The sequence below is a fragment of the Kribbella sp. NPDC049227 genome (assembly GCF_043197265.1).
Taxonomy (GTDB): Bacteria; Actinomycetota; Actinomycetes; order Propionibacteriales; family Kribbellaceae; genus Kribbella.
This window is the reverse complement of sequence record NZ_JBICST010000007.1, coordinates 189527-300881: the sequence shown is the minus strand read 5'-3', so window position 1 is coordinate 300881 and position 111355 is coordinate 189527. Positions and strand designations below refer to the sequence as shown.

112 protein-coding genes, 3 tRNA genes and 1 pseudogene (2 of these 116 cut by a window edge) are annotated in these 111355 nt (G+C 68.5%); 59 read left to right on the top strand and 57 right to left on the bottom strand.

The window, feature by feature from the left end:
* A protein-coding gene (gene malQ / locus ACGFH6_RS30950) for a 4-alpha-glucanotransferase (protein WP_393391016.1) crosses the window boundary here: on the bottom strand, nt 1-1253 show its 5' portion. It extends 865 nt beyond the left edge of the window; the window shows 1253 of its 2118 coding nt (coding positions 1-1253); its start codon is at nt 1251-1253; its stop codon lies off the left edge, out of view.
* A 53-nt stretch (nt 1254-1306) separates the two neighbouring features.
* Entirely contained in the window at nt 1307-2308 is a 1002-nt protein-coding gene (locus ACGFH6_RS30945; protein WP_393391014.1) for a hypothetical protein, read from the bottom strand.
* 45 nt (nt 2309-2353) lie between these two features.
* Here ACGFH6_RS30945 and ACGFH6_RS30940 point away from each other — a divergent pair, with 45 nt between their 5' ends.
* Nucleotides 2354-3127, top strand: a complete 774-nt coding sequence (locus tag ACGFH6_RS30940) for a mechanosensitive ion channel family protein (protein ID WP_393391012.1) — start codon at nt 2354-2356, stop codon at nt 3125-3127.
* Here the strand turns inward: ACGFH6_RS30940 and ACGFH6_RS30935 are convergent.
* The 5 genes from ACGFH6_RS30935 to ACGFH6_RS30915 form a co-directional block, all read right to left on the bottom strand.
* Entirely contained in the window at nt 3075-3767 is a 693-nt protein-coding gene (locus ACGFH6_RS30935; RefSeq protein ID WP_393391010.1) for a GNAT family N-acetyltransferase, read from the bottom strand. The two genes, ACGFH6_RS30940 and ACGFH6_RS30935, sit on opposite strands and share 53 nt — an antisense overlap.
* Before the next feature lie 94 nt (nt 3768-3861).
* Nucleotides 3862-4290 carry an OsmC family protein gene (locus tag ACGFH6_RS30930; RefSeq protein WP_393391009.1) on the bottom strand — a complete coding sequence of 143 codons (429 nt, stop codon included), beginning with the start codon at nt 4288-4290 and terminating at the stop codon, nt 3862-3864.
* A gap of 27 nt (nt 4291-4317) precedes the next feature.
* Complete coding sequence (locus ACGFH6_RS30925) at nt 4318-4737, bottom strand: globin (protein ID WP_393391007.1); 420 nt, start codon at nt 4735-4737, stop codon at nt 4318-4320.
* A 15-nt stretch (nt 4738-4752) separates the two neighbouring features.
* Complete coding sequence (locus ACGFH6_RS30920; RefSeq protein WP_393391005.1) at nt 4753-5172, bottom strand: acyl-CoA thioesterase; 420 nt, start codon at nt 5170-5172, stop codon at nt 4753-4755.
* The gene (locus ACGFH6_RS30915) at nt 5169-5594 is read right to left on the bottom strand and encodes an acyl-CoA thioesterase (RefSeq protein WP_393391004.1); all 426 of its coding nucleotides are present in this window, start codon (nt 5592-5594) and stop codon (nt 5169-5171) included. Before ACGFH6_RS30915 ends, ACGFH6_RS30920 begins: the two co-directional genes overlap by 4 nt.
* A 91-nt stretch (nt 5595-5685) precedes the next feature.
* Here ACGFH6_RS30915 and fabG point away from each other — a divergent pair, with 91 nt between their 5' ends.
* Both fabG and ACGFH6_RS30905 read left to right on the top strand, forming a co-directional pair.
* Nucleotides 5686-6441, top strand: coding sequence for a 3-oxoacyl-ACP reductase FabG (gene fabG / locus ACGFH6_RS30910; protein ID WP_393391002.1), 756 nt, complete (start codon nt 5686-5688; stop codon nt 6439-6441).
* An 11-nt stretch (nt 6442-6452) separates the two neighbouring features.
* A complete protein-coding gene (locus ACGFH6_RS30905) occupies nt 6453-6908 on the top strand; it encodes a MaoC family dehydratase (RefSeq protein WP_393391001.1) in 456 nt (151 codons plus the stop codon).
* Between the two features lie 13 nt (nt 6909-6921).
* Here the strand turns inward: ACGFH6_RS30905 and ACGFH6_RS30900 are convergent, their stop codons facing one another.
* The 3 genes from ACGFH6_RS30900 to ACGFH6_RS30890 form a co-directional block, all read right to left on the bottom strand.
* Nucleotides 6922-7806, bottom strand: coding sequence for a GNAT family N-acetyltransferase (locus ACGFH6_RS30900; protein WP_393390999.1), 885 nt, complete (start codon nt 7804-7806; stop codon nt 6922-6924).
* A gap of 68 nt (nt 7807-7874) precedes the next feature.
* Nucleotides 7875-8702 (bottom strand): retropepsin-like aspartic protease, encoded by an 828-nt coding sequence (locus tag ACGFH6_RS30895; protein WP_393390998.1) that lies wholly within the window; start codon nt 8700-8702, stop codon nt 7875-7877.
* Nucleotides 8703-9611, bottom strand: coding sequence for a GNAT family N-acetyltransferase (locus tag ACGFH6_RS30890; protein ID WP_393390996.1), 909 nt, complete (start codon nt 9609-9611; stop codon nt 8703-8705).
* Between the two features lie 250 nt (nt 9612-9861).
* Here ACGFH6_RS30890 and ACGFH6_RS30885 point away from each other — a divergent pair, with 250 nt between their 5' ends.
* On the top strand, nt 9862-10392 hold the full coding sequence (locus ACGFH6_RS30885) for a hypothetical protein (RefSeq protein ID WP_393390994.1): 531 nt from the start codon (nt 9862-9864) through the stop codon (nt 10390-10392).
* On the opposite strand, the gene ACGFH6_RS30880 is transcribed toward ACGFH6_RS30885, so the two are convergent.
* Nucleotides 10383-11354, bottom strand: a complete 972-nt coding sequence (locus tag ACGFH6_RS30880) for a helix-turn-helix transcriptional regulator (RefSeq protein WP_393390992.1) — start codon at nt 11352-11354, stop codon at nt 10383-10385. The two genes, ACGFH6_RS30885 and ACGFH6_RS30880, sit on opposite strands and share 10 nt — an antisense overlap.
* A gap of 53 nt (nt 11355-11407) precedes the next feature.
* On the opposite strand from ACGFH6_RS30880, the gene ACGFH6_RS30875 reads away from it, so the two are divergent.
* Nucleotides 11408-11977, top strand: coding sequence for a TIGR03086 family metal-binding protein (locus ACGFH6_RS30875; RefSeq protein WP_393390990.1), 570 nt, complete (start codon nt 11408-11410; stop codon nt 11975-11977).
* Here the strand turns inward: ACGFH6_RS30875 and ACGFH6_RS30870 are convergent.
* From ACGFH6_RS30870 to ACGFH6_RS30860, 3 genes are read right to left on the bottom strand one after another with little or no spacing between them, the layout of a single operon-like run.
* Nucleotides 11974-12729 (bottom strand): SDR family oxidoreductase, encoded by a 756-nt coding sequence (locus tag ACGFH6_RS30870; RefSeq protein ID WP_393390988.1) that lies wholly within the window; start codon nt 12727-12729, stop codon nt 11974-11976. The two genes, ACGFH6_RS30875 and ACGFH6_RS30870, sit on opposite strands and share 4 nt — an antisense overlap.
* Nucleotides 12729-13949, bottom strand: coding sequence for an acetyl-CoA C-acetyltransferase (locus ACGFH6_RS30865; protein WP_393390986.1), 1221 nt, complete (start codon nt 13947-13949; stop codon nt 12729-12731). Before ACGFH6_RS30865 ends, ACGFH6_RS30870 begins: the two co-directional genes overlap by 1 nt.
* 12 nt (nt 13950-13961) lie before the next feature.
* Nucleotides 13962-15107 (bottom strand): acyl-CoA dehydrogenase family protein, encoded by a 1146-nt coding sequence (locus tag ACGFH6_RS30860; protein ID WP_393390984.1) that lies wholly within the window; start codon nt 15105-15107, stop codon nt 13962-13964.
* A gap of 73 nt (nt 15108-15180) precedes the next feature.
* Between ACGFH6_RS30860 and ACGFH6_RS30855 the strand changes: the two genes are divergently transcribed.
* Entirely contained in the window at nt 15181-15780 is a 600-nt protein-coding gene (locus ACGFH6_RS30855; protein WP_393390982.1) for a TetR/AcrR family transcriptional regulator, read from the top strand.
* Between the two features lie 56 nt (nt 15781-15836).
* Here the strand turns inward: ACGFH6_RS30855 and ACGFH6_RS30850 are convergent, their stop codons facing one another.
* The gene (locus tag ACGFH6_RS30850; RefSeq protein WP_393390981.1) at nt 15837-16412 is read right to left on the bottom strand and encodes a YceI family protein; all 576 of its coding nucleotides are present in this window, start codon (nt 16410-16412) and stop codon (nt 15837-15839) included.
* A gap of 127 nt (nt 16413-16539) precedes the next feature.
* On the opposite strand from ACGFH6_RS30850, the gene ACGFH6_RS30845 reads away from it, so the two are divergent.
* Entirely contained in the window at nt 16540-17004 is a 465-nt protein-coding gene (locus ACGFH6_RS30845) for a MarR family winged helix-turn-helix transcriptional regulator (protein ID WP_393390980.1), read from the top strand.
* 45 nt (nt 17005-17049) lie between these two features.
* On the opposite strand, the gene ACGFH6_RS30840 is transcribed toward ACGFH6_RS30845, so the two are convergent.
* On the bottom strand, nt 17050-18417 hold the full coding sequence (locus tag ACGFH6_RS30840) for an FAD-dependent oxidoreductase (protein WP_393390978.1): 1368 nt from the start codon (nt 18415-18417) through the stop codon (nt 17050-17052).
* 92 nt (nt 18418-18509) lie between these two features.
* On the opposite strand from ACGFH6_RS30840, the gene ACGFH6_RS30835 reads away from it, so the two are divergent.
* Both ACGFH6_RS30835 and ACGFH6_RS30830 read left to right on the top strand, forming a co-directional pair.
* A complete protein-coding gene (locus ACGFH6_RS30835; protein WP_393390977.1) occupies nt 18510-18974 on the top strand; it encodes a MarR family winged helix-turn-helix transcriptional regulator in 465 nt (154 codons plus the stop codon).
* Nucleotides 18975-19017: 43 nt separating this feature from the next.
* On the top strand, nt 19018-19884 hold the full coding sequence (locus ACGFH6_RS30830; RefSeq protein ID WP_393390975.1) for an aminoglycoside phosphotransferase family protein: 867 nt from the start codon (nt 19018-19020) through the stop codon (nt 19882-19884).
* Here ACGFH6_RS30830 and ACGFH6_RS30825 read toward each other — a convergent pair.
* The 3 genes from ACGFH6_RS30825 to ACGFH6_RS30815 are packed head-to-tail and all read right to left on the bottom strand — an operon-like array spanning nt 19881 to nt 21315.
* Entirely contained in the window at nt 19881-20507 is a 627-nt protein-coding gene (locus ACGFH6_RS30825) for a dihydrofolate reductase family protein (protein WP_393390974.1), read from the bottom strand. The genes ACGFH6_RS30830 and ACGFH6_RS30825 overlap by 4 nt on opposite strands.
* Nucleotides 20504-20980 (bottom strand): SRPBCC domain-containing protein, encoded by a 477-nt coding sequence (locus tag ACGFH6_RS30820; RefSeq protein WP_393390972.1) that lies wholly within the window; start codon nt 20978-20980, stop codon nt 20504-20506. The genes ACGFH6_RS30825 and ACGFH6_RS30820 overlap by 4 nt, the downstream gene beginning before the upstream one ends.
* Entirely contained in the window at nt 20977-21315 is a 339-nt protein-coding gene (locus tag ACGFH6_RS30815; RefSeq protein WP_393390970.1) for an ArsR/SmtB family transcription factor, read from the bottom strand. Before ACGFH6_RS30815 ends, ACGFH6_RS30820 begins: the two co-directional genes overlap by 4 nt.
* Nucleotides 21316-21488: 173 nt before the next feature.
* Here ACGFH6_RS30815 and ACGFH6_RS30810 point away from each other — a divergent pair, with 173 nt between their 5' ends.
* The gene (locus ACGFH6_RS30810; RefSeq protein ID WP_393390969.1) at nt 21489-22520 is read left to right on the top strand and encodes an alpha/beta hydrolase; all 1032 of its coding nucleotides are present in this window, start codon (nt 21489-21491) and stop codon (nt 22518-22520) included.
* Between the two features lie 57 nt (nt 22521-22577).
* Here ACGFH6_RS30810 and ettA read toward each other — a convergent pair whose 3' ends face one another.
* A complete protein-coding gene (gene ettA / locus ACGFH6_RS30805) occupies nt 22578-24260 on the bottom strand; it encodes an energy-dependent translational throttle protein EttA (RefSeq protein WP_393390967.1) in 1683 nt (560 codons plus the stop codon).
* A 144-nt stretch (nt 24261-24404) separates the two neighbouring features.
* Here ettA and ACGFH6_RS30800 point away from each other — a divergent pair, with 144 nt between their 5' ends.
* Nucleotides 24405-24902 carry a single-stranded DNA-binding protein gene (locus ACGFH6_RS30800; RefSeq protein ID WP_393390966.1) on the top strand — a complete coding sequence of 166 codons (498 nt, stop codon included), beginning with the start codon at nt 24405-24407 and terminating at the stop codon, nt 24900-24902.
* Between the two features lie 79 nt (nt 24903-24981).
* Nucleotides 24982-25599 carry an SRPBCC family protein gene (locus ACGFH6_RS30795; protein WP_393390964.1) on the top strand — a complete coding sequence of 206 codons (618 nt, stop codon included), beginning with the start codon at nt 24982-24984 and terminating at the stop codon, nt 25597-25599.
* Nucleotides 25600-25771: 172 nt separating this feature from the next.
* On the opposite strand, the gene ACGFH6_RS30790 is transcribed toward ACGFH6_RS30795, so the two are convergent.
* From ACGFH6_RS30790 to ACGFH6_RS30780, 3 genes are all read right to left on the bottom strand, one after another.
* Nucleotides 25772-27451, bottom strand: coding sequence for an ABC transporter (locus ACGFH6_RS30790; protein ID WP_393390962.1), 1680 nt, complete (start codon nt 27449-27451; stop codon nt 25772-25774).
* A complete protein-coding gene (locus ACGFH6_RS30785) occupies nt 27448-31311 on the bottom strand; it encodes an AAA family ATPase (RefSeq protein WP_393390960.1) in 3864 nt (1287 codons plus the stop codon). Before ACGFH6_RS30785 ends, ACGFH6_RS30790 begins: the two co-directional genes overlap by 4 nt.
* Before the next feature lie 89 nt (nt 31312-31400).
* Nucleotides 31401-33044, bottom strand: a complete 1644-nt coding sequence (locus tag ACGFH6_RS30780; protein ID WP_393390958.1) for a PrsW family intramembrane metalloprotease — start codon at nt 33042-33044, stop codon at nt 31401-31403.
* A 160-nt stretch (nt 33045-33204) separates the two neighbouring features.
* Between ACGFH6_RS30780 and ACGFH6_RS30775 the strand changes: the two genes are divergently transcribed.
* The 6 genes from ACGFH6_RS30775 to ACGFH6_RS30750 all read left to right on the top strand — a co-directional run bounded on the left by ACGFH6_RS30775 (nt 33205) and on the right by ACGFH6_RS30750 (nt 38286).
* Nucleotides 33205-33281, top strand: a tRNA-Arg gene (locus tag ACGFH6_RS30775).
* Between the two features lie 155 nt (nt 33282-33436).
* Entirely contained in the window at nt 33437-34366 is a 930-nt protein-coding gene (locus ACGFH6_RS30770; protein ID WP_393390956.1) for a phosphotransferase family protein, read from the top strand.
* Nucleotides 34367-34579: 213 nt separating this feature from the next.
* Complete coding sequence (locus ACGFH6_RS30765; RefSeq protein ID WP_393390954.1) at nt 34580-35311, top strand: sulfite exporter TauE/SafE family protein; 732 nt, start codon at nt 34580-34582, stop codon at nt 35309-35311.
* A gap of 452 nt (nt 35312-35763) precedes the next feature.
* Nucleotides 35764-36186, top strand: a complete 423-nt coding sequence (locus ACGFH6_RS30760; protein ID WP_393390952.1) for a hypothetical protein — start codon at nt 35764-35766, stop codon at nt 36184-36186.
* 320 nt (nt 36187-36506) lie between these two features.
* The gene (locus ACGFH6_RS30755) at nt 36507-36761 is read left to right on the top strand and encodes a hypothetical protein (protein WP_393390950.1); all 255 of its coding nucleotides are present in this window, start codon (nt 36507-36509) and stop codon (nt 36759-36761) included.
* A 586-nt stretch (nt 36762-37347) separates the two neighbouring features.
* Nucleotides 37348-38286 carry a phosphotransferase gene (locus ACGFH6_RS30750; protein ID WP_393390948.1) on the top strand — a complete coding sequence of 313 codons (939 nt, stop codon included), beginning with the start codon at nt 37348-37350 and terminating at the stop codon, nt 38284-38286.
* Here ACGFH6_RS30750 and ACGFH6_RS30745 read toward each other — a convergent pair.
* Nucleotides 38283-40052: an ABC transporter ATP-binding protein gene (locus ACGFH6_RS30745; protein ID WP_393390946.1), complete on the bottom strand. Its 1770-nt coding sequence runs from the start codon at nt 40050-40052 to the stop codon at nt 38283-38285. The genes ACGFH6_RS30750 and ACGFH6_RS30745 overlap by 4 nt on opposite strands.
* Nucleotides 40045-41838 carry an ABC transporter transmembrane domain-containing protein gene (locus ACGFH6_RS30740; RefSeq protein ID WP_393390944.1) on the bottom strand — a complete coding sequence of 598 codons (1794 nt, stop codon included), beginning with the start codon at nt 41836-41838 and terminating at the stop codon, nt 40045-40047. The genes ACGFH6_RS30745 and ACGFH6_RS30740 overlap by 8 nt, the downstream gene beginning before the upstream one ends.
* A gap of 135 nt (nt 41839-41973) precedes the next feature.
* Between ACGFH6_RS30740 and ACGFH6_RS30735 the strand changes: the two genes are divergently transcribed.
* The 3 genes from ACGFH6_RS30735 (at nt 41974) to ACGFH6_RS30725 (ending at nt 45235) form a co-directional block, all read left to right on the top strand.
* A complete protein-coding gene (locus tag ACGFH6_RS30735) occupies nt 41974-42669 on the top strand; it encodes a winged helix-turn-helix transcriptional regulator (RefSeq protein ID WP_393390942.1) in 696 nt (231 codons plus the stop codon).
* 95 nt (nt 42670-42764) lie between these two features.
* The gene (locus ACGFH6_RS30730) at nt 42765-44006 is read left to right on the top strand and encodes a flavin-containing monooxygenase (protein ID WP_393390940.1); all 1242 of its coding nucleotides are present in this window, start codon (nt 42765-42767) and stop codon (nt 44004-44006) included.
* Nucleotides 44007-44092: 86 nt separating this feature from the next.
* Nucleotides 44093-45235 (top strand): hypothetical protein, encoded by a 1143-nt coding sequence (locus ACGFH6_RS30725; RefSeq protein ID WP_393390939.1) that lies wholly within the window; start codon nt 44093-44095, stop codon nt 45233-45235.
* Between the two features lie 98 nt (nt 45236-45333).
* Here ACGFH6_RS30725 and ACGFH6_RS30720 read toward each other — a convergent pair whose 3' ends face one another.
* Nucleotides 45334-45936 (bottom strand): dihydrofolate reductase family protein, encoded by a 603-nt coding sequence (locus ACGFH6_RS30720; RefSeq protein ID WP_393390937.1) that lies wholly within the window; start codon nt 45934-45936, stop codon nt 45334-45336.
* 110 nt (nt 45937-46046) lie between these two features.
* The gene (locus ACGFH6_RS30715; RefSeq protein WP_393390936.1) at nt 46047-48713 is read right to left on the bottom strand and encodes an AAA family ATPase; all 2667 of its coding nucleotides are present in this window, start codon (nt 48711-48713) and stop codon (nt 46047-46049) included.
* A 99-nt stretch (nt 48714-48812) separates the two neighbouring features.
* On the opposite strand from ACGFH6_RS30715, the gene ACGFH6_RS30710 reads away from it, so the two are divergent.
* Nucleotides 48813-49388: a GNAT family N-acetyltransferase gene (locus ACGFH6_RS30710; protein ID WP_393390935.1), complete on the top strand. Its 576-nt coding sequence runs from the start codon at nt 48813-48815 to the stop codon at nt 49386-49388.
* Here ACGFH6_RS30710 and ACGFH6_RS30705 read toward each other — a convergent pair.
* The 4 genes from ACGFH6_RS30705 to ACGFH6_RS30690 are packed head-to-tail and all read right to left on the bottom strand — an operon-like array spanning nt 49355 to nt 52217.
* Nucleotides 49355-49744, bottom strand: a complete 390-nt coding sequence (locus ACGFH6_RS30705) for a hypothetical protein (RefSeq protein WP_393390933.1) — start codon at nt 49742-49744, stop codon at nt 49355-49357. The two genes, ACGFH6_RS30710 and ACGFH6_RS30705, sit on opposite strands and share 34 nt — an antisense overlap.
* Complete coding sequence (locus ACGFH6_RS30700; RefSeq protein ID WP_393390932.1) at nt 49744-50379, bottom strand: TetR/AcrR family transcriptional regulator; 636 nt, start codon at nt 50377-50379, stop codon at nt 49744-49746. Before ACGFH6_RS30700 ends, ACGFH6_RS30705 begins: the two co-directional genes overlap by 1 nt.
* 54 nt (nt 50380-50433) lie before the next feature.
* Complete coding sequence (locus tag ACGFH6_RS30695) at nt 50434-51087, bottom strand: response regulator (protein ID WP_393390930.1); 654 nt, start codon at nt 51085-51087, stop codon at nt 50434-50436.
* A complete protein-coding gene (locus ACGFH6_RS30690; RefSeq protein WP_393390928.1) occupies nt 51084-52217 on the bottom strand; it encodes a sensor histidine kinase in 1134 nt (377 codons plus the stop codon). The genes ACGFH6_RS30695 and ACGFH6_RS30690 overlap by 4 nt, the downstream gene beginning before the upstream one ends.
* Before the next feature lie 133 nt (nt 52218-52350).
* Between ACGFH6_RS30690 and ACGFH6_RS30685 the strand changes: the two genes are divergently transcribed.
* Nucleotides 52351-53022, top strand: a complete 672-nt coding sequence (locus ACGFH6_RS30685; protein ID WP_393390926.1) for a hypothetical protein — start codon at nt 52351-52353, stop codon at nt 53020-53022.
* A gap of 76 nt (nt 53023-53098) precedes the next feature.
* Here ACGFH6_RS30685 and ACGFH6_RS30680 read toward each other — a convergent pair whose 3' ends face one another.
* Nucleotides 53099-53731 carry a class I SAM-dependent methyltransferase family protein gene (locus ACGFH6_RS30680; protein ID WP_393390924.1) on the bottom strand — a complete coding sequence of 211 codons (633 nt, stop codon included), beginning with the start codon at nt 53729-53731 and terminating at the stop codon, nt 53099-53101.
* A 121-nt stretch (nt 53732-53852) separates the two neighbouring features.
* Here ACGFH6_RS30680 and ACGFH6_RS30675 point away from each other — a divergent pair, with 121 nt between their 5' ends.
* Entirely contained in the window at nt 53853-54419 is a 567-nt protein-coding gene (locus ACGFH6_RS30675) for an AAA family ATPase (RefSeq protein WP_393390922.1), read from the top strand.
* On the opposite strand, the gene ACGFH6_RS30670 is transcribed toward ACGFH6_RS30675, so the two are convergent.
* Complete coding sequence (locus tag ACGFH6_RS30670; protein ID WP_393390920.1) at nt 54406-55047, bottom strand: TetR/AcrR family transcriptional regulator C-terminal domain-containing protein; 642 nt, start codon at nt 55045-55047, stop codon at nt 54406-54408. The genes ACGFH6_RS30675 and ACGFH6_RS30670 overlap by 14 nt on opposite strands.
* A gap of 117 nt (nt 55048-55164) precedes the next feature.
* Here ACGFH6_RS30670 and dnaN point away from each other — a divergent pair, with 117 nt between their 5' ends.
* From dnaN to ACGFH6_RS30655, 3 genes are all read left to right on the top strand, one after another.
* The gene (gene dnaN / locus ACGFH6_RS30665) at nt 55165-56298 is read left to right on the top strand and encodes a DNA polymerase III subunit beta (RefSeq protein ID WP_393390918.1); all 1134 of its coding nucleotides are present in this window, start codon (nt 55165-55167) and stop codon (nt 56296-56298) included.
* A gap of 67 nt (nt 56299-56365) precedes the next feature.
* Nucleotides 56366-57154 carry a maleylpyruvate isomerase family mycothiol-dependent enzyme gene (locus ACGFH6_RS30660; RefSeq protein ID WP_393390916.1) on the top strand — a complete coding sequence of 263 codons (789 nt, stop codon included), beginning with the start codon at nt 56366-56368 and terminating at the stop codon, nt 57152-57154.
* 119 nt (nt 57155-57273) lie between these two features.
* Entirely contained in the window at nt 57274-58353 is a 1080-nt protein-coding gene (locus ACGFH6_RS30655; RefSeq protein ID WP_393390915.1) for an acyltransferase family protein, read from the top strand.
* On the opposite strand, the gene ACGFH6_RS30650 is transcribed toward ACGFH6_RS30655, so the two are convergent.
* Nucleotides 58335-59102 carry an alpha/beta fold hydrolase gene (locus ACGFH6_RS30650; RefSeq protein ID WP_393390913.1) on the bottom strand — a complete coding sequence of 256 codons (768 nt, stop codon included), beginning with the start codon at nt 59100-59102 and terminating at the stop codon, nt 58335-58337. The two genes, ACGFH6_RS30655 and ACGFH6_RS30650, sit on opposite strands and share 19 nt — an antisense overlap.
* 198 nt (nt 59103-59300) lie before the next feature.
* Here ACGFH6_RS30650 and ACGFH6_RS30645 point away from each other — a divergent pair, with 198 nt between their 5' ends.
* The 4 genes from ACGFH6_RS30645 (at nt 59301) to ACGFH6_RS30630 (ending at nt 62657) form a co-directional block, all read left to right on the top strand.
* Complete coding sequence (locus ACGFH6_RS30645) at nt 59301-60272, top strand: LysR family transcriptional regulator (RefSeq protein ID WP_393390911.1); 972 nt, start codon at nt 59301-59303, stop codon at nt 60270-60272.
* A 45-nt stretch (nt 60273-60317) separates the two neighbouring features.
* Nucleotides 60318-61478 carry an NAD-dependent formate dehydrogenase gene (locus ACGFH6_RS30640; protein WP_393390909.1) on the top strand — a complete coding sequence of 387 codons (1161 nt, stop codon included), beginning with the start codon at nt 60318-60320 and terminating at the stop codon, nt 61476-61478.
* A 106-nt stretch (nt 61479-61584) separates the two neighbouring features.
* Nucleotides 61585-61764: a hypothetical protein gene (locus tag ACGFH6_RS30635; RefSeq protein ID WP_360456702.1), complete on the top strand. Its 180-nt coding sequence runs from the start codon at nt 61585-61587 to the stop codon at nt 61762-61764.
* 134 nt (nt 61765-61898) lie between these two features.
* Nucleotides 61899-62657 (top strand): GntR family transcriptional regulator, encoded by a 759-nt coding sequence (locus ACGFH6_RS30630; RefSeq protein ID WP_393390907.1) that lies wholly within the window; start codon nt 61899-61901, stop codon nt 62655-62657.
* 127 nt (nt 62658-62784) lie between these two features.
* On the opposite strand, the gene ACGFH6_RS30625 is transcribed toward ACGFH6_RS30630, so the two are convergent.
* The 5 genes from ACGFH6_RS30625 to ACGFH6_RS30605 all read right to left on the bottom strand — a co-directional run bounded on the left by ACGFH6_RS30625 (nt 62785) and on the right by ACGFH6_RS30605 (nt 70080).
* Nucleotides 62785-63327 (bottom strand): hypothetical protein, encoded by a 543-nt coding sequence (locus ACGFH6_RS30625; RefSeq protein WP_393390905.1) that lies wholly within the window; start codon nt 63325-63327, stop codon nt 62785-62787.
* A 2-nt stretch (nt 63328-63329) separates the two neighbouring features.
* Complete coding sequence (locus tag ACGFH6_RS30620) at nt 63330-64829, bottom strand: Nramp family divalent metal transporter (protein WP_393390903.1); 1500 nt, start codon at nt 64827-64829, stop codon at nt 63330-63332.
* A 101-nt stretch (nt 64830-64930) separates the two neighbouring features.
* Nucleotides 64931-67075: an acetate--CoA ligase family protein gene (locus ACGFH6_RS30615; RefSeq protein ID WP_393390901.1), complete on the bottom strand. Its 2145-nt coding sequence runs from the start codon at nt 67073-67075 to the stop codon at nt 64931-64933.
* A gap of 37 nt (nt 67076-67112) precedes the next feature.
* The gene (frc, locus tag ACGFH6_RS30610; protein WP_393390899.1) at nt 67113-68339 is read right to left on the bottom strand and encodes a formyl-CoA transferase; all 1227 of its coding nucleotides are present in this window, start codon (nt 68337-68339) and stop codon (nt 67113-67115) included.
* A 25-nt stretch (nt 68340-68364) separates the two neighbouring features.
* Nucleotides 68365-70080, bottom strand: a complete 1716-nt coding sequence (locus ACGFH6_RS30605; protein ID WP_393390897.1) for a thiamine pyrophosphate-binding protein — start codon at nt 70078-70080, stop codon at nt 68365-68367.
* A gap of 137 nt (nt 70081-70217) precedes the next feature.
* Between ACGFH6_RS30605 and ACGFH6_RS30600 the strand changes: the two genes are divergently transcribed.
* Nucleotides 70218-70502 carry a hypothetical protein gene (locus ACGFH6_RS30600; RefSeq protein WP_393390895.1) on the top strand — a complete coding sequence of 95 codons (285 nt, stop codon included), beginning with the start codon at nt 70218-70220 and terminating at the stop codon, nt 70500-70502.
* A gap of 55 nt (nt 70503-70557) precedes the next feature.
* Here the strand turns inward: ACGFH6_RS30600 and ACGFH6_RS30595 are convergent, their stop codons facing one another.
* The 5 genes from ACGFH6_RS30595 to ACGFH6_RS30575 are packed head-to-tail and all read right to left on the bottom strand — an operon-like array spanning nt 70558 to nt 75445.
* Nucleotides 70558-71403: a Gfo/Idh/MocA family oxidoreductase gene (locus tag ACGFH6_RS30595; RefSeq protein WP_393390893.1), complete on the bottom strand. Its 846-nt coding sequence runs from the start codon at nt 71401-71403 to the stop codon at nt 70558-70560.
* A 1-nt stretch (nt 71404) separates the two neighbouring features.
* Nucleotides 71405-72442 (bottom strand): Gfo/Idh/MocA family protein, encoded by a 1038-nt coding sequence (locus ACGFH6_RS30590; protein ID WP_393390891.1) that lies wholly within the window; start codon nt 72440-72442, stop codon nt 71405-71407.
* Complete coding sequence (locus ACGFH6_RS30585; protein WP_393390889.1) at nt 72439-73449, bottom strand: Gfo/Idh/MocA family protein; 1011 nt, start codon at nt 73447-73449, stop codon at nt 72439-72441. Before ACGFH6_RS30585 ends, ACGFH6_RS30590 begins: the two co-directional genes overlap by 4 nt.
* 32 nt (nt 73450-73481) lie before the next feature.
* Nucleotides 73482-74063: a hypothetical protein gene (locus ACGFH6_RS30580; RefSeq protein WP_393390888.1), complete on the bottom strand. Its 582-nt coding sequence runs from the start codon at nt 74061-74063 to the stop codon at nt 73482-73484.
* Complete coding sequence (locus ACGFH6_RS30575) at nt 74060-75445, bottom strand: OFA family MFS transporter (RefSeq protein ID WP_393390886.1); 1386 nt, start codon at nt 75443-75445, stop codon at nt 74060-74062. Before ACGFH6_RS30575 ends, ACGFH6_RS30580 begins: the two co-directional genes overlap by 4 nt.
* 143 nt (nt 75446-75588) lie before the next feature.
* On the opposite strand from ACGFH6_RS30575, the gene sucC reads away from it, so the two are divergent.
* Nucleotides 75589-76752 (top strand): ADP-forming succinate--CoA ligase subunit beta, encoded by a 1164-nt coding sequence (sucC, locus tag ACGFH6_RS30570; protein ID WP_393391729.1) that lies wholly within the window; start codon nt 75589-75591, stop codon nt 76750-76752.
* Nucleotides 76753-76766: 14 nt separating this feature from the next.
* A complete protein-coding gene (sucD, locus tag ACGFH6_RS30565) occupies nt 76767-77660 on the top strand; it encodes a succinate--CoA ligase subunit alpha (RefSeq protein ID WP_393390884.1) in 894 nt (297 codons plus the stop codon).
* A gap of 50 nt (nt 77661-77710) precedes the next feature.
* On the opposite strand, the gene ACGFH6_RS30560 is transcribed toward sucD, so the two are convergent.
* Nucleotides 77711-78742 carry a LacI family DNA-binding transcriptional regulator gene (locus ACGFH6_RS30560; protein WP_393390882.1) on the bottom strand — a complete coding sequence of 344 codons (1032 nt, stop codon included), beginning with the start codon at nt 78740-78742 and terminating at the stop codon, nt 77711-77713.
* A 127-nt stretch (nt 78743-78869) separates the two neighbouring features.
* Between ACGFH6_RS30560 and ACGFH6_RS30555 the strand changes: the two genes are divergently transcribed.
* Genes ACGFH6_RS30555 through ACGFH6_RS30540 form a run of 4 tightly spaced genes read left to right on the top strand, consistent with a single transcriptional unit; the run spans nt 78870 to nt 83793 of the window.
* Complete coding sequence (locus ACGFH6_RS30555) at nt 78870-79802, top strand: carbohydrate ABC transporter permease (protein WP_393390880.1); 933 nt, start codon at nt 78870-78872, stop codon at nt 79800-79802.
* On the top strand, nt 79799-80662 hold the full coding sequence (locus tag ACGFH6_RS30550; protein ID WP_393390878.1) for a carbohydrate ABC transporter permease: 864 nt from the start codon (nt 79799-79801) through the stop codon (nt 80660-80662). The genes ACGFH6_RS30555 and ACGFH6_RS30550 overlap by 4 nt, the downstream gene beginning before the upstream one ends.
* Before the next feature lie 26 nt (nt 80663-80688).
* Nucleotides 80689-82047: an ABC transporter substrate-binding protein gene (locus ACGFH6_RS30545; protein ID WP_393390877.1), complete on the top strand. Its 1359-nt coding sequence runs from the start codon at nt 80689-80691 to the stop codon at nt 82045-82047.
* A 3-nt stretch (nt 82048-82050) separates the two neighbouring features.
* Nucleotides 82051-83793: a beta-galactosidase family protein gene (locus ACGFH6_RS30540; protein WP_393390876.1), complete on the top strand. Its 1743-nt coding sequence runs from the start codon at nt 82051-82053 to the stop codon at nt 83791-83793.
* Nucleotides 83794-83838: 45 nt separating this feature from the next.
* On the opposite strand, the gene ACGFH6_RS30535 is transcribed toward ACGFH6_RS30540, so the two are convergent.
* Nucleotides 83839-84906 carry a 2-dehydropantoate 2-reductase gene (locus ACGFH6_RS30535; protein WP_393390874.1) on the bottom strand — a complete coding sequence of 356 codons (1068 nt, stop codon included), beginning with the start codon at nt 84904-84906 and terminating at the stop codon, nt 83839-83841.
* Entirely contained in the window at nt 84903-85025 is a 123-nt protein-coding gene (locus ACGFH6_RS30530; RefSeq protein ID WP_393390872.1) for a hypothetical protein, read from the bottom strand. The genes ACGFH6_RS30535 and ACGFH6_RS30530 overlap by 4 nt, the downstream gene beginning before the upstream one ends.
* Nucleotides 85026-85260: 235 nt before the next feature.
* Between ACGFH6_RS30530 and ACGFH6_RS30525 the strand changes: the two genes are divergently transcribed.
* Nucleotides 85261-85827: a dihydrofolate reductase family protein gene (locus ACGFH6_RS30525; RefSeq protein WP_393390870.1), complete on the top strand. Its 567-nt coding sequence runs from the start codon at nt 85261-85263 to the stop codon at nt 85825-85827.
* On the opposite strand, the gene ACGFH6_RS30520 is transcribed toward ACGFH6_RS30525, so the two are convergent.
* Nucleotides 85810-86736 carry a sigma-70 family RNA polymerase sigma factor gene (locus ACGFH6_RS30520; protein WP_393390868.1) on the bottom strand — a complete coding sequence of 309 codons (927 nt, stop codon included), beginning with the start codon at nt 86734-86736 and terminating at the stop codon, nt 85810-85812. The genes ACGFH6_RS30525 and ACGFH6_RS30520 overlap by 18 nt on opposite strands.
* Nucleotides 86737-86764: 28 nt before the next feature.
* Here ACGFH6_RS30520 and ACGFH6_RS30515 point away from each other — a divergent pair, with 28 nt between their 5' ends.
* Nucleotides 86765-87547: a hypothetical protein gene (locus ACGFH6_RS30515; protein ID WP_393390867.1), complete on the top strand. Its 783-nt coding sequence runs from the start codon at nt 86765-86767 to the stop codon at nt 87545-87547.
* Here ACGFH6_RS30515 and ACGFH6_RS30510 read toward each other — a convergent pair.
* Nucleotides 87544-87981, bottom strand: coding sequence for a MarR family winged helix-turn-helix transcriptional regulator (locus ACGFH6_RS30510; protein WP_393390865.1), 438 nt, complete (start codon nt 87979-87981; stop codon nt 87544-87546). The genes ACGFH6_RS30515 and ACGFH6_RS30510 overlap by 4 nt on opposite strands.
* A 46-nt stretch (nt 87982-88027) precedes the next feature.
* Here ACGFH6_RS30510 and ACGFH6_RS30505 point away from each other — a divergent pair, with 46 nt between their 5' ends.
* Together ACGFH6_RS30505 and ACGFH6_RS30500 are read left to right on the top strand one after the other, a co-directional pair.
* Nucleotides 88028-89431 carry an MFS transporter gene (locus ACGFH6_RS30505; RefSeq protein ID WP_393390863.1) on the top strand — a complete coding sequence of 468 codons (1404 nt, stop codon included), beginning with the start codon at nt 88028-88030 and terminating at the stop codon, nt 89429-89431.
* A 189-nt stretch (nt 89432-89620) separates the two neighbouring features.
* Entirely contained in the window at nt 89621-89824 is a 204-nt protein-coding gene (locus ACGFH6_RS30500; RefSeq protein ID WP_131364121.1) for a cold-shock protein, read from the top strand.
* Nucleotides 89825-89869: 45 nt separating this feature from the next.
* Here ACGFH6_RS30500 and ACGFH6_RS30495 read toward each other — a convergent pair whose 3' ends face one another.
* From ACGFH6_RS30495 to ACGFH6_RS30485, 3 genes are read right to left on the bottom strand one after another with little or no spacing between them, the layout of a single operon-like run.
* Nucleotides 89870-90346 (bottom strand): GNAT family N-acetyltransferase, encoded by a 477-nt coding sequence (locus ACGFH6_RS30495; RefSeq protein WP_393390861.1) that lies wholly within the window; start codon nt 90344-90346, stop codon nt 89870-89872.
* Between the two features lie 3 nt (nt 90347-90349).
* Nucleotides 90350-90700 (bottom strand): peptidoglycan DD-metalloendopeptidase family protein, encoded by a 351-nt coding sequence (locus ACGFH6_RS30490; protein ID WP_393390860.1) that lies wholly within the window; start codon nt 90698-90700, stop codon nt 90350-90352.
* A gap of 33 nt (nt 90701-90733) precedes the next feature.
* The gene (locus ACGFH6_RS30485; RefSeq protein WP_393390858.1) at nt 90734-93931 is read right to left on the bottom strand and encodes a tetratricopeptide repeat protein; all 3198 of its coding nucleotides are present in this window, start codon (nt 93929-93931) and stop codon (nt 90734-90736) included.
* A gap of 142 nt (nt 93932-94073) precedes the next feature.
* On the opposite strand from ACGFH6_RS30485, the gene ACGFH6_RS30480 reads away from it, so the two are divergent.
* The 5 genes from ACGFH6_RS30480 to ACGFH6_RS30460 all read left to right on the top strand — a co-directional run bounded on the left by ACGFH6_RS30480 (nt 94074) and on the right by ACGFH6_RS30460 (nt 97547).
* The gene (locus ACGFH6_RS30480) at nt 94074-94988 is read left to right on the top strand and encodes a class I SAM-dependent methyltransferase (protein ID WP_393390857.1); all 915 of its coding nucleotides are present in this window, start codon (nt 94074-94076) and stop codon (nt 94986-94988) included.
* Nucleotides 94989-95070: 82 nt separating this feature from the next.
* Nucleotides 95071-95691: an oligoribonuclease gene (orn, locus tag ACGFH6_RS30475; RefSeq protein WP_393390855.1), complete on the top strand. Its 621-nt coding sequence runs from the start codon at nt 95071-95073 to the stop codon at nt 95689-95691.
* 79 nt (nt 95692-95770) lie between these two features.
* Nucleotides 95771-95843: transfer RNA gene (locus ACGFH6_RS30470), tRNA-His, on the top strand.
* 400 nt (nt 95844-96243) lie between these two features.
* Nucleotides 96244-96732 carry a SigE family RNA polymerase sigma factor gene (locus ACGFH6_RS30465; protein ID WP_393390853.1) on the top strand — a complete coding sequence of 163 codons (489 nt, stop codon included), beginning with the start codon at nt 96244-96246 and terminating at the stop codon, nt 96730-96732.
* Between the two features lie 14 nt (nt 96733-96746).
* The gene (locus ACGFH6_RS30460; protein WP_393390851.1) at nt 96747-97547 is read left to right on the top strand and encodes a hypothetical protein; all 801 of its coding nucleotides are present in this window, start codon (nt 96747-96749) and stop codon (nt 97545-97547) included.
* Nucleotides 97548-97580: 33 nt separating this feature from the next.
* Here the strand turns inward: ACGFH6_RS30460 and ACGFH6_RS30455 are convergent, their stop codons facing one another.
* The 3 genes from ACGFH6_RS30455 to ACGFH6_RS30445 are packed head-to-tail and all read right to left on the bottom strand — an operon-like array spanning nt 97581 to nt 99878.
* Complete coding sequence (locus ACGFH6_RS30455; RefSeq protein WP_393390850.1) at nt 97581-98063, bottom strand: RidA family protein; 483 nt, start codon at nt 98061-98063, stop codon at nt 97581-97583.
* Between the two features lie 10 nt (nt 98064-98073).
* Entirely contained in the window at nt 98074-98694 is a 621-nt protein-coding gene (locus tag ACGFH6_RS30450) for a response regulator transcription factor (RefSeq protein WP_360451807.1), read from the bottom strand.
* Nucleotides 98691-99878: a sensor histidine kinase gene (locus ACGFH6_RS30445; RefSeq protein ID WP_393390848.1), complete on the bottom strand. Its 1188-nt coding sequence runs from the start codon at nt 99876-99878 to the stop codon at nt 98691-98693. Before ACGFH6_RS30445 ends, ACGFH6_RS30450 begins: the two co-directional genes overlap by 4 nt.
* 141 nt (nt 99879-100019) lie before the next feature.
* Between ACGFH6_RS30445 and ACGFH6_RS30440 the strand changes: the two genes are divergently transcribed.
* Both ACGFH6_RS30440 and ACGFH6_RS30435 read left to right on the top strand, forming a co-directional pair.
* Nucleotides 100020-100982 (top strand): SMP-30/gluconolactonase/LRE family protein, encoded by a 963-nt coding sequence (locus ACGFH6_RS30440; protein WP_393390847.1) that lies wholly within the window; start codon nt 100020-100022, stop codon nt 100980-100982.
* 146 nt (nt 100983-101128) lie between these two features.
* On the top strand, nt 101129-102226 hold the full coding sequence (locus tag ACGFH6_RS30435) for an ankyrin repeat domain-containing protein (protein ID WP_393390846.1): 1098 nt from the start codon (nt 101129-101131) through the stop codon (nt 102224-102226).
* A gap of 22 nt (nt 102227-102248) precedes the next feature.
* Here ACGFH6_RS30435 and ACGFH6_RS30430 read toward each other — a convergent pair whose 3' ends face one another.
* Entirely contained in the window at nt 102249-103970 is a 1722-nt protein-coding gene (locus ACGFH6_RS30430) for an aminotransferase class V-fold PLP-dependent enzyme (protein WP_393390844.1), read from the bottom strand.
* Between the two features lie 93 nt (nt 103971-104063).
* Here ACGFH6_RS30430 and tenA point away from each other — a divergent pair, with 93 nt between their 5' ends.
* The 10 genes and pseudogenes from tenA to ACGFH6_RS30380 all read left to right on the top strand — a co-directional run bounded on the left by tenA (nt 104064) and on the right by ACGFH6_RS30380 (nt 111181).
* Nucleotides 104064-104726, top strand: a complete 663-nt coding sequence (gene tenA, locus ACGFH6_RS30425) for a thiaminase II (RefSeq protein WP_393390842.1) — start codon at nt 104064-104066, stop codon at nt 104724-104726.
* On the top strand, nt 104723-106270 hold the full coding sequence (locus tag ACGFH6_RS30420; protein ID WP_393390840.1) for a phytoene desaturase family protein: 1548 nt from the start codon (nt 104723-104725) through the stop codon (nt 106268-106270). The genes tenA and ACGFH6_RS30420 overlap by 4 nt, the downstream gene beginning before the upstream one ends.
* A 59-nt stretch (nt 106271-106329) precedes the next feature.
* Nucleotides 106330-106405, top strand: a tRNA-Lys gene (locus ACGFH6_RS30415).
* A gap of 241 nt (nt 106406-106646) precedes the next feature.
* Complete coding sequence (locus ACGFH6_RS30410; protein ID WP_393390838.1) at nt 106647-108077, top strand: helix-turn-helix domain-containing protein; 1431 nt, start codon at nt 106647-106649, stop codon at nt 108075-108077.
* A gap of 90 nt (nt 108078-108167) precedes the next feature.
* Nucleotides 108168-108653: a hypothetical protein gene (locus tag ACGFH6_RS30405; protein ID WP_393390836.1), complete on the top strand. Its 486-nt coding sequence runs from the start codon at nt 108168-108170 to the stop codon at nt 108651-108653.
* Between the two features lie 637 nt (nt 108654-109290).
* Complete coding sequence (locus tag ACGFH6_RS30400; RefSeq protein ID WP_393390835.1) at nt 109291-109581, top strand: helix-turn-helix domain-containing protein; 291 nt, start codon at nt 109291-109293, stop codon at nt 109579-109581.
* Nucleotides 109582-109690: 109 nt separating this feature from the next.
* On the top strand, nt 109691-110017 hold the full coding sequence (locus ACGFH6_RS30395) for a lytic transglycosylase domain-containing protein (protein ID WP_393390833.1): 327 nt from the start codon (nt 109691-109693) through the stop codon (nt 110015-110017).
* 35 nt (nt 110018-110052) lie between these two features.
* On the top strand, nt 110053-110259 hold the full coding sequence (locus tag ACGFH6_RS30390; protein WP_393390831.1) for a hypothetical protein: 207 nt from the start codon (nt 110053-110055) through the stop codon (nt 110257-110259).
* A gap of 63 nt (nt 110260-110322) precedes the next feature.
* A pseudogene (locus ACGFH6_RS30385) lies at nt 110323-110619 on the top strand (C40 family peptidase); the annotation flags it as partial.
* 16 nt (nt 110620-110635) lie between these two features.
* Nucleotides 110636-111181, top strand: coding sequence for a hypothetical protein (locus ACGFH6_RS30380; RefSeq protein WP_393390829.1), 546 nt, complete (start codon nt 110636-110638; stop codon nt 111179-111181).
* A gap of 146 nt (nt 111182-111327) precedes the next feature.
* On the opposite strand, the gene ACGFH6_RS30375 is transcribed toward ACGFH6_RS30380, so the two are convergent.
* On the bottom strand, nt 111328-111355 hold the 3' end of the coding sequence (locus tag ACGFH6_RS30375) for a hypothetical protein (RefSeq protein ID WP_393390827.1). It continues 422 nt past the right edge of the window; only the last 28 of its 450 coding nucleotides appear in the window; the start codon falls outside the window, past its right edge; it ends in the stop codon at nt 111328-111330.

The window sequence follows — 111355 nt, the reverse complement described above, 5'->3', positions numbered from 1 at the left end:
GGAGCCAGCACGTTCTGCAGCGCCCAAGCGTCCGCGCCATCCGGATGTACGCCGACAGCCAGGTCATGGACGACGCCCAGCGACATGCCGGCGGCCTTCGCCCGCGCCTGGGTGCGAGCAAGCTGCTCGTCCATCTGCCACTGCAGCCAGCAATGGAACTCCACCGCGTCGGGATTCTCGTTGCGGAAGGCAACAACAGCTGGTGCGGTCGGCTCCTGCAGTTCCTCGGGCCACTTGCTCCACTCCGGCCCGTGCACGTCGGCGATGGCGGCCCATGTGGCGAAGTCGATCAGCCCCTGGCTCTCGCGGTCGCAGTAGGCGCCGTACTCCGCGATCCGGCCGATCGACGGGCGGACGCCGAACAGCAACTGCAGCGCCTCCCGCTTCGCCGCCCAGACCGTGTCCCGGTCGAGTGCGGTCGGGTCCTCGCTCAACGCCCGCGTCTGCAGGCTGAGGGCCCGGACCCGATCCCGCTCCGCGGGCGCAAGGTCGCCGTACTCGTCGATGTCCTCGATCCGGAGGTAGATCGGGTTGGCGAACCGCCGCGAGGCCGGCAGGTACGGCGAGGGCTCCATCCGGCCGGACGTCTCCGCGGCGTGCAGTGGGTTCACCAATACGAACCCGGCGCCCAGGTCGTTCGCGGACCAGGCGGCCAGGTCGGCGAGGTCGTGCAGGTCACCGATCCCCCACGACCGGCGCGAGCGAACCGAGTACAGCTGCAGCACCCAGCCCCAGGTGCGTCGCAGCTTCTCCGGCTCCAGCTTGCGCGGCGTGACGATCAGCGTGCTGACCGAGATCTCCGGACTGGCCCCGACCCGCGCGCAGAGCCGGTGGTACCCGAGCGGCAGGTCGCCCGGCAACTGGAACGTCGCCTCGCCGATCTGCACACCGTCGATCCACTCCGGCTCGACCCAGTGGTCCTGTTGCGGGATGTCCCGCCGCTGCCCGCCGTCCTCGAGGTCCACCCACACCTCGGCGCTGGACCCGTGTGGCAGGTGAACGGCGAACCAGGGCGTCCACCCCTCCCGCATCACCACAGTGGCGGGCAAAGTACGACGCCAGCGCGTCTGCTGATGCTCTGCGAGCGCGTCGGCCGCCTTCTCCGGCGTGGAGGCGTCCACCCCGAGTGCGGCGAGCACGGCGGCGACCACCTCGCTCGAGACGACCACATGCTCGCCCTGCCAGTTCCAGTACTCCGTCGCCACCCCATGGGCAACCGCTAGCTCGACAAGGGCTGGAGTAGGAGCAGTCACCTCAGCGAGTCTGCCGCATCAACCGCCGTACTGCGTAACGCCGCGCGCCGCGTTCACTGGTTCGCGTTGGAGCGGCGACGGCTCAGCAGCAGTACGGCGAACAGCAGCGCGGCACTGGCGACGACCAGACCGATGGCCACACCCGCGACGTTGTCGGTCAACTGATAGAGCGCGGTCGGCCAGATGACCAGCAGGATCGCGCAGCCCACCACGGCGTACGCCGACGCATGCCGGCGACCGTACGCGACCAGCAGAGCGGCGGGACCGGCCGTGCCGACGGCCAGCGCCATGATTTCGCCGCGTTCCTGGACCAGCCAGCAGATCGACGAGCTGAACATCGCTGCCCCGGCCAGCGACCACGCGGTCACCTGGTCTCGCACCAGTCCGAGCAGCGCCATCACGAACGCGACCAGGATGAACCCGGTCCCGGCGATCCCGGCCGTGTTGGTCGCCGTACCGTTGTCCGGGGTGAGCACGTCCGCGGTGAGCACCAGGACGCCGACGGCCAGAATCCCGAACGTTGCTACAAGCAACGAAGAGCCGGCCAGCCACCACACCCCGATGGTGACCAGCGCCAGTGCCACCGCGACGCCGACGACCCGGCCTGTCTCCCCCTCGATGGCGACGTACGTCGCGAAACCGGCCACGCAGCAGCCGAGAGCCGCGAGCGCCGAGCTCAGCTGGTCCTGACGGCGCAGCAGCGCGAGGATGGCGGCGGCGCCGAGCAGGACGATCGCGGCGCTCGTACCCGTGGTGACCCGCGCGGCGTGGCCCATCTCACCCCAGTTCGCGATCGTCAGCAGCGCGACCGCACCGAGCAGCAGTGCACCGCCGATGTAGCCGAGCACCTCGATGAGTGCGCCCGCATGCGACACGACCGGCTGCGCCTTCGGCTTCGGTGGCTGGGCGGGAGCCTCCGGCCGGGCGCGCCCTGGATCGGCCAGTGCAGCGGTGATCTCGGCGTCCGCGGCGTCTCGCAGAGCGTCGGCCTGGTACCGGCGCAGCACACCAGCGCTCACGAGCCGCGACAGCTCGTCATCCAGCCGGCTGGACATGCGATCGCGTCTCCCTTGTCAGCCTTACTAAGATCGGGCGGCGAGATGCCTATTCTGACCAGCTACCTTGTGTCCCCGATCAGTCACCCCCTGTTTTCGCTGCCTGAGGCCTTCCCGACGTTCTTCCGGATGGGCAACGACGGCAAGCTGGAGGTGACCGACCAGATCTTCATGGTCCCGGCCCGGATCGCCGGGCTGATCATCGGCTTCTTCGTGCTGCGCTGGCTGCTGCACAAGGTGATCCGCCGGTTCGCCCGGCGGACCGGCAACGGCGCCGTCGCCGGGGTGTTGTCGAAGTCGAAGATCGGCCAGGGCTTCGTCGAGAACAACCTGGCCAGCGAACGCCGGACCCAGCGGGCCGAGACGATCGCCTCGCTGCTGTGCAGCGCGGTGACGATCGTGCTGACGTCCATCCTGGTGGTGATGGTGCTGGCCGAACTCGGCTTCAACATCCTCCCGGTGATCGCGTCGGCCAGCATCATCGGGGTCGCGCTCGGCTTCGGCGCGCAGACGCTGGTGAAGGACTTCCTGGCCGGCGTGTTCATGATCTTCGAGGACCAGTACGGCGTCGGCGACCTGATCGACATGGAGAAGGCCACCGGCGTGGTCGTCGCGGTCGGGCTGCGCATCACCACGCTCCGCGGCGAGGACGGAACCACCTGGTACGTCCGCAACGGCGAGGTCCTCCGGGTCGGCAACCTGACCACCCGCGACCCGAGCAGCCACGGCTCGTCCGGCGTCGGCAGCGCGACGGAGAAGGAAGAGGCTACGGACGACGAAAATGCGGTGAGCGGAAAGCAGGACGGAAGCCGAGCTTGAGGTAGAGCCGCTCGGCCGCCGAGCCCTCCATCACCTGCAACGTGAGCCGCCCGCCGGCTGCGTCCCGGCGTGCCTGCGCGAGCAGCGTCGAGGCCAGCCCGCGTCCCCGGTACGCCGGTTTCGTGGCGACCGCATAGATGCCGACCACCGGCCCGGTCCGGAACACCAGTGTCACCGACGCCGGGTCGCCGTCCACTCGCAGCAGATAGAACGACTGGTCCGGCCGCGCGTAGTTCAGCACCGCCTTCTCGCGCAGCATCGTCCGCCACCAGTCGATGTCCGGATCGTCGTCGTCCAGGAAGGCAGCACCCTGCACCTCGGCGAACGCCACCGCGTCCTCGTCCGTCGCGATCGGCGTGATCGGGTCACCCTCGACGGCGTCCGGCGGCGCCTCCATGTGCACCAGCACCTCGGCGGCCTCGAACCCGGCCGCCGCCAGCCGCTCTTCCCATCCGTCCCCGCTCCACGGCACCAACCGCACCGTGGCGGTCCCGTCCGGGAGCTCCGCATCCGCCGTCAGCGGGATCCACGCCGAGAAGTACGCGTCCTCACCGACCACCTCGATTCCGGTGGCGGTACGTCGTACCTCGCCTCGATGGGCAGCCAGGAACGCAAGGTGGTTGTCGAGCAACTCATGCACCCGCGCAGTATGCCCAGCACCGCTCGGAACTGTCTCGCAGAAACACGACACCGACCAGGCGCCACGGCTCCTGGTCGGTGTCGGTCGGAGAGTGTCAGGCGCTGAAGGTGACGTCCAGGGTGATCGGGACGGCGGACAGGGCCTGGGAGACCGGGCAGTTCTTCTTCGCACCCTCGGCGAACTCGGCGAACTCGTCGGCGGTGATGCCGGGGACCTTGCCGTTCACGGACAGCTTGATGCCGGTGATGCCCTCACCCGGCTGGAAGTCCACGTCGGCCTGGGTGTCGATCGACTCCGGCGCGTTCCCCGCACCGGCCAGCGCGTGCGACAGCGCCATCGAGAAGCAGGTCGAGTGCGCGGCCGCGATCAGCTCCTCCGGGCTGGTCCTGCCGTTCGCCTCGTTCGCCCGGGAGGCCCAGGTCACGTCGTAGGTGCCGATCCCGGACGACTCCAGGGCGACCTTGCCGGCGCCCTCCATCAGCGAGCCTTCCCAGTGGGCCTTGGCCGTACGAGTGGTAGCCATGCTCGTGTTTCTCCTTCGAAGAGAGGGTCAGCGGCCGGACACGTCGATCGCGCCGGGGTACTGCGGTTCGTCGGTGTTCACCATGCTCTGCGCGGCCATCACCATGTACGTCCAGATCTGGTCGTCCTGCTCCGGCGTCAGGGCGATCTCGTCCAGTGCCGCGCGCATGTGGCCGAGCCAGAGGTCCCGGGCGCTCGGGGTGACGGCGAACGGGGCGTGCCGCATCCGCAGCCGCGGGTGCCCGCGCTGCTCGGAGTACGTGCGTGGACCGCCCCAGTACTGCTCCAGGAACATCCGGAAGCGAACCTCGGCCGGGCCGAGATCCTCCTCCGGGTACAGCGCGCGGAGTTCGGGGTCGGCGGCGACACCGCGGTAGAACGCGGCCACCAGACGGTGGAAGGTCTCCGCCCCACCGACAGCGTCGTAAAAGCTCTGCTGGTCACTCATGTCGGATCTAGTGTCTCAAGCCGTCGAAACGTGCCTGAGCAGGGCTGCCCGTTCGGTCTCCGACAGGGGGCGTTTGGCGTGGGTCTCGGGGTCTGTGGCGACGAGCACGGACACCGCCTTGGCGTACACGTCCTCGCTCTCACCGCTGCGGTCGACGATCCACGAGCCGAGCGTGTACGACGTCGTACCGACCGCGTCGACCCACACGTCGACGTCGTACGGCGGGTGCCGCAGCAGGATCGGGCGCAGGTAGTCCACGGTCTGGCTGACCAGGACGACCGAGTGCACGGCGAACACGTCGCCGGTGACGCCGAGGATCTCACCGAGGAACGCGATCCGGGCCTCCTGCAGGTAGTCGAAGTACCGGACATTGTTGACGTGGTCGTAGGAGTCGATGTCCGACCACCGGACCAGAACGGGATGGGTGTACCTCATGCGCCCACCAGCTTCGACAGGGCCTCGCGCTCGATCGGGCTGATCCGGCGCAGGCGGTTGGCGGCGAAGTCGAACGGCACCAGGCGGGTCCGTGCCTCGACGTACGTCCGGCGCTCGGGCTCGGCGTCGAGGATCTCGTAGTCCACGGTGAACGAGGCGGCCTTGATCTCGCTGATCCACAGCTCGATCCGCACCGGCTCGGGCCGGAAGTGCAGCGGAGCGCGGTACAGGACCTCGTGGCGGGCCACCAGCAGGCCGGTCTCCAGGTCGTCCGCGCCGAGCTCCTTGGCGGTCCGGAACAGGAAGTCGACGCGGGCGTCCTGCAGGTAGTCGACGTACCGTCCGTTGTTCACATGCCCGAGGGCGTCCATGTCGCCCCATCGCAGCGGGCAGTAGTAGACATGGCGGTTGTGATGATCCACACGGCGATCATCGCATCCGGAGTACTCCCGGCGTGACGGAGCGTGGGTAATGTCATCCCCGGCAGCAGCACGGAGCGAAGGAGCAGCGCGGATGACTGATCAGCGGGTAGCGATCGTGACCGGGTCGGCCCGGGGAATCGGCGCGGCCGTCGCACTGCGGCTCGCGAAGGACGGGAACGCCGTGGCGGTCCTCGACCTCGACGAGGGCGCCTGTGAGGGCACCGTCAAGGCGATCACCGAGGCGGGCGGCAAGGCGATCGCGATCGGCTGCGACGTCAGCAAGTCGGACCAGGTGACCGCCGCCGTCGAGCGCGTGGTCGCCGAACTGGGCGCACCGACGGTGCTGGTGAACAACGCGGGCGTGCTGCGCGACAACCTGCTGTTCAAGATGTCCGAGGACGACTGGGACACCGTGATGTCGGTGCACCTGCGCGGCAGCTTCCTGATGTCCCGCGCCTGCCAGGCGCACATGGTCGAGGCCAGCTACGGCCGGATGGTGTTCCTCTCCTCCACGTCGGCGCTGGGCAACCGCGGCCAGGCGAACTACGCGTCCGCGAAGGCCGGTCTGCAGGGCCTGGCGAAGACGCTGGCGATCGAGCTGGGCAAGTTCGGCATCACCGCGAACGCGATCGCGCCCGGGTTCATCGAGACCGACATGACCGCGGCCACCGCGGCCCGGGTCGGGGTGGACTTCGAGGAGTTCAAGAAGGCGACCGCGGCCACCATCCCGGTGAACCGGACCGGCAAGCCGGAGGACATCGCCGCGGCGGCGTCGTTCTTCTGCAGCGAGGAGGCCGGGTTCGTCTCCGGCCAGGTCCTGTACGTTGCCGGCGGACCGCGAAACTGAGGGAGTTGCAGATGGCGCAGTCGTTCACCGGTGTCGACGAGGTCGTGCACGCGGTCGGCACCCAACTGGGCGAGAGCCAGTGGCTGGAGATCACCCAGGAGCAGGTGAACACGTTCGCCGACGCCACCGGCGACCACCAGTGGATCCACGTCGACGTCGAGCGCGCCAAGCAGGGCCCGTACGGCGGGACGATCGCGCACGGTTACCTCACCCTGAGCCTGATCGCGCGGTTCGGTGACGAACTGTTCTCGGTCAACGGTGTCACCGCGAAGCTCAACTACGGCGTCAACAAGGTCCGCTTCCCGGCCCCGGTCCCGGTCGGCACCCGCGTCCGCGCCAGCGCCTCGATCTCCAACGCCGTCGAGACCCCGGCCGGCGTCCAGGTCTCGCTCAACTGGGTCATCGAACTGGAGAACTCAACCAAACCCGCCTGCGTCGCGGAGACCGTCGTACTGCTCGTCCCCTGACCGGGCGAGGGGTTCAGAGCGGGCAGATCAGTACGGCGTGGGTGGCGACGCGGTCGTAGCCGAGCCACTCGTTGACGGCGATCATCGGGGCGTTGCCGTCGTAGTTGGCGGTGTAGGCGCCGCGGACGCCGGCCTCGGCGGCGCGGTGGAGGGCGGCGCACTTGACCAGCTTGGCCAGGCCGCGGCCGCGGTACTCCGGCATCGTCGCGGTCATCTGGGACCAGATCTTGGTGTGATCGCCGTTGCCCAGGGTGAACGCGACGATCTCGCCGTCGTACAGGGCCGCCGTACTCAGGTCGAGGACCATCGACGGCGAGTTCCAGATGCCCGCGAGCCAGTCGTCGTACGGCCGGGTGGTGATCTTGGCGTCACCCGGTTTGGTGCGCTGGGCAACTTCGTCGGCCTCGTAGAGCTTGCGCGGGTCGACCTGGTCCAGACCGACCAGCTCCACGCCGCTCGGGGCTCCAGGGACGTCGGGTGCCTTGGGTGGGTAGATGCCCGCGTAGTGCACCTGCCGGGTCTGCCGGTAGCCCCAGCGGGCCGCCCATTCCACGGTTGACGGGTCGGCGAACACCCGCGCACTGGTCGCTCCGGCCGCTCGCAGGTCCGCGTGGGTTGCCTCCAGCAACTTCGCACCGATCCCGCGGCCGCGGTAGTCGGGCCGGACCAGCACCCGCAGCTGCCCGTCCAGCGGATCCGACCCCGCGATCAGCGCGGTCGACGCCCAGCCCACCACCTCGCCCGCGTCCACGGCGGCGAAGGTTCCCAGTCCCAGCTCGGGAGGAGCCTGCAGTCTGCGGGTCAACGCGGTCCGCGTGACGACCAAGTACGGTGCGAGGGCATCGTGCAACGCGATCGCCCCTTCGACATCCCCCGTTTCGGCAGCCCTGATCTCCATGCGAACTCCTTCAGCGAAGTTCTCCGGAACATAACCCGCAATCAGGTGCAGACCGGATACAGACCCGATTACAGCTCTGTCTCAGCCGTTTCGTTTCGGGGACCGAGCACCAATCGCGCGCCAGTCACGTCGAACGTCATCCTGTACCGCTCCAGGTACCCTGCCCCAACCAGACCGTCGTGAACGATGTCCTGAAACTGAACCCTGGGTGACGATTGGACGGTCTGCGGCGCCGCCGCCAGGTGCACACTGCCCGGAATCGTGACCCAGTGCCGCGTCCACTCGTAGCCGGTCTCGTCCGTCCCGGTCCGCGTCGTCAGCCCCGGGCTCTCGAGATCCACGCCGCAGTCGGCCATGAACCGGGTGTCGAGGATCAGGCTGTCCGACCCGGTGTCCACCTCGACCCAGATCTCGCGCCCACTCGGCAACACCAACCGGGTGAACGGATCCACCGACACCGATTCCCGCCGTACATCGAGCGGAACCTCGGGACCGTCAGCCTGGAAGCTCTCCCGCGGTCGCACGGTCAGCGTCATCGCATCCGGGTCCGTGGTGACCGTGTGGTTCTCGAAGAAGCCGGGCCCGAGGATGCCGGCGAATCCGTTCGGATCGTCCGCATCCCCCAGATCGGCGACACCCGCGACCTGGCCGTCGACGGCGTAGTCACCAAGCGCGAGCACCGGCAGCCGGACGAGCGGCGCCGCCACCTCCTGACCCGACATCCGCCGTCCGGTGTACGTCTCGCCGGTCGACTGCACGTCGGCACGATTCGCGATGGCCGAGGCGACGACCGTGATCCCGATGCCAGTGTCGACGAGGAAGCGGTACTCCGAGTCGCCGAGCCGCACGCGCACCCGGACCAGGTGCTGCAGCCGGTCGAACCCGATGGTTGCCATCTACTCGGAGAGCGTGCGCAGGAGGCCGTACTCCGTCTGGACGCGTTGGTAACCGAGCCAGTTGTTGACGGCCAGCATCGGGCCGTTCTCGTCGTCGTTCGAGGTGTAGGCCGCGGTGATGCCGGCGTCGGCGGCACGACGGAGCGCGGCCGACTTGACCAGCTTGGCCAGGCCACGACCCCGGTACGCCGGGATCGTTCCGGTCATGCCCGACCAGGCGCGGTCGCCGACGGTCTCGATCACGGTGAACGCCGCGATCTCGTCACCCGCCATCGCGGCGACACTCAGCGACTTGTCCAGCGCCGGACCGTTCCAGATCTCCTCGAGCCACTCGTCGTACCCGACCGCGTCGATCGGTGAGTCACTCGGCTCGTCCAGTGACGCGACCGTGTCGGCGGTGTAGGCCTGGTGCGGATCCACCTGGTCGAACGTCACGAGCTCGATGCCGTCGGGCGTCGGCGGCTGCGGGGGCAGCTCCCGCGGGTCGACACCGGAGTAGTGCATCTGCCGCGTCCCGTCGTACCCGAGGTTGCGAGCGAACTCGAGGCCGTCGGGATGGACGAACGCCCGCACGCGCACAGCGCCGACCTCGCTCAGGTGCTGGTGCAGCCGCTCGGCCAGCGCACTGCCGATGCCCCGCTTGCGATGGTCCGGGTGAACGTAGATGGACAGATGGCTCTGGCCCGGACTGCTGGTCCACACGTTCAGACCGGCTGATCCCCAGGCGACCAGCTCACCGCCGGCCTCGGCGACCAGCGCCAGGAACCGCTCGCCCGGCGTCTGCACGGTGATCATGTGCCGCGTCGCGGCCGGCGACATGATCTTGTACGAGTAGACCGCGCGTCGTACCTCTGCCACAGCGTCGGCGTCGTCGCCGACGGCCGGCCGGATCACCACCGGTGTCGTCATGCCCGGACCATAACCAGCCGCCTTCCGCCTCGCCACGGAATAACGGGCGAACAGCAACGTGATCGCAACAGGTGTGCGCTCCGGACGATTCGGTGGTGGGACGCCGGGGCATTAGAGTTGCCCGGTGCTGTCGGACTGATCGCCCCGACCGCCGGAAGTGCCATCGTGCTGGGACACGACGGGGTCACCGGCGGCGGGGAGTCTGAATCCTGTTGACACCTCCCGGGTGCGTCAGGAGTAAATAGCAGCTATGGAAATTACCGATGGCGCTGCCGCAGCCCGGGTCCTGGCCGGGCTGATGGTGTCCGACGGTCCCCGGCCGGAGTACGCGGAGGCCTTCGCCCCGTTCGCCCCGTTGATCGGCAGCTGGGACCTCGACGTTTCCTGGTACGACGAGACCGGCGCGGTCACCCGGACGACCAAGGGTGAGTGGCACTTCGCCTGGGCCCTCGACGGCCGCGCGGTCGCCGACATCTGGATCACGCCGAGCCGGGTCGCCCGGGCGGTCGACGGTGACGGCGAGTGGGGCTTGTCGATCCGCATCCACGATCCCGAACTCAACGCGTTCCGCTCCACCTGGATGGGTCCGAAGGCCGCGTTCGTGATGCCGTTCGTCGCCCACGCGACCGAGGACACCATCACGCTCGAGTCCCAGACCGCCAAGACCCGCTGGGCCTTCACCGGCATCACCGAGACCGGCTTCCACTGGCGCAACGAGGACGAAGGTGCCGACGGCAACTTCATCCTCCGCCAGACCTTCGTGGCCAGACGTCAGCCGTAGGTCGCGACCGCCTCGGTCGCGAGCTCCAGCAGCCGGGTCCGCAGCTCGACCGGCTCGACCACCTCGACGTCGCTCCCGAACGCGAGCAGCAGACCGCACGCGGCCTCGCGGACACGGAAGTGCAGGGCGAGGTGCGGCCACTCGTCCTCCGCGGGTACGTCGCGGATCCTCGTGCCCTTGGCCACCATGGGCGTGGCGATCCGGCGGATCACCTCGACCCGCTCCGGGTGCACCCGAACCTCCACTTCTACGCCGACGGGAGCATGCTGCTCGAGCCCGGATCGCAGCCGCTCCCACTCCGCCCGCACATCCAGTCCGTCCGGTCGTTCGGCGGCCTCTTCGAGGATGTCGGCCTCCTCGACCCGGGACACGCGATACATCCGCGCCGCGCCACGATGCGCCGCGACGAGGTACCACCGCCCGGCCTGCTCGACCAGCCCCCACGGATCGACGGTGCGGCGCTGATGCCCTTCACTCGCGGACGCGTACTGCAGTCGCACCCGTCTCCGCGTCACCACCGCCTGCCGTAGTACCGGCAGCGCCCCGGTGTCCTCGGCCTCCGCGAACCAGCGACGCCGATCGACCACGATCGCACCCGACAACGCATCGGCGTCGTCCTGCAACTCCAGCGGCAACGTGGCCGACAGCTTGCCCATCGCGGACTGCAACGCATCCCGCAGACCGAGCTCGTCGGACAACGCCGACCGCCCCGACCAGGCGAACAACGCCTGCGCCTCCCGCGGCGTCAACCCGCTGACATCCGCCCGATACCCCGGCAGCAGCACGCAGCCACCGTTGCGCCCACGCTCGGTGTAGACGGGTACGCCGGCCGCCGACAACGCCTCCATGTCGCGCATCACCGTCCGCGTCGACACCTCCAGCCGCTCGGCCAACTCCCGCGCACTCAACCGCGCATGCCGCTGCAACAGCAGAATGATCTGCAACAACCGGTCGGCTCGCACGAGTTCAGAATATGCGACAGAAGATGTCGTATATACCCCGCGAGGCTGTCGTCATGAACACCAACGATCCCCGTCCGATGCTCATCCGCGCTCTCGACCAGACGCAGCACCTGGTCGACACCACCGATCCCGACGACCTCGACCGACCGACCCCCTGCCCGGAGTTCGACGTCAACACCCTGCTGGGCCACCTGCTCACCGTCGTCGGCCGGATCGACCTGGCGCTGAACGGTGGCAACCCGCTCGACGTACCGCACATCACCACGGGCGTCGACGACGTTCCGGCCGAGTGGAAGCAGCGCCGTACCGCGCTCGACGAGACGCTGGCGGCCGACGGCGTCCTCGACCGCACCTGCAAGTTGCCGTGGGCAACGCTTCCGGGCGCGGCCGCGATCGCTGCTTACACTGCCGAGCTCACCATGCACTCGTGGGACCTGGCGAAGGCGACCGATCGCCTCGGACAGCTCGACGACGCGCTGGCGACGTACTGCCTGCCTCTGGTGCGGCGGTTCGTCCCGGCCGAACAGCGTGGCGGTCCTGTCCCGTTCGGCCCCGTCGTACCGGTCGCCGATGACGCGTCGCCGTACGACCAGTTGGCGGGCTGGCAGGGACGGCAGCCCTAACCGACGATCCCGCCGTTGAGGGTGAGTCCGCCGTCGATCGTGATGGTCTGACCGGTGATCCACGACGCCTCGTCCGACAGCAGGAACCACACCAGCGAGGCAACGTCCTCCGGCGTACCCAACCGGCGCAACGGGTACGTCGAGGCGACCTTGTCCTCACGGCCTTCGTAGAGGGCTCCGGCGAACCTGGTCTTGACCACCGCCGGAGCCACTGCGTTGACCCGGATCTCCGGTGCCAGCTCGACCGCCAGCTCAGCGGTCACGCGCGACACCATCGCCTTGGTCGCGCCGTACCAGCCGATGCCCGGCGACGGCGCCAGGCCGGCCACCGAAGACAGGTTGACCACCGCACCGCCGTGTGCGCGCATCCAGGCGTCCCGGCACGCCTTCACCCAGGCGATCGTGGCCAGCACGTTGGTGTCGACCATCTTGGCCGCGACCGCCTGGTCGACGTCGAGCAGCTTGCCGTAGATCGGATTGATGCCGGTGTTGTTCACCAGCAGATCCACCGACCCGTACGTCGCCACCGCCGCGGCCACCACGGTCGCCCGGTGCTCGGGATCCGCGGCCTTCCCGGCGACCGCGAGCGCGTGCTCCCGGCCACCCAGCGACTCGACCGCTTGGTCGAGCGTCTCCTGGGTGCGGCCGGTGATCACCACGCGAGCGCCATCGGCCACCAGGCGACGCGCGACTGCCAGCCCGATGCCCCGGGAGGCCCCGGTGACGATCGCCGTACGGTTCTCCAGACTCATCAGCTGAGGCGCTCGAGGACGACCGCCATGCCCTGGCCGCCGCCGACGCACATGGTCTCCAGGCCGAACTGCTTGTCCTCGAACTGCAGCCCGTTCACCAGCGTGGTCATGATCCGCGCACCGGTCGAGCCGAACGGGTGCCCGAGCGCGATCGCGCCGCCGTGCACGTTGAGCTTGTCCTCGTCGATGCCGAGCTCACGCGCCGAGCCGATCACCTGGACCGCGAAGGCCTCGTTGATCTCGACCAGGTCGATATCGTTGATGCTCATCCCGGCCCGCGCCAGCGCCTGCTTCGACGCCTCCACCGGACCGAGCCCCATGATCTCCGGCGACAGACCGCTCACGCCGGTCGACACGATCCGCGCCAGCGGGGTCAGGCCGAGCTCACGAGCCTTGGTGTCACTCATGATCACGACCGCGGCGGCACCGTCGTTCAGCGGGCAGCAGTTGCCGGCCGTGACCGTACCGTTCGGCCGGAACACCGGCTTGAGGCCACTGACGCCTTCCAGCGTCGTCCCCGCCCGCGGTCCGTCGTCCTTGCTCACCACGGTCCCGTCCGGCAGCGTCACCGGCGTGATCTCACGCTCGAAGAAGCCGTTGCCGATCGCCTTCTCGGCCAGGTTCTGCGAGCGGACGCCGAACGCGTCCTGCTCCGCGCGGGAGATGCCCCTGAGCGTCGCCACGTTCTCGGCGGTCTGGCCCATCGCGATGTAGACGTCCGGGATCTGCCCGTCCTCGCGCGGGTCGTGCCAGGTGTCGTTCGTCTCGGCGTACTTCTCGGTCCGCTGCACCGCGTCGGTGAAGACCGGGTTGAACGAGCTCGGGTCACCGACCCCGGCCGAGCCGAAGTTCTTGTACCGCGACACGCACTCGACGCCGGCGCTGACGAAGATGTCGCCCTCACCGGACTTGATCGCGTGGAAGGCCATCCGCGCGGTCTGCGTCGACGACGCGCAGAACCGGTTGACCGTCGTCGCCGGGGTGTTGTCCCAGCCGAGCTGGATCGCGACCCGGCGGGCCATGTTGCCGCCGTGCTCGTCGTGCGGCTCCGCACACCCGAGCGCCAGGTCCTCGATCTGGTCACCGGTCAGCCCGATCTTGCCGACCGCCGCCTGGATCATCTGTACGGCGAGGTCGTCCGGCCGGATCGTGGTCATCGATCCCTTGTACGCGCGGCCGATCGGCGAGCGGGCCGTGGACACGATCACTGCTTCAGGCACAACGCTTCCCTTCTACAGGCCGAGGTCACGGCCGATGAGTTCCTTCATGATCTCGTTCGAGCCGGCCCAGATCTTCGTCACCCGGGCGTCCCGCCAGGCACGGGCGACGCGGTACTCGTTCATGTAGCCGTAGCCGCCGTGCAGTTGCACACACGCGTCCAGGATCTCGTTCTGCACTTGGGCGGCCCACCACTTGACCTTGGCCGCGTCCACCGCGGACAGGCGGTCCTCGTCGTGCGCGACGATCGCGTTGTCGACGTACGCCTGGGTGACCTCGGCCTTGGTGACGAGTTCGGCGACCAGGAACTTGTTGTACTGGAACGAGCCGACCGGCTGGCCGAACGCCTTGCGCTGCTTCACGTAGTCGATCGTCTCGGCCAGGATCTGGGTCGCCTGGGCGATGTTTGACACCGCGGCACCCACCCGCTCCTGGGCCAGCCGCTCCATCATGTGGATGAAGCCGCGGTCGACCTCGCCGAGCACGTTGTCGTCACTGACGAACACGTCCTCGAAGAACAGTTCCGACGTACCGGACTCGGTCTGGCCGACCTTGTCCAGCTTGCGGCCGCGGGCGAAGCCCTCCATGCCCTCCTCGATCACGAACAGCGTGATGCCCTTCGCGCCCTTGGCCGGGTCGGTGCGGGCGGCCACGATGACCAGGTCGGCCATGTCGCCGTTGGTGATGAAGGTCTTCGACCCGTTCACCACCCAGCCGCCGTCGGCCCTCTTCGCGCTCGTCTTCAGCGCGGCCAGGTCGGATCCGCCGGACGGCTCGGTCATCGCGATCGCGGCGACGTACTCACCGGAGCAGAACTTCGGCAGCCAGCGCTGCTTCTGCTCCTCGGTGCCCAGGTCGACGATGTACGGCGCGCAGCAGTCGAAGTGGATGCCGAAGCAACTGGACAGCGACGCGGAGACCTTGGAGACCTCTTCGGCGAAGACCGCGTTGAACCGGTAGTCGCCGACACTCGAACCGCCGTACTCCTCCGGCACGTCGAGGCCGAGGAAGCCCTGCTTGCCGGCCTCGAGCCAGGCGGCCCGGTCGACCGTCTTCTCCTCGAGGAACTGCTCCATCCGCGGCACCAGCGAACGGTCGCAGTACTCCTTCGCACTGGCCCGGAACGCGTGATGGTCCTCGTTGAAGATGACGCGCTCCATGGGGCCTCCCCGAGGTGTGAGATGCGTGGCTAAGCGCTTGCTTAGCTTCGCCCGTTCGGTGCATGGTGTCAACGTGTCCGCAGTCACGAGTCCCCTGGTCTGGGAGCATGTCCAGCCAGCCGCCGCACGCCGGCTGCTGACCGGCGCCGTCGACGCCTTCGCCGAGCGTGGGTTCCAGGCGACCACCACGCGCGACATCGCCTCCCGCGCCGGGATGAGCCCGGCCGCGCTCTACGTGCACTACCCGTCCAAGGAGCGCCTGCTCTTCGAGATCAGCCTGTACGGGCACAACGCCGCGCTGGAGGTACTGCGTTCGGCCGACACCGGTCCAACCCCCGCGGACCGCCTCCGCTCACTCGTCTCCGCCTTCACGGCGTGGCACGCGCAGCACCACACGATCGCCCGTGTGGTGCAGTACGAACTGGCCGCTCTGTCGCCCGAGCACCTCGCCGAGGTCGCGACCATCCGCCGGGCCATCTCCACGCAGATCGAGCAGGTCCTGGCAGACGGCGTACGCGACGGCTCGTTCGCGGTGACGGACCTGCCGGGGACGACACTCGCCGTACTCTCGCTGTCCATCGACGTGGCCCGGTGGTACACGCCACACCGGGCAGACCCGGAGGCGTTGGGCAAGCTGTACGCCGACCTCGCGCACCGGATGGTCCAGACATAGGAAGACCCCGCACCCACCTGGTGCGGGGTCTTTCCGACGCTACGTCAGCCGAGGTGTCAGGCCTGCAGAGCCGCCTGGACGTCCAGGTGGATGTCGACCTTGTCACCGATCAGGAGCTTGCCACCCTCGAGCGGCACGTTGAAGTCGATGCCCCAGTCCTTGCGGCTGATCGAGGTGGAGGCCTCGAAGCCGATGATGGTCTGGCCGTAGGCGTTCTGGTCCACGCCGAGGAACTCGACCGCGAGCTCGATCGGCTTGGTGACGTTCTTGATCGTCAGCTCGCCGGCCAGGATGTAGTCGTCACCCTCGGGCTTGAAGGCGGTGCTGGCGAAGGTCATCTTCGGGCTGTTCTCGGCGTCGAAGAAGTCGCCGGAGCGCAGGTGCCCGTCACGCTGCTCGCTGCGGGTGTGCACGGAGGCCAGCTCGACGGTCACGTTGGCGGTCGACTCCTCCAGTGAGTCCTTCACGACGATCTCGCCGGCGTACTCCTGGAAGGTGCCGCGGACCTTGGTCATCAGGTGGCGGACGGTGAAGCCGATCTCGCTGTGCGCGGTGTCGAGGGCGTAGGTGCCGGCGACCAGGCCGGGGATGCTGCTGGTCGGGGTCGTGCCGGCATTGATGGTCTCGCTCATGGGTTCCTCTCGAAGGGGGCGTACTGGTCGGGGGCGACGCAGCGTGGAGGTTAAAATTTCAACCTCTTGCTGCGACAGTAGTGAGGAACGGTTTAAAAGTCAATTACATTCCCGGTACACTGATCCCGTGACGACGACGACTGAGACCCGGTGGCTCGACGCCGAGCAGCAGGTGGCATGGCGTGCGTACCTGCTGGGGACCGCACGCCTGATGGCCAAACTGGACGACGACCTGCGTCAGTTCGGCCTGGGTATCAACGACTACGAGATCCTGGTCCGGCTCTCCGAGGCGCCCGACCGGCGGCTGCGGATGGCCGACCTGGCCGACCGGCTGCACCAGAGCCGCTCCCGCCTGACCCACACCGTGGGCCGGCTGGAGACCGCCGAGCTGGTCCGCCGTACGTCCTGCACGAGCGACAAGCGCGGCGTCTGGGCCGAGCTGACCGAGGCCGGCCTCCAGCTGCTCGAGCAGGCCGCGCCGTACCACGTGGAGGGCGTCCGGGAGAACCTGGTCGACCTGGCCACCCCCGAGGACTTCGCGGCGATCGGCCGCGTCTTCGACTCTGTGTCGGAGCACATCGGCCAGCGCTGACGCGCGGACAGCGGCCGACCCGGAGCACTCCTTCGGGCCGGCTTGTCAACGTGCCGTCGGGGCCGGGCTGATCTCCAGGGCCAGTTGGTCACGGTCAGCCCCGCGGTAGGCGAGCATCGAGTCACGCATCCGCCGCTTCACCGGCGGCAGGTGGTTGACGGTCCGCATCGCGGTGCGCATCCCGGCCAGCGCCAGCCGCCCGATCACCGGCTTGTACACCGGGTCGTCGGACGTCATCTGCGCCCGCGACTTCAGTACGGCGTCGAAGCCGTACTCGATCATCTTCGCCTCGTACGCCCGTACCGCCGGGATCAGCTCCTGGCGACCGTCACGCACCTCGATCAGCTGCCGGCACAGGTTCACCGCGTCCCTCAACGCGGTGTTCGCGCCGACGCCGCGCCCCGGCGTCATCGTGTGAATGGCGTCGCCGAGCAGCGTCACATTCGTCGTCTGCCACGGCTCGAGTGGGACCGAGGTCCAGATGTTCACCGGAAAGCAGGTACCGGGGTCGGTCAGCTCGAACAGCCGCCGCAGATTCGGATGCCAGTCCGGTGTGAGCCGGAGGGCGAGGTCGATCAGCTCCTGCCCTCGCAGTTCCATGATGTTGGCGGGCATCGTGTCCCTGGTCGCCGACAGGCCCCAGTTGATGTAGTCGCGAGTGTTGTCGAACTGCAGCCCGGGCCAGCGCCGGATCAGTTCCTCGGTGTTGCCGCCGATCCCGCTCTTCACGTTGCCGTCCCGGTCCCACTGGAACTCCATCACGTGCAGGATGCAGGCCAACCCGTGCGGCGCGTTGACCATCGAGATGCCCTCGAACACCCTCGGCGGCACCAGCTTCGCGCTCGCCGCGGTGATCGGCAGCTTCCCCGCGATCGCGACGATCCCGGTCTCCTCGGTCCCGGCCTGCGGCAGGTACTGGCGTCGTACCCGCGAGCCCGAGCCGTCGGCGGCCACCAGCAGGTCACCGGTCGCCTGCGTGCCATCCGCGAAGTACGCCGTCACCTGGTCGCCGTGCTGCTCGAAGCGGGTGAACTCCTTGCCGAACTCGACCACGTCGTCCAGACCGGTGAGCAGCACCTGTCGCAGCGTCATCCGGCTGATCGACTTCTCGCTTTCGACCGGGTCGGTCGATTCCGGCAGGTCGAACGACAGGACCTCCTTCAGGTCCTCGGTGAGCATGTTGAAGTACTTCGGGTCACGCGCCCTGGTCGCCACGAAAGTGTCGTACAGGTCGGCCGGCAGTAGCGCGTGCAGCGCCCGGCTGCCATCAGGGTCGATCCCGACCCGGTAGCCGTGCAGCCCGTCGGTCCGGAGCTCGTCCCGCTCGAACACCGTCACGCCGATGCCGGCCCGCTTCAGCCCGTGCGCCAGCGCCAGCCCGCCTGTCCCGCCACCGATCACCAGCACCTTCATCGCTCTCTCCTTTATCTCGGTTCTTCAAGTATCTTGGCAATCCGAGTATCTTGGAGATCCGAGAGAAATGCAACCCCTATGCTGAGGTGGCCATGACCAGTGCCAGAGATGAGCTCGCCGGCGAGATCCAGGAGCGGATGATCCACCTGATCGCGAGCGTCGTGCTGTTCAACCACGCGGTCTCCGCGAAGATCGGTCTGGGCGCCAGCGACTCCCAGTTCATGACGCTGCTGCAGACCTACGGACCGCTGACGCCGAGGGAGCTCGCCGAGCACACCGGCCTCACCTCGGGCACGGTCACCGGTGTCATCGACCGGCTCGAGGCCCACGGCTTCGTCACCCGTCGACCGGATCCCGGTGATCGCCGCAAGGTCGTGGTCACGCCGTCGACGGAGGCGATCCAGGAGAAGCTCGTCCCGCTGTACGCCGAGCAGGCCGAGCGCATGCACGCGGTCCTGGCGTCGCGTAGCACTGAGGAACTGCGGACCATCTCCGCCTTCCTTGCGGACGCGGTCGGCAACTCGCAGCCGGTCAAGGATGGTTTAGCCGATAGCTAAAGCCTTTGATGCGCCTTCACCGCACCCCGGAGAATCTCGTCGCGTGACGGACATTCACGAAGACGGCCGGGCCGGCATCGACGCGGCACTGGTACGGCGACTGATCGCGACGCAGTTCCCGCAGTGGGCCGAGCTGCCGGTGACGCCGGTCAAGGTCGACGGCTGGGACAACCGGACGTACCGGCTCGGCGAAGACCTGACCGCGCGCCTGCCGACGCACGAGAGCTACACCGCCGCGGTGCACAAGGAGCACGAGTGGCTGCCGAAGCTGGCTCCGGTCCTGCCCGTCCCGATCCCCGAGGCGGTCGCCAAGGGCTCACCGGGCGAGGGGTATCCGTTCCACTGGGCCATCCGGCGCTGGCTGGACGGCGCCACCGCGTCGTACGAGACCGTTGCCGACCTCAACGAATTCGCGCGGTCGATCGCCGGGTTCATCCTCGCGTTGCAGGCTGCGGACGCCACGGGTGGACCGGCGGCCGGTGCGCACAGCTTCTACCGCGGTGCGCCGCCGGAGCACTACCACGACGAGACCGTCGAGGCGCTCGGCGTACTGAAAGGACGGATCGACACCGACCTGGCGCGCGACGTCTGGGACGCGGCACTGGCGACGTCGTGGGACCGGCCGCCGGTGTGGTTCCACGGAGACATCGCGAGCGGGAACCTGCTGGTGAAGGACGGCCGGTTGTCCGCTGTCATCGACTTCGGCACCTCAGGCGTCGGCGACCCGGCGTGCGATCTGGTGATCGCGTACACGTTCTTCTCCGGCGAGTCCCGCGTCGCCTTCCGGGAGGCCGTCGGGCAGGACGCCGGAACCTGGGCACGCGCCCGAGGCTGGGCGCTGTGGAAGGCTCTCATCACGACGGACCTTCCAGTCGTCGAGCGCGTCCTGGCGGACTACCAGGCCGGCTAGACGAAGGCTGTCACCCCTTCGTACTCCGCGAGTGGAGCGGCGCCGGTGGCGTCGTACTGCAGGATCACCAGGCCGTTCGGCGTCACCTCGTGCTCGGTGATGTGGAGTCCGGTCGGCGCACTCGGGTGGTCGAGCAGGCGTCGTCCGGAGCCGATCACGGTCGGGGCGACGACGAGTCGGAGCGTGTCGACGAGACCCGCCGCCAGCAGCGCGTTGCCGAGTCGAGCACTCCCGTGGATCTGGAGCTCCCGTCCTGGCTGGGCCTTGAGCTCGCCGACGGTCTGGACGGGATCGCCACGGAGGACAGTGGTCGGGTCCCAGGTGCCTTCGGTGAGGGTGTTGGTGACGACGTACTTCGGTAATGCGTTCATCCGCGCGGTGAATGGGTCGTCCGGGTCGGTGATCTGCGGCCAATCGCGGGCGAACGCCTGGTACGTCCGGCGACCGAGCAGCAGTCCGTCGGCGAGATCGAGCCAGTCCGAGGTACGCCGTACGAAGGCTTCGTCCAGGTAGGGCACGAGCCAGCCGCCACGGGTGAAGCCGTCGCTGGTGTCCTCGGTCGACGAGCCGGGACCTTGGCTGACCCCGTCGAGGGTGACGAACTCCGTGAGTACGAGCTTCACCGCGCGGCCTCCTGCTCGGCGATGGTGGCGAGTTGCTTGGTGACCGCGCCCCAGCCGTCGGCGAAGCCGAGCTCCTCATGGCGGGCACGGGCCGCCGTATCGCCGTGGCGGACGAGGACCCGGTAGTCGGTGCCGTCCTGGTGATCCGCCAACGTGATCTCGGCCGTCATCAGGACCGGCGCAGGTTGTGCGGGGCGCCAGGAGCTGTCGAGCGCGGTCGTGAACACGATGCGCTCCAGCTCGTCGACGACGACGAAGCAGGCGTCGAGATGTGGACCGAAGTCCGTGCCGTCACCGCTCAGCTGAGTCACGAGCGCACCGCCGGGACGCGGCTCCAGGCGGTCGACCCGGCACACGGCCGGCGCCGGAACCCACCATTTCTCGAAGCGGGACGGATCGGTCCATGCGCGCCAGACCACCGCACGCGGCGCGCGGATGACGCGGTCCACGGTCAGGTCGAGATCGGGGTTCATGAGGGCTCCTCCATCGGATCGGTGACGAATCGTTCGAGCCGGTCGGTACGGTCGGCCCAGATCCGGCGCTGTTCCGCGAGCCAGTCGTCGACCAGCGCGAGCCGGTCGCGGTCGAGCACGCAGGTGCGCACCCGGCCGACCTTCACCGTGCGGATCAGGCCGTTGCTCTCCAGCGTCCGGACGTGCTTCATGAACGACGGCAGGGTCATCGGGAACTCGGCGGCGAGCTCGCCCACACTCGTCGGACCGCGGCCGAGGCGCCGAATGACGCTGCGCCTGGTCGGGTCGGCGAGCGCGACGAACACACCGTCGACCTCCGCCGAATACTGTGCCATGAGGCTAAGTATTGCCATAACCAAACACTTAGATCAAGGGCTAAGTGTTTGCGAGCGTCAGAGCCGACCCGCTCACCCGCTGCCCGGGCCTGGCCTTGCCGCGGTGCCGCGAGTGGATTAGCGTCTCGGCGACGCACCTGAGCAGAATTCCGCACCGCCCCCGGAGGTCTCTCATGACGACACGTCCCACCTCGGCTCGGCATCCGAAGTCTCTGCGCAAGCGAGTGCTGCTTGTCCTGGCGGTGATCCTCGCTCTCTGGCCGCTCGCACCCGCGGACGCCGCGATGGCCACGACGACGGCCCCTTCCGTCGAGACCAGACACTCCCGCGGCGCGGAGGTCGTCGCCGTCACCCAGGTCGCCGACCGACTGGTCGACCTGTCGGTACGGTCCGAGGCCCTCGGCGGCCGGACCGTGAACGTCCGGCTGATGACACCGGACGGGTGGAATCCCGCCGACCGCGGCCGCCACTGGCCGACGTTCTGGCTGCTGCACGGCTGCTGTGGTGACTACACCTCGTGGACGGGGACCGACATCGCCACGATCGACAGCCTGCGGAAGGTTCTCGTGGTGATGCCGGAGGCCGGCTGGAACGGCTGGTACAGCAACTGGTGGAACTACGGCGCGGGCGGCGACCCAGCGTGGGAGACCTTCCACACTGTCGAGCTGCGGCACCTGCTGGAACGCGACTGGGGCGCCGGAGCCAACCGCGTCGTGGCCGGGCTGTCCATGGGCGGTCAGGGCGCACTGTTGTACGCCGCTCGGCACCCGGGGATGTTCCGCGCGGTGGCGGCGTACTCCGGCTCCGCCCACCCGCTGCTGAACGACGAGTCCGTCAACCGGATCATGGGATTCTTCGCCGGCCAGGGCAACGATCCGCTGCGCGTCTGGGGTGATCCGGTCGCACAGCGAGACATCTGGGCAGCGCACGACCCCTACTACCTCGCGCACCGCCTCAAGTCGTTGCCGGTCTACCTGTCCTGCGGCGACGGCACCGCAGGACCGTTCGACCCACCCGGCAAGACGGATGCGCTAGAGGCCGACTTCAACCGTCAGAACCACGCTCTCGCCGCACAACTCGACCGAGTGGGCGCGAAACACCTGACGACCAACTTCTACGGCCCCGGCACCCATGGCTGGGCCTACTGGCAACGCGAACTCCACGCCTCTCTCCCGATGCTCCTGTCCGCGCTCCACGTCCAGTGACCTGCAGAACACAGTGCCCCACCTCGCCGACGAGGTGGGGCACCTGGGTGCCGCGCCTCAGTCGCGCGTGAGCTTGCGGTACGTCACGCGGTGCGGGCGGGCTGCTTCCGGCCCCATCCGCTCCACCTTGTTCGCCTCGTAGGACGCGAAGTTGCCCTCGAACCAGAACCACTGCGCCGGGTCCTGGTCGGTGCCCTCCCAGGCCAGGATGTGCGTCGCCACCCGGTCCAGGAACCACCGGTCGTGGGAGACGACCACGGCGCAGCCCGGGAACTCCAGCAGCGCGTCCTCCAGCGACTGCAGGGTCTCCACGTCCAGGTCGTTGGTCGGCTCGTCGAGCAGCAGCAGGTTGCCGCCCATCTTCAGCGTCAGCGCCAGGTTCAGCCGGTTCCGCTCACCGCCGGACAGTACGCCGGTCGGCTTCTGCTGGTCCGGGCCCTTGAAGCCGAACGAGGCGACGTACGCCCGGCTCGGCATCTCGAAGTTCGCCACCTTGATGTAGTCGAGCTCGTCCGACACCTGCTGCCAGACCGTCTTCTTCGGGTCCAGGCCGCCGCGGGACTGGTCGACGTACGAGACCTTGACGGTGTCGCCGAGCCTCAGCGTGCCCGCGTCCGGCGTCTCCTCGCCGACGATCATCCGGAACAGCGTCGACTTGCCGACACCGTTCGGACCGACGATGCCGACGATGCCGGCGCGCGGCAGCGAGAAGCTCAGGCCGTCGATCAGCTTGCGGTCGCCGAAGCCCTTCTCCAGCTTCGAAACCTCGAGCACGGTGCTGCCCAGCCGCGGACCCGGCGGAATGTTGATCTCGTCGATGTCCAGCTTGCGGGAGCGCTCGGCCTCGGCCGCGAGCTCCTCGTACCGGGCCAGGCGGGACTTGCTCTTGGTCTGGCGGGCCCTCGCGTTCGACCGGACCCACTCGAGCTCGCGCTCCAGGATCTTCTGCCGCTTGGCGTCCTTGCGGCCTTCGACGACGAGCCGCTCCTGCTTGGTCTCCAGGTACTTGGAGTAGTTGCCCTCGTAGCCGTAGGTGCGGCCGCGGTCAAGCTCCAGGATCCACTCGGCGACGTTGTCCAGGAAGTACCGGTCGTGGGTGATCGCCAGGACGGCACCCGGGTACTTCTGCAGGTGCTGCTCCAGCCACAGCACGGACTCCGCGTCCAGGTGGTTGGTGGGCTCGTCGAGCAGCAGCAGGTCGGGCTGCTGCAGCAGCAGCTTGCAGAGCGCGACCCGGCGGCGCTCACCACCGGACAGCTTGTCCACGAGCGCGTCGGCCGGCGGGCATCGCAGCGCGTCCATCGCCTGCTCGAGCTGAGCGTCGACGTCCCAGGCGTTGCGGTGGTCGAGCTCGGTCTGCAGGTCACCCATCTCGGCCAGCAGCGTGTCGTAGTCCGCGTCCGGGTCGGCCAGCTCGGCGGAGATCTCGTTGAAGCGGTCCAGCTTCTGCTTGGTGTCGCCGACGCCCTCCTGGACGTTCTCGAGCACCGTCTTGCCTTCGGTCAGCGGCGGCTCCTGCAGCAGGATCCCGACCGTCGCGTCCTCGGCCAGCCGGGCCTCACCGTTGGAGGGCTGGTCGAGCCCCGCCATGATCTTGAACAGCGAGGACTTACCGGTGCCGTTCGGCCCGACCACGCCGATCTTCGCGCCGGTGAGGAAGTTCAGCGTGACATTGTCGAGAACGACCTTGTCGCCGTGCGCCTTCCGGACGTTGCGAAGCGTGTAGATGAATTCCGCCATACCCCAGAGCCTATGTGCTCGGGCCAGCCGGATCCCAATCAGCCCTGAGTTGTCCACAGATCGTCGGATCGGGTGCCGATCGGGGTCGCGACGCGTGCATCTTCTCGGGTGACAGCGCATCCCGCGATCGAGAAGGTGGCCATCATGAGCCTCGGCGAAACCTATGTGACCGTTCTGGGCTGGGTCGGCAGCGACCCCGACTTCAAAGAGGTTGCGCAGACCCCGCACGCGACGTTCCGGGTGGGCTCGACACCACGACAGTTCGACCGCGCCCTCGGGCGGTACGTCGACAAGCCGACCACCTGGTTCAGCGTGGAATGCTGGCGCGGACTGGCTCAGAACGCCTTCGAATCCGTGCGGATCGGCCAACCGGTCATCGTCACCGGCCGCCTGCGAACGCACGAGTGGACCGACGACGCCGGCGAGCAACACAGTCGTGTCGTCCTCGAGGCGTTCTCGCTCGGCCATGACCTGACCCGTGGTACGACGACGTTCAGCAAGAACCCACCGAAGGTGGACTCGCTGACTCCCACGCCGGTTCCGGATCCGATCGAGACGACCGCTTCGCCGTACCCCGCGGACGAGTACTCCGTCACATCGCTTCCCCTGACCGCGCAGACCGCCGAGCGGGACGCCGCCTGACTATCTCAGCCTTGACTTATATAAGTACCGAACGGCATTCTGGGCCACACCATCGGCCCCATCAGGAGAGGGAACACCCGTGATCGACATCCTCGAGCACATCAACGCGGTTCATCGGGAGGTCAGCCGGACCGGGGAGACAGCCACCGTGCTGATGCGTCGCTCGTACCAGGCCGAGCCGGAGGAGCTCTGGGACGCACTCACGGACCCGGAGCGGATGAAGCGCTGGTTCTGGCCGGTCACCGGCGACTTCAAGGTCGGCGGCAGCTTCCAGCTCCAGGACAACGCGGGAGGCGAGGTCCTCGAGTGCGAGCCCCCGAAGCGCTTCAAGGTGACCTTTGGCGGCCCGACCAGCCTTCTCGAGCTCCGTCTCGTCCCGGGAGCCAACGCCTCCACCGAGCTGGAACTGGAGCACACGGTCAGCGAACTCCCGGCACCCGGCGGCGCCGGCGCCCTGTACGTCGGCCCCGGCTGGGAAGGCGGCTACCTCGCCCTGGCCATGTACGTCGACGGCACGTTCCCCACGGACCGCACTCCGGTGGAGGTCGCCGATGATCCGGTGATGGTGGACTTCAACGAGCAGTCCGTCCGCGCCTGGATGACCGCGGTGCGCGACTCGGGCACGACCACCGAGAAGGACCTCTACGAAGCAGCCGAGCTGTCGATGAACCAGTTCGCCCCCGGCCGGGAGCTCTAGCCCCGCGGTCCGGCCCAACCCGCGACACCTCGCGGGTTGGGCGGACCATCTTCGCGCGCTGCCGAGGGTCTGGATGCCTCAGCCCTGCCGGTACCGAGGTACCGACGCGTCAGCCTCGGCTGGTGGCGGTGGTTGACGCGCCAGGCTCGGCCGGTCGCGGTGGTTCTGTGCGTCAGCCTCGGGCTGTGGCGAGGCTGTCGCGGCAGGTGGTGTAGGCCTCGAGCTCCTCGCGGGCCGGAGCGACCACATGGCTGTCGGCGACCTTCTCGAGCTCGGCCCGAAGGGCATTCTCGGCCGCGCGGGCCCGGCGGGCGGCGCCACTGGTGGCGAACAACCGGCAGACGAACGCGAGCGCTATCCCGAGGACCGCACCACCGATCAGCATGATCCACGCGTACGGGACTCCACCCGCCTTGGGCAGCGGCGGGTCATCCAGCCCGGCGATCCGCGCCACAAGCAGCGCGGCGAGCCACGCACCACCAGCGAGCGTCACCGCGAACAGCAACCACTGCACGAACTTGGCCGCGCCCCACCAACCGGGATTGTTGGCGATACCAAGATCCGTCCGCGCCACCGCCTGGTCGAGCTCGTCGCCGAGCGACTCCTCACGGCGCCGGATCGCGGAACGCACCGAGTCCGCCCACGGCCGGGACAGTCCTTCCGCGGCCTTGTTCGTGATCGTGCGCACCGCGGTGTCCATCCGGGCCCGCTGCACAGGCGTTGCCGCAGGCAACGAAGCTCGCGCGGTCGCGACCTCGTTGGACGCGGACCGGCGCAGTTCCTTGCCCTGTTGCCTCGACACCTGGTCCAACTGCAGCCGTCGCAACGGATCCGGCTGGAACCGTCCCAACCACTTGGTGAGCGGCCATCCCGCCGCGGCACTGGCTCGCTGCAGGTAGGAACGCCGTACGGCGTCGACGACGACCGGCAGACCGCTCGCGTCGGACAACGCCTCGACCAATTCGGTGATGTCGGCCTCGGCGATCTCCGGAGTCTTGGCATCGCCACACTGGCTTGCCATCCGGTCGGAGACGCGATCGACATCGGCGGCGAGGCGCTCGCGCGCGGACCGTTTGTTGCTGACCCGCTTGACCAGCAGGCCACGCACCTCATCGAGCCCGTCACCGCTGACCGCGGACGTGGCAACGACCGTCGGCGACTTCAGACCGTCCGCCTTCAGCAACCGTTCCAGGTCGTTCAGGCAGCTCTTCCGCTGATCCGGGTTGAGCTTGTCGATGTGGTTCAGCGCGAACGCCATCACACCGGAGTGCGAAGCGAACGGCTTGATGTAGCGGTTGTGCAGCGCGGCGTCGGCGTACTTCTGCGGGTCCACCACCCACACCAGCATGTCCACCAACTCGACCAGCCGGTCGACGATCAGCCGGTGCTCGACCTCGGTCGAGTCGTGGTCGGGCAGGTCCAGCAGAACCAGACCGTCCAGATCCTCGGACTGCTGCTCCTCCAGCGAGCTGCGGTGCTGCACCTGGTGGCGCCGCGGGATCCCGAGCCAGCTCAGCACCTCGCCGGCCGGCTCCTCACCCCAGACGCAGGCAAGCGGCATCGAACTGGTCGGCCGGCGCGTGCCGATCGCGGCCAGGTCGAGGCCTGTCATCGCGTTGAACAGCGACGACTTCCCGGACCCGGTCGCACCGGCCAGCGCGACCACGGTCAGCTCGCCGGACATCCTGAGCCGTTGGCCGGCCCGGTCCACGATCTGCGTGGCCTCGGTGAGGACCACCTGGTCCAGCCGGCCCTGACCTGCCTTCGCGGCTGCTTCCAGCGCGTCGATCTTCATCAGGACATCGGTCACGGCCCGCACCGGGGCCTCGACCGTATCCACTGTTCCCGTCACGTGCAGTCCTCCACCGCGCGCGCGGCCTCGGTCAGTTGCCTGGCTGCCTCAGCGTCGACCGGATGCTGGTCGAGGACAGTCAGATAGCGGGCGAATTCGGCATCCATCAGGGCATGAACCTTACCGTCAAGTTCTTCCCGTGCCTTCGCCACCATGCCCCGAACCGACTCGTCGCCGAACACGGCCTCCAGCAACCTCTGCCCGACGACTGCGCTCCCGACGCCCGAACTCGCATCGGCACCGGTCGGGATGTCCGCGTCACTGGCGAAAAGCGCCACGACCAGCGAGAGCGCCAGCCCGTTCACGCCGTACTCCAGGAGACGCGCGGTCCCGCGCTTCTCGGCGCCCTCCTTGCGGACCAGGTCGAGCACGAAGGCTTGCCACTCGCGGACCGTACGTCCCGCTGCCGCCGCGAAGTCCTCGGACATCGCGCCGAGCTCCGGGCCGCCGGCTGCGAGCAACTGCCGCCCGGGTGCGGTCGACTGCCATGCCTTCTCCGCACGTTCGGCGGCGGCCGCGGCATGCTCGACCAGCAGTGACTCCAGGCCGGACTCGACCGCGTCGTTGAGATCGCGGGTCGGCGGTGCGGACTTGGTGCCGAGCGTGGCCTTCACCTTGTCGCGGAACCGGCCGACGTTGGACTGCAGGCCCTTCAGCAGTTCGCCCGTGCCGACGAACTCTTGCCAGCGGGCCAGCACCTCGCCGCGCAGCAGCGTGCCGTCCTGAGCCGCCTTCGCGATGTCCTTCACTGCCTGGTCGTACGCCGACTCGACGGTCGAGCGCAGCTCGATCACGGTGTCGGCCTGCGCGCGGACCGCGGCCGCGAACGGCGGGGTGGTCTTCACCATCGCGGTGACGGCGCCGTGCAGGGTCCGCCGGACGACCGCCGACCGGGCCTCCGCGTCGGCGGCCAGGTCGACCAGCCAGTCCTTGATCGAGGCAACGGTCTCGGCCGGCAACATGCCGTTGCTGTCAACAACGATCTCCTTGATCGAGAACAGCGGCGAGTCGCCGAGGCCGCGCTCGAGCAGCATCTGGGCCAGGTGGCCGGTGATGTCGTCGATCGTCTCGGCCGGTGCCCGGTCCAGTACGACGGCGACCGCCGTACTGCGGTCTGACGCGCTCTGGAGGAAGTCCCACGGGACGGCGTCGGAGTAGCGGGCGGCCGTGGTCACGAACAGCCAGAGGTCCGCGGCGGCGAGCAGCTGCGTCGCGAGATCGCGGTTCGCCTCGACGACCGAGTCGATGTCGGGAGCGTCCAGGATCGCCAGGCCGCGCGGAACGGTGTCGGCGGCAACCAACCGGAGCTGTCCCGCGTCTTCCATCCCGCCCGGGCTGTCGGCCGCCGTACGCGCCATCCCCGGCAGCACCCGGTCGCCGACGAACCAGTCCGTGTCGGCCGGGTGATGGATCAGCACCGGCGAGCGGGTCGTCGGACGCAGTACGCCGGGCTCGCTGACGACCTTGCCGATGATGGTGTTCACCAGGGTCGACTTGCCCGCGCCGGTCGAGCCACCCACGACCGCGAGAACCGGCGCCTCCAACTGCACCAGCCGAGGCAGGATGTAGTCGTCCAGCTGATCCAGCATCGCCTTCTGCTGCTGCCGCGCCTCGTCGGCCCCCACCACATCAATCGGCAACCGACTGGTCGCCAACGCTCCCCGCAACTTCATCAAAGCCGTAATCAGCGCCATAGCAGCCTGCTCAGCCGCCAACCGCTCAGCCAACTGATCCGCAGTCAGCTCCTCAACAACCCCCTCACCCTGCTCCCCAGCAGCTTCGCCGTCCTGCTCCCCGGCGGCTCCGTCGACCTGCTCCCCTGCAGCTTCGCCGTCGTGCTCCCCGGCGGCCGCGCCGTCCTGCTCCGCAGCCTCGCCGCCGCGCTCCCCAGCAGCCTCGCCGACGCGCTCCCCAGCAGCTTCGCCGTCGTGCTCGCCGACAGCCTCGCGGTCGTGCTCGCCGACAGCCTCGCCGTCCTGCTTCGCAGCCTCGCCGTGTTCCGCTCCCGCAGCCGCGCCAGCATCCTGCTCCGCAGCCTCGCCGGCTTGCTCCCCAGCTGCCTCGCCGTCCTGCTTCGCAGCCTCGCCGTGCTCCGCTCCCGCAGCCCCGCCAGCACCCTGCCCCGCAGCATCGCCGTCCTGCTCCGCAGCCCCGCCGTCGTGCTCCCCAGCAGCATCGCCGTCCTGCTCGCCGGCTGCCTCGCCGTCCTGCTCCGCAGCCCCGCCGTCGTGCTCCCCAGCAGCTTCGCCGTCGTGCTCGCCGGCTGCCTCGCCGTCCTGCTTCGCGGCCTCGCCGTGCTCCGCTCCCGCAGTCGCGCCAGCATCCTGCTCCGTAGCTTCGCCGTCGCGCTCCCCGGCGGCTCCGTCGACCTGCTCCCCAGCAGCCTCGCCGTCCTGCTCCCCAGCGGCTTCGCCGACGTGCTCCTCGAGAGCCTCGCGGTCCTGCTCCGCGGCTTCGCCGTGTTCCGCTCCCGCAGTCGCGCCAGCACCCTGCTCGGCAGCCTCGCCGTCCTGCTCCCCCGCAGGCGCGCCGGCGGCCTGCGCCGCGGCCGCGGCGCCCTCGTCGGGTCCGCTCTCGTTCGACGCATCCGCCTCACCAGCAGCGGCGCCACCCTCTGAGTCGTCCTCGCCAGCCTTCTCGACCTCAGCAACCGGAGCACGCTCCCCGCCGGTCGCCTGCTCCTGGCTGGACTCGACTTCCACGCCCGCCCGGGCCTCATCCGACGCCTGGCTCACACCGTCGCCCGCAGCAGCCTCCTCCGAGGCACCTTCCGCGGATCCGTCAGTCCCGACCTCGGACTCCACTGCTGCGCTCGCGTCCGCCGACGTACCGCCGTCGTGTGCGTCCTCGGCAGGTACGTCGTCCCCGACGGTTTCCTCCGCACCAGCCTGAGCACTCTCCGACGAACCCTCGGCGGAGTCCGCAGACTGCTCCGCGCCTGCTTCCTGCTCCTCGGCCGACTGAACCCTGTCCTCGGACTTCTCAGTCTGGGCGCTCACGCCCGACTCAGCGCGGTCTTGTGAAGCCTCAGCCGCAGCGTCGTCGGCAGACACCGCAGCAGACGCGTCAGCCGACTCCGCGTCTCCAGCCTCCACCGAGGCAGCTTTAGCAGCCGGAGCGCTCTCGGAGGTCTCCTCGGCAGCGTCACCCGTGCCGCGCTCCTGCTCCTCAGCAGCCTCGGCGTCGGCCGCGGCCTCGTCCGAGGCGCCGGTCTCGTCGGACTCGGCGCCTGACGTCTTGGGCAGGCCGACGATGATGTTCCCGTACTCGAGCGGGAACCCATCCGGAGACTCATCAGGCTCGTAGACAATCCCAACTGTCGGCCGCGACCGCTCCCCAGCCGGTACGTCGCCACCCTCGGCAGACCCATCCGCCGCGTCAGCGACCTCAGCCGCAGGCTCCTCGGCTACTCCAGCCGCCGCCTCATCGGTCTCCCCGCCCTCGGCGGCGGCCTCCGTGGTCTCGGCCTCAGAGACCTTCTCTTCGTCGTCTGAGGAAGCACCGGCGGCGCGATCCGACTCGGACCCGCCCGCCACACCAGCCGCCTCAGGCTGTGCCTCAGCGCCCACGGACGTCTCAGCCGGGGACTCCTCAACCGCAGCAGCACCCATCCCCTGACCGGCAGCCTCAGCGCCCGACTGCGCCTTCTCAGGCTCCGCGGCAGGCGCAGGCGGCGCGGCAGGCTCGGGGGCAGGCGGCGCGGCAGGCTCCGGCTGGGACTTCCGGCGCCGGCGGCGCCAGAAGCCCTTGCCCTTGGCATCCGAGTTGGAGATCAGGTTCGCCAGCTCCTGGGCAGGCTGAACCCGGCCCGGAGCCTGCGGCTCCGAACCTTCACCAGCTGCTGACCTGGTGTCAGCCACGACGTCCGCCCACGGACACAGGGTGCCCGGTCGGACAGCGCAGAAGCAAAGTCATCGTCATCCCCGTTTGGCGGCGTGGACGGGTGGCATCACTGCGATGGTGGATACGGACCGTATCCTCCCGGCGGTCCTTGCTGACCAGGGGGTCCCGACGGGTAACCAGGCTGGCCCCCTGGGTAACCGGGTTGCCCCGACGGATACCCCGGCTGAGGCGGCGGATAACCATCTTGCGGACGCTGATATCCACCTGTTCCCTGACCTGGGTACGGCAATCCTCCCGGCCCACCGGGCGCACCCGCTCCCGGCTGACCGGACCCTTGCTGACCAGACCCAGCACCCCCAGGCACCGGCGCCCCTTGCATCGGCCCACCAGGCCCGGACACAGGTCCACCCGGCCCAGGACCACCAGGCATAGGTCCACCCGACATCGGACCGCCGGGCGCCCCAGGCATCCCCGGCCCCGGCACCATCTGGAACTGCGGCGCTGCCTGAGCGAACGCCGGCATCGGCGGGAACGGCACGCTCGGCCGCCGCTCCCGCAGCTCGTCCAGCAGTTGCTTCTCGGTCTCCAGCGCGTCCGGCCCGATCACCTGGCGGACGATCTTGTCCCGCAGGTACGCCAGCTCGGTCGCGTTGTGCTGGAACGCCTTGGCTGCCGTTTCCGCCTGAGCGCCGTACCGCTTCGCGTTCTGCCGTAGCGCCTTGCGCCCGCGCAGCGTCGCAATCAGAGGTACGTCCTGTGGGACCAGCCAGCCGAAGCGTACGTAGTCGTACAGCCGGGACGCGATCATCTGTCCCTCGCGGGACCGCATCACCAGAGCGAACACGACCATGCCGATGAAGATCGGCACCATCAGGAAGAGGTAGACGGTGATGAAACCGCCGCCGCCGGCCCAGCTGGCGCCGCCGTTCCAGAGTCCGTGGGCGAGCACCGCGGCCAGGTACCCGACGATCGGGGCGAGATACCGGACCGCGGTACTTCGATGCCTGATCGCAACCCCGATGCCGATCGCTGTGAACGACGTGAAGAGTGGATGGGCGAACGGCGAGATCAGGCCGCGGATCACGAACAGCACGAACGCGCCGCGCAAGCCCGCGTCGCTGCCGGCTTCCTCGGACAGCTGATTGAAGATGCGGCCGTAGTACAGGATGTTCTCGGTGAAGGCGAAGCCGACGCCGACCATCCCGGCGTACACGAGGCCGTCGATGATGCCGTCGAACTCCTTGCGGCGGACCAGCGCCAGCAGCAGGATGACCGAGCCCTTGGCGAACTCTTCCACCGGCGGCGCGACGAAGACGGCCGATCGGTTGCCGCCGCTGCCAGTCTCCTCGAGCAGGTTCGAGACCTCGGTGTTGATGAAGATCGCGGCCAGGGTCGCGATGAACGCACCCCAGCACAGCGCGAACAGGATGTACTTGGTCGGCTCCGGCTCGTAACGATCCAGCCACAGATACAGCGCGATCACCGGGATGACGGGCACGAACGCGAAGACCAGCCCCCAGGTGAAGCCGCCCGCGCCGGTCGACTTGACCACGATGCCGAAGATCACCAGACCCGCGATCGCGAAGACGACCGCGATCACGATGCCGATCAGGATGCCCTGGTTGCGCCGCTGGCCGGGGACCGGATGGTTCCCCAGCACATTCGGCTGCGGGTAGGGTCCGCCGGGCGAGTACGCCGACCCCGCCGCGGGTTGCGGCGAGCCGGCCGGGCCGGGTGAGGGGTAACTCATGCCCGCAGCCTAGTTGGAGAGCCCTTCACACGGCAGGACCGCCCACGCAGCGTTACCCGGATGGAACGACAAGCGTGTACTTCGTCCACCCCCGGACCCCCGGAACCGGGTAACCCGGAGGCGCGATCGCCCACCGATCTGAGAGACTCGTCCCTGCCACGCGCCCGTAGCTCAGCTGGATAGAGCGACAGACTTCTAATCTGTGGGTCGCAGGTTCGAATCCTGCCGGGCGCGCCATACAAATCCGCAGGTCAGACCCCAGCCGAGCCCAGCCAGCCCGTGTCGCGTGTGGCTGTTCCTGGTGCGGCAGGTCCTCGGGCGTCGGGTGGCGGACGAGCAGCGACCGGTATTCGAGCTGCGGTCGGGTCGCCTCAGTCCGTAGGGTGCGTCGCGTGGAGTTGCGGACGACATTGGACCGATTGGTAGCTGCAGCATCACTCCCGCCAGTTGCTGAAGCCGCGCCATTGCCCGGCCTGGGGCTGGACAATCAGCTCCTGTTAGGAACGCTCGTCAACGACCAACAGGTCCTGCTTCGGCAAGGGCCACCATCGGTTTCGCCCGCCCCTCGAGCCCGATTCCTGGAGCTGCATCAGGTCGGCGCCCCACGCCTATGGGCAGCCGACGACACCGGGGCCATCTTGGTCGACTTCGTGGCCGGCGAGACGATGGTCGCCGCCGCCCAGCGCGGCGCGGTGACCAACGAGGTATGGCGGCGCCTTGGGCAGGCATACGCCCAAGTCCACAGGGTGCGGTTTCCGGCGTCGCTGACCGGCACGTTCGGCCCGCAGGGATTGGAACTTGTCTTCGACGATCCGGTCGAAAGGCTCCTAGCGACCATTGAGTCCGGCGAGCCGTGGGTCAGCCGGCATCGACCGAGCTTGGCCCGGTCTCTCGATCAGCTGAGGTCACGGATCGAAGAGCATGGCGATGAGATCCGGGCTGAGATCCCTTGTCTTAGCCATGGCGATCCGAACTTCCACAACATGGTCGTCGGCGCCGAGTCGGTCACGCTGATCGACTGGGACTTTCCCGCGGTGCGGTATCCGCTGGATGAACTGGCAGGCGTCGAGGAGCACGCCTACCTCCACGGATTCTCCGAGTTGCCCGCCGCGTTCTTCGCCGGGTACGGCCGCGAAGTGTCCCGACCGCTGCTACGGCTCTATCGCATCGCGAGCTGCTTACGCATGCTGAGCAGTCCCGACTGGGCAGGGATGCTGATCGACGAAGCCATGCCTGCTGGACAACTAGCGATGATCCGCCGCTTCTACGAGGGATGGTCAAACTGGTTCGACGACCTCCCCCGTCACCTCAAACACACCTAACAGGCACCGACGTGAGGCTTCAAAGCGCTCTGCAAAGCCACCGGACTCACCGCCCAAGACGCCGACGACCGCACCACCGACGACTCGGCGCAGCCCGTCTCCTGACATCCCACGCGCCACCATGGCCGCCCTGCGCGCGCCGAGTCGGCATGAATCCGAACCGGCTTCCCTGCGGGCTGGATCCATGTCATCGACACCAGCAAGGCTGCACCCGTGCCGCATGAGGTGTGGATGCTCGCCCTGCTGCTGGTCGCGTCGTTCGGCACAGCGATGCTGTCGGCCGTCGCCGGGTTCGGCGGCGGCGTCCTGTTGCTGCCTGTCTTCGTCGCCGTGTTCGGGGCTCGTGACGCGGTCGCCGTTCTGACTGTCACCCAGTTGGCCAGCAACGGCAGCCGGGTCTGGTTCAACCGGCACGAGATCGACCGTCGCCTGGTCAAAATCTTCGCCGCCGGGGCGATCCCCGCAGCGGTAGTCGGGGCGCTGCTGCTGACGCGCGCGCCGCTGCCGGCGCTCACCCGGGTCATTGGGGCCTTCTTGCTGGCCATAGTCGTTTGGCGCCGCGTCCGTCCCGGCACGGCCAGGCTGGGTGATCGTGGCTTTGCCGCGGTGGGCGCGGCGTCAGGCTTCGGTTCCGCGCTGGTCGGCAGCGTGGGCCCGATGGTCGCGCCGTTCTTCCTCGCCCGGGGACTGACCCGCGGCGCCTACATCGGTACCGAAGCCGCCTCGGCCGTCGTCATGCACCTCACCAAACTGGTGATCTTCGGTGCCGCCGCCGTCCTGACCTGGCGCACCGGTCTGTTCGGACTCGCCCTCGCACCGGCCGCAGCCGTCGGCGCCTGGACCGGAAAGAAGATCCTCGACCGGCTCCCCGTACCGGTGTTCGTGGTCCTCGTCGAAGCCGGACTCATCGTCTCCGGCACCACACTGCTACTCACCGGAGGCTGAGCGCGTCAGCCACAGGATCGCCGAGACTGGCTGGGCCGCTCACCGGGATGGGGTGTGCCCACGTCGCCGGGCCGGCCGGATCACGTCTTGGACCCAGGCTTGCACCGAAGGCCAGGGGCTCGGAGGTAACGCTCGGAACCACTCCATCGATGTGACGTGCGGTCCGGATCATTCCTCGGCAAGGAGTTCTCGTGCGCCCCCTGGTGCCTATCGCCGCGTTCGCCTTACTGGTGGCCGGTTGCGGTTCCCAAGCCGACGCCGGCACGAAGCAACCGCAGCCACCGTCACCGAGCAGCTCTGCGGCTCTCCCCGCCACACCGTTGCCTCCTGCAAAGGCCCTGGCGGCCGCTCTCCTGGTTCGCGATCTGCCGGCGGGCTGGGACGGTGCAGCGTCTGTACAACCGACTCCGAGTGCAGAGCCGACGGGCACCTATAAACCCATGGCGTGCTCGGTGATCGTCCGCGCTGACGACGATCTGGGCAGTCCGGTGACGACAGTCCGCGGGACGTATTTTCTGAGACCTGGAAGCCAATCGATCGGCGAACACATCACGACGTGGCCGACGCAGCAGGAGCAGCTCGTGCAGAAGGTCGACGGAGCGGTACGGCATTGCACGGGATTCACGCAGTACTACCCCGCCACTGCTGAGTCCGCCAGGTGGAAGCCCAAGCGGCTCGCGATACCCGGTCTGGTCGACGGTATCGCCGTACGGCTCGAGACCGAGGACAACTCGATCACGTGGGGGTACTACGTCGCGTATGTCGTGAGGGGTGGCACTGTTCTGAGCCTTACCACCGGCAGCACGGTCTCCGAAGCCGACTTCATCCGGATCACGAAGAAGGCAGCCGAAAGACTCCGCGCAGCAAGCCGTTGACTCGCCTCGACGTGCGAGCTCGAGCTTCCGGGACGCAGGTTGGCGAATGGGCTTGGACTCGATCTCGCGGTGGCTTGCTTGTCCGCGCGGGTGGTGGGTACCGGGCCTGCACCTTGCTCGAGACACCGGGTGCCGGTCTCGGGCTGGCGCGCGCGTGTCACGGGTTTCCCTGCTGGGCCAACGCCCACCTGTACGAAAGGCACACCGCTATGTCGATGAACGCATTCGACCCCTGGAACTACCGAAACACAGCCGGCTACACCGAGGGCACCGACCTGACCGGGTACTAGATCGCCGCCGTTGACGGCGATATCGGCAAGGTGGACGAAGCCACCGACAAGACCGGGACCTCCGGCCTGGTGGTCGACACCGGCCCGTGGATCTTCGGCCGCAAGGTGCTGCTGCCTGCCGGTGTGGTCGAGCGGGTCGACCATGCCGACGAGAAGGTCTATGTCGACCGGACCAAGGATCAGATCAAGGCCGCCCCAGAGTACGACTCCGACGCCGGCGTCGACGACGACTACCGGTCCCGGCTCGGCGGCTACTACGACGACACCTACCGCTCCGGCATGTAGCCAAGCCGACAGTCGCCAATTCGAGCGTTCGGCAGCCGCGCGCCGCGGCATGGTCCGGAACTTCCACGGGCCCGCGGCCGCGGCCGCCGAGCGCCCCTGAGCGGCGATCACAGGCCGCCACGAGGTAGCGACCGAGGAAGCGATCCTGGAGGAGACGCGGACACGGGTGTTGTCGACGCTCCGGACGGATCGACGGCGAGCCAAGCTGAGCGGGGCGGCCCAGGAGGCCCAGGCATGTCGGTGTCTCCTGAGAGTCCTCACGATCCGCGTCCGGTGCCTCCTGAAGGCATCCGCTGGCCACACCCTCCGACGCGACCGCTATGTCAGTTCGCACACACCGGGAACCCGAACGGTCCGGGGCAGCCACGGTGGCAGCCATTCCAGTACAAGGACCACGTCCAGTCACTCGCCCCTGCAAGAATCGCCTCAGCCGACGTGGCCAGGAACACCAATGCGGCTTCTGGACCTGAATAGAATCCTGACCCAATCGATCACCTCTGCCACGTGAGGATCTGCCGACGAACATGTCGTGAGCTCCCCGGTCCGAGGGTCGCGATGTAGATGACTGCGATCGGATGTGCTTGTCATGCGTGAGGCGCCGGACGTCGTGTCGGCCGAGGCTGTGCTCGATGCTGTGCGAACGGGCTGGGCGGTCGACGTCGACGCGATCGAACATCTGCCGGTCGGTTTCGGCGCGCACCACTGGCGGGTCTCGTACGCCGGGGTGCCGCGTCTCTTCGTCACGCTCGACAGCCTCGGCCGACGTCATTCGGCGGCGTCGCTCGAGGCTGCCTACACCGCGGCGGGCGAGCTGGCCAGGGGCGGGCTTGAGTTCGTCGCGGCATCCATCCGCAATCGCCAGGGTCACTACACGACTCCCCTGGCCGGCGGCAGTCTGAGCTGCGTGCCATGGCTGGACGGGGAACCGGCGGGTGCGGGCGGCATCGACACCGCCCGCCTGGCTCGGCAGAACGCCGAAGCACTCGCCCGCCTGCACGCCACCACTCCGCCCGCGGGCATCCCGACCTGGCGACCCCGGATCGGAGAGGACTTCGGCGACTCATTGGCCGACCTGCTGCGCAGCCCATGGCAGACCGGTCCGTACGCCGAACCTGCACGGAACGCGCTGGCCAAGCGGATCGACGCGATCCGGCGCTGGACCGACAGCTACCACGAGCTGGCTCGCCGGGCCGCAGAACATCCGTGGGTGCCGACGCACGGTGAACCGCACACCGCCAACCAAGTGGTCACCGACCACGGGATCGTCTTCGTCGACTGGGAATCGCTGGCCCGAGCACCGCGGGAGCGTGACCTAGGCACTCTGGTCGGCTCCGAGTACGCCGAACTGGCCGCTCCGAACTGGGAAATGATCGAGCTGTTCGACCTGGAGTGGCGACTCGAGGAGCTGGCGCAGTACGCGGATTGGTTCAACAGGCCGCACGCCGGAACCGACAGCGACCGAGTCGCCTTCGACGACCTCACCGAGGAACTGAACCGACCCGACTGGACGCGAACCACCACCTAGAGACCAGGCGGGCCGTCGGATTCCGCGTGCCACGACTTCCAGAGTTTGCCGTAGACGCGTCCGGCGCTGACGAGTTCGTTGTGAGTGCCGAGCTCGACGAGCTCACCGGCTTCCATGACGGCGATCCTGTCGGCGTCGTGCGCGGTCTGGAGGCGATGGGCGATCGCGATCACGGTACGACCCCGGAGTACGGCCGCCAGCGATTGTTCTGTGCGGCGCGCTGTTCTGGGGTCGAGTTGTGCGGTGGCTTCGTCCAGGATCAGGGTGTGCGGATCGGCGAGGACGACTCGTGCCAGCGAGAGTTGCTGAGCGCCGGCGCCGTCGAGGTTGGTGTCGCCGAGGTCGGTGTCCAGCCCGTGGGGCAGGTCGTCCAACCACGCGGCTCCGACGGCGTCCAAGGCGGCGTACAGCTCCTCGTCGGTCGCCTCCGGCCGGGCGATGCGCAGGTTGTCGCGCACGGTGTCGTGGAAGACGTGATGGTCCTGGGTGATGAGTACGACGTGTTCGCGCAGCTCGTCGGGTGGCAGGTCGGCAACGGGTGTACCGCCGATGGTCACTGACCCGGTGTGCGGGCGGTCGAGGCCGGCGAGGAGACGGGCGAGTGTCGATTTCCCTGCTCCGGAGGTGCCGACGATGGCCAACCGTTCTCCGGGCTGCACGGACAGATCAATTCCGTGCAGCACGTCCCGATCGTCGGTGTAGCTGTAGTGAGCGTTGGTCACCTGGATCCGGTCGCCGTCCTCGGCGGAGCCGGCGTGCGAGGTTGGCTTGGGTTCCTCGTCGGGAATGTCGGCCAGTCCTTCGACGCGGGCGTAGGAGGCGCCGGCGCCTTGGAGTTGTTCGATCCAGAGCATCAGGGTGTCGAGCGGGCCGACGAGCTGGCGTAGGTACACCGTCGCCGTCACCACCACACCGAGGCTGACCAGACCGTTGGCCTCCAGGACGCCGCCGACCAGGAGGACTCCTACCACTGGAAGCGCCAGTGAGACGTCTGCCCACGGAAACAGCACAGTTCGCAGCCACAGTGCCCCTAGACGTGCGGACCGGGCTTGAGTGACGGCCGACTCTGCGGCCTCTGCGCGGCGCTGTTCCAGCCCGAGCAGCTCGATCGTTCGGGCGCCTTTGGCGGTGCTGGCGACGACGTCGGCCAGTTCTGCTCCGGTCGCTGCGACCGCCAGATAGACCGGTCTGGCGCGTCGCAGATACCAGCGCACGGCCCCTGCAACGCCGATCAGGCACGCCAGTCCGCACAGTCCGAGCCATGGATCCAGGACGACAACGGCGACGACGAGGAACAGGGCGTGGACGAGGGCAACGAGGACCTCGGGTACGGCGTACCGCAAGGTCATGGCCACCACGGATGCATCGGTGCTTCCGCGGGCGATCAGGTCGCCGGTGGGCAGATGGTCTGCGACTCGTGGTGGCAACGCCAGGGTGCGTTTCAGGAATCGTTCTCGAACCCGTGCCGCTGTGCGTTCGCCGAACCGGTAGCCGATCTTGAGCGCCCACCAGGTCAGGGTCGTCTGCACGATCGTGAACACCAACGCGCCGAAGGCGAGACGGTCCACCCGGCTGAGCACGTCACCGCCGCCGGCTTGGATCGTGTCGATGATTCGGCCGAGCAGCCACGGACCTACCAGCCCGGCTGCTGCGGCAAGTCCGTTGACACAGACGATCCCGACCACGGCACCCCTGTCTGCGCGCAGGTCGCGGAGCGCCGCTGCACGGACCTCGGGGGTGCCTGCGATCGGCAGCTGCCTACTCATGGTCCTCCTGATCGCCCTGTGCACGGGACACCAGGTCTCGATAGCCGCGATCACTGCGCAGGAGTTCGGCGTGTGTCCCGACCGACGACGTCTGGCCATCGACCAGGACGATGACTTCGTCGGCACGGTCCAGTACGAGCGGCGACGTCGTGGTGATCACCGTGGTCGAGTCGCGCCTGACTTCGCGGAGCCGGTCGATCATGGCTGCTTCGGTGTTGGCGTCGACCGCGGAGGTCGGTTCGACGGCGAGCAGGACTTCGGGTGCGGCATAGATCGCGCGGGCGAGTTGAATCCGTTGCCGTTGGCCACCAGAAAGGTCACTCCCGCCGGCAGCGATCGACGCGTCCAGACCGCCGGGCAACGCGTCCACGACGTCCTCGGCCACGGCGGCGTGCAGGGCCGCACGGATGCGGTCGTCGTCAGGCTCGAGACGTCCCGCAACGATGTCGCGGACGGTGCCGGCGAACACCTCGGCGTGGTTGTCGGCGACAACCAGCCGGCGCCTGAACTCAGTGCGGGCAACATCATCGATCCGTACGTCGGCCCAGGTCGCACCTGACTCGGGATCGGTACTCAGTTGCCCGAGCCTCTCGACCACGCCGACTGCCTCCGCGGGGCGGGCAGCGACGAGCGCGGTGAACCGTCCGGGATAGATCACGACTCCCGACTGTGGATCGGCCAACGGGCCACCGTCAGGAGGAATGATCGCCGCGTCGCGGTGGTTGTCGCGTGTCACCGGCAGGTTCAGCAGATCGATGATTCGTTGACCGGCAACCCGCGCACGGGCGATGTCACCTCCACCCTCGATGAAGGCCGACACCGGCACGACCAGAACGGCGACGTAGCCGTAGACGGCGACAACGTCTCCGATGCTGATGTCTCCGGTCGCAGCCATTCGCGCCGAGAGCCACACCACCGCGGCCAGGAACAGCGCCGGCAGTCCGGTGGAGAGTGCGCCGACCCAACTCGAGGGACCGGCGACCCGGTAGCCACGATTCACCAATCCCTGCGACTGCTGTCCGTACCGCTCGGCGACGACCCCCTTCCCACCGAGGCCGTTGAGCACTCGTAGCCCGGCCAGCACATCGACCAGGCGAGTCGTCAGCCGCCCCTGGTGCACGCGGTACTCGCCGCCGGTGCGCTCGATGCGCTGCAGGAACGGGCCTACTGCGACAGCGAGCAGCGGAACTCCGGCGAGGACCACCGCGGCCAGCAACGGCGAAATCGTGAACAATACGACGGCGACGACGGCGTACGCCACCACCGCGCCGACGCCGGGACCTGTGACGGTCAGCGCCATCGCAACCGTGTACACGTCGGCGATGCCGACCGTCACCACCTCTCCGGCACTCACGCGACGCGTCAGCGAGGCACCCAGGCGGGACGTGTGCCACACCGTTGCCCGGACCGAGCGAAACGACGCGTCCATCCGGATCTTGGTCATCGTGCGATGCCGAGCGATGCCCAAGAGCGCGTTCAGTACGGTGACCACGAGCAGGACCAGGGCCCACTCGACGAGGGCGGCAGTATTGCCGGCGACAAGTCCGTCATCCACCGCACGGGACAGCACCCAGGGTGGCACCGCCAAGCCGACCATCCAGACGGTGCCCAGCATCGCGCCTGCCGCGACCCGCCGCGACTGCGATCGAGTAAGCCAGAAGAGGAAGCGCCACGGGCTGCTCAGATCACCGTGCGCCGGCGGGATCCACGTCTCGGGCATCCTGTCCAGCCACTCGCGAACAGCAGCCGTCCGCCACCTCCGCTGCCGTGCACCGCCGCTGGCCATGCGCAGATCCTCGCAGCAATGCATCAACCCTGGAAACGAATTTGTGATTGGGTTCACAAAGGTGGCGGTCACCAGCAGGCGGAGGTTCAGTATTTGCACTGGTAGGGGTCGCTGTGGGGTGACAGGCTGGATGGGGTGAGGACCTACGGGCAGTACTGCCCGATCGCGCGGGCTTCCGAACTGCTGGCCGAGCGCTGGTCGTTCATCATCCTGCGCAACATCGTCCTAATCGGCTGCCGGACCTTCAACGAGATCGCGGCCGGCGCTCCCGGGTTGTCCCGTGGCCTGCTGTCGAAGCGGTTGCGGGACCTGGAACGCGCCGGAGTACTCGAGATCCGTCCGAAGCCCGACGGTCCGGGCTCGACGTACGAGCCGACCCAAGCGGGCCGGGAGCTGTCGGAGGTCATGTTGGCTCTGCAGCACTGGGGATCGCAGTGGGCGGAGCTGACTCCACAGCACGCGCATCCGGGCGTGGTGCTGTGGGGCTGGGTGAACGGTCACCTCGATCGCGGCCGCCTCCCCCGCCACCGGGTCCTGGTCCGGTTCGACTACCCCACGGTCTCAGGCCCAGGGAGCCGTGGCTGGCTGCTGATCGAGCGCGGCGACGCTGAGATCTGCGAGAAGCACCCTGGTGGAGAAGAGGATCTGGTGGTCGTGGTGAGCGATCCGATGGCGTTCGCCCGCTGGGATCTCGGAGAGCTCGCGTGGGGAGACGCCTTGCGCTGCGGGGCGATCGAGGTTCATGGCCCGCGCGCGCTGGCGCGGGCACTCCCGACCTGGAAGCGCCACGTCGACTCGCTCGCCGCACGGCAAGTCATCACCGTCGACTGAACCCAGCCGGGTTCAGACACTGCACTTCTTGTGCAGTGCTCAGGGTGGCAGCATCAAGACTGTCGAGTTCTTGACCGTACGGGGGGTGACGCGTGATGGCCGAAGTGTCGAGCAAGTTCCCAGTGGTCGTGGTCGGAGCAGGCCAGGCGGGACTGGCGGTGAGCTACGAACTGACTGCTCTCGGGATCGATCACGTGGTGCTGGAACGAGCACGTGTTGGCCAATCCTGGCGTGGCCTGTGGGACAGCTTCTGCCTGGTCACGCCGAACTGGACCATGAGTCTGCCGGGCGCCGCCTACGCCGGCGACGACCCGGATGGCTTCGTCCCGCGCGACGAGATCGTCCGATACCTCGAGGGGTACGCGTCGAGCTTCGGTGCGCCGATTCGCGAGGGTGTCGGCGTGGACAGCCTCGAGCCCGGAGCCAACGGCGAGTTCCTCCTTCGCACCTCGGCCGGCGAGTTGCGGGCCGCGTCGGTTGTCGTGTGTACGGGCGCCTTCCAGCGACCACACCGCCCCGAGGTCATGGCTGGGATCCCGAACGACGTGATGGTGGTCGGGGCCCGGGATTACCGCAACCCCGCAACCCTTCCGCCGGGGAAGGTCCTTGTCGTAGGAAGCGGTCTGACCGGCTGCCAGCTCTCCGAGGAGTTGCACGAAGCGGGCCGCGAGGTGTTCCTGGCCTGCGGACGGGCGCCGTGGCTGCCGCGGCGTACCGGCGGCCGCGACATCGTCAGCTGGCTGAACGAAACCACATTCTTCGACACCCCGCTCAGCGCCCTGCCCTCACCGCAGGCTCGGCTGGGCTCCAACCTGCTGGTGACCGGCCGACGAGGCGGCCATGACCTGCACTACCGCACCTTGCAGGCGATGGGTGTGCACCTCCTGGGCCACCTGGCCGGGGTCGAGGACCATCGGGCGTACTTCGCCGCTGACCTGGCCGACTCGGTCGCCTTCGGCGATGCGCGGTACGCCGACGTTCGCAAGCTGCTCACCGAGCAACTGCCCACCAAGGGGATCACGGCACCCGAGTTGCCCGATCCTCCGCCATTTCACGCCGATCCGCCGCTGGAGCTGGACGTCAACGGGTTCGGCGCGGTGATCCTCACCTCCGGATTCCGCCCCGACTACGCCCGCTGGGTGCGGTTCTCCGCGTTCGACGCCACGGGCTTCCCGCTCACCGACGACGGTGCGAGCACGGTGGTCCCGGGCCTGTACTTCTGCGGCGTCCACTATCTGCGCAAGCGGAAGTCCTCGGTGCTGTTCGGCGTCGGCGAGGATGCCGCCATCGTGGCCCGATCGATCGCCCGCAATCAGTCACACCACCAGCCCGTCTGAGCAGCCCGCACCTGTACAGGCGGGGCCCTGCGTCCTTTACTGGCGGTAGGCGGCGCCTGGGCCGTCATCCGTGCTGGGAGGGCATCGTGGCGCGGGGTGGGACGAGGTGGCCGGTTCGCGGGCTGGTAGCGATCGCCAGCGGGGTCATGGTGCTGCTCGGCGGAGCCTGCACGCGCGCGGACGACAGTCAGCAGGACGAGGCCGCACCCCCGGTCGGTGCTTGGCCGCTGCGCGGCAACCTCACTGGTGACCGCGCGCTGTTGGACGCCGCAAGGGAAAGGCTGGAGGCGGAAGGACGCGCATTCGGCAGATGGCTGCTAGCTACCCAGGTCGAAGGTCTGACACTGCTCGTGGCCGAGACACCGGCCGACGGCGGATCGGATGTCGCTCTCTATGGCCGGGCCGGAACACCGGTCGGGGCACTGCGCCTAGTTGATCTTGGCAAGCCGACGAACGCGTCGTCGATCTCGCTCGGGATCGACAACGCGGTCGCCGCGATCGCCCTGGTTGTGCCCGCTCCGGACGTCACCAGAGTGGCGATCAAGTCCGGCGTAGGCCGCGGGGGTGCGCCAGTCATGGTCGACGTCCCGATCCGGGACGGTCTCGCAGCGCTGCCGCTCGAGGGTCAGCGGCCGGCCAACACGCTCATCGAACTGGAGGTAGGCGGGCAGGTGGTCGGCGCGGCGCCCGAGTTGCAGGCCTTCGACGTGGACGATCCCGTTCAGGCGCAGCCGAACTTCAAGCCTGGACTGGAGACGACTCCGGCTTCGGATTCGTACGGAAGGAACTACCCAGCTCTGTGGTCGTTCGTCGCGTTGCTCGCCTTTGGTGTGGCGGCGTGGTTCGCGGTGGGCCACCTCCTTGGTCGCCTGTCGGTGCATACGTCGACAGGCGATGGGCGACCGCGGTGGTCGCGGGCAGCGCTGGCGGCCATCTTGCTAGCTCTGGTGACACCGCTGGTGCTCTGGGCTGCGTCCGATGCGATGTACGCGCTGGCGTACTCGGACCCGTCGTTCGACGCGGCCGGCCTCTTCCTCTCGGTTGTGCCCGCAGCGCTGGTCAGCGCTGCGGCGGTGCGCTCAGCACGTACTGGACTCCGCGAGGTCCACGGCCAGACCAGCGGCCGCGCCCTGGCGATCTCGGCGACCGTCGTTGCGTACGTCGTCGCAGGCTTGATGCTCGCGGTGGCACTCTTGTCCCTCATCGCCACCGCCGGCCAAGGAGGATGACACGCACCGTGTTACCTGTGTCAACGCGGTTGAAGCGCAGGCTCGCCGGCTGATCGTCAGTTGGACGAGAGCTTCGCGGTAGGAGTCCAGCCTGGGCTTCAGCGCTTCGGTACGTCGTACACGAGGTGTGTGACTCGGTCGCCTTGGACGATCTGCGACGGGTTGTCGAGCATGAGCGGCTCGGACAGCGGACCGGTCGCCCAGAATGGGCGGCCCGAACCGAACACCACGGGGACGAGGTTCACGACGACCTGGTCGATCAGGCCGAGCCGCAAAGCCTGTCCACCGATCTGGCCGGCGGCGACGTCGACGATGCGGTCGTCACCGGCGTACTCCCGCCCCGCCTTGATGCCTTCCTCGACGCTGCCGACGAAGGTGAACGGCGCCGTACCGGCATGCTCCCAGTCCTTCGGTGGTTCGTGCGTGACCACGAAAACGTGCTCGCCGGCGGCCGGTACGCCGTCCCAGCCGTTGGTGAGGTCGAAGACGCGCCGGCCGATGATGACGCACGCGATGCCCTTGTAGTGGTTGCGAGTGAAGTCGGCCGATGCCTGGGTGGTGCTGACCGTGTCGTCGCTGCCTTCGAACGACCAACTCACATCCCCGTTGCCCAGCCAGTCGAACAGCGGACCGACTCCGTCGCTGTCGTCGGCCATGTAGCCGTCCAAGGAGACAATCGCTCCCATGATCGTCCTAGCCATCAGATCCTCCCCTGGTGTGCAGGTCCTGGACCTGACGTTAGGAGCAGGACCGCTCGCTCCGAATCAGTCAGACGACTGGTGCCGGCGTACGCGACGGCGGTGCCGATGAGTCACGGCGTCAGTCCGGCGAGCTGCGAGCGTCTGCTGACACCCAGCTTGGGGTAGGCCTTGTACAGGTGATGACCGACGGTGCGCGGGCTGAGGAACAACTCAGCCGCGATCTCCCGGTTGCTCATGCCCTGCGCGGCTCGGCGTACGACCTGCAACTCCTGCGGGGTGAGCTGGCTGACACCGAGACCGGCCACCGGCTCCGGAGCGGTGTCGCCGAGCGCGGTGAGCTCGGTGCGGACGCGTCGTTCCCAGCCGTACGCCGCGATCCGCTCGAACGTACCGAGCGCCTCCATCAGTTGGGCCCGGGCCGCCGTACGACGGCGATTGCGTCGCAGCCATTCGCCGTACGCGAGGCAAGTGCGCGCCCGGTCGTACGGTCCGCACCCGTCGAGACGGAGCGCCGCCTCGAACGCCTGCTGCGCCTCGTGTCCCTCGCTGAGTAACGCCTCGCACCGCAGTACGAGCGCTTGTGCCGCGGGGTTGCCCGATTCTGTCGCCCACTCGATCAGCGCCGGGAGGTACCGCTGCGCACGATCGTCCTCACCTGCCCGTACGGCGGCCTCGACATGATCGGGGATCGCACGCACGGCCACGTCCCGTCCGGATGGGCCGTCACAGACTCGCTCCAGCCGGTCGAGGGCGTCAGCGGGGTGACCAGCCATGAGATCGACCAACGCAAGAGCCCAGGTCACCAGGGCTGCCGACATCCGATGCTGCCTGGTGTCGCCGAGCACCAGGTCTGCCTGCGCGCCGGCCGAGGCGTCACCGCGAACTGCGGCAAGCCAGGCCGAGATCGAGGTCAGTACGACGACCTGTAGATCCTGACCGAGATCGGTCGCCAGCTCGATCGCTTCGGTCACCGTCGCTTCCGCGTCCTGGAAGCGGCCGGTCACCAACTGCGCGAGCGCGAGTGGTTCCTGCGCATAGGGCAGCCAGCCGAGCGCTCCGTCCAGGCGCAACGCGACGACGTGTGTCTCGAGCAGCTTGAGCGCCAGGGCGTCCTCGCCGATGAGCACGGCCATGTACCCGGCCGTCAGCCGGTCGAGCGTGGCGTCCAGCTCCAGCGCAGCGGGCAGCAGCGTCCGCATCGACGCGACCGCGGGCTTGATGTTGCCGAGCAACAAGTCAGTGAAGCCGGTCAACGCCTCGGCCATGCCACCATGAACCGACTTTAGTTGCTCAGCGCAACGACCAAGCAGGGCGGGATCGGCCGCATCGCGCGCACACCACGTCGCTTCGGCAAGGATGGAGACGGCACGGTCCGGGTCGGTCGACACGATCGGTACGGCGGCGGCGAGAGACAGCGCACTCGCCTCAGCGGGAGAGACGCGCTCGTACGCCACCTGGGCTCGAATCCAAGCGGCTTCGGCCTGTTCGCTGGGTTGTCTGGTCAGCGTGCCGCCGGCCGCGGCCAACTCGGCCGCATGATCGAGCCCGCCCGCGTCGTACGTCGCTCGGGCGGCTCCGACAAGACGCCTGGCTCGGTCGGCGCGGTCGTTGCTGAGCTGTGCGGCCCGTTCGAGCGCTCGCGCGGCCGACGCCGGCCCACCACGCCCCACCGCGCGGAGCGCCGCCCGTTCGAGTTCCGCCGCGGCCAGGTCGTCGGTGCCACCGGCCGCGGCGGCGAGATGCCAGGCGCGCCGGTCGGCATGACGTGGGTCCGAGAACGACGCGGCCAGCGCTTCGTGCGCGGCCACTCGCTGCGCGAACGGCGCGTCCTGGTAGACCGCCGAGCGGATCAACGGGTGCCGGAACTCGACGGAGTCGGAGGTCACCCGGACGAGTCGCTCCTGCTCGGCCGGCTCGAGATCCGCGGCGGCCAGACCCAGAGACGCCGCGGCGGCCGAGAACGCTTGGAGCTCTGAGGTGTGGTCGGCGGCTGCAAGCAACAACGCTCGCTGCGCGTTCTCCGGCAGTGCGCGAACCTGCAGACGGAAGTGCTCCTCCAAGCGTCCACTGGCCGGCAGCGGGGTGACCGGCGCGGACGGACGGTCTGCGCGATCGCTCGCCGCCAACTCCAGGATGGCCAGCGGGTTCCCGTCGGATTCCGCGAGTACGCGCTCGGCCGCCTCCCGCGGCAGCGTACGAACACTGGCCAGCAGCCGAGTCGAGTCCGGCTGATCCAGTCGCTGGAGGGCGATGCTGTCCAGCCCTGCGGCGGGGAACGGTCGGTCACCGTCCCGCGCGGCAAAGATCATCGCGACCGGGTCGGTGTGCAGGCGCCGTACGGCGAACAGCAGCGCGTCGATCGAGGACCGGTCGAACCAGTGCGCATCGTCGACCAGGCACAGCAGTGGCTGCTCCTCGGCCAGGTCGGAGAGCAACGTCAACACTGCCGCTCCGACGGCCGGCGGCCCACCCGGCAAGGTGCTCGCGCCGAACGCGGTCCGCAGTGCCTGACCCTGGCGACCGGGCAACGCGTCGAAGCGATCGGCGAAACGAGCGAGCATCAATTGGAGACCGGCGAACGGAAGCTCGGCCTCGGACTCGATGCCGACAACCCGCAGTACTCGCATGCCGTCAGCAGCAGCCGCCGCATGGTCGAGCAACGCGGTCTTGCCGATCCCGGCCTCACCCCGCACCACCAACGACCCACACCGGCCGTCACCGGCCTCGGCAAGCACCCGCTCCACCGAAGCCCACTCATCCGCCCGCCCCACCAGCACCGCAGCAGCGTAACCCCAACAACCGGCCCACATGTGCGAGCATGATCGCCGATTCGCATCCTGCCGGGCACCCCACCAAACCCTGCGATCGGAGCAGCTGTGTCCACTGTTACCGCTGCGGAATTCACCTGGCCGCTAGGCGACGACGCCGTACTGATCCCACGCACGGCCGCGATCGCGGAGGCGCATTTCGCTCTGGTCGAGGCCAACTATCGACGTCTGGCGCAGTGGTTCGGGGACGCGTACCAGGAACCACCGGTGCTCGACGAGACCCGCGCCAACCTCGAGGAGGCTGGGCGCGGGTGGCTGGACGGATCGTTGTTGCCGCTGTCCATCGCGGTGAAGGCCGACAAGGGATGGCGCCTGGTCGGCTGGGCCCAACTCGAGATCAACCGTCAGGCGCGGTCGGCCGAGATCGGCTACTGGCTCGACACGGACTTCGTCGGCCGTGGACTGGTCAGCCGGACCGTCACCGCCGTACTCGATCACGCCTTCGGGCCGGTCGGCCTGCATCGAGTCGGGCTGTGCACCACCGTCGACAACACCCGCAGCCGGAACGTGGCCGAACGCATGGGCTTCACCCAGGAAGGCGTACTGCGCGAGGCCGCGGTCTTCCCCAACGAACGACGCGACCTCGTGCTCTACGGCCTCCTGTCCCGCGAATGGCGACAGTAGGAGCAACCCTCTGGTAAGCGAAGTCGGATGGTGGTGAGCATCAACTCGTGTTCCTGCGGTGGAACAGGTTGCGGTCGCGCCATGGGTTGTTGTGCCAGTTCCGCGTGGATGAGGCCGACGGCCAGCAGGCCGACGGCCGCGGCGGCGTAGCCGGCCAGTGGGTGTCCGGACACGTGGGCGTATCGCCAGCAGATCGCTGCGATCACGAACGCCACCCAACCCACCACGACGTTCACCGCTGCGGACTGCCCGAACGGCGTCGGGTTGGTGTTCCCGGTACTGCCGAGCATGTAGTAGGGAAGCCCGTTCCCGACGAAGAAGCCGGCCACGAGTGCGAGGAGGACCGTCGTCAGCATCAGACGTCACCCGCCTGGTGGCGAAGGAGTGGGAGCAGTACGTCGTCGACGAGCCCGGTCAGGAACGTGTCATCCAGCGGCTCACCGGTGACGAACGCACGCGAGAACAGCATCGCCGAACTGAGCTCCGCGAGCAGCGCGCGGTTGATCGCGGCCGGCAACTCACCCCTGGCGATCGCGCGATCGATGGCGGGGTCGAAGGCCTGCCGTTTGTCGTCGACCATCCGCGCTCGTACCGTTCGCGCCAGTTCCTCGTCGTGATGCATCGCCGTCAGCAGACCGAGCAACAGTCCGGAGTCCTGCTCGGTCAGTCCATCGCGCATCGCCCGCAGCGTGCCGAGCAGATCCGCGCGGACATTCCCCGGATCGGGCCGCTCGGCCATCCGCTGCCCGGTATGCCTCTCGACCGCGGTCGCGACCAGTTCGGCCTTCCCCGACCAGCGGCGATAGATGGTGGCCTTGCTCGCACGGGCGCGCAGTGCGATCGCATCCATGCTCATCCGGTCGTACCCGATCTCGGCCAGCAACCCCAACGTCGCCCCGAGGATCGCCTCCTCCCGCACCTCACCCCGCCCCCGGCGCCCGTCCTCACCCGCCACATCACACCCCAAAGTGAACGAAACCGTTTCGTTCACATTAGCAGCCGACGCGCGTGCACGACACCCGATCGCCAGACCCGACCCGGGCTGTCAGCGGCCCGGGCTGATCAGCCCCGTCTCGTAGGCGAGGACGACGGCCTGCACCCGGCCGCGGAGGTCGAGCTTGGCCAGGATGTGGTTCACGTGCGTCTTCACCGTCGCCTCGCTGACGACCAGGGCAGTGGCGATCTCGCCGTTCGACCTGCCGCGTGCGATCTCCGTGAGCACGTGAACCTCCCGCGGTGTCAGCGCCACCAGCGCCGCCGGCACCCCCCGCACAGGCGGCGGTCTGCTGATGTGCTCCTCGATCAGCCGCCTGGTAATACCTGGCGCGAGCAGCGCGTCGCCGGCGGCCACTGTGCGGATGCCGGCGGCCAGCACATCGGGCGGCGTCGCCTTCAGCAGGAACCCGGCGGCACCGGCCCGGAGCGCGTCGTAGACGTATTCGTCCAGGTCGTACGTGGTCAAGATCAGGATCTTGGTCCGGCAGCCGAGCCGGGTGAGTTCGCGGGTGGCGCCGATGCCGTCGAGTACGGGCATCCGAATGTCCATCAGAACGACGTCGGCATCGGTACGCCGTACGGCGTCGATCGCATGCCTGCCATCAGCGACCTCCGCCAGCACGGCGAGGCCGCGGGCCTGCAGTACCAGCGCCAGCCCGGACCGCACCAGGTCCTGGTCATCGGCGATCACGACGCTGATCATCCGGCCTCCGGCACAAGCGGCAGGCTCGCAGTGAGCACGAAGCGTCCGTCGTCCGTCAGACCGTGCGTGAGCCGGCCGCCGAACACGGCGATGCGTTCGGCCATACCGAGGAGTCCGAGCCCGCCGGCGCTGTCCGACACACCGGAGGCGCGGTTCTCGATGCCGATCAGCAGTGCCGTCGGCGAACGGGTGACCCGGACCGACGCCATGTGGTCGGTCGCATACCGGAGGGCGTTGGTCAGCGCCTCCTGCACGATCCGGTAGCCCGAGATACCGACGCCGGACGGCAACGCGTCCAGCCGCCCTTCGACGGTGAGATCGACCTGCAGGCCGCTGCGCCGGAACCGGTCCACCAGGTCGTGCAGACGGTCGAGTCCCAGCTCCGGCGCGAGCCCGAGCTCGTCGTCGGTGTCGCGAATCAGCCGCAACAACCTGCCTGTCTCGCCGAGCGCCTCGCGCCCCGCGGTCGTCACCTCGTCGATCGCCGCCTCCGCGCCGTCGGCATCCCGCCGTACCAGGTCGCGAGCAGCAGCGGCCTGAACCACCATCGCACTGACCGAGTGGGCGATGACGTCGTGCAGCTCGCGCGCGATCCGCGTCCGCTCGGCCGCGATCGCCTCCCGCCGGACCATCTCCTGGTGCTGGACGAGCAGCTCGGCCTGCTCGGCCAGCCTCACGTTCCGTTCGTCCAGGGACCGCATCAGCAGACCGAACGCGTACGGCGGCAGCACGATGGCCGAGACGAACACCAGGTCGGAGACATCCAGCGGTCGATCGAGCCGGAGGTAGCCCCAGAACAGAGCCGCGAGAAACAGCACGATCGGCATCAGCGCCCGCAGCCCACGGAGCCTCCGGGCCACCGTGAAGGTCGCCAGCGCGAGGATGAAGATGGGCGCGGCCGCATCGTCGACGCTACCGACCACCGGGGTGATGAGCACGAGGCCCGCGAGCGTGCAGGCGACCAGAGGAAACCGCCGACGCAGCACCAGCAGCGCACAGGCGATCCAGTCGATGACCAGCGCCGCGCCCGTACCCGGAAGATCGAGAGCCAAGAGCTCGGCGGTGGCGACGACGCCCAGTGTGACCGGCACTGCGGCCTCGCGCAGCGACGGCGGAAGTCCCCACCCCACGCTTCGATGCTAGATCCGCCTGCCGCTCGGCGGGTCAAACCCAGGTTGGAGAACAGGCCAATCCCGGAGCCGACGCCGAGGACGCCGCACCGGACCTACGGTCGACGCGACGATCCGAACCGGGGAGGCAGAGATGGACCACGAACATCGCCTGATCAGGAAGATGACTTGGGTGCCGGTGGGCATCGCGGCCGTGCTGGCACCGCTGCACGCGCTGGCACGGTTCGCGACACCAGACGGGCAGGAAGACCTGGACAGCGGCGTCGTCCGGACCTGGGCCGAGCCCACCGCCGGCGCATTGCGGCCGCTGCTCGACTGGGCGGACGCCGACACGGTCTACCGCACGTACGGCAAGGGATGGCCGGTCCTCATCGCCGCCACCATCGTCAGTGCGGTGCTGGTCCGAAACAGCCGGCGTCCGGGACGCCTCGAGCGCTTGGGCTGGCGGCTGACGCTACCCGGCCTGTCCCTGATGGCTCTCGGCCTGTTCGGGTTCTTCTGGATCAGGCTGGACATCGCCTACGTCGTGGCGGGCATGCCCGGATTCCTGCTCGCGGTGGTCGGTTCACTGCTGCTCGGTATCGCATTGCTTCGCGACGGTTTCCGGCCCTGGCTGGTCCCGGTGCTGCTGATTGGCTGGCTGCCACTGGACCTCGCATTGGGCAGTGTGCTGTCCGCTGGGGCCGGCACGATTCCGATGATGGCCGCCTGGGCACTGGCCATCCGCACGGTACGCCGTGGCGCGGTCAGTCGACCGACTCGTCCGATGACCCGCGGCATCGTGCCCCCATCCTCGGCGCAGTGACCGAAGCCGAAATACCCATCGCGAGGTGCACGAGTACTACGCCCCTCGTCGGCTCCACGGAAGTCTCGGCGGGTCGTCATGGCTGGTGGCGGCGGAACGTGAAGAGGTGGGTGCCGGAGACGAGGGGCTCTGGGGTGCCGGTGTAGCGGTGGACACCTACCCCGAATCCGACTGCTGGGTCGGACAGGTAGACGTGTTCGAAATCGCGGGACTCGAACCACGAGCAGATCTGCGGCACCAGGTCGGGGTCGTCGCGGTGGCGGGTCCAGATCACGGGAGCACCAGAGCGACACAGCTGAGGCAGGGCGGCGATCGTGCGCTGGATGTCTTCGTCGCTGATGTTGCCGAAGATTCCGCAGGCCAGCACGATGTCCGCGGGGACCATACCGGCGTACTGATCAATGAGGGCGGCGTCGCCGGCCCGGACCTCCACTTGATCGAGTCCGAGGGCGCGGGCGGTCGAGGCGGTGCCGGCGGCGATCTCCGGGTCGAGCTCGACCAGTCGGGCATGGACGTCGCCGCGGCGTGGATGGTCGGCCAGGACCTCGAGTACGTCGCGGCCTTGGCCGGCGCACAGGCTGACGATTCGCAGCGGTCCGGCAGCGCAGTCCTCCAAAGCGGACCGGAGCTGTGTCTGCACGACCTTCAACCGCTGGGACAGCACCGACCCCGGGTCGTCGTACTCGTCATGCCAGGCGGACCAGTCCATGCGCTAGCTCCTCTCAGGAACTTCCTATCAAGTTCTCAGTGCAATCACGGGCCGATCGCGGAACGCTGCCCGTCTCACCTCCGTTGACGGACGAAAGTCCGCCGGGCGAAGGGACGACAGCATGACAGGTACCGCCGACACGATGACGGCCGAGGCGCTGACGTACCCGAGCGACTCCGTGGTCGTGCTCGCCGGCATTCCGGGAGCCGGCAAGAGCACACTCCTCGACCGGCTGTTCCCCGAACACACTGACCGCGTGTACGACTCGGGCCGCCTCCGCGATCGCTGGATGCCGGTCTTCGGCGTCCTCCCCTATCCCTGGTGGCGGCCGCTCCTCCATCTCACCTACTACGCGATCGTGCTCAACGCGATGCGCACCGGTCCCCTGGTCGTGCACGACTGCGCGACCCGTCCGTGGGTACGACGCCTCATCGGCTGGAGGGCACGTCAGACCGGGAGGACAGTGCACCTGCTCCTGCTCGACGTACCCGATGACCTCGCCCGCGACGGGCAGCAGGCGCGCGGACGCGTCGTACGCAAGGGCAGCATGGCCACGCACTGCCGTCGGTGGCCGCAGCTCCTCGATCAGGCAGTCGCCGACCCCACCGAAGTCATCCCCGGCGCGGCATCCGCCGTCGTCCTCGATCGCGACCAGGCGAACCGGCTCGAAGCGATCAGCTTCCGTTGAGGCCGGCCTCCAGACCGTCCAGGATCAGGTCCAGCCCGTACTCGAAGTCCTCCACCCGCCCGGACCGCATCACGTGACCGATCACCTCCACGACATGCGGGAACTCCTCGGCGGACAGTCCCGGGAGTACGTCGGCCGACACCCGCGACGCCTCGTCCGCGGCGAACGGCAGGTTGAGCTGCTGCAAGGTGAACCCGTAGAGGTGACTGTCCAGCGTGTGCCACGCATCCAGCGCACCCTCGATCGTGAAGCCGCCCTCGCGGAGCCGCCCGAGCGTCGCGTCCAGGTAGCGCCTCATGCCCAGACCGATGCTGTACCGGGACATGATCTGCATCGCCGCCCACGGATGGGCGATCAGCACCTCGTGCGCAGAGATCGACCGCCGCCGCATCGCCTTCTTCCAGTGCGTCCCGGCGGGCGGTACGTCGATGTCGGTCAGCACAAGGTCGACGATGCCGTCGAGGATGTCGTCCTTGTTCTTCACGTGGTTGTAGAGCGACATCGCCTCCACGCCGACCTCCTGGCCGAGCCGGCGCATGGTCAGCGCGTCCAGGCCCTCCTTGTCGGCCAGCGTGATCGCGGCCCGCAGGACCCGCTCCCGGTTCAGTGGCTCGCGCCGTACCGCCATTCCGATCCTCTCGCCGACCGTGACACTTACATCGTAAGCGTACAGAGTAAGTCGAGGGTCGCAGGAACTGTCGGTGCCGGGTGATTGAGTCGTACTTCGACGTGGGGAGGAATGGGTGTGAAGGTTCGGGTTGCTCGTGAGGTACTGGCCGAGGCGGTCGGATGGGTGGCGAAGGGGCTGCCGAGTCGGCCCAGTGTGCCGATCCTGGCCGGGATGGTGGTGGACGCGACGGACGGTCAGGTGACGCTGTCCGGGTTCGACTACGAGAGCTCCGCGCAGGTGAGTGTGCCTGCAGAGGTGGCGGACGGCGGGCGGGTCCTGGTGTCGGGTCGGCTGCTGTCCGACATCTGCCGCAGCATGCCGAGGGACTCGGTGGATCTGAGCGGCGACGCGTCCCGGGTCCAGGTGGTCAGCGGGAGTTCGCGCTTCGCGCTGCAGACCCTCCCTCTCAACGAGTACCCGGAGCTGCCCGAGCTGCCCGGGGCGAGCGGCGTCGTCAATGGGGATGCTTTCGCCCGCGCCGTCGCCCAGGTGGTGAGCGCATCCGGCCGTGACGACACGCTGCCGGTGTTCACCGGCATCCGGGTGGAGCTCCGCGGTTCGACCATCTCGTTGCTGGCCACCGACCGGTACCGGCTGGCGCTCCGCGTCATCGAGTGGGAGCCGGCCGACCCGACCGTGGAGGCGAACGCGCTGGTGCCGGCGCGGATGCTCCACGACGTGGCCAAGGCGATGGCGGGCCACGATCTCACTCTCGCGCTCGGTTCAACCCGCACAGGGGACGGGTTGATCGGGTTCGAGGGTGGCGGCCGGCGGGCGACGGGCCGGCTGATCGACGGCGACTTCCCGAAGGTCCGCAGCCTGATCCCGGCCGAGTCCGCGATCACCACCACCGTCCAAGTGGACACAGCCGCGCTGGTCGAGGCCGTGAAGCGAGTCGCGCTGGTGGCCGAGCGGACCACCCCGGTGCGGATCAACTTCGCGGACGGTACGGCGACTCTCGACGCCGGGAGTGGCGAGGAGGCACAGGCGTCGGAGTCGGTGGAGGCAACAGTCACTGGCGATCCGGTGTCCACCGGGTTCAACGCGGGGTACCTCCTCGATGCGCTCGCCTCACTGGGGATGCCGATCGCGCACTTCGCCTTCACCCAGCCGATGAAGCCTGCGAACCTGACCGGTCTGCGAGCTCCCGATCAGGTTCCGACCGGCGATTCGGCGTACATCCTGATGCCGATGCGGCTGCCGAGCTGATGTCAAAGGGCCGCGACCGCTTCCGACCAGGGGGTGACAACACGAGCTAGTTCGAGGAGCCCTCCTGATGGAGTTCGAGCGTCACTGCGACCTGGTCGTCGAGCAGGCCGAGCTGCTCGTCGGCCACCTGAGCGGCAACGCCGGTGAGGTCCTGGGTACGGCGGTCGCGTCGTGCCCAGGCTGGAACGTCGGCCAACTGGTCCGGCACGTCGGCGGCGCCCATCGCGAGGCGACGGTCATCGCGACGACCGGCGAAGCGCCACCCGATGACGATTTCCGCGACCCGACGCACTGGTACAGCAACCCGGCCGGCTGCACCGCCGCGGACGTCGACGAGCTCCGGGACTGGGTGATCTCAGGTGCCCAGGAGCTGGCGAAGACCCTGCGCGAAGTCGGCCCCGACGTCCCGATCGTGATGCCGATCGACAACCCGACCACCCGCTTCACCGCGCGCCGGATGGGCCACGAGACCGCGATGCACCGCGCCGACGCCGCACTCGCGCTCGGCCTTCCGTACGTCCTGGACGCCGACGTCACCGCTGACGGGATCGACGAATGGATGGAGCTCGGCGCCCTCCCACTGCACTTCGAGGTGCACCCCTGGATGCGCGAACTGCTCGGCCCGGGCCGCACCCTCAAGTTCCAGGCCACCGACGTGGGTACGACGTGGTGCGTCGACCTCACCGGCGACGCCATCGTCTGGCACCACGACGACCTCCCGGCAGCCGTCACCATCAGCGCGCCGCTGACCGACCTCCTACTCCTCCTCTACAAGCGCCGTCCCATCGACGGCGCCCGACTCGAGGGCGACACCGACCTCCTCACGTACTACCTGGACCGGGTGAGCTTCGGCTGAGGCGGATGCCGACGGCAATCATCCATAAGTAGGACGCCGGATCAGGCCATGGGCTGACGATCGGCGGCAGTCGATGAGGTCTAGTGGTGATGCCCGCGCCACCACCTGGAAGGACGACCGTGGACTCGCCGAAGGCCCGGCTGCACGAGATCGATCTGCTGCGGATCCTCGCAGCGGTCTCGGTGATGACGTACCACTACCTGTTCTCGGCGTACGCCGGCGGCCTCTCGCCGATGCGGTTCCCCCATGCCGATGTGGTGGCTCGGTACGGCTACCTCGGTGTCGATCTGTTCTTCACGATCAGCGGGTTCGTGGTGCTGCTGAGCGCCTGGGACCGCACGCCGCGGTCCTTCGTCGTCTCCCGGGCCGTCCGGCTCTACCCGGCGTACTGGGTGGCCGTCACGCTGACCACGATCGTGTCGGTCTCGCTCAGCCAGGGCCGGTTCCCGGTGTCGCTGCCGCAGTACCTGGCCAACCTGACGATGTTCAACTCGCTGCCGAACATCGAGAACGTCGACGTCGTCTACTGGACGCTGTGGGCCGAGGTGCGGTTCTACGCGATGATCCTGATCCTGACCTGGATCGGCATCACCCGCCGCCGGGTCACGGTCTTCCTCTGGGTGTGGCTGGCCGCGACCTTCGTGTTCCAGGCCGGTCTGTTGCCGCACGCAACCGACCTGGTGCTGAACACCCAGTTCTCGCACTACTTCATCGCCGGAATGGCGCTGTGCCTGATCCACCGGTACGGCCCGACGCCGCAGACGCTGCTGATCGTCGCCGTCTCGCTCGGCAACGCGATCTACCGCGGCATCGGATTCGGCGACCGCGTCGGCATCCGCTACCACACCGAGATCCACCGTCCGGCGGTCGTCGCGATCATCGTGGTGATCTTCGCCGTCATGCTGGCCGTCGCGCTCAAGTGGACCCACCGGCTCGGGCGGCCGTGGTTCGCCGTGCTCGGAGCGCTCACCTACCCGCTCTACCTGGTGCACGCGCACATCGGATTCATCGTCTTCGAGCGGCTCGGCGACCAGGTGAACCACGTCCTCCTGGTCGCCGCGACGATGCTCGCGATGGTCGGCGTCGCGGCCGCCCTGCACTACGGGGTCGAGCAGCCGCTGGCGCCCCGCCTCAAGCGGCTGCTCGAGCGCGCCTTACCCGGCGCCCGCCGCCAGTCGGCTCACGCGGTCACGAAGTAGTCCGTCAGCACCCGCGCCAACGTCTCCGGCGGGAGCGTGTGGAACGTGCCGTCGTGCCCCTCCGCTGTGCCCTTCGGCAGCGCTGCGGCGGTCTGCTTGACCGAGTCCTGCAGCCACGCCGGACTGTCGTTGCTGTACAGCGCAAGTGTCGGCAGTTCGATTGTCGACAACAGCTCGGTCGGTACGGCGCTGTCACGCATCTGCAGGCCGTCGTACACGAGCGTGTGCGCGATCGCTTCGAGCCCGGCCCACATCGGCGTCGCCCGGATCTGATCGACGACCTCTTTCGGCTGGCCGACCGCCTCGACCATGAACAACTCGGCCGCGCCGCCGGGGTTCCCGGCCGCGACGTACTCCTGCAGCCGTTCGATGTACCGATCCGGCGCCGGCGGTGCTCCCTCGACCCGGAACGGCGGCTCCATGACCGCCTGCTTCTCGAAGGGCAGTCCGGCCTGGAACAGCACCATCGAACCCGACGAGTACGCGCAGGCGAACCGCGCGCCGGTTGCCGAGCGCACCGCGTCGAGGTCCTCCCACTCGCGCTCTACGGCGTACGTCGGTGCATCGCCGGAGTCGCCACGGCCACGCCGGTCGTAGTTCACCACGGTGAACGTCGACGCGAGCGCCTCGGCGTCCGGCACGTACCGCGCGCGGTCGGTGAACCCGCCGGCCACGAGCACCAGCACCGGTCCGCTGCCGTAGGTGTCGTACGCGATCTCGGTGCCGTCCTTCGAGGTGACCTTCTCCATCACCACACCCCTCCTCAGTTTGGGATCCCTGCCAATCCGTCGAACGACTACGGCGTGGAGAGACACCCCGCCTCCTGTGATCCACATCACAGGACACTAGCGACAGGCCCGAGCCCTATCCGCGGCCGACCCGCCTCACTACAGTTGGATTATGTATACAGACGGCTGGTATGCGGTCCACCGCACGATGGGTTCCTGATGCTGCTCCGCCAGCTGGAGTACCTCGTCGCCCTCGCCCGGGAGAAGCACTTCGCCCGCGCCGCCGACGCGTGCTACGTCTCCCAGCCGTCGCTGTCCGCCGCGATCCGCAAGCTCGAGCAGGAGCTCGACGTACCGATCGTCCGGCGCGGTCGCCGGTTCGAGGGGCTCACCCCCGAGGGCGAGCGGGTGCTGCTGTGGGCGCAACGGATCCTGGCCGAACAGGACGCACTCCGGCACGAGTTGTCGGTGATGCGCGGCGGTCTGACCGGCACCCTCCGGCTCGGCGCGATCCCGACCGCGATGCCGGTCGTCTCGCTGCTGACCACCCCGTTCTGCGAGCGGCACACCAGCGCCCGGGTCACGCTCGAGTCGTTGTCGTCGCGCGACATCACCCAGAAGCTGGCCGAGTTCGATCTCGACGTCGCGATGACCTACCTCGACGACGACACGCTCGGCCAGGTCCGCAAGACCCCGTTGTACGAGGAGCGGTACCTGCTCCTCACCCCGCAGCACACCGAGCTGGGTGAGTTGCCGGTGGCAACCTGGGCGCAGGTGGCCGCACTGCCGCTGTGCCTGCTCTCCCCCGACATGCGCAACCGCCGGATCATGAACGGCTACTTCACCGACGACGGCGTCACCGCCTCTCCCGCGATCGAGAGCGACACGGTCTCCGGTCTCTACAGCCACCTGCACGGCAATCACTGGTCAACCGTGATCTCCCACGCCTGGCTGCACATGTTCGGTGTGCCTGAAGGCATGCGCGTCGTACCGCTGAAGAGTCCTGCGCACGGGCCGCGGGTCGGACTGGTGATCGCGGCCCGCAGTCCCGAGCCCGTGCTGGCGCGCGCGCTCCTCGACGTCGCGCGGCAGGCCGGCGTACACACCGCTCTCGAGGATCTCCTCAACGTGCACTTGATGGGTTCTGGCTATCTCGACATAGCGAGCAAGTCTTTGACCGTCGGACCGTGACACGGCGAGTGTGGAAGTCCCTTCCGAACAAGGAGATTCCACATCATGGCCAAGATCATCTGCGTCCTGTACGACGACCCCGTCGACGGCCATCCGACGTCGTACGCACGGGACGGCATCCCGACCATCAACGGCTACCCGGGCGGCCAGACCGCACCCACGCCGAAGGCCGTCGACTTCACGCCGGGCGAGCTGCTCGGCAGTGTGTCCGGTGAGCTCGGGCTGCGCGAGTTCCTGGAGGGCCAGGGCCACACGCTGGTCGTGACGTCCGACAAAGAGGGCCCGGACTCGGCGCTCGACCGGGAGCTGGCCGACGCCGATGTGGTGATCTCGCAACCGTTCTGGCCGGCGTACCTGACGCCCGAGCGGATCGCGAAGGCGCCGAACCTCAGGCTCGCGATCACCGCCGGCATCGGCTCCGACCACGTCGACCTGGACGCGGCGATCAAGCACGGCATGACCGTTGCCGAGGTCACCTACAGCAACAGCATCAGCGTCGCCGAACACGTGGTGATGATGATCCTCGGGCTGGTCCGCAACTACCTGCCGTCGCACCAGGTGGTGCTGGACGGCGGCTGGAACGTCGCCGACTGCGTGGCCCGCTCGTACGACCTCGAGGGCATGCACGTCGGTACGGTCGCGGCCGGCCGGATCGGCACCGCCGTACTGCGCCGGCTCAAGCCGTTCGACGTGAACCTGCACTACACCGACCGGCACCGGCTGCCGGAGTCGGTCGAGCGCGAGCTCAACCTCACCTTCCACCCGAGCGCGGCCGACATGGTCCCGCACTGCGACGTGGTCACCATCAACGCGCCGCTGCACCCGGAGACGGAGGGTCTGTTCGGCGAGAAACTGCTCAGCACGATGAAGCGCGGCACGTACCTGATCAACACCGCCCGGGCGAAGATCGCCGACCGGGACGCCATCGTGAAGGCACTCGAGAGCGGTCAGTTGGCCGGGTACGCCGGCGACGTCTGGTTCCCGCAGCCCGCCCCGGCCGACCACCCGTGGCGGACCATGCCGCACCACGGCATGACCCCGCACATCTCCGGCTCGACCCTGTCCGCCCAGACCCGGTACGCCGCCGGCACCCGGGAGATCCTGGAGTCGTGGTTCGCCGGTACGCCGATCCGCGACGAGTACCTGATTGTCGACGGTGGGCGACTGGCCGGTGCCGGAGCGCATGCGTACTCGACCCGCGTGTAAGCGGCATCACGTCGTACGTAACCGGGATCACGTGAGACGCGGGCATAACCGGTGAGTACGGCTGGTTGAATGTATACAGAAGCCAGAATTCAAGGAAAGGGCACCAATGATCTTCACCCGTAGGTTCGGCGCTCTGGCGGCTCGCCCGCAGTTCCCGGATGCCCCGGAGCTGCAGCAGGAGCTGAACACCCCGGTCGACCTGGACGCCGAGCTCGCGAAGCTCACCGGCGACCAGGCTCGCACCGCTCACGACGACCGCCCGCACGCCGACGAGTCGGCTGCGTAAAGGGTCGCCATGTCAGGTCATGAGCCAAGGCCCCATGACCACGCCGGCGCCGAAGGCCCGGCAAAGGTACGGCACTTGGTAGACTGTCTACCAAGTGCCATGCCTTTGTCAGCGCAAGTTCCGGGAAGGACCTCATGACCACCATCAGCGCAGGCCCAGGGGCGGGGGCGGAACCGGCCGGTGTGCGACACGTCAAGCGGCCGACGCCACTGCGTGAGTCCGTCTACGAGGCCCTGACCGAGATGATCATCGACGGCACCCTCGAGCGTGGCCGGCACCTGGTCGAGGTCGAACTGGCCGGCATGCTGGGCGTTTCCCGGCAGCCGGTCCGCGAGGCCCTCCAGCGGCTCAACAACGAGGGCTGGGTGGACCTCCGGCCAGGCTTCGGCGCGATGGTGCACGTGCCCGCCGAGGACGAGGTGGACCAGTTGCTCGCGGCCCGCGCCGCCCTGGAGTCGGAGTCCGCGCGGCTCGCGGCCCAGCACGCTTCGAAGGACGACGTGGCCCGGCTCAAGGACCTGTGCAAGGTCGGTACGGCGCTCCAGGAGGCCGGCGACATCGACGGCGCGGTCCGGACCAACGGCGAGCTGCACAGCCTGATCACCCAGATGTCGGGGAACAGGTTCCTGGTGGACTTCGCCGGCCAGGTCGATCGCCGGGTCCGCTGGTACTACACCCCGGTCGCGCCCGTCCGCGGTGGCGCCTCCTGGCGCGAGCACGCGCGCCTGGTGAAGGCGATCAGCGAGGGCGACGAGGACAAGTCGGCGCAGATCATGCGCGAGCACACCGAACACACCCGCAAGGCCTACCACGACCTCCAGGCTGCCAAGGGCCCCGAGGACCTCCCCGACACCGAGTCCGCCCCGCGCCGGCGCCGCCGTACATCCAACTGACCCACCAGGCAGCAGATGAACGGACAACCCTTCAGATTGCTCCTTCTCCCCTCGGATTCCGAGGGAAGAACCGGCCAGTTGAAGGGTTGTCCGTTCAAACGCCGTCCCAGGGGCGGCGGTGTGGGGGTCAGGCAACGCGCTTCTTGCGGCCACGCCCCGTCGCGGCCTTGCGTGCCTCGAGAGCGGCGGCGAGATGGGAGTACTGCTCCACCGTCCGCCGTGCGTAGATGTTGCGTTCCAGGATGTGCGGCCACCAGTGCCGCCCGATCTGCTCGTGCATCCACAGGAAGCCGATCGCGAAGCCCATACTGACCAGGGCCCGGAACGCGAGGAACTTCCACGGTTCCGGCGGCAGGCCCGGCGTACCGGTCACCACCCATTCGGTCACGACGGAATGCACCAGCAGGGAGAGCGGGAAGGCGATCACCCAGTAGACCGCCGCCGGTGCGAACACCCCGGCGGGGATCTTGCCCATGCCCATTAGAACGGCGTACCCGGCACCGAAGAGCATCAGCGGGACGCCGAGGCCGAGCCCGGTCGCCACCGCCCAGCCGAAGGGCTGGCCGACGAACGCGGCCAACCCTCCGGCGATCACTCCGGCCGCGGCGCCCACCGAGACGGCGGGCACCGAGAACTCCGCGAGCTGCTTCAGATCAGCTGTCCGAGTCATGGTCAGCTCACAACCACACCGAAGCGGATCAGGCTGTAGAACAGCATGCCGAGATAGAACACCGCACCGAACCCGATGATCACGTTGCGCACCGGCCCGGGCCGGATCGGTTTGGGCAGCAGCTTGTTGTTCACCAGGAGCAACACGATGCAGTAGGCACCCATCGCGAACGTGGACAAGAAGGCGAGGATGTCCAGGATGCCGGCCGGACCGTCGGCCGGACCGAACAGCAGGATCAGGATGCCGAACGTGATCACGCCCCAGAGGAACCCGGCGTACAGCTTCGACATCGAGAACCGTTTGGCGCCCGGTACGAAGTAGTACGTCATGTCGGCCTGGCCGCGGGAGAACGAGTCGAACAGACCCAGGGTCGCGTTCAGCCCGATCAGCGCGATGAAGGCGAAGAACAGCGTGCCCAGGATCGGGCTGCCGGCCGACGCGAACGCGTCCGACATCGCCGACAGGGCCGCTTCGCGGTCGCCACCTTCGATCAGCGACGCCACGTTCGGGTTCGTCCGGGCCGCCGACATGGCCAGCACGGTGAACGAGATCGTGACCAGCATCGTGATGCCCCAGAACAGCAGCAGGGCGTCGAAGGTGACCCACTTGCGCCACCCCTTCCACTTCTGCAGCTCGGCCGGGTCGTCGGTGTCGAACATGAAGCCCCGCGACGGCATCGACTCGGCCTCGTTGGCCGACCGCAGACCGCGGATCTTCGGGATGTGCGACCCCATCGCCGCACCGCTGTCACGCAACTGCAGCGTGTACCACATCTGCTGCATACCGGACGGGCCGGCGAACGCGATCGAGCCGACCACGATCGGGAACCAGGCCTCGGACAGTGCCTTCTCCGGGAAGAACCCGAACGCGAACATGCCCTGCAGGGTCTGGCCCAGGTCGTCCCAGTTGCCCACGATCGCCGCGATCACCGACGTACCGACGACGAGCAGGCCGATCAGCAGGCCGAGGAGTTTCTCGAGGAAGTTGTAGATCACCGACAGCAGACTGAACAGCACACCGACGAACACCAGAGCCACGCACGCGGTGACCTGCCAAGGTATGCCGGTGATCTCCTCGAAGGCAGCGGCCCCGGCCGACAGATGCCCGGGCCACATGTAGATCAGGATCGCCGCGACGTAGAAGAACCACATCATCGGTTTGAAGACCCGCGCCGCGCCGAAGAAGATGCTCTCCCCGGTCGCCATCGCGTACCGGGCCATCTCCAGCAGGACGAACGCCTGCAGCGTGACGCCGATCATGAACAGCCAGCGGATGTCCGGACCGAACACCAGCACCAGGCGGGGCCACATGTAGGACTCACCCATGCCCACGCCCAGCGCGACCAGGAACACGGTCGGACCGAGGATGTGCATGGACGGCGGTGCGTCCGGAAGCTTCCGGATCGGCATCGGTTCGAGCCGGCCGGCCTTCCAGACCTTCTCGGTGACGGCCGTCGCCGCCGGCTCTTCAGGTACTTCTGAGGTCTTGCTTGTGACGTCCAAGGCGGACTCCTTAGATCGACGCCAGCTTGGCTTGACGCTCCCCCGTGCACTCCCCCCTGACCAACAGCATCACCGGCTTCCTCCGAACAGGTTGGGGACTTTCAGGAACCGAGAGGCCCGGCGTTGCGGGCCCAGCGGTACTTCGCACCGAGCACCTGGACCGGTGTCTCGGTGGTGTACGGGTAGGCGACCACCCCGTGGTCGAACAGGTACTGACTTGCTTCCTCGACCTCGACGTCACCGGACAGTGAGGCCACCACCGGCTTGTCGATGCCCTTGGCGCGATACTCCTCCACCACGTCGGCGACCAGCTTCGCGAACACCATCGGCGGCGTCACGATCGTGTGCCAGTAGCCCAGGATGAGCGAGTGGATCCGCTCGTCCTCGAGCCCGAGCGCGATCGTGTTGCGGTACGTCGACGGCGGCTCGCCACCGGTGATGTCGACCGGGTTGCCGGCGGCACCGAACGGCGGGATGAACTTGCGGAACGCCGCGTCCAGGTCGGCCGGGATGTCCATCAGGGTGAGGCCGGCGTCGACACAGGCGTCCGACAGCAGTACGCCGGAACCGCCCGCGCCGGTGATGATGACGACGTTCTCACCCTTCGGCGTCGGCAGCAGCGGGATGCCGCGGGCGTACTGGAGCATCTCGTTCAGCCCCGGCGCCCGGACCACGCCGCTCTGTCGCAGGATGTCGTCGTACACCTTGTCGTTGCCGGCCAGGGCACCGGTGTGCGAGCTGGCGGCCCGCGCGCCCATGTCCGTACGCCCGGCCTTCAGCACGACGACCGGCTTCTTCTTCGACACCCGGGCCGCCGTCTCGGCGAACGCCCGGCCGTCCTTCAAATCCTCCAGGTGCATGGCGATCAGGTTGGTGTTGTCGTCGCTCTCGAAGAACGTCAGGAGGTCATCCTCGTCGATGTCGGCCTTGTTGCCTACCCCAACGATCGCCGAGACGCCCATCCGGCTGGACCGGCTGAAGCCCAGGATCGCCATCCCGATGCCACCGGACTGTGACGACAGCGCCACACTGCCGCGGACGTTGTACGGCGTGCAGAACGTCGCGCAGAGGCTCTCCGGCAGGTAGTAGTAGCCGTAGATGTTCGGGCCGAGAATCCGCACATCGTGTTTCTTGGCGATGGCAACGACCTCGTCCTGCAGTTCCTGCTCGCCGGTCTCGGCGAACCCGGACGGGATCAGGATCGCGCCCGCGACGCCCTTCTCGCCGCACTGCTCGAGCGCACCGGCGACGAACTTGGCCGGGACCGCGAACACCGCGACGTCGACGTCGCCCGGGATGTCGGTGATGCTCGGGAACGCCTTCAGCCCGAGGACCTCGCCACCCTTGGGATTGACCGGGTAGATGTCCCCGGCGTACCCGCCGTTGACCAGGTTCTTCATCACCGAGTTGCCGATCTTGCCGGTCTCGTTCGACGCCCCGATCACGGCCACCGCGCGCGGCTTCATGATCCGCGTCATCGCGGTCAGGATCTCCTCCTGACTGTACCGCTCGACCGGCTTGCCGGCCTCGGCGTCCACGATGATCCGGAAGTCGACCGCGGTGGCGCCGTCCGGCCCGGCCAGCACCGGGTTCAGGTCCACCTCGGCGAACTGCGGGAAGTCGTCGACCAGGTCCGACAGGCGCTGGATCAGGTCCGCGACGGCATCCTTGTCGACCGGCTTCGCGCCGCGGACGCCGTTCAGCATCTCGTGTGCACCGATCCCGTCGACCATCGCGCGGGCCTCGTCACCGGTCAGCGGGGCGAGCCGGAAGGTGACGTCCTTGAGTACCTCGACCAGGACGCCCCCCAGCCCGAACGCGACCACCTTGCCGAACGTCTGGTCGGTGACCGCGCCGACGATGACCTCCTGCACGTCACCGCCGGTGACCAGCATCTTCTGCACCTGCACACCGATGATCTCCGCGTCCGCCTGATAGGCCTTGGCGTTGGCGATGATCTTCTCGTACGCCGCTTTGGCCGCCTCGGCACTGTCGACGCCGACGACCACCCCACCGGCATCGGTCTTGTGCAGGATGTCCGGCGAGACGATCTTCAGCACGACGGGGAAACCGATCTCGGCCGCGAGACCGGCGGCTCCCTCGGCAGTCGTGGCCAGCCCCTCACCCGGCGTCGGGATGCCGTACGCGTCCGCGACCAGCTTGGCCTCGGGCGCGCTCAGGGAGGTGCGGCCGTCCGCCAGAGCCTGGTCGAGGATGGTCCGGACTGCTGCCTTGTCATAGGTCATGCCTGCGCTCCTTCGGGGATGCGGGGAGAGGTCGGCGTCAGATGACGCCGGCTGCCTTGAGTTCCTCGAGCTCGGCGGTGTCGATGCCGAGCGATCCGTAGACGACGGAGTTGTGCTCGCCGAGACCGGGCGAGGTCTCGACCTGGACCGGGGAGTCGGACAGTTTGAGCGGGCAGCCGACGGTCTTGAAGCTGCCGCGCTGCGGGTGCTTCACCTCGACCACGGCGCCCAGCTCGGCCAGCGTCTCGTCCTCGATCAGCTCGCGGGTCGACATGATCGGCCCGCACGGCACGTTCAGCGCGTTGAGCTTGTCCATCACCTCGAACTTCGTGTGCTGCTCGGTCCACTGCTCGATCAGCGCGAACATCTTGTCGAGCTTGTCCAGCCGTGCGGCCGGCGTCGCCCAGTCCGGGTCGTCGGCGAGCTCCGGCTTGCCGATCAGGTTCGCGATCGGGGCCCAGCCGGGCGGCTGGACGATCACGTAGATGTAGTCGTTCGGCCCGCCGGGTGCGCACCGCAGCGCCCAGCCGGGCTGGCCGCCACCGGAGGCGTTGCCGGACCGCGGCACCTCGTCCTCGAAGTTCTCGTTCGGGTACTCGGGCAGCGGACCGTGCGTGAGCCGCTGCTGGTCGCGCAGCTTGACCCGGGTCAGGTTGAGCACGGCCTCCTGCATCGCCACGCTCACCCGCTGGCCCTTGCCGGTGTTGGTCCGCTGGAGCAGCGCGGCCAGGATGCCCGCGACCAGGTGGATGCCGGTGCCGGAGTCGCCGATCTGCGCGCCGGTCGCGGTCGGCGGCCCGTCCTCGAACCCGGTGGTGCTCATCGCACCGCCCATCGCTTGCGCGACCACCTCGTAGGCCTTGAAGTCCTCGTACCGGCCGGGGCCGAAGCCCTTGATCGAGGCGTAGACCAGCTTCGGGTTGATCAGTTGCAGCCGGTCCCAGGTGAAGCCCATCCGGTCGATCGCGCCGGGGGCGAAGTTCTCCACCAGGACGTCGGCGTCCTTGACCAGGTCGGTGAAGATCTCCTTGCCCCGCTCGGACTTCATGTTCAGCGTGATGCTGCGCTTGTTGCAGTTGAGCATTGTGAAGTAGAGGCTGTCGACGTCGGGGATGTCGCGCAGCTGCTGGCGGGTGATGTCGCCGGTGGGCGCCTCGAGCTTGATCACATCGGCGCCGAGCCAGGCGAGGAGCTGAGTACAGGACGGTCCGGACTGCACGTGCGTCATGTCGAGTACGCGAACCCCGTCGAGGGCCTTGGTCATAAGGAGTCCTCCCCTACTTGTGCGGTCACTTGTACATCGTCTGGTTCATGGTTCCCGGCGCATACGCGTCCGGGTCGACCCACACGTTGATGAGCGAGGGCAGCCCGGACTCGCGGGCTCGCTGCATGGCCGGCCCGATCTCCTTCGGGTCGCGGACCTCCTCGCCGTACCCGCCGAGCATCTTGGCGAACTCGTCGTACTTCACGTCGCCGAGCGTGTTCCCGATCCGGCCGCGGTCGTGGCCGTACTTGGCCTCCTGGCCGTAGCGGATCTGGTTCATCGACGAGTTGTTGCCGACGACACCGACGAACGGGAGCTTGAAGCGGACGAGCGTCTCGAAGTCCCAGCCGGTCAGGGAGAACGCGCCGTCACCGAACAGTGCGACCACTTCCTTGTCCGGCCGCGCGTACTTCGCCGCGAGCACGAACGGGATGCCGACACCGAGGGTCCCGAGCGGGCCCGGGTCCATCCAGTGGCCGGGCGACTTCGGCTGGACGACGCCACCGGAGAAGGTGACGATGTCGCCGCCGTCGCCGATGTAGATCGAGTCCTCGGTCAGGAACTCGTTGATCTCGTGCGCGAGCCGCAGCGGGTGGATCGGGTTCGCGTCCGACAGTTGCCGCGGCAGCCGCTTCTGGTACGCCGCGTCCTCCTCGGCACGCAGTTCGGCGAACCAGGCCTTGCGGTCGGTCTTCTTGACGCGGCCCGACGCGGCCTGGGTGACGGCGGCCAGGATCGCGCCCGGGTCGCCGACCAGGCCGAGGTCGATGTCGCGGTTCTTGCCGACGGTGCGGTAGTCCATGTCGATCTGGACCACGGTCGCGCTCTTCGGCAGCCGGCGGCCGTAGCCCATCCGGAAGTCGAACGGCGTACCGACGATCAGGATCAGGTCGGCGTTGTTGAACCCGTACCGCCGGGACAGGTGGAAGTGGTGCGGGTCGCCTGGCGGCAGAGTGCCGCGGGCCGAGCCGTTCATGAACACCGGGATGTCGAGCGTGCGGGCGAACTCGGTCGCGGCCTCGCTGCCGCGGGACGTCCAGACCTGGCTGCCCAGCAGGACCACGGGCTTCTCGGCCCGGACCAGCAGGTCGGCCACCGCCTCGACGTTCGCCGGGTCGCCGATGCTCTTGGTGGACGCCCGGTAGTGACCGGCCTCCGGGATCGTCGCCGAGTCGACCGGGACCGAGTTGTCCAGGATGTCGCGCGGGATCTCCAGGAACGACGGACCGGGCGCGCCGTTGTAGCACTCGCGGAACGCCATCGACACCATGTCGGCGGCCCGCGCGGTGTGCGGCACAGTCGCGGCGAACTTGGTGATCGGCGTCATCATGTCGACGTGCGGCAGGTCCTGCAGAGATCCCATCTTGTGCTGGTTCAGCGCGCCCTGGCCGCCGATCAACAGCATCGGGCTCTCGGCGCGGAAGGCGTTCGCGACACCGGTGACGGCATCCGTCGTCCCGGGGCCGGCGGTGACGACCGCGCAGCCGGGCTTACCTGTCACTCGCGCGTAGCCGTCCGCGGCGTGCGCGGCGACCTGCTCGTGCCGGACGTCGACGACGGCGATGCCCTCGTCGACACAGCCGTCGTAGATGTCGATGATGTGACCGCCGCACAGGGTGAAGATCACGTCGACGCCCTCGGCCTTCAGCGCCTTGGCGACCAGGTGACCACCTGAGATCGTCGCCGGCTCCGGCTTCGGTGAGTCGGCGGCTGGTTGGGTCTCCGACACTGTCTGCGCCATCTGCAGTCATCTCCTCGGAAGGGCCGGGGTCCGGCTTGTTGGTACAGCTTCGTCTGTAGATTGCATACCGTATGGTGTAGTCGTAGTCTTACCCCAGCCCATAGTGGTTGTCCAGAGCTCGGCACCAGGAGGCTGGGATGACGATTCACGACGAACTCGCCAACACCCGTCAGGCTGTGCTGGCGCTGGAGAAAACCCTTATGGCGTTGAGGAATCGGCTCGGCCCGCATCTCGACGTACTGCGGCTGCTCGACGACCTCGATCGGTGTTCGACCGACCTCCGCCGCCTCGAGCAGCAGGTCGGTGCACCCCGCCGGCAGGAGCTCGTGGTGATTCCGGACGGTGACTACGACCACGGGCTCTGGGGAGCCGGGGACGTCGATCACGAAGGAGTGGGAGCCCCCGGCAGACGCGCTCCGTAACGAATCCGGGCCCCGCAGACAGTGTCTGCGGGGCCCGGAGCTGTGACGGCAGGAATCAGTGCGGGCGAATCGCCTCGACGACTGCATCGAGGAACTGCATGGGCCGGACCAGATCGTCGTAGTCGATCGGCGGCCGCCGGGTCTCGGCCATCTCCAGGAACGCACGCAGCCCTGGCTCGACGTACGACGGGCCGAGGACGAGCTCGCGTGCCGCCAGGCCGTGCCGCCCGACGACCATGCCATGGAACGGGACCCGACCGTCGGGCTCCGGCAGTACGAACTGGACCACTACGCGGACTCCACCGACATCAGTGGTGGCGACGATGGTGTCGGCGACCCGTTCCACTCGTACGTCGCCGATGGCACCGGGTGCCAGCCTGAGGGCGACGTCGACCGGGTGGATGCCGTAGAAGTAGATGCCGCCGTACTCACTGTCCGGATCGGCCGGCCCGGTCGTGATCACCGTCTGCGGTGCACCGAGCAACGCCGCCTGCTCGGCCAGCGCGTCCGTGTCCGGCACCCAGCGGACGGCCGAGGACGACGTCAACGGTGCATCGTGTTCGCGCGCCGCGGCAACGATCGCCCGGGCGTCGGCCTCGGTACAGGCGAGCGGCTTGTCCACGAACACCGGCAGACCTTCGGCCAGGAACGGTACGGCGTGCTCCCGGTGCAGACCGCCGTACCGATCGGTGATGATCACGGCGTCGACCAGGCCCAACAGGTCTGTCGGTGCGTCGACGAGCCGCTCGAGCTGCCCGGTGACGCGGAGCTTCTCGTTGCGTTCGCTCGCGCCGCCACTGAGGGCGACGACACGGGTCTCGCCGGCCCGCCGCTCGACGTTCAGGTAGTCGATGATGTGGTCGACGTGGGAGTTCTCCGTCCCGATGATGCCGATGCGCACGTCAGTCTCTCCCGGTGAGCTGGACCGGAGCACCGGTCCGGGCGGATTCGTAGACCCCGAGCACCACCTCGAGCGCACGCCGTGCGTCCCGGGTGCCGATCGAGGGCGCGCGGCCGTCGCGCACCGCCTCGATGAAGTCGAGGTACTGGTCACGATGCGCGTCGGCGACCGACCGGGTCACGCTCGCCTCCCCCGCCGGCTGCCCGTCTGCGACCGACTGGGTCTCCGCGGTCGACTCTCCGTCGGCGGCGTCGAAGACGATCAGGTCGTCGTTCTCGATCACCGCGCTGCCGCGATCGCCGTACACGGACAGCCGCACCGGGCGGCCCGGGTAGGCCGATGTGGTGGCCACGATCGACCCGATCGCCCCACTGCGGAACCTCACAGTCGCCGCCACCGTGTCCTCGACCTCGATCCGCTCGTGCGCGAGCCGGTCGCTGTACGCCTGCACCTCGACGGGCTCGCCCAGCATCCACAGCAGGAGGTCAACCACGTGGATGCCTTGGTTCATCAGGGCTCCGCCACCGTCGAGCGCGACAGTGCCGCGCCAACCGCCGGAGTCGTAGTACTCCTGCGATCGCCAGAAGGCCGACTCGGCGATGCCCGTGGTGATCCGGCCGAGCCGGCCGTCGGCGACAGCTTGGTGCATGAAGGCCGGGGCGTGCTGGAACCGGCGCTGACTGATCACGGCCACGGTCAGCCCGGTCTGCTCTTCCACGTCGATGAGCCGGTCAGCCGCAGCCAGCGTCACATCGATCGGCTTCTCCACGATGACGTGCTTCCCCGCCTCGAGCGCGGTGATGGCGGCGTCGGCGTGATACCCGCTGGGCAGGCAGATGCTGACCACGTCGACGTCCGGCCGGGCGCAGGCCTGCTTCAGGTCCGTCATCGGCTCACCGCCGTACTTGCCGCTCAGTGTGGTGGCTCGATCCGCCTCCACGTCGACGACCGCGACCAGCTCCGAGCCCTCGGGGAGGGACGTGATCAGGCGGGCATGAGTCTCACCGATGACTCCGGCCCCCACCACTGCGAACTTCATCCGGCCTGTCCTCTCTGTCGGTCGGTCCACGGCAGCACGACTCCACCGGCGTCGGCGCTCTGCTGGGCAAGCAGGGCGACCCGCGTCGCCACGAACCCTGCCGCCGTGCTGGTCTCGGGCTCGCGGCCGGCCGACAGAGAGTCGAGCGCCTCGGCCGCCGGGCGCCGGCCGGGCGGCAACTGCACTTCCCAGGGCGGGCGGTCAGTAGTTGCCGCGATCAACTTGTTCTGCGCCCAGAACAACTCCGCCGTGCCCTCGGTGCCGGTGAGTCGCATCCGGTAGTCACCGTGGTACGGCGATGCGGCGGGCGTCAGCCAGTTGACCTCGATCGTCGCGACCACCGAGCCGGCTCCGAGCAGCAGCGATCCGTGCAGCGCGAACTCGCGATCGGTCCTGTCCGCCAGCCCGGCGACCGTTCCCTCGGTCGCTCCGGACAGCAGCAGGACGAGGTCGATGTCGTGGACGGCGAGATCGCCGAGGATCCCGCCGTACCCCTTCCGGGTGAGGAACCAGTCCGGCCGCGTGGGCCGGTTGAGCTTGTGCGGACCCGTCGACGCGACCTGCACCAACTCCCCCAGCGAGCCGTCGGCCAGCAGCGCGCGAGCCGCCAAGGTCTCGGGATAGTGCCGCTTCTCCAGCAGCAGGGAGACGAAGCGGCCGGTCTCGCGCTGCGCGGCCTCGATCGCGTCAAGCTCGGCGAGCGTCGTACAGAGAGGCTTGTCGGCCAGCACGTGCGCACCCGCGCGGAGCGAGTCCACGATCGCCTCGGCCCGGTCCGCGTATATGCCGGCGATCATGACGACCTCGGGCCGCAGTTCGTCGAGCAGCCGCCGGTGGTCGTCGTACGCCGGTACGCCGAACTCAGCGGCGTACCGGCCTGCCGTCGCCGGATCCGGATCAGCGACGGCGACCAGCACGAGATCCTCGCGCAGTGTCACTTCGTCCAGCGCGTACCTGACATGGGCGTGCGCGGCGCCGATCACGGCCAGCCGGAGGGGTGCGGGCATGGGCCGAGTCAACCCTGCAACCGGTTGCTACGTCAAAGGTCAGACCGGCGCGCGCCCGCCTCCGCGATCGACGGGCTGGCCGTGACAGCGGAGCCAGCCACCGCCAGACACTGTCTCAGCAACCCGCGCAGCCGTATGTCGTCCGCGGCGCGAGCCGTCACGGACACGGCTTCGGCGGCGTGCTCGGGCGCGACGAAGGTCCGGTAGAACGACTCGCTCCGGCCAACCCGGTCGAGGACCGGAAACCACCAGCGCGCCGATCCCGCCAGCTCTTCCTGCCCGGTGAGGAAATGGACCGCGGTCTGATGCGCCCTCGAGAGTCTCCTCCGCTCGTCCGCTGTCGACTCCCCGCCCACCAGAGCCGTGGAGACGCACAACGAGACCAGCCAGGCCGTCGATTCGAAGCCGGGCTGCGCGGTGCCGAGAAAGCTCGGCGCCAGCGGCAACAGCGCACGGCGGCCGGACGAGCTGCTGTGGTCGTGGACCGCCCTGGCCACCGCGCTCAAGGTCGGATGCACGCAGGTCGGGCGATCCGTCCAGGGTTCACGGGCCAGCTTCGACACCAGCTCCATCACACACGGATCGGGCCGGGCGACCTTCCCGTAGCCGTTCACTCGCCGGACCGCACTGTTCCGCTGACCGGCGTACCCAGCTGTGGCCGGACCGGTAGCGCCGGTCGCCCGGGTTGTTTCAGCAACCGCACACTCAGCGCGGTGATCACGCCGAGTAGCCCGGCGCCGAGGAACAAGGGCCGGTAGCCGATCTCGGCGATCAGGGACGCGGTGACGCCGACTCCGACCAGGCCGCCGACGGCCTTCGCGGAGTACAGGATCGCCTGGTTCTGCAGCAGGCTGTTCTCGCCGAAGAACTCGAGCACCAGGTTGGCCATGATCGCGTAGAACGCGCCGCCGCCGAGACCGGCGAACATCGCGCACAGCACGAACACCCAGCCCGCACCGGCCTCGCCTGCGACGACCAAGCCGACGTGGGTGAATCCTTCGACCATCAGTACGGCGGCCAGCACCCGGCGCCGGCCGAACCGGTCGGAGAGGTTACCGGCGAACGACCTGCCGAGACCGTTGACTGCGGCAAGCATTCCGGCGGCGAAGCCCGCGACCGCCATGCCCAGCCCAGCCGTCACCGCGTAGCTCACGACGAAGGCGATGCCGAACAACGACAGCGCCGTACACAGAGCGAGCGTCAGCCACATCAGCGGCAGTGCACCGGTCCGCATCGCCTCGGCCGGACGGTAGTGCCGGACCGCGGGCGCGTTGTGTGGGATGCTCCGGTTCAGCTTGCGGTCGATGGCCCACGCCTGCGCGTCGATGTCGGCCGGCCACCAGTGCCGCGGCGGGTCCTTCAGCAACCCACCCGCGGTCACCACGACCGCTACGGCGACGATCGCGGTCAGATCGAACACCAGCCGGCGTCCACCGGGCGAGTCGACCAGCGCCAGCAACGCGATACTCGGTACGGCGCCGACCGCGAAACCACCCGTGACGAAGCCGATCGTGGCGGTACGCCGATCCGGGAACCACCGGGCCGACGTGGTGATGCAGGCGGCGTACACCAGACCTGCGCCGCTGCCACCGAGCAGTGAGTAGCCGAGCACGACAACGAAGTAGCTGCCCGCATGGGCGAGCGTGGCGAGCCCGATGGCCGCGAGCACACCTCCGACGATCACCAGTTGCGTCGGTGTGGCACGGCGTACCCGGTGAGCCCAGGCGGCCGGGATGGCGACCAGGGCCTGGCAGGCGACGAAGACCGCCAGTAGCCACATGGTCTGGGTGAAACCCCAGCCGCGGTCGGCGTCGAGACCCAGCGCCGCGGCGCCGAAGGAGTACTGCAGTGGGCTGATGGCAACCATGCAGGCCGAGGCGGCCCACAGTTGCCAGCGCCGCGAATGTCCGGTCAGATCCCGGGCCTCCTCGCCGATCCGGTACCGCCGGCCGTAGACGTCACGCACGTCCCGGGGCGAGGGCATCACGTGATTCATGTCGCCTCCTGACTACTGCATACCGTATGAGATCTGTGGTACTCCTCCGCGTCGGCGTTGTCCAGAGCTCGGAGCTCTTGTGAACGAGAATGCATACAGCATACAGTCGCCATACGACCGGCCAGCGATCGGAGGACTTCCTCGTGGACCTGATGGAGTACCAAGCCAAAGAACTCTTCGCCCGGCACGGCGTTCCGGTGACGCTCGGACGAGTGATCGACGACCCGGACGACGCCGCCGCGGCGGCCGCGGAACTCGGCGGCCGGGTGGTGGTGAAGGCGCAGGTGAAGACCGGCGGCCGCGGCAAGGCCGGCGGCGTCAAGCTGGCCGCCACGCCTGACGAAGCGGTGGCGAAGGCCGGCGAGATCCTCGGCATGGACATCAAGGGGCACACGGTGCACCGGGTGCTGCTCGCGCCGGCCGCGGCCATCGCCGAGGAGTACTACTTCTCCTTCCTGGTCGACCGGGCCAACCGCAACTACCTGTGCATCGCGAGCACCGAGGGCGGTGTCGAGATCGAAGAGGTCGCGCCCACCAACCCGAACGCGATCGCGAAGGTCGCCATCGACCCGGCCGTCGGCGTCGACGAGGCCAAGGCCGCCGAGATCGTGGCGGCGGCCGGTTTCCCGGTCGGTGCGGAGCAGGTCGTGCGGAAGCTGTGGGACGTGTTCATCGCCGAGGACGCCTCGCTGGTCGAGGTGAACCCGCTGGTCAAGCTGGCCGACGGCACGCTGGAAGCCCTGGACGGCAAGGTGACGCTCGACGAGAACGCGGCGTACCGGCATCCGGATCACGCGGGCTTCGAGGACAAGGCGGCCGCGGACCCACTCGAGGCGGCGGCCCAGGCCAAGGGCCTGAACTACGTCAAGCTCGACGGCTCGGTCGGCATCATCGGCAACGGCGCCGGCCTGGTCATGTCCACGCTCGACGTCGTCGCGTACGCCGGTGAGGCGCACGGCGGCGTGAAACCGGCGAACTTCCTCGACATCGGCGGTGGTGCGAGCGCCGAGGTGATGGCGAACGGACTCGGCATCATCCTGTCCGACGCGCAGGTGAAGAGCGTGTTCGTGAACGTGTTCGGCGGGATCACCGCCTGCGACGCGGTCTCCAACGGCATCGTCCAGGCGCTCGAGCTGCTCGGCGACCAGGCCGACAAGCCGCTGGTCGTCCGGCTGGACGGCAACAACGTCGACGAGGGCCGCAAGATCCTTGCCCGGGCCAACCATCCGCTGGTGACCGTGGTCGACACCATGGACGGCGCCGCCGCCCGCGCGGCCGAGCTGGCCGCCGTCGCGGCGCAGAACTGAGAGGTGGGACAGAGATGGCGATCTTCCTGACCGAGAAGAGCCGGGTCCTCGTGCAGGGCATGACCGGGTCCGAGGGACAGAAGCACACCAGCCGGATGCTTGCCGCCGGCACCAACATCGTCGGTGGCGTGACGCCCGGCAAGGGCGGTCAGTCGGTCGACTTCGCGAAGCGCTCGATCCCTGTGTACGGCTCGTGCGCGGACGCGGTGAAGTCGACCGATGCGGACGTGTCGGTGGTGTTCGTGCCGCCTCGCTTCACGCTGGGCGCCGTGACCGAGGCCGTCGACGCCGGCGTACCGCTGGTCGTGGTGATCACCGAGGGCGTGCCGGTCCAGGACACCGCCGCGTTCTTCGCGCATGCGCAGGCCGCGGGGACTCGGATCATCGGCCCGAACTGCCCCGGCATCATCAGCCCAGGACGTGCCAACGCCGGCATCATTCCCGCCGACATCGCGGGTCCCGGCCGGATCGGCCTCGTCTCCAAGTCGGGCACGCTGACGTACCAGATGATGTACGAACTGCGGGACTTCGGGTTCTCCACCGCGATCGGTATCGGCGGGGACCCGATCATCGGGACCACGCACATCGACGCGCTGCAGGCGTTCCAGAACGACCCCGACACCGACGCGATCGTGATGATCGGTGAGATCGGTGGTGACGCCGAGGAGCGGGCGGCCGCGTTCATCAAGGCGAACGTGACCAAGCCGGTGGTCGGCTACGTCGCGGGCTTCACCGCGCCGGAGGGCAAGACGATGGGCCACGCCGGCGCGATCGTGTCCGGATCCTCGGGCACAGCGGCCGCGAAGCAGGAAGCCCTCGAGGCCGCCGGCGTACGCGTTGGCAAGACCCCCACCGAGACCGCGGATCTGATGCGCGCAGTCCTGGCGGTGGAGGAGGTCGGCGTATGACGCCGATCGGCGTACTTCTCAAGGTCGTGGAGCAGCTCTCAGCCCGCTGATCACGTCCGGGGTGGTGCTGTGCTGCCCCGGACCACCAGCTCGGTCGCCACGGAGACCGGGCTGTGGTGGTGCTCCCCCGCCTGGATCTCGCTGATCAGGGCGTCGACGCTGTGACGTCCCACCTCCGCGAAGGACTGACGGACGGTGGTCAGCGGCGGCCAGAAGTGGGCGGCTTCTTCCATGTCGTCGAAGCCGACCACGCTGACATCGCCAGGTACGGCGCGGCCACGCTCGTACAAGGCACGGAGCAGCCCGAGGGCCATCTGATCGTTCGCCACGAACACGGCCGTCACGTCGTCATTGGCAGCCAGACCCCGCCCGGCCTCATACCCGGAGCTGGCGGTCCAGTCGCCGTCGTGCACGGGCGGGACCTCGCAGCCGTGGTCGAGCAGCGTCTGCTCCCAGGACTGCCGGCGCCGGTCGGCCGCGAACGACGTCGGTGGGCCGCCGAGATGCCAGACCGTTCGATGTCCCAGCTCCAGCAGGTGTTCCGTGGCCAGCCGCGCGCCTTGCGCCTGGTCGGTGTCGACGATCGGGTAGTCGTAGTGCGCACTCGAGTCGACGACCACGACCGGCAGGTTGTCCGGCAGTTGCACGCCGGCCTCGTCCAGGGTGTGCGCCTCGATCAGGATGATCACGCCGTCCACCGCCTGCTCACCCAGGCGGCTGAACGCGTTCGTCACCGCGCGCTGGCTGACGTCCAGCACGGGCAGCAGGTTGATCGAGTAGCCGCTCATCGTCGCCGCTTTCGCGATCGCGTCGAGGGTGCGCGTCGTACCGAAGCTGGACAACTCGAAGACGATCGCGCCGATGCTGCGGAACTCGCCGTTGCGCAGGGCGCGGGCGGCGCCGTTCGGGCGGTAGCCGAGCTCGCGCATCGCGGCCCGGACCCGGTCCCGTGTCACCGCGTCGACGTTGTGCCGGTCGTTCGCGACCCGTGACACGGTCTGCCCGGACACGCCGGCCAGCCGGGCCACGTCGGCCATCGACGGACCGCGCCGCCGTCGTACCAATGGATCCTCCGCTGCCATGACCCTCCCTCGCGTTGCCTGGAGTCTAGACATGTTGACGTAAACACGTTACCGTCACGCCGTCGATGTTGACGTCAACATTGCGCGCGTCGCGGTGACGCGGGAGCGAGAGGAGGTCGACGGACGTATGGCGGAGTCCGTGGCCCAGGACCACATCAGACCACTGCGCGCGACCGGCAGCCGGCGGCGCCGGGCCGGTCAGGACGGCAAGGGGTGGCTCTTCGTGGGCCCGTTCCTGGCCGTGTTCGCGCTCACCTTCCTGGCCCCGATCGGGTACGCGATCTATCTCAGCCTGTTCCGCGAGCAGGCGTTCTTCGGCGGCCGCGTGTTCGTCGGGCTGGACAACTACGTGGACGCGATCCAGGACTCGAAGTTCTGGGAGGCGTTCGGCCGGGTCGCGGTCTTCCTGGTCGTGCAGGTGCCGGTGATGCTGATCCTCGCGCTGCTGGCCGCGCTGGCCATCGACAGCGCCCGCCTGCACGCCGCGAGCTTCTTCCGGATCGTGATCTTCCTGCCGTACGCCGTCCCGGGCGTGGTCGCCGTGCTGATGTGGGGCTACATCTACGGCACCAACTTCGGGCTCGCCGCCGATCTGAACGATCTCTTCGGGACCACCGCGATCCAGCCGCTGAGCGGGACCTGGATGCTGCCGTCGATCGCCAACATCGTCACCTGGGAGTTCGTCGGCTACAACATGCTGATCTTCTACTCGGCGCTGCGCACGATCCCCGGCGAGCTCTACGAGGCCGCCGCGATCGACGGCGCCGGGACGTTCCGGACTATCGGGGCGGTGAAGCTGCCGGCGCTGCGCGGCGCCATCGTGATCGCGACGATCTTCTCGATCATCGGCAGCTTCCAGCTGTTCAACGAGCCGAACATCCTGCGCACGCTGGCGCCGAACGTGATCACCACGTACTACACGCCGAACATGTACGCCTACAACCTGTCCTTCGCCGGGCAGCAGTTCAACTACTCCGCCACGATCGCGATCGTGATGGGCGTCATCACCGCGATCATCGCCTACGTCGTCCAGCTGCGCGGATCCCGGGAGGCCTTGTGAGTACGACGATCTCGCCGCTGCGCCCGAAGCGATCGCGACTGCTGACCGGCGTGATGGTGGTGTACCTGGTCTACACCCTGGTGCCGTTGCTCTGGTTGTTGCTCAGTGCAACCAAGACCCAGGCGGACCTGCTCTCCAGTCCAGGCCTGTGGTTCGGCAAGAGCTTCGCGTTCTTCACCAACATCAAGGACACCCTCACCTACAACGACGGCATCTTCCTGCGCTGGCTCGGCAACACGGTGCTCTACGTGGTCGTCGGTGCCGGTGGGGCGACACTGCTCGCGACCGCGGCCGGCTACGGCCTCGCGAAGTACAAGTTCGCCGGTCGGCGTGCCGTGTTCGCGGTGCTGCTGGGCGCGGTCGCCGTACCCGGGACCGCGCTGGCCGTGCCGACGTTCCTGATGTTCTCGAATCTCGGGCTGACCAACACCGTCTGGGCGATCATCATCCCGTCCCTGGTGAGCCCGTTCGGGCTGTACCTGATGTGGGTCTACGCGACCGACGCCGTACCGCACGAGCTCCTCGAGGCGGCCCGGATCGACGGTGCCGGGGAGGTCCGGACGTTCTTCACCGTCGCGTTGCGACTGCTTGCCCCGGGCATCGTCACGACCCTGCTCTTCGCGGTCGTGTCGACCTGGAACAACTACTTCCTGCCGCTGATCATGCTCAGCAAACCCAACCTCTACCCGCTCACGGTCGGGCTCACCCAGTGGAGCTACCAGGCGACCGGAGTGGGTGCCCGCCCCGTCTACAACCTGGTGATCACGGGGTCGCTGCTGACCATCGTCCCCCTGGTGGTCGCCTTCCTCCTCCTCCAGCGGTTCTGGCAGTCCGGCCTGTCCGCGGGCTCCGTCAAATAGTTCTGGGTCAAGTGAAAGGGAACACCATGAAGTCACATCGGCCACCTTGGCACCGCATCCGGCAGCTGGTGGTTGCCGGAGCCGCCCTCACGGCGCTCGCGGCCGTGGCCGCCTGCGGCGGATCGAAGACCGACAGCGGAGGCGGGAGCCAGACCACCGGCTCTCCCGACGCCGTCAACGCCGCGCTGCAGAAGGGCGGCACCATCACCTACTGGAGCTGGACGCCGTCGGCCGAGGCACAGGTGAAGGCGTTCGAGGCGCAGTACCCGAACGTCAAGGTGAACTACGTCAACGCCGGCACCGGCAACGACCACTACACGAAGCTGCAGAACGCGATCAAGGCCGGTTCGGGTGCTCCCGACGTGGCGCAGATCGAGTACCAGGCACTCCCGCAGTTCGCACTGCCCGGTTCGCTCGTCGACCTGAACCAGTACGGCTTCAGCCAGTACGAGTCGGCGTACACCGCCTCGACCTGGGCCGCCGTGCACGCCGGTGACGGTCTCTTCGGCCTGCCGCAGGACTCCGGGCCGATGGCGCTGTTCTACAACAAGGACGTCTTCGACAAGTACGGCCTGACCGTGCCGAAGACCTGGGACGAGTACGTCGCCGCCGCCAAGAAGCTGCACGCGGCCAACCCGAAGGCCTACATCACCAACGACTCCGGTGACGCCGGCTTCACCACGTCGATGATCTGGCAGGCCGGTGGTACGCCGTTCAAGACCGACGGCAAGAACATCAGCATCAACCTCCAGGACGACGGCTCGAAGAAGTGGACCGGCACCTGGAACCAGCTCGTCGAGGGCGGGCTGGTCTCCGCGATCCCGGGCTGGACCGACGAGTGGTTCAAGGCGCTCGGCGACGGCACCATCGCGACCCTGCCGACCGGTGCCTGGATGCCGGGCGTGATGGAGGCGTCGGTCAAGGCCGGCGCAGGCAAGTGGCGGGTCGCCCCGATGCCGACGTACGACGGTCAGCCGGCCACCGCGGAGAACGGCGGCAGCACCGAGTCCGTCCTGAAGCAGAGCGCGAACCCCGCCCTGGCGGCCGCGTTCGTGCGCTGGCTGAACCACGACGAGGGCGTGAAGCCGTTCCTCGCGAGCGGCGGCTTCCCGGCGACCACGGCCGACCTCAAGGACCCGGCGTTCGTCGGCAAGGCCAGTGCCTACTTCGGTGGTCAGAAGATCAACGAGGTGCTCACCGGCGCGGCCGGCACGGTCGTCAAGGGCTGGACCTACCTGCCCTACGAGCTGTACGCGAACAGCATCTACGGCGACACCGTGGGCAAGTCGTACCAGGCCAAGTCCGACCTGGACGCCGGCCTGAAGTCCTGGCAGGACGCCCTGGTTGCCTATGGCAATCAGCAGGGCTTCCAGGTGAACGGCTGACCTGTGTCCCACTTCGCGATCGGTGAGTCCGACTTCCTGCTCGACGGCGCGCCCTTCCGGATCCTGTCCGGAGCACTGCACTACTTCCGGGTGCACCCGGACAGCTGGGCCGACCGGATCGAGAAGGCCCGCCTGATGGGGCTCAACACCATCGAGACGTACGTCCCGTGGAACGCGCACAGTCCCCGGCCAGGTGTCTTCGACACCACGGGGATGCTCGACCTCGAGCGGTTCCTGCGAGAGGTGGCCACGGCCGGCCTGTACGCGATCGTCCGGCCCGGGCCGTACATCTGCGCGGAGTGGGACAACGGTGGCCTCCCCGCCTGGCTCTTCCGGGAGCCGGGCGTGGGGGTACGCCGCAACGAACCGCGGTTCCTGTCCGCGATCGAGGAGTACCTGGACGCCGTACTGCGGATCGTCCGGCCGCTGCAGGTCGACCAGGGCGGACCGGTCCTGCTGGTCCAGGTGGAGAACGAGTACGGCGCGTTCGGCGACGACCAGACCTATCTCAAGGCGGTCGCCGAGATCATCCGGAACGCCGGGATCACGGTGCCGCTGGTGACCGTCGACCAGCCGGTCGACGCGATGCTCGCGGCCGGCGGGCTGGACGGCGTACTGCGAACCGCGTCGTTCGGGTCGCGGGCGGGTGAGCGGCTCGCGACGTTGCGGAAGCACCAGCCGAGCGGACCGTTGATGTGCATGGAGTTCTGGGAGGGGTGGTTCGACTATTGGGGCGGGCCGCACCACACGACCGGTGTGGCCGATGCGGCGGCTGAACTCGACGCGCTGCTGGCAGCCGGCGCATCGGTGAACATCTACATGTTCCACGGCGGCACGAACTTCGGGCTGACCAGTGGGGCCAACGACAAGGGCGTCTATCGGCCGACCATCACGTCGTACGACTATGACGCGCCGCTGGACGAGGCGGGGAACCCGACCGCGAAGTTCCACGCCTTCCGCGAGGTGATCTCGCGGTACGCCCCAGTCCCCGACGTTGTCCCGGCGTCGGGGGTGGGTGCGGCGCCCGAGACCTCGGCGGTGCTCGGCTCGCCGGTGCGGCTGCTCGCCGATCCGGATGCCTGGGGCAACTGGACCTCGTACGACGTTCTTCCGTCGCTGGACGAGCTCGACGCGCGGTTGGCGTTGTTCCGCACCGAGGTCGCCGTGGAGGAGCCGGTGCTGCTGAGTGTCGGCGAGGTGCGGGATCGGGCGTACGTGTTCCTGGACGGTGCTCCGGTCGGCGTCCTCGACCGGGAGCGGCACGACCGTGCCTTGATGCTGCCGCATTGTGGGCAGCTCGAGATCGTCGTCGAGGACCAGGGGCGGGTGAACTACGGCCGGCGCATCGGCGAGCCCAAAGGGCTGATCGGTTCCGTCCGGCTGGGCTCGACCGAACTGACCGGGTGGTCGGTGTGTGCAATCGATCTGGAGGCAGTGCCGCGATTGTGGGACTCCACGGAGCCGGATGCCCTCGGTGTCGGCCCCACGGCCTGGCGGGCGTCGTTCGACGTCGAGCAGCCGGTGGACCACTTCCTGTCGACCGTTGCTTGGGGCAAGGGGATTGCCTGGGTGAACGGGTTCAACCTCGGGCGGTACTGGCGCCGGGGTCCACAGGAGACGTTGTACGTCCCCGGCCCGGTACTTCGTCCTGGCCGCAACGAACTCGTCGTGCTCGACCTGGACGTGATGGCGGAGCCGGTGGCGCACTTCGTGGCCGGGCCGGCACTGGGGCCGCTCGAACTGTAGGTGGAACAGGTGGGTCCGGCGTCGCTGTGGCCGGACCCACCTGGCTCAGGGACGCACCGGCGCGGCGGCGGCCGGCGCAGAACTGGCCGGCGCAGGGCCGGCCGGGGCGGGGGCTGAGGTCGGGGCGTGGGCCAGCGACGGGCCGGTGCCGATCTTGGTGGCGAGCAGGTCGGCGACGGCGTGGACCGCGCGCAGGGTGGGCGCCTTGGTATCGGTGAGGTCGGCCAGTTCGACGACGGCGGCGAGGATCACGTCGAGCTCGAGCGGCTTGTCCTTCTCCAGGTCCTGGAGCATCGAGGTCTTGTGCTCACCGACCCGCTCGGCGCCGTTGATCCGCTTGTCCACCGAGATGTCCGGGTGACAGCCGACCGCGGCCGCGATCTCCAGCGTCTCCTCCATCATCAACCGGATCATCGCCCGCGTCCCCTGGTGCTGGGCGATCTCCACCATCGTCGCCCGCGCCAGCGCGCTGATCGGGTTGAACGCCGCGTTGCCGAGCAGCTTGATCCAGATGTCCTTGCGGATGTCCGCCTCGACCGGACACTTCAACCCGCCCGCGATCATCGCCTCGCTGAACGCCGTACACCGATCCGAGACACCGCCGCCGGGTTCGCCGATCGAGAAGCGCGTGCCTTCCAGATGGCGTACGACGCCCGGTCCCTCGAGCTCGGTCGAGCAGTACACGACACAGCCCACCGCACGGTCGAGCGCCAGCACCTCCGTCACCGAGCCGTCAGGGTCGACGGACTCGATCCGGCGCCCCTCGTACGGACCCTTCAGGCCGTGGAAGTACCACCACGGGATGCCGTTCTGGGCCGCGATGACGACGGTCTTGTCGTGCAGCAACGGCTCGACCAACGGGCCGGCGCTCGCGTAGGAGTTCGCCTTCAGTCCGAGGAAGATGTAGTCGACCGGCCCGACCTCGGCCGGGTCGTCGGTGGCCGGCGTCCGCGCCTCGAAGTCGCCGCGCGGACTGAGCACCTTCACACCGCCGGAACGGATCGCGTCCAGATGGGCGCCGCGGGCGACCAGGTGGACCTCCGTCCCACCGCGGTGCAGGGCCGCGCCGACGTACGCGCCGATCGCACCGGCGCCGAGAACCGCAACTTTCATGGCAGCCTCCTCAGTCCCTCGTTGGGATCGATGGTGGCGCCGGGGAGGCCGAGCGGGTGGGTGACGCCTTCGCGGCGGAGGATCTCCACGGCGGCGCGGGCTGCGGTCATTCGGGGCATACCTGCTCCAATCGGGCGGCTCAGCTCGTACTACGGGGTGCGGTCAGCGGATCCAGCCGGCGTGCGTGTCCCACCCTTCCAGAGGGGTTTGGTATACCGGATACAGTAGGCGGGCGCCTGTATCCGGTCAAGACATGACGCAGATCACATTTTCGGTAAGCGCTCGCCCGATGAATCCGGGCCGTTCCGGCAGTACGTACCCGTGTCAGTTCCTCAAGACAAAAGGGAGTACGCCATGGGACGCGTCATCGTCATCGAGTTCGTCAGCCTGGACGGCGTGGTGACGGATCCGGACGGATCAGCGGGTACGCCGGGCGGCGGCTGGGCGTTCCGGCACGGGCCGGAGACGGTCGCCGGGGACAAGTTCCGGCTGGGCCGGGTGATGGACGAGGGAGTGATGCTGCTCGGCCGGACCACTTGGCAGCTGTTCAGCCGGCTCTGGCCGAACCGCACCGACGAGTTCTCCACCCGGATGAACAAGATGGCCAAGGTCGTCGCCTCGCGGACGCTGGCCGACGTGTCCGCCTGGTCCAACTCGAGCCTGCTCGACGGCTCGCTGACCGACTATGTGCGCACCGAGCCCCGCGATGTCGTCGTCACCGGCAGCCTGAGCGTCGTCCACGCACTCCAGGCTGCCGACCTCGTCGACGAGTACCGGCTGCTCACCTTCCCGTCGATCATCGGCATCGGAGCGAAGTTGTTCCCCGCCATGGAGTCACCGGTGCACCTGCGGCTGACCTCGGTCGACCAGGCCGGCGCAGCGACCCTGGCGACGTACCAACGATCAGAGAGTCGGAGCTAGCCCGAACGCCGCGAAGACGGCCTCGTCCTGGAAGACCCGGTTGTGGCTGATGCCGGCCGCGGTGATGGTGAACACGTGCAGCGTGTGCAGCCTGTGCACGTCACCCTCACCGCGGTAGACCGCGATCCCGGCCTGGCCGTTGGCCGCGATCGGGAACACCCGCCAGTCGGTGCCGCGCAGCGCGAAGACCCGCGCCACGAACCGCAGATGGTCCTCGCGTCCGGCGTACCAGTTGTAGAACGGCGGCATCTCCAGTACGACGTCCGCGGTGAGCAGTTCGGCGAACGCACCGACGTCCGCCTGCTCGAACGCGGCGATGTACTTCTCGACGATCCGCCGGGAGCGCGGATCATCGGGTTCGAGTACGTCGTCCTCGGCCAGTCCGGTGTCGGCCAGCTTCTCGCGGGCCCGCTGGAGCGCACTGTTGACCGCGGCCGGCGTCACCTCGAGCGCGGTCGCGACCTCAGCCGCCGACCAGTCCAGTACGTCGCGCAGGATCAGTACGGCGCGTTGTTTCGCGGGCAGGAATTGCAGTGCGGCGATCAGAGCGAGCCGCAGGCTGCCGCGCTCCCCCGCCACGACCGCAGGGTCGTCCGGGAACGGCTGCAGCCAGGGCACCTCTTCACCACGGACGAGTGTGGCCTCCGGATCCTCACCGCGGGCGACCAGTCCTGACGGCAGCGGCCGGCGTCCACGGTTCTTCAGCTCGGTTAGGCAGGTGTTCGTGGCGATCCGATAGAGCCAGGTCCGCAGCGATGCGCGGGTCTCGTCGTACCGGTCGAAGGCACGCCAGGCACGCACCATGGTTTCCTGCAGCAGATCCTCTGCGTCGTGGATCGAGCCGGACATGCGGTAGCAGTGGTGCAGCAGCTCCCGTTGGTACGGCGCCGTCCGCGTCTCGAAGGTCACTGCACCATTGTGTTGGCAGGATGGGGCGATGACCTGGCCGCGGATGGTGTGGATCGGCGGTGCGCCGGGAGCGGGGAAGTCGACGATCGCGCGGGACCTTGCACGCCGGTCTGACCTGCCGCTGCATCCGGTGGACCTGTGGACGTACGACCATGTCGGGCGGATGCCACCGATGCGGCCGCTGGCTGAGGATCTGGCCGAGGGGCCGGAGTACGCCGCCGATGCGTTCGTGCGGATCGCGCGGACGCGGCTGGAGCTCGTTGCCGAGGACGTGCGGGCGCGCGGGCTGGGCGACGTACCGGCTCTGGTAGAGGGGCCGCAGTTGTACCCGTCGATGGCCGATGCGTCGGTCATGGCAGGGGTGTGGCTGGTGCCGGATGCGGAGCAGACGCGCCGGGCGCGAGAGGAGCGGCTGGCCCGGGTGCACGATCCGGCCGGGCGTGCTCGGTTGGAGGGTCTGCTGGCGCGGGACGCCGTACTGGCTGAGCTGGTACGGCGTGAGGCGGTGGAGCACGGGCGGACACTCATCGAGGTGCCAGCCACACCGGACTGGGCCGGGATCGCTCGCGGCGTGGAGTCTGCACTGGGCGAGCTGCCGCAGCTGCCCGCAGGTACGGCGTTGAGCGCGCAGCGGCAGTTCGAGAACGCGGCGGCCTGTCGTCAGGGACGACTGTGGCAGGCGGACATCGGGCTGGCGGAGCTGCCGCCGTACCCGTTCGCCTGCGAGTGCGGCACCTCCGGGTGCGCCGAGACCTGGTCCGGGACACCCGACGCGTACGACGCTGTCGACGGGCTACTCGTCACGCACTAGGAGTGGGTCGCGCGGAGAGCCAGGGCGAGCTCCTCCAGCGCCGGCAGCGCGTCGATGATCTGCCGGGCCGACGTGTCCGGCAGCTCGTCGAGGCAGGCACCGATCGCCTCGGTACGCAGCAGTTTGACCCGCTCGTGCACCTCGCGCCCGGCCTCGGTCGCCTCGACCTGGATCACCCGCAGGTCCTCCGGGTTCGGGTCGCGCTGGATCAGGTCGAGCTCCGTCAGCCGGCCGACGACCCGGGACAGCATCGTCGGGTTCACGCCCTCGAGCTGCGCCAGCTCGGTCAGGCCGAGCGGACCGCGGAACGCGATCAGGCCCAGCACGGACGCCTGCGTCGGCGTCAGCCCTTCGCCGGTGGCCGTGGCGTTGAGCTCCCGCGCGAGCCTGGAGATCACGCCGCGGAGCCGGCTCAACGTCTCGGTGTCCGTCATGTCACCCCTTTATTGCCTGCCGGCAAGCAATGTAATCTGTTCATCGATGGAATCGTCGAGTGCACCCCAGGAGATCGCCGAACCGGCCGCGGACGAACCACTGGCCCACCGGCGGGTGGTTTTCGGCATCGTCTCGATCGCTCTCCTGATGGCCTCGATTGATCAGACCATAGTGGCGACCGCGCTCAACGCCATCCGCGGCGACCTGAACGCGCAGCTGACCTGGAGCGGCTGGACGATCACCATCTACGCACTCGGCCAGATCATCGTGATGCCGCTGGCCGGCCGGCTCGGTGACCAGTTCGGCCGGCGGCGGATCTTCCTCGGCGCGGCGGTCCTCTTCACCGTCGCGTCACTGCTGTGCAGCCTGGCCGACAACATCTACCTGCTGGTGGTGTTCCGGGCCCTGCAGGCGATCGGCGGCGGCGCCTTCATGCCGACCGCGACCGGCATCGTGTCCGAACAGTTCAGGCGCGACCGGGACCGGGCGATCGGCATGTTCACCTCGATCTTCCCGATCGGCGGCATCCTCGGCCCGATCATCGGCGGCATCATCGTCACCTACTGGTCCTGGCGGGAGATCTTCATCGTCAACGTGCCGATCGGCGTTCTGCTGATCGTGCTCGGGCTGCGGTTCATCCCGCGCGGTGTTCCGCAGCGCGGGAGCCGGGTCGACGGGGTCGGCGCCGTGCTGCTGGGGCTGACCATCCTGTTCGGGATGTACGGGATCACGCTGCTCGGCGGGAACGGCGCGACGCCCGCCGATCCGTTCTTCATCGGCGCCGAGGTGGTCGCGATCGTGCTCGGGGTGCTGTTCGTCCGGCACGCGAACCGCCGGGCCGCGCCGTTCATCCCGATCTCGCTGCTGCGCGGTCGCGGCTTCGGGGCGATGAACGCGATCAACTTCCTGTTCGGCGCCGCGGTCCTGGGCTTCGGCGCGCTGGTTCCGCTCTATGCCGAATCGCGGTACGGGATCCAGCCGCTCCAGGCCGGAACGTTGCTCACGGCAAGGGCCGTCGGGATGATCTGTGTGGCCGGCCTGGCTGTCTTCGCGCTGCGCCGGACCGGGTACCGGACGCCGATGATCGGTGGGTTCGTGCTGGTCGCGGCCGGGATGACGGTGATGTCGGTGGCACCACACGGACTGACGCCGTACGCGTGGCTGGCGCTGGCGGCAGGGATCACCGGCATCGGGATGGGGCTGTCGATCCCGGCGTCGAACAACGCCAGTCTGCAGCTCGCGCCGGCGCAGATCTCGGCGATCGCAGGTTTGCGCGGGATGTTCCGGCAGTCGGGTGGCATCGTCGCGGTTTCAATCACCACCGCGCTGCTGTCGCACGCCCAGAACGGCGGGCTGGCCCAGGCCAACAGCTTCGTCGTCTTCGCCGTCGTTCTGCTGCTGATCCTGCCCCTGACCCTGTTCGTGCCCGACCACCGTGGCTCCTGGTGATCACGCCGCGGACGCTCAGGTGTGCTACGGTTTCCAGCGGTTGCAGTTTTGCAGTTCCACGTACGTTCAAGACGCCCGCGGATTTGTGATCCGCCGGGCGTTTTCTCATTCCGGGCCTGATCGAGGCCTTGTGTGGGAGGGCTGGTTGCGGCAACCGACACCCATCAGGACCCACAGAAGGAACAGATCATGGCTAGCGGCACAGTGAAGTGGTTCAACAGCGAGAAGGGCTTCGGCTTCATCTCCCAGGATGACGGCGGCGCCGACGTGTTCGTGCACTACTCGGCGATCGCGTCGAGCGGCTACCGCTCGCTGGACGAGAACCAGAAGGTCGAGTTCGACCTGACCCAGGGCCCGAAGGGCCCGCAGGCGGAGAACGTCCGCCCGCTCTGACCTGAGCACACAGCAGCCCCGGCCGATGTTCGGCCGGGGCTGCTGTCATGTGGTCCAGAGGTACTCGCCGTCGTCCAGTTGGTCCGTGCGGGTGAGACCGGCGGCCGTGGTGACCGCTGCCGATGCGGCGTGGTCCGGGTGGACGTGGGCGATGATGCGCATCAGGCCCTGCGCGTTCAGCCAGGCGACCAGGCCCTGAGCGGCCTCCTTCGCGTAGCCGCGCCCCTGCCACTGGGTGCCGATCACCCAGGCGATCTCCGCCGTACTGCCGGTGACGGTGGCTTGCACGTAGCCGACGAGCTCGTCGTCGTGCTGGATCACCCAGTTGAGCCAGTGCTCATCGGGACGCCCCGGTCCCTCGAGCTGGCGCCGGTAGCGGGCCTCGATGCGTTCGACCGTCGGCGGTTCACCGCCGATGAAGGTGTAGAGCGCGGGATCGGCGAGCACCTTGGCCATCTGCCCGGCGTACTCGACCTTCAAGGGGAGCATTGCCAGGCGGGCGGTCTGGAAGGGCGTGATCACGGCTCAACCGTAGCGCCGCGCATTCGTGTGCAGGTCGAACTGCGGACTCCGGTGGCCGTCCGCCTCGTACGGCGCCACCCGCTCCTCGTAGTGCAGGTAGGTACCGGCTGCCGCCCCCAGCCGGTCCCCTGTCTCCACGATCTCCCCCTGGCTGACCGTGACATCGCCCAGATGGCCGTAGACGTGCCAGATGGCATTCGACTCGACCACGACCTCACCGGCACCGACCTGGACCACCACACCGGCCAGGGTCGCCCTGACCGGCGTACCGGGTTCGGTGCGGTAGTCACGACCGGAATGACCCGCGTCCCCGAACTCGCGGACCACCACAGGGTTGTGCACCGGTGCAGCCATCCTCGGATGGTGACGCGGGACCTTCAGGCAGCCTTAAAGCCGGGCCGGGACGGCCGGATAGGGAGCAGGCTCGACTTCGAGCTCGGCCATCCGCTGCACATAGGTGCGATACGCCCGACGGGCCTCACCGTGCGCACCACTCGCCTGGAACGCCGACACCAGGCCCAGATGCGCGCGCTCGTCGTACTGGTCTCGCTGCAGGATCCGCAGCAGGTACCCGGCCGCCGCGTCGGGGTCACGCCGCCCGCGTTCGGCCAGCACCCGTGCCACCCGGACGTAGAGCGCCCGCGCCTCCTCCCGCATCCCCGCGGCCCAGTCCGCGAACACGTCCTCCTCCAGGAAGTCCCCGCTGTACGCCGCCTCGGCCGCGCGGAGCAACCGCGGATCGCCGGTGTTGAGGCCCTCCCGCGCGTCGTGCAGGAACAGCTCCACGTCCACGGCCGCCTGCTCCCCATCCAGCCAGATCGTCGCGCGGTCCGCTCCGACGAAGCCGTCCGGCGGGTACCTCTTGTTCGGGTCCAGCACCGAGCGGACGGTCGACAGCGCCACCGACAGGCGGGGTGAGGCGACCGACTCGTCCTGGTCCGGCCAGAGCAGATCCAGCAACTGGACGCGGGCGACCGGATGGCAGCGGCGGGCGACCAGGATCTTCAGCAGGTCGCGTGCCTTCTTCGACGGCCACTCCCCGAGCTGGACCGCCTTGCCGGCCCGCAGTACGCGGAAGCCGCCGAGGCACTCGATGCGCACCGGCGATGGACCGGTCGCGTCACTGGTCGCGAGCGCGGCCGCCGCGTAGCCCGTTGCGCCTGCCGCCAGGAATTGCTGGTGTGCGCGCAGGGCGAGATCACGACCTTCTGGACCGTTGGTGCGCCCGGCAAGCATCAGTTCGGCCCGCGCCTCACCCAGTTGGTCGCCCAACTCACTGCGGATGTTCAGCACCTCGTGCAGGACCTCGCCACCGTCTGCTGCGGCGTACAGCTCCAGGGCGTCGGCGAGACCGGCCCGGTCGCGGCGCTTGCGGCTGATCGCGGCAGCCTCCTCTGCGGTCGCCGCCGCCTCGGTCTGATTGCCGGCGTGCAGAGTCACCCAGCCGAGTGCGACCAGTGCGCCGGACAGGCCGAGGACTGGGCCGTAGTCGACGGCCTGGCGTGCCAGTACGGCCAGCTCAGCGGCTCGCTCCGGTTCCTCCACGGCCAGGACCCTGGCCAGTCCCGCCAGCGACGGTACGAGGGACTGCATGTCCCTGGTCTCCTCGGCCATCGGGATGGCTTCCTCGAAACATGCTCTGGCCATGGCGCGGTCGCCACGCTGGCGGTAGACCTCGCCCAGGACCGACAGCGGCTGAGCGACCCGCTTGGACTCCAGCTTCTGGTACAGCGCGCGGGACGCCTCCAGCTCGCCGATGGCTTCGTCCAGCCGGCCGAGCCTGAGCAGCGCCTCACCGCGATTGTTCAGCGCCAGCGCCCGGAACACTGCGAAGCCCGCGCGATCCGCGAGCTCCAGCGCGATGTCCAGCTCCTTCAGGCCGAGTGCGTAGTCGCCTTCGGAGATGTGGTGCGAGGAACGGTTCACCCGGATCCGGATCGCCTGCAGCAGGTCGCCCGCACGCTCCGCATGCTCGAGCGCCCGTACGTAATGGGAGGAGTTGCCGCGGGGGTCGCTGTCCACCGCGGCCAGCATCGCGAGGACGGTGTGCACGATTGCCAGCGCTCTGTCGTCGCCGGAAACCTTGGCGGTCTCGTACGCCGCGGTGATGAGCGCGCGGCACTCGTCGAACTCGCCACGCAGCCAGTGCGCACCAGCCCACCAGGCTTGCAGGAGCGCCTCGTCCGTCGGGTGCCGCCCGTCGATCCGTCCACGCCGGTACGTCGCGATCGCCACGTCGGTCTGGCCACGCAGGTGATGGATCAGGCCCAGCCGCCAGGCGATGGCGACCGGGATCTCGCCCTCCGGCTCGATGATCCGGTCGAAGCACTCCATCGCGCCCTGCCAGTCACCGAGGACCTGCCGAGCTTCGCCTTCCAGTTGGTCCATCGCGGCGTCGCGGAGCTCAGGGGGTAGTGCGCCAACGGCCGTGACCACGGTCTCGGCCATGCCGCCGCTGACCATCGCATGCCCGCGTTCAGTCAGCATGCGGGCCGCCCTCGCCGCGTCGACGGCCTGGTAGCACGCCAGTGCGTCGCGCTGCTCCCCCACGGACTCGAACCACTGCCCCGCTTGCAGCGACAGGTCGGTCAGCTCGCGCTCGTCGACGACCAGTCTGTCGGTGGCGAAGTTCTTCACCAGCGGATTGAGCTCGTAGCCGTCGTCCTCGCCGGCGGACACGAGCAGTCCGCGCGTGCGGAGTTGCTGCAGCGTCTCGGCGCTGTCGGTGAGTCCGATCGCCTTGCACAGCTCCGCACCGAACCGGGGTAATACAGCCACGCCGGCGACCAAGCGTCGTACTGCTGGAGGCTCGGCGGCGAAGACCTCCTCGGCTAGGTAGTCGTACAGCGGACCGTCCGAGCGCAGAGCCCGGCGCAGGCGGGTGGCGCGCTGGTCAGCGGGCGCGGTCCGCAGTGCTTCCACTGCCAGACGTACGGCGGCCGGCCAGCCCTGGACCGCGGACTGGAGTGGCTCGGCGAGATCCTCAGTGCCGTCGCCGAGGACGTTCTCCAGTACGGCGAGCGTCTCGGCGACTGTGAACGCGAGAGCGGTGGCGTCGATCTCCAGCACCTGGCCGCGGCCGCGGAGCCGGTCGATGCCGAAGGGCATAGGGGTGCGGGAGGCAACGACCACGTGCAGGTTCGGCGGAGCGGTACGGATCAGGCCCTCGACCAGCTTCGCGGCGGGTGCCGCCGGGTCCAGCTCGTGCAGGTCGTCGAGGACGAGCACCAGGTCGTTGCTGAGGTTCGCGTCCAGTGCGTCGGCGAGCAGAGCGGCGTACGCCAGGGCTCTGGTCTCTTGCTCGACGTCGGCGTCCGGTCCGCGGGGGCTCTGCAACTCGGCCGGGATGGTGTCCAGTTCGGGCACTTGCCGCCGGAGCGCACCGACGAGGCCGGACACCATGGTGGACAGCGAGCCGTCCTCGGCGCGCACGGTGTGCCAGGCACAGGCGCGTCCCGCCGCCCATGAGCCCAAGAGCGTCGACTTCCCGAACCCGGCGTCCGCCACCACCGTCAGGAGCCGTCGCTGAACCCCTTCGTCCAGCAACGCCACCAGCCTCGGCCGCCCCACCGTCCCAGACTCCACCCGCCCCACCTCCCCAGAACCCCCAACAGGACAGCACCCTGAAGACGTACGCCGCAACCGTGCTGGCCCTGATCTCCCCGGGTAGTTGCTGGATTGGCAAAAGGATGAGGTGGAGCAACAGTCGGCGGCCGAGACTGGAGTCATGGTGCAGATTGATTGGGCAGAGCAGGCTGGGCGGTTGCGGGCTTCGGCGGAGGGGGAAGCGGGCTGGAACACGACGGTGGCGACCAGTCTGGTCCGCGAGACCGACAGGGTGGCGGTGGACGTCGGCTGTGGTGGCGGCGGGATGGCCAAGGCGCTGGCTGAAGCTCTGACGGCCGATGCGACGGTGGTGGCGATCGACTCGGACCCCGACGTACTGGAACAGGCGCGGGAGCACACGGCAGGCGCAGTCCGGTGTGAGCTGGCCTCTATGGACGACGGAGCCGAGCCGTTGCGCAAGGCAATCGACGCACCGGCGGACCTGATCTGGGCAGCTGGCGCAGTACATCACGCGGCCGACCAGCAGGCGGCGGTCGACGCGCTCGCGTCGCTTCTGGCACCGGGCGGGCGGCTGGCGCTCGCGGAGAGTGGACTACCGGCACGCAGCCTTCCGTGGGACCTCGGTGTGGGCGAGCCCGGACTCGAGCTGCGGCTCGACCACGCGCAGGACCGCTGGTTCAAGGCCATGCGTGAGTCGCTCCCGGGCACAGTACCGATGCCGTACGGCTGGACCGACGCGCTCACCCGCGCCGGCCTCAGCGACGTCACTACGCGCAGCATCCTGACGGAGACGCCGGCGCCGCTGTCCGACGAGGAGCGCGACCGCGTTGTCACCCAGTTCCGGCACCGGGTCGAGCGCCTCACCCTCGACGCCGAACCCACGCATGGGCACGGCGGCGGCCACGGCCATGGCCACGGTCACGTGAGCCCAGGCGACGGTGAGTGGTTGAGACCGGATGATCTCGCCACCTGGGAACGGCTTCTGGACCCCGACGGCGACCAGTACCTTGGCCGTCGTACCGATCTCTTCGTCCTCTCCGTCCGCAGCATCCACCTCGGTCACGCACCCCGCTGACCACCCTCCAGGTCCACGCCACGCCGGACGTTCGAGCATCCGCGCGCAAACGTGTCGGCTGCTCGCCGTAAGGTGGGTGCCCATGAACGACCGGCTGGTGTGGATCGACTGCGAGATGACCGGCCTCGACCTGGCGGCAGACGCCCTGATCGAGGTCGCCGTACTCGTCACCGACTACGAGCTCAACGTGCTCGGTGACGGCATCGACCTGGTGATCGCACCACCACCAGGCGCACTCGAGCAGATGGGCGACTTCGTCCGCGACATGCACACCGCCTCCGGCCTGCTCGACGAACTCGCCACCGGCATCCCGCTCGCCGACGCCGAACAGCAGGTCCTCGACTTCATCTCCGGCTACGTCAAAGAACCCCGCAAAGCCGCCCTGGCCGGCAACTCCGTCGGCACCGACCGGACCTTCCTCGTCCGCGACATGCCCAAGGTCGAAGCCCACCTGCACTACCGCAACGTCGACGTCAGCTCCATCAAGGAACTCGTCCGCCGCTGGTACCCGCGGGTGTACTACGCCACCCCCGCCAAGACCGGCAACCACCGCGCACTGGCCGACATCACCGAGAGCATCGAAGAGCTCCGGTACTACCGCCGGACCGTGTTCGTGCCCCTGCCCGGACCCGACTCCGACACCGCCCGGGCCGCCGCCAGCCTCATCAGCGACCCCGTCGGAGACTCCCAACCCGCCTCCTGAACAGGGCCGTCCGGGCCCGATTTCATGTCCCCGGACATCGTCGCTATGATTGCTCAGCCGTCGCACTCGGACGGCAATGGTGGGTGTAGCTCAGCTGGTAGAGCACCTGGTTGTGGTCCAGGTGGTCGCGGGTTCGAGTCCCGTCACTCACCCGAAGGCGAGGGCGACCTGTGTCTGCGGAGAGCGCAGAGCGGGTCGCCTTCGGCGTTTTGTGCGGCTGCGCTTCGCTTGCCGCGGGTGGGGGCTTCGCCACCCACACCCCCTTACCTCGGCTGGGGTTGTCGGTTGGCTGACCGCGGTGGCTGGGGTTGTCGGTTGGGTTCTGCGGTGGCTGGGGTGGTTTGTCGGGGTTCTGTCGTGGCTGATGGGATGGGGCTGTGAAGAACTCGGGGAACGTGTGGTTTGGGTATGGGGTCGTGCTGGTTGTGACGTTTGTGGTGGGGCTGCTGGCGTTCTGTGTCTGGGTGTTGTCGAAGGTTTTCTGAGCCAGGTGTGATCTGACTGCCGTGTCGGTGCGTCTTCTGGGGTGAAGGCGTCGACGAGAGGCTGGGGATGGCGGGTACGGAAGACTTCGAGGAGTTTGCGCGGGCGGGGATACCTCGGTTGTACCGGACGGCTTGGCTGCTGACCGGGGACCGGCATCACGCTGAGGATCTTGTCCAGGACACGCTCGCGAACATGCTCAAGACGTGGGCTCGGATCGACAATCCGGGAGCTTATGCGCGGACTGCGCTGGCCCGGACGTTCATTTCGCAACGGCGACGACGAAGTTGGACCGAGCGGCCTACAGCCGATCTGCCTGAGCAGGTCGAGCGGGTGGGCGACGTCGAGCTCCGGATGGCATTGCGGGAGGCGCTGGGCGAGTTGGCGCCGTTGGATCGGGCTGTGCTGGTGCTGCGGTACTTCGAAGATCGCAGCGTTGAGCAGGTCGCGCTCGATCTCGGAAAGAACGCCAGCGCGATCACTACGCGGACGGCCCGGGCACTGGACCGCCTGCGCGTGGTGCTGGGTGACAACGCCGTACAGCTGATCGCCCACTGACCCAGAGGAACATGATGAACAACCTGAACGACACGCTGCCCAGCCTGATGGACCGAGCCACCGAGAACCTCGAGCCGGTCAGCACCGACCTCCTCGACCGGAGCCTCCAGCAGGGACTCCGGCTACGCCGCCGGCGTACGACGCTGCTCTCCGTGACCGGAGCAGGCGCCGTACTGGCAACCGCCGGACTCGTCGCCGGCGGGATCCAGCTGCTGGGTACGCCGTCCGAGGCCTCCGTCTCGGGTACGCCGGTCCCGATCGTGACCCCGACTCCGCTCGCCAACCCGGCCGCGGGGACACCGCAGGAGGCTCTGGCGACCCTCAAGCGCCTGATCGCGGCGCCGGGCCGCACGCTGTCCGAACCGACGGTCCGCGGGAGCGCGAAAGAGGGCTTCGTCGTGGCGTCGTACCTCGTCGACGACGGCAACGGCGCCTCCCTCGTCGAGGTCTTGCTGGCCGCCGACGGTACGGCGAATCCCTGCTTCGGCGGCGGCCCCGGCTGTAGCACCAACCCCGATGGCTCGACCATGTACTCCTCCTCCGACGAGCCGGAGTACTCCGACGCTCGGAACGAGCAGTACGGCGTCCTCCTCAACCGCGTCGAGCTGTCCTATCCCGACGACCGCTACATCGGCCTCGTGAACTACAACGGGCCGGCCGAGAAGGGGATCAAGCAGACGCGGGCGAAGCCGCTGTTCACGGCCGCCCAACTCGCCACCATGGCCCAGAGCAAGAGTTGGAAGTTCCCGGCGCAGACGGCCGTCAAGCCCTGGAAGGACGTCAAGCCCTCGACCACCCGCAAGGGCAACAGATAGCCGAAAGGCCCGGCCGCACAGCGGCCGGGCCGCTCAGCGCGGGGTGATGACGACCTCGGCCTCGATCTCGACCGGGATGTCGAAGGGAAGGGCGGCCTGGCCGACCGCCGAGCGCGCGTGCTGCCCCGCTTCGACACCCCACAACTGCAGGATCAGGTCCGAGAAGCCGTTGATCACCGCCGGCATCCGATGGAAGCCCGGCGCGACATTCACCATCCCGAAGACCCGGATCCAGGCAACGATCCGGTCCAGGTCACCCAGTTCGCGGCGCAACGACGCGAGCATCGACAACGCGGTCAGCGCGGCCGCCTCGTACGCCTGCTCCTCTGTCACCTCCGCACCGACCTTGCCGAGCGGTTCCGGCAGCTCTCCGTCGGCCGTGAGTGGCCCGTGCCCGGAGACGTACGCGCGATCGCCGTACACGCGGACCCAGGGGAAGGGCAGCGTGACGCCGGGCAGCTGCATCGGCTGCGGCAGCGTGAGTCCCAGCTCGGCCAGTCTCTTCTCGATCTCCATGGGGGTTTCCTCAGGACGGGGGACGGATGATGCGTTGCTCGATGGCGCGGGCGACGGCGGCGGCCCGGGTGTCGACCTCGAGCTTGGTGTAGATGTGCGACAGGTGGGACTTGACCGTGGCCTCGCTGACGAACAACTGGCGGGCCATCTCGCGGTTCGACCGGCCGGTCGCGAGGAGGCCGAGGATCTCGACCTCGCGCTCGGTGAGCGTCGGTCCGGATCGCTTCACCAGCCGGGCCGCGATCGCGGGTGCCAGGATCACCTCACCGCGCGCAGTGCCGCGGATGGCGCGGAACAGGTCGTCGGGCGGTGCGTCCTTCAGGAGGTAGCCGGAGGCGCCGGCGTCGATCGCACTCATGATGTCGGCCTCGGTGTCGTACGTCGTGAGCACCAGGACCTGCGGTGGTTCCGGCAGCGCCCGCAGCCGCGCGGTGACCTCGGCACCACCCGGGCCGGAGCCCAGATTGAGATCCATCAGTACGACGTCCGGCCGAACAGCGGCGACCAACTGCTCGGCACTGTGGGCGTCGGACGCCTCGCCGACCACAGACAGGTCCTCCTGTCCCTCCACCAGCGCTCGCATCCCCGCACGAACCACGGGATGGTCGTCGACGAGCGCGACCCGGATCATGAGCGCACCAACGGGACAGACGCGGCGAGCGCCGTACCCTCGCCTGGTTCGCTCTCCAGTACCAGAGTGCCGCCCAGCTCACGTAGGCGATCGCGGATACCAGCCAGACCCCGTCCGCGGTCCGGGTCGATGCTGCCAGCGCGGTCCGGCAGACCACGGCCATCGTCGCGGACGTCCAGTACGACGGCGTCCGGCTGGTAGGTCAGCGTCACCACGGCTGTGCTCGCAGCTGCATGCTCCAGCACATTAGCCAGTGCACCGCGCGCAGTCCGTAGCAGCGCGGTCTCGATCTCGGCGCCAAGCGGCACTGGCGTCCCGTGCACCTGGACGCGGACCTCCACACTCGCGTGCGCGGCGAGCCGCTCACAGGTCTGCCGCAACGCACCTGGCAGCGCCGGCTCCCCCGGACCGCCCGCCAACTCCGCGGGCGCCAGGTCGCGGACCACTCGGCGTACCTCGTCCAGACCGTCGCGAGCAGTGGCCGCCGCCTGGGCAGCGTGCTCGCGGGCCGCGGCAGGCCGGTCGTCCCACTCGTGTTCGGCGGCCTGCAGCAACAGATTGATGCTGGACAGCCCCTGAGCGACGCTGTCGTGGATCTCCCGCGACAGCCGCGCCCGCTCAGCCAGTACGCCGGCCCGGTGCTGCGCATCAGCCAGATCACCCTGCGCCGCATGCAGATCGTCCAGTAGCGCCTGCCGCGCGAGCGCATCCCGCTCCAGCGCTCGATACGCTCCAACAGCGAGTACGGCGACGCACACCGGTCCCAGCACGATCGTCGGGTCCAGCCGGTCGGTCATCCGCGTCCACGTGACCACTGTGGTCGCCACCATTCCGGCAACCACTGCACAGGCCGGCCAGAACGGCAGCACCCGCAGCGCCACGAACGACAGCGGTACAGCGCACCACGCGAACGACGGCGCCACCAGGACCAGGCCGAACCAGACTGCCACCAACAACGCCAGCCACAACCGGCTCGGCAGCAGTCGATGCGCGGCATAGGTAGCCAGCAGCACCACTGCCCCACCAAGCACCCACGGCGCCCGATCCCCGAACCCGTGCCCGGACAGGTACCGCACCGCGGACGCCACCACCAGCACGACGAACGCCGTGTGCAGGGCAGTCACCAGCCCGCTGGCGTGGCCCAGAATCCCGGCAGTCCAGGACTGTGCGCGTGAAGTCGTCATGATCCAGCCGATGGTAGGCCCAGTCAGCCCGCTGCAGAATCATCCGAACGGCTACTCGATCGTCCCCGAACGCCCGTCGTACCCGCGTCGCCCGTCGACCAGGCTGGATGCACAGTCCACGACACTTGATGCGAGGTACTCATGTCCGTCCGTTCCCTCTCCGCGACTCTCGCGCTCTCCGCCGTACTGCTCGGCGTCGGCGCGCCGCTGGCGTCCGCCCGGATCAGCACGTACGAGCTGCCCGGCGACCCGGTGGTGAGCGGCGGGTCCAAGTACGAGGGCATCGGGTACGACGTACGCACACAGCGGTTCTACGTGTCGGAGACGACCGGCGGCGAGATCCACCGCGGATCGGTCCGGTCCGCCACAGCCACCGAGTGGTTGTCCGGAGACGGCACCGACGGTCGCTGGACCGCACGCGGCGTCATTGTGGACTCGCACGGGCGCGTGTACGTCGCCGGCGGTCCGAACGGCATCGACCACCCTGGCGCGCCGGACCTGTGGGTGTACGACCGCGACGGCAGACTGCTGGCCGCGCTCCACACCGGCGTGCCGAACGCGTTCCTGAACGACCTGGTGATCGGGCCGGACGGAGCGGCGTACGTGACCAACTCCAACGCGCCGCAGGTGTTCCGCGTCGCCGAGAAGCACGGTCGCTGGACGATCCGGACCTGGGCGGACGCGACCGCGACCATTCCGACCCAGAGCGGGTTCAACCTCGGCGGCATCGTGCTGTCGCCGGACCGCCGTGCGCTGGTCGTGGCCCAGGGCAACGTTGGGAAGCTGTGGCGGTTCGACCTGCGGACCGGTCGCGTGTCGACAATCGACAGCGGTACGGCGGACCTGGTCAACGCGGACGGTCTCGTCCAGGACGGTCGCACGCTCTGGGTCGTGCGGAACTTCTCCAAGGTGCTGACCACGCTCCGGCTGTCTCAGGATGGTGGTACGGCGCAACTGGTGAGCGCGACCGCGACCGACCCGGACCGGGTGTTCACGACCGCGAAACTCGCGCAGGGCCGGCTGCTGCTGGTCGACAGCAAGTTCGACGAGCCGGTCGGGCTCCCGCCGTACCAGGTGGTCGCCCTGACCCCGCCGCGCCGATGACCCGCCGTCGCCCGATCGCCGTGGCTGCCGTCATTCTGGTGACGGCGGCCACCGGCTGCACGGCCGCCTCACCCCCTACTCCGACCGCTCAGCAGACCCCTAGCCAGCCCACCCCGACCGCTCAGCTCACTCCGAGGACCTCTCCCGTGCCGACCGACGACACTCTCGACACCCAACTCATCGCCGCCGCCTGGAAGAACGACGTCGCCGGAGCCCGCCGCCTGATCACCGCCGGCGCCGACGTCAACGCGGTCGACGACACCGTGCAGAGCGCCTTCCTGATCGCCGCCAGCGAGGGCTACCTCGACCTGCTCGACCTGACCCTCCAGCACGGCGCCGACGTCCGCAGCCTCGACAGCTACCGCGGTACGGCGCTGATCCGCGCCGCCGAACGCGGTCACGCCCCCGTGGTCGCCCGCCTGCTCCGCGCCGGTGTAGCCGTCGACCACGTCAACCGCCTCGGCTGGACCGCCCTCCACGAGGCCGTCCTCCTTGGCAAGGGCACCCCGCAGTACGTCGACACCGTCCGGCTGCTCATCGCCGCCGGAGCAGACCGCGACCGCCCCGCCGAGCGCGACGGAACCACGCCAGTGCAAGGTGCACAGAAGCTCGGTCAGACCGCCGTGACCGCCGTACTCACCACCGAGCGCCCGACCTCCGCAGCCTCCGCCCTGCTCGCCGCAGCCACGGCAGGCGACGCGAACAAGGCCGCCGCCGGGCTTGCAGCGGGAGCGCCGCTGGAGTCCCGTGACGGCCACCGGCGTACCGCTCTCCTGCTGGCGTCCCTGAACGATCGCGTCGACGTCGCCCGCCTGCTGGTCGGCCTCGGCGCGGACCCCGACGCGCAGGACGACCGCCGCGACTCGGCCTGGCTCGTCACCGGCGTCACCGGCAGCGTGGCGATGCTCGAGACGCTCCTCCCGGCGAACCCGGACCTGAAGCTCCGCAACCGCTTCGGCGGCGTCTCGGTGATCCCGGCGAGCGAACGCGGTCACGTCGCCTACGTCCGCCGCGTCGTCCAGACCGGGATCGACGTGAACCACGTCAACGACCTGGGCTGGACCGCACTGCTGGAGGCCGTGATCCTCGGCAAGGGCACCGAGGCGTGGCAGGAGATCGTCCGCATCCTCCTCGCCGCGGGCGCCGACCCGTCGCTTCCCGACGGTGACGGCGTGACGCCACTCCAGCACGCGCGCAGCCGCGGGTACGACGAGATCGCGGCGATCCTGGAGGCTGCGAACTAGCCGCTCAGCGCCTCACCCGTTGTCAGTCGTGGCTCAAACACCTCGACGGGAGGTCGAACCACCTCAGGTGGTCGAACTCGGAGTTCACCGTGCCCTCATGGTGGCTGCTCTCCTCCTGACAGGTGGACAGCAGGTCCCGCGCCTCGGCGAGGTAGTCCTGCAGGGCCGACTCCGGCGCCGTATGGTCGTGGCGCGGATAGCGCAGCGTCCCGTCGGCGTCATACCCGACCTCCGACAACCGCAGCGGCGGCTCGACCGCGCCGCGGTGATGCCGCCACAACCCGTTGGCGGGATCGAAGCGGTAGTCACCCAGGAGCCGCCAGCCGTCCCGCGCGACCAGCTTCACCGCCTCGACGACGTACTCGAAGACCGCCTCAGAGATGAAGTAGTTGAAGTTCACCCGGACCCAGCCCGGCTTGATCCCCTCGCACCCGTGCATGACCTCTTCTTCGAACTCGTGCGACTGCACCAGGTCGATCCCGAGCAGGGTGTGGCCGTACGGGCCCGCGCACGAACACCCTCCGCGCGACTGGATGCCGAACAGGTCGTTCAGCAGCGCGACCACGAAGTTGTGGTGCAGGAACCGTCCGGAGGGTGCCTTCACCACGAACGAGACGATCGACAACCGCTCCGCGTCCAGGTTGCCGAGGATCTGGATCTTCGGCTCGCTCTTCCAGGCCTCGACCGCGCGCCGCAGGTACGAGTCCTCGTGCGCGCGGATCACGTCGATGCCGACCGCCTGTTTCAGCTGGAACGCGAGGCCGGCCCGGATCGACCCGATGATCGCCGGCGTGCCGCCCTCCTCCCGATGCACCGGGTCGTCGATGTAGCGATGCTCCAGCTGGTTCACGTACCGCACCGTTCCGCCACCGGGTACGTCGGGGACGCGGTTGTGGAGCAGTTCGCGCCGGGCGACCAGTACGCCGGGGGTGCCGGGACCGCCGATCAGCTTGTGCGGGCTGAGGAAGATCGCGTCCTTGTAGGACAGCGGGTCGACGTCGCGGCCGGCGTACATACCGATCTCGACGTACGGCGCCGCGGCGGCACAGTCCCAGAACGACAGAGCGCCGTACTGATGGAGCAAAGCCGAGACCCGCTGCGTGTTGCTGACGATGCCGGTGACGTTGCTGGCCGCGGAGAACGATCCGATCTTGAGAGGACGTGCGGCGTACTCGATCAGTCTCTGCTCGAGCTGTGGGATGTCGATGTGGCCGTCGTGGTCCTGGCTGATCACGACGACGTCGGCGATCGACTCACGCCACGGGAGCTCGTTGGAGTGGTGCTCGTACGGCCCGATGAACACGACCGGCCGCTGGTCCCGCGGGATGTGGTCGGTCAGGTGGTAGGTGTCGTCCAGCTCGGCCGGGATGCGCAGGCCGAGGATGCCGATCAGCTTGTCGATCGCGCCGGTCGCGCCCGAACCGCAGAAGATCAGGGCGGTCTCGTCGTCGCCGCCGACGCTGTGCAGGATGATCCGGCGGGCGTCCTCACGCAGGCGGGTGGTCTGCAGACCGGTGCCGCTGGATTCGGTGTGGGTGTTCGCGTACCGCGGCAGGACCTCCTCTCGGATGAAGTCCTCCAGGAACGTGAGCGCGCGCCCGGAGGCGGTGTAGTCCGCGTACGTGACCCGGCGCGGACCGTACGGGCCAGGCATCACCTGGTCGTCCCCGATCACCGACGCCCGGATCCGCCGCAGTAACGGTGTATCCGGCGGCGCCTCGACTCGCTCCCCCTGGATCGTCATGACTCAGGGTAGAGCGGTCGAGTGACCTACGTCTCGTGTCCGAATCGCGTGCTGTGGATAAGGTCGGTGCCAGTCGACGGCGAGGGAGTTGGGATGACGTTTTCCGGCGAGCTGTGGGACCGCGGTGGCGCTTCCGTGTACGACGAGATCGTCCGGCATCCGTTCATCACCGGGCTGATCGACGGGACTCTGGACCACGACGCGTTCCGTTACTTCATCGTCCAGGACAGTCACTACCTGCGTGCCTACTCGCGTGCACTCAGCCTGGTCGCCGGCCGCGCGGTCGACGAGGACGCGGTCAGCATGTTCGCGCTGCACGCCGCCAACGCGATCGCGGTCGAACGCTCGCTCCACACCTCACTGCTCGGCTCGCTCGGCATCTCCGCGGCCGATGTCGACGCTGCGGGGTCCGGACCGACGACAACGGCGTACATGTCCTATCTGACCGCGGTCTGCGCGACGGGCACGTACGCCGAGGCCGTGGCCGCCGTACTGCCCTGCTACTGGATCTACCGCGACGTCGGCCGCGAGCTGCTGAAGCGGTCGTCACCGGACCCGCTCTACCGGCAGTGGATCGAGACGTACGGCTCGGACGAGTTCGATGCGGTGGTGGAGTCGGTGCTGGCTGTGACGGATGGTCTGGACGTCAGTGCCTCCGAGCGGGAACGATGTCATCAGCACTTCGCCACAACCTGCCGCTACGAATGGATGTTCTGGGACGCCGCGTACCACAAGCTCGATTGGCCGGTCGGATGATGGACTTCTACGACGTCGTGATCGTCGGCGGCGGGCACAACGGCCTCGTCGCCGCCACCTACCTGGCTCAGGCCGGTCTGACCACACTGGTCCTCGAGCAGCAGCCGCACACCGGCGGCGCCGCTGTCAGCCAGCAGGTGTTCCCCGGAATCGACGCCAAGCTGTCGCGGTACTCGTATCTGGTCAGCCTGCTGCCCGACAAGGTCGTCGCCGACCTGGGTCTCGGTCTCGACCTCCGGTCCCGCGCGGTGGCGTCGTACACCCCGGTACGCCGCTCTGGCCGCGACCTCGGCCTCCTCGTCGAACGACCGGAGGGCCCGGCTACCCGCGCCTCGTTCGCCGCCCTGACCGGCAGCGACGCCGAGTACGACGCTTGGACGTCCTTCTACGGCGCAGTCGGCTCACTGGCCGCCGCCGTCGCGCCCACTCTCCTTGAGCCGCTCCAGTCGGCCGCGGACATGCGCTCCCGGGTCGACGCCGCGCTGTGGGACGAGCTGATCGAGCGGCCGTTCGGTGAGTCCGTGGAACGACGGTTTGCGGACGACACCGTGCGTGGGGTGGTCGCGACAGACTCGGTGATCGGGACGTTCGCCGGGCTGCACGACGAGTCACTGATCCAGAACCGGTGCTTCCTCTACCACCTGATCGGCAACGGCACTGGCGAGTGGCGGGTGCCGGTCGGCGGCATGGGTGCGGTGACGGACGCTCTGGCCGCCGCTGCCCGGCGTGCCGGTGCGAGGCTGGTCACCAACGCGTCGGTGACGTCTGTCGAGGCGGACGGCGTACGCGGATCTGTCACCTGGCTGGGCGGAGACGGGGAGCGATCGGTCGACTGCTCCTACGTGCTGTCGAACGTCGCTCCGGCCACGTTGGACGCGCTGCGTGGTCGTCCTGCGGGTGATCGACCCGAGGGATCGCAGCTCAAGATCAATCTGCTGCTGTCGCGGCTGCCGGCGTTGAAGTCGGGCGACGATCCGGCGCGGGCGTTCGCCGGGACGTTCCACATCGACGAGGACTACAGCCAGTTGGAGTCCGCTTATCAAACGGCTGCTTCGGGGGCGCTGCCGTCGACGCCACCGTCGGAGGTGTACTGCCACTCGCTGACGGACCCGTCGATCCTCTCGCCGGAGCTGGTTGCCTCCGGCCACCACACGCTGACCGTGTTCGGGGTCCACTTCCCGGCCCGATTGTTTGCCTCAGACAACGATGTGGCACGGGCCGAGGCGGCTCGCCGGGTGCTGGCCGGCCTGGACTCCTACCTGGCCGAGCCGCTCGAGGACTGCATCGCCCGCGACGCCGACGGGAACCTGTGCATCGAGGCCAAGACGCCGTACGACATCGAGGAATCCGTCGGCATGCCAGGCGGCCACATCTTCCACGGCGACCTCCAGTGGCCCTGGGCCACCGAAGACGCCGACACCGGCCGCTGGGGCACCGAAACCGACGTCGCCAACCTCCTCCTCTGCGGCTCCGGCGCCCGCCGAGGCGGCGCCGTCTCCGGCCTCGGCGGCCACAACGCCGCCATGACCATCCTCACCCGCTAACCGATTTCGCATCTCCCCCGCCGCCCTGCTACGATCCTCATCGTTCCAAAGCACCACAAGCGCCGCTAGCTCAATTGGCAGAGCAGCTGACTCTTAATCAGCGGGTTCGGGGTTCGAGTCCCTGGCGGCGCACCAAAGCCCAGGTCACGAGAGTGCCCTGGGCTTCGTCATGTCCGCGACGCACTCGTTACGCACTCATTTGCCGAGTGCCCACAGCGAACCGGTCGCCGCGCAGCCACTGAACGACCAGTTGTCACTCTTCATCTGATCGTGACTGTGCGTCACATCACACCAGTTCGCACTGATGCTGACTTCGCAGATTCTCGGCCCCGGCCGGCGTTGAGCAGCCAACCATCACACCGGTTGGAGGCCTGAGATGGCGAAGCCACCGCTACCCATCGGATCGTGGGGCGAGATCTCGACATGGGTCGTTCAGACCGACACCAAGGGCAAGCCCGTCAAGTACAAGTCGCAGGCCAAGTTCCGCGACCACGACGGTCACGTCCGCCAAGTGTCGAAGTACGGCAAGACCAAAACCGCGGCCGAGCGTGCCCTGCAGCAGAAACTCCAGGACCGCGCCAAGACCAACCAGTCCGGCGAGCTCACCGCGATGCACAAGATCAGCCACCTCCTCGACCTCTGGGAGAAACGCTTCGAGCGCCTGGTCACCGACGGCAAACGATCCCCCACATCCCTCGAGACCTACCGCCGCGCGATCAAGAACCACGTCCGCCCAGCCCTCGGCGAACTCCGCATCGGCGAAGCCACCACACCACGCATCGACACCGTCCTCACCAAGATCAAGACCACCGCCGGCGCCTCAACCGCCAAGACCTGCCGAGCGATCATCTCCGGCACCATGAAACTCGCCGTCCGGTACGGCGCGATCTCCGTCAACCCTGTCCGCGAAGCCGACACCATCGAAGCCCCGCCCAAGCAGCCACCCCGAGCCCTCACCACCGAAGAAGTCCAACTCCTCCGCAAGAGCCTCGCCGCCGACGACTACGCCCACCAAGCCGACCTCCCCGACCTGACCACCTTCATGCTCGCCACCGGCGTACGCATCGGCGAAGCCCTAGCCGTCCTCTGGTCCCAAGTCGACCTCGAAGCCGGCACCGTCGAAATCACCCACACCATCGCCCGCCTCAAAGGCGAAGGCCTCATCCGCAAGACCACCAAATCCAAAGCCGGCCAACGCCTCCTCCACCTCCCCAACTGGGCCATCGCCACGCTCCGCACCCGCCAAACGGCCGGCATCCGCCTCGACGACCCCATCTTCGCCGACACCCTCGGCGGATACCGCGATCCCTCCAATACCCGCCGCGCCCTCCGCACCGCCCTCTCCCCCATCGGCAACACGGCCCGCCGCGACCTCGGCCTAAGCCTCCGCGCACTCCGCCGGCAAACTGGAATGACCCGCAGACAGGTCGCGGAGACCCTGCGTTGGCCCCAAACCAGGATCGAGCTCGTCGAAACCGGCCGCATCAAGGTCGACCACGACATGGTCGCCACCCTCGTCGCGAGCTACGGCATCGGCCTCGAGCACCATCACCCCCTACTGGCTCAGATCCACGACGCCACCCAACCAGCCGAATCCGACAAACTCGCCTGGATCCGCTCCCACGCCCTCCGCAAAACCACCGCCACCGCCCTCGACCAAGCCGGCCACACCGCCCGCCAAATAGCCGACCAACTAGGCCAAGCCAAAGTCTCCATCACCCAAGACATCTACATGGGCCGACAAGCCGCCAACCCCGCCGCCGCGCGCGCCCTCGAAGATGCCTTCGAAGACCCCGAGCTCCCCTGACAGCAGTCTCGGCGCTGTGGTTCAGCCCGCAGTGAGCGACTCTGCGGCAATCAACTCGCCGGTCGCGACGGCTGCTGAGACACTCAACCGGTGAGCAGTTCGACCGAACTACCGTGGCCTCTACCCGACCCACGAGCACGCCTATACGTCAGCGAGTTCGCCGACATGCACCAGCTCGTCAGGCCTCTAGAGATTCCCGATTCCATCCCGACGGACACCGCTCGGGCATTTGAGACAGCCCGGGAGCTCCTCCGGTTCAGCTTCTACCGCTACGAGTTCGCGGCGGTGGCGGTATCGACCTCGATCATCGCCATCGAGGCGGCCCTCAGGGATCGGTACGGCGGGACCAATCTGGCGACGATGGTCACAAAGGCACTCGAGGACGGCATCATCGACGAAGGACAAGCCGACCATCTCAACACCGGTCGCCAGATCCGCAACCGGTACGCACACGGCAAGACGATGCATCCGGCCCTGCCGATTACGTGGGCGGTCCAGCTCGTGAAGACCTCCCTGGACGTGATCGCCCTGTTGGTGAGCAACCGTGACACGCAGCAGACAGAGGTGCCTTCGTAGATGTCGAGGATCTTCCCGGTACAACCGAGGGCAGATCGGGTCCCCACCCCGATCTGCCCTCTGACCTGCAGTTTCATGCTCATCGCATCTCGACACTGATGGCCGCTTGTCAACGCCCCACGGAGCAGTCACGGAGCAGACGACCGGCCGTCGACACAGAAGAACGCGCAGAAGGCGAAGTGCTGTCCTGCTCAGATCTGCGCAACAACCAGTCGGCCGAGGTGGCAGGAATCGAACCCGCGTCCTTCAAACCGGACTGGTCGGGAATGCTTGGCCAATACTGGATCCCCTTGCACCACAGCGTCTTCGTGGTTGCCGGTGGTTACCCGCCAACGGCGAGATCGCCCTGGGTTTCGTGGAGACTGAATCACTCGGATCCGGCCTCGGTGAGGACGGGTGGTTTGAGGGTGGTGCCCGGTCGTGATGTCGGCCCAGTCGAGACCATCCGCGGTCGCGCTACCTCAGGCTGCGGGGCGATGTTCTCCCTTGGATCCAGCCAGGGGTTGTGACCCGGTTCGGCCATCGACTCCTCAATCACCGGATTACCCCTTGTTGCTCACCGGGCGACAATACCTAGCCGTGAGGCCTTACGATCGAAATGGTGCATGTTGTTGCAGAAAGCCCCCATCGTGAGCCGATGGGCACGATGATGGTTGCCGTGAACCCCGGAATCGAGAAGCTCTTCGAGCGCTACGGCGACAAGTGCCTGACTCCGGAACAAGTCGGCGAAGCCCTCGGACTCGAGACCAGGTCGATCCGCCGACAGCTGCGCGCCGGGGAACTGCCCGGCTACCGGCTCGGCACCGGCACCAAGGCCCAATGGCGCCTCGTGAAGTCCGAAGTGATCGCCGTACCGAGAACCCGCTGGAACCAAGACCAACACCACGATCTCCAAGCCACCGTCGCGGCCACCGACAGCAAGGAGTAGACGACGGCGCGAGGGACGGATCCGCCGCCGGCTGATCGGCCTGGCGGCGGTGACAGCGGTCGCTGGCGCCGCAGGCTGCGCTCCTCCCAACCTCACCCAGCCCAGTGGTGTGCTCGACTCGATCATCGCCGCGGCGCTGAAGATCGGCACCGTCCCCGCCGCCTACCAGGAACTCGTGGTTGCCGCGGGCGAGGTGTGCCCAGGCGTGTCCGCGCCGCTGATCGCGGCCCAGATCGAGCAAGAGTCCGGGTGGAACCCGAACGCGACATCCCCGGTGGGCGCGCAAGGCTTGTCGCAGTTCATGCCGGGCACGTGGGCCGAACTCGGCCGCGACGCCAACGGCAACGGCGTCAACAGCCCGTTCGACCCGCCGACGCGATCGACGCACAGGCGCGCTACGACTGCCAGCTCCTCGCCCAGGTCAACGCCTACCTGAAGTCCGGGCGGATCACCGGTGACCCGACCGACCTGATGCTGGCGGCATACAACGCCGGCATCGGCCGCGTCCTCGATGCCGGCGGAATCCCCAGCCAGCTCCCGGTCGAGACCCAGCAGTACATGACCCGGATCCGCAACCTGATGACCAAGTACGCCGGCGTCACCCTGTCGCCCGGCGGCACCGGGAACGTGGCCGCGGTCAAGGCGGCCGCGCGGTGGATGGGTACGCCGTACGTGTGAGGCGGCGGCGACCTCGAACACCCCACCGGCCTCGGCCGCGACGGCCGCGGCCCCGGCTGGGACTGCTCCAGCCTCACCCGCCAGGCCGTCTGGATCGCCTCCGGCCGCACCCTCCAGATCCCCCGCGTCAGCAGCGCCCAAGCCACCGCGGGCCGACCCGTCGAACCGAAGCTCGCGGCGATGGCCCCCGGCGACATCATCGCCTTCTCGATCCACGGCGGCGGCATCGACCACGTCGGCATCTACGCCGGCAACGGCACCATGATCCACGCCCCACGCACCGGCAAGAACGTCGAACAGGTCGATCTCACCGACGCCTACTGGTCCAAGCTGCCCTGGACCGTCAGGAGGTTCCTGTGAGCACCCGAGTCGTGCCGTGGCCGTCGCTCTCGTACTCCTCACCGGCGGGTGTGGCGGCAATGAGAGCCAGCACACCGACCCCACACCGACTGCCGCGCAGTCGACGGGCACCCCCGGGACGCCGTCGACGACGCCCGTCACACCTGAGCCGATCCCTCCAGGCAACCCGACCGAGACACCGGCCGACGGGCTCCCCCGGCCATCGCAGGTCAACGGACTCGACGCCTCTGTGGTCGCCGCCACCGTCGCCGCGATCACCTACCGGTACGACACCGCGATCGACCACTCCCCCAGCGACGCCCAACGCCGCGCGAAGCCATGGCTCACAGCCGAGCTCGCGCGCCTCCTCGAGCTCGGCCCGGCCGCCGCGCCCGGCGCGGAATGGAGCAGCTGGGCTCAGCACCACGCCTACACCACAAGCACCGCAGCCGACGCCACCGAAGACGGCGCCCCACCCGACTCCGCCACGCGAGCCGACCGCACCATCGCGGTCACCATGCACCCGATCGGCCGCGACCACTGGCGCGGCATAAACAGCAGTACGCCCTCTTCATCGAGCTGACCCGCAACAACTCTCGGGCTGCCTGGAAGGTCAGCCGCCTGCTGGTGCAGGAGTAGGACGGGCCGGATCATGTGGCGGCGGTCACGCACGCAGCTCGCGGCGTGCGGAGATGAGGTCATCGATGTAAGAGTCGACGGCGGCATCGATCATCGCTTCCTCCTGTTCGTGGAACTC

Bases quoted from the DNA above. Each gene is read 5' to 3' on its own strand.
- ACGFH6_RS30945 (WP_393391014.1), bottom strand. From the start codon at position 2,308: ATGTCCAGCCGGCTGGATGACGAGCTGTCGCGGCTCGTGAGCGCTGGT.
- ACGFH6_RS30940 (WP_393391012.1), top strand. From the start codon at position 2,354: ATGCCTATTCTGACCAGCTACCTTGTGTCCCCGATCAGTCACCCCCTG.
- ACGFH6_RS30930 (WP_393391009.1), bottom strand. From the start codon at position 4,290: ATGGCTACCACTCGTACGGCCAAGGCCCACTGGGAAGGCTCGCTGATG.
- ACGFH6_RS30925 (WP_393391007.1), bottom strand. From the start codon at position 4,737: ATGAGTGACCAGCAGAGCTTTTACGACGCTGTCGGTGGGGCGGAGACC.
- ACGFH6_RS30920 (WP_393391005.1), bottom strand. From the start codon at position 5,172: ATGAGGTACACCCATCCCGTTCTGGTCCGGTGGTCGGACATCGACTCC.
- fabG (WP_393391002.1), top strand. From the start codon at position 5,686: ATGACTGATCAGCGGGTAGCGATCGTGACCGGGTCGGCCCGGGGAATC.
- ACGFH6_RS30905 (WP_393391001.1), top strand. From the start codon at position 6,453: ATGGCGCAGTCGTTCACCGGTGTCGACGAGGTCGTGCACGCGGTCGGC.
- ACGFH6_RS30900 (WP_393390999.1), bottom strand. From the start codon at position 7,806: ATGGAGATCAGGGCTGCCGAAACGGGGGATGTCGAAGGGGCGATCGCG.
- ACGFH6_RS30895 (WP_393390998.1), bottom strand. From the start codon at position 8,702: ATGGCAACCATCGGGTTCGACCGGCTGCAGCACCTGGTCCGGGTGCGC.
- ACGFH6_RS30890 (WP_393390996.1), bottom strand. From the start codon at position 9,611: ATGACGACACCGGTGGTGATCCGGCCGGCCGTCGGCGACGACGCCGAC.
- ACGFH6_RS30885 (WP_393390994.1), top strand. From the start codon at position 9,862: ATGGAAATTACCGATGGCGCTGCCGCAGCCCGGGTCCTGGCCGGGCTG.
- ACGFH6_RS30875 (WP_393390990.1), top strand. From the start codon at position 11,408: ATGAACACCAACGATCCCCGTCCGATGCTCATCCGCGCTCTCGACCAG.
- ACGFH6_RS30870 (WP_393390988.1), bottom strand. From the start codon at position 12,729: ATGAGTCTGGAGAACCGTACGGCGATCGTCACCGGGGCCTCCCGGGGC.
- ACGFH6_RS30860 (WP_393390984.1), bottom strand. From the start codon at position 15,107: ATGGAGCGCGTCATCTTCAACGAGGACCATCACGCGTTCCGGGCCAGT.
- ACGFH6_RS30850 (WP_393390981.1), bottom strand. From the start codon at position 16,412: ATGAGCGAGACCATCAATGCCGGCACGACCCCGACCAGCAGCATCCCC.
- ACGFH6_RS30840 (WP_393390978.1), bottom strand. From the start codon at position 18,417: ATGAAGGTGCTGGTGATCGGTGGCGGGACAGGCGGGCTGGCGCTGGCG.
- ACGFH6_RS30835 (WP_393390977.1), top strand. From the start codon at position 18,510: ATGACCAGTGCCAGAGATGAGCTCGCCGGCGAGATCCAGGAGCGGATG.
- ACGFH6_RS30820 (WP_393390972.1), bottom strand. From the start codon at position 20,980: ATGAACCCCGATCTCGACCTGACCGTGGACCGCGTCATCCGCGCGCCG.
- ACGFH6_RS30815 (WP_393390970.1), bottom strand. From the start codon at position 21,315: ATGGCACAGTATTCGGCGGAGGTCGACGGTGTGTTCGTCGCGCTCGCC.
- ACGFH6_RS30810 (WP_393390969.1), top strand. From the start codon at position 21,489: ATGACGACACGTCCCACCTCGGCTCGGCATCCGAAGTCTCTGCGCAAG.
- ettA (WP_393390967.1), bottom strand. From the start codon at position 24,260: ATGGCGGAATTCATCTACACGCTTCGCAACGTCCGGAAGGCGCACGGC.
- ACGFH6_RS30800 (WP_393390966.1), top strand. From the start codon at position 24,405: ATGAGCCTCGGCGAAACCTATGTGACCGTTCTGGGCTGGGTCGGCAGC.
- ACGFH6_RS30780 (WP_393390958.1), bottom strand. From the start codon at position 33,044: ATGAGTTACCCCTCACCCGGCCCGGCCGGCTCGCCGCAACCCGCGGCG.
- ACGFH6_RS30750 (WP_393390948.1), top strand. From the start codon at position 37,348: ATGCGTGAGGCGCCGGACGTCGTGTCGGCCGAGGCTGTGCTCGATGCT.
- ACGFH6_RS30745 (WP_393390946.1), bottom strand. From the start codon at position 40,052: ATGAGTAGGCAGCTGCCGATCGCAGGCACCCCCGAGGTCCGTGCAGCG.
- ACGFH6_RS30740 (WP_393390944.1), bottom strand. From the start codon at position 41,838: ATGGCCAGCGGCGGTGCACGGCAGCGGAGGTGGCGGACGGCTGCTGTT.
- ACGFH6_RS30730 (WP_393390940.1), top strand. From the start codon at position 42,765: ATGGCCGAAGTGTCGAGCAAGTTCCCAGTGGTCGTGGTCGGAGCAGGC.
- ACGFH6_RS30720 (WP_393390937.1), bottom strand. From the start codon at position 45,936: ATGGCTAGGACGATCATGGGAGCGATTGTCTCCTTGGACGGCTACATG.
- ACGFH6_RS30705 (WP_393390933.1), bottom strand. From the start codon at position 49,744: ATGCTGACGACGGTCCTCCTCGCACTCGTGGCCGGCTTCTTCGTCGGG.
- ACGFH6_RS30695 (WP_393390930.1), bottom strand. From the start codon at position 51,087: ATGATCAGCGTCGTGATCGCCGATGACCAGGACCTGGTGCGGTCCGGG.
- ACGFH6_RS30685 (WP_393390926.1), top strand. From the start codon at position 52,351: ATGGACCACGAACATCGCCTGATCAGGAAGATGACTTGGGTGCCGGTG.
- ACGFH6_RS30680 (WP_393390924.1), bottom strand. From the start codon at position 53,731: ATGGACTGGTCCGCCTGGCATGACGAGTACGACGACCCGGGGTCGGTG.
- ACGFH6_RS30675 (WP_393390922.1), top strand. From the start codon at position 53,853: ATGACAGGTACCGCCGACACGATGACGGCCGAGGCGCTGACGTACCCG.
- ACGFH6_RS30670 (WP_393390920.1), bottom strand. From the start codon at position 55,047: ATGGCGGTACGGCGCGAGCCACTGAACCGGGAGCGGGTCCTGCGGGCC.
- ACGFH6_RS30660 (WP_393390916.1), top strand. From the start codon at position 56,366: ATGGAGTTCGAGCGTCACTGCGACCTGGTCGTCGAGCAGGCCGAGCTG.
- ACGFH6_RS30650 (WP_393390913.1), bottom strand. From the start codon at position 59,102: ATGGAGAAGGTCACCTCGAAGGACGGCACCGAGATCGCGTACGACACC.
- ACGFH6_RS30645 (WP_393390911.1), top strand. From the start codon at position 59,301: ATGCTGCTCCGCCAGCTGGAGTACCTCGTCGCCCTCGCCCGGGAGAAG.
- ACGFH6_RS30640 (WP_393390909.1), top strand. From the start codon at position 60,318: ATGGCCAAGATCATCTGCGTCCTGTACGACGACCCCGTCGACGGCCAT.
- ACGFH6_RS30635 (WP_360456702.1), top strand. From the start codon at position 61,585: ATGATCTTCACCCGTAGGTTCGGCGCTCTGGCGGCTCGCCCGCAGTTC.
- ACGFH6_RS30630 (WP_393390907.1), top strand. From the start codon at position 61,899: ATGACCACCATCAGCGCAGGCCCAGGGGCGGGGGCGGAACCGGCCGGT.
- ACGFH6_RS30625 (WP_393390905.1), bottom strand. From the start codon at position 63,327: ATGACTCGGACAGCTGATCTGAAGCAGCTCGCGGAGTTCTCGGTGCCC.
- ACGFH6_RS30615 (WP_393390901.1), bottom strand. From the start codon at position 67,075: ATGACCTATGACAAGGCAGCAGTCCGGACCATCCTCGACCAGGCTCTG.
- frc (WP_393390899.1), bottom strand. From the start codon at position 68,339: ATGACCAAGGCCCTCGACGGGGTTCGCGTACTCGACATGACGCACGTG.
- ACGFH6_RS30605 (WP_393390897.1), bottom strand. From the start codon at position 70,080: ATGGCGCAGACAGTGTCGGAGACCCAACCAGCCGCCGACTCACCGAAG.
- ACGFH6_RS30600 (WP_393390895.1), top strand. From the start codon at position 70,218: ATGACGATTCACGACGAACTCGCCAACACCCGTCAGGCTGTGCTGGCG.
- ACGFH6_RS30590 (WP_393390891.1), bottom strand. From the start codon at position 72,442: ATGAAGTTCGCAGTGGTGGGGGCCGGAGTCATCGGTGAGACTCATGCC.
- ACGFH6_RS30585 (WP_393390889.1), bottom strand. From the start codon at position 73,449: ATGCCCGCACCCCTCCGGCTGGCCGTGATCGGCGCCGCGCACGCCCAT.
- ACGFH6_RS30575 (WP_393390886.1), bottom strand. From the start codon at position 75,445: ATGAATCACGTGATGCCCTCGCCCCGGGACGTGCGTGACGTCTACGGC.
- sucD (WP_393390884.1), top strand. From the start codon at position 76,767: ATGGCGATCTTCCTGACCGAGAAGAGCCGGGTCCTCGTGCAGGGCATG.
- ACGFH6_RS30560 (WP_393390882.1), bottom strand. From the start codon at position 78,742: ATGGCAGCGGAGGATCCATTGGTACGACGGCGGCGCGGTCCGTCGATG.
- ACGFH6_RS30555 (WP_393390880.1), top strand. From the start codon at position 78,870: ATGGCGGAGTCCGTGGCCCAGGACCACATCAGACCACTGCGCGCGACC.
- ACGFH6_RS30545 (WP_393390877.1), top strand. From the start codon at position 80,689: ATGAAGTCACATCGGCCACCTTGGCACCGCATCCGGCAGCTGGTGGTT.
- ACGFH6_RS30535 (WP_393390874.1), bottom strand. From the start codon at position 84,906: ATGAAAGTTGCGGTTCTCGGCGCCGGTGCGATCGGCGCGTACGTCGGC.
- ACGFH6_RS30530 (WP_393390872.1), bottom strand. From the start codon at position 85,025: ATGCCCCGAATGACCGCAGCCCGCGCCGCCGTGGAGATCCTCCGCCGC.
- ACGFH6_RS30525 (WP_393390870.1), top strand. From the start codon at position 85,261: ATGGGACGCGTCATCGTCATCGAGTTCGTCAGCCTGGACGGCGTGGTG.
- ACGFH6_RS30515 (WP_393390867.1), top strand. From the start codon at position 86,765: ATGACCTGGCCGCGGATGGTGTGGATCGGCGGTGCGCCGGGAGCGGGG.
- ACGFH6_RS30510 (WP_393390865.1), bottom strand. From the start codon at position 87,981: ATGACGGACACCGAGACGTTGAGCCGGCTCCGCGGCGTGATCTCCAGG.
- ACGFH6_RS30505 (WP_393390863.1), top strand. From the start codon at position 88,028: ATGGAATCGTCGAGTGCACCCCAGGAGATCGCCGAACCGGCCGCGGAC.
- ACGFH6_RS30500 (WP_131364121.1), top strand. From the start codon at position 89,621: ATGGCTAGCGGCACAGTGAAGTGGTTCAACAGCGAGAAGGGCTTCGGC.
- ACGFH6_RS30490 (WP_393390860.1), bottom strand. From the start codon at position 90,700: ATGGCTGCACCGGTGCACAACCCTGTGGTGGTCCGCGAGTTCGGGGAC.
- ACGFH6_RS30480 (WP_393390857.1), top strand. From the start codon at position 94,074: ATGGTGCAGATTGATTGGGCAGAGCAGGCTGGGCGGTTGCGGGCTTCG.
- orn (WP_393390855.1), top strand. From the start codon at position 95,071: ATGAACGACCGGCTGGTGTGGATCGACTGCGAGATGACCGGCCTCGAC.
- ACGFH6_RS30465 (WP_393390853.1), top strand. From the start codon at position 96,244: ATGGCGGGTACGGAAGACTTCGAGGAGTTTGCGCGGGCGGGGATACCT.
- ACGFH6_RS30460 (WP_393390851.1), top strand. From the start codon at position 96,747: ATGAACAACCTGAACGACACGCTGCCCAGCCTGATGGACCGAGCCACC.
- ACGFH6_RS30455 (WP_393390850.1), bottom strand. From the start codon at position 98,063: ATGGAGATCGAGAAGAGACTGGCCGAGCTGGGACTCACGCTGCCGCAG.
- ACGFH6_RS30450 (WP_360451807.1), bottom strand. From the start codon at position 98,694: ATGATCCGGGTCGCGCTCGTCGACGACCATCCCGTGGTTCGTGCGGGG.
- ACGFH6_RS30445 (WP_393390848.1), bottom strand. From the start codon at position 99,878: ATGACGACTTCACGCGCACAGTCCTGGACTGCCGGGATTCTGGGCCAC.
- ACGFH6_RS30440 (WP_393390847.1), top strand. From the start codon at position 100,020: ATGTCCGTCCGTTCCCTCTCCGCGACTCTCGCGCTCTCCGCCGTACTG.
- ACGFH6_RS30430 (WP_393390844.1), bottom strand. From the start codon at position 103,970: ATGACGATCCAGGGGGAGCGAGTCGAGGCGCCGCCGGATACACCGTTA.
- tenA (WP_393390842.1), top strand. From the start codon at position 104,064: ATGACGTTTTCCGGCGAGCTGTGGGACCGCGGTGGCGCTTCCGTGTAC.
- ACGFH6_RS30420 (WP_393390840.1), top strand. From the start codon at position 104,723: ATGATGGACTTCTACGACGTCGTGATCGTCGGCGGCGGGCACAACGGC.
- ACGFH6_RS30410 (WP_393390838.1), top strand. From the start codon at position 106,647: ATGGCGAAGCCACCGCTACCCATCGGATCGTGGGGCGAGATCTCGACA.
- ACGFH6_RS30400 (WP_393390835.1), top strand. From the start codon at position 109,291: ATGGGCACGATGATGGTTGCCGTGAACCCCGGAATCGAGAAGCTCTTC.
- ACGFH6_RS30390 (WP_393390831.1), top strand. From the start codon at position 110,053: ATGCTGGCGGCATACAACGCCGGCATCGGCCGCGTCCTCGATGCCGGC.